We start from the raw sequence: 115,343 nt of genomic DNA, 5'->3' as shown, positions 1-115,343 counted from the left end.
GGCGAATTCGAGTGGGGGAGAGCACGACCGTCTGTTCAAAAATGTTGACGGAATCAAGTTTTTAAATCACGAGATGGGATGCGGTGGAACGCGTATGGATTCGGATGCGCTATGTGGCCTTTTGGCTGGCTATATCACGCATCCAAATGTGGCAGGGGCAACCGTGTTGAGTTTAGGATGTCAGCATGCGCAGGCGTCAATTTTGAAGGCGGAGATCGAAAAACGAAGTCCTGGTTTCGATCGGCCTTTATATATTTTCGAGCAGCAGAAAGAGGGAACCGAAAGGGAACTTATGCAAAAGGCGATCAAAGCAACTTTTGCAGGGATGATGCAAGCCGATCAAAATGAACGCAGACCTGCTCCGCTGGACAAATTGTGTATCGGCTTGGAATGCGGCGGCTCAGATGGCTTTTCGGGCATCTCTGCCAATCCAGCACTAGGTTTTGTGTCGGATATTTTGGTGACTTTAGGCGGTTCTGTGATTTTGGCGGAATTTCCAGAGTTATGTGGTGTAGAACAAGAGTTGAGTGATCGTTGTATCGATGAGCCTACAGCAGATCGTTTTATGTCGTTGATGCGTATATATAATGCAAAAGCCGAAGCGGACGGCTCAGGTTTCTATATGAATCCTTCGCCAGGCAATATCCGTGACGGTTTGATAACTGATGCCATTAAGTCTGCCGGAGCTGCAAAAAAAGGAGGAACATCACCTGTTATGGCGGTGGTCGATTATCCTGAACTCGCTAACCGCCCGGGATTAAACCTATTATGTACTCCTGGTAATGATGTAGAAAGTACCACTGCAGAGGTGGCAGCTGGCGCCAATATTGTCCTGTTTACAACAGGGCTGGGTACACCGACAGGAAACCCAATCGCTCCAGTAGTAAAGCTTTCGACCAATACTAAGACTTTTGAGAAAATGCCGGATATACTGGATCTAAACTGTGGTACGATCATCGAAGGAACAGAAACTATTGAGGAAGCCGCACACCGCATTTTGGATTATGTGATTGAAGTTGCTTCTGGCAGAATACAGCCAAAGGCCGTGTTGTTGGGGCAAGATGATTTCATCCCTTGGCGTCGAGGTGTTTCTTTGTAGCGATAAAATACCACAGGGCTTGCGCGGAAGCACCTGATGTTGGAAAAAATCGGTAAAGGAAGTACTTGCCGATAAATGAAAAAGTCAGGTGAAAAAGTACATGCCTTTATTGGAAAGTAAAACGATTGAATAGTCATAAAAAGAAAAGTCAACGCGAGAAATTTGCTGCATCGACAGATTAAGGAAATTTGGGGTTGACGCTAATAAGTAAATAGAAAATGGGAAAATTAGAACAAAAAGTAGCTGTTATCACAGGGGGTGGTAGTGGGATAGGCCGTGCGATCAGTTTGCAATTTGCTGCAGAAGGAGCAAAAGTTCATATTTTGGATTTAAATGAAGACGGGGGCAAGGCTGTAGTTACCGAGATCTTGGCTTCGGGAGGACAAGCTGTGCTTCATCGGTGCAATGTGACTGATCAGCAAGAAATTACTTCTATAGCACAAAATATCGGAAAAATTGATATTTTAGTAAATAATGCTGGCATTGCTCATGTTGGTAATTTAGAAAATTGTCAATCAGAAGATTTTGACCGTGTTTTTAACGTGAATGTCAAAGGCGCTTATAATGCATTGTCTGCTGTGGTGCCTTTGATGAAAGCGCAAGGTTCAGGAGCAATCCTTAATCTCGCTTCAATTGCTGCATGGGTGGGTATCACCGACCGTTTCGCGTATTCGATGAGCAAGGGCGCTATCCATGCGATGTCGATGTCTGTTGCTCGAGATTACATGGCCTATGGGATTCGTTGCAATAGTATTTCGCCAGCGCGTGTACATACACCGTTTGTGGATGGATTTATTGCAAAAAATTATCCAGGCAAAGAGGACGAGATGTTTGAAAAGTTATCGGCAAGCCAGCCAATAGGCCGTATGGCACAACCGGAAGAAATTGCGAAATTAGCCCTTTTCTTGTGCAGTGATGATGCAGCCTTTATTACCGGAAATGACTACCCGATTGATGGTGGTTTTATTAAATTGAATAATTAATAAGCTAAAAATAAATATCTATTATCTCAATACTATAAACATGAAATTAATACGTTTTGGAGCTCAAGGCAAAGAGAATATCGGTGTTCAGATCGATGGCGTAAATTACGATGTAAGCGCATTTGGTGGTGACTATGATGAACAATTCTTTGCAGAGAATGGTATAGCCCGTTTAGAAGAATTTGTAAAAGCAAATGATGGTAAGTTAATTGAAGTTCCCCAGAGCGAACGTATAGGAGCACCATTTGCCCGCCCATCCAAAATTGTTTGTATTGGATTAAATTATTTAGATCATGCCAAGGAAACAAATGCTCCTATTCCGGCCGAACCAATCATCTTCATGAAATCGACCACATCGTTGATTGGTCCATATGACGACGTAATGATTCCAAAAGACTCATTAAAGACCGATTGGGAAGTCGAATTTTGTATTGTCATAGGTAAGAAAGCATCGTATGTAGAAGAAGGTGAAGCGTTGGACTATGTAGCCGGTTATGTATTGCACAACGATGTTTCTGAGCGTGAATATCAGCTGGAACGCGGTGGTACATGGGATAAAGGAAAAGGATGTGATACTTTTGCACCTATGGGACCTTTTATGGCGACAAAAGAGGAGATCAAAGATATCAACAACGTACGTCTATGGTTAAAGGTAAACGGAAAAACCTATCAAGATGGAAATACGAAGGATCTGATCTTTTCGGTAGCACATGTTGTATCGTATGTGTCTAAATTTATGACCCTGTTGCCTGGCGACGTTATATCAACCGGCACACCTGCGGGAGTAGGTTTAGGGTTTAATCCCCCTATTTATTTGAAGCCTGGCGATGTGATCGAATTAGGAGCCGATGGTCTTGGTGAATCCCGTCAGACTGTTGTCGCCTATTCAAAAAACTAATTGCTCACAAGTTTTCTTTTCATTATGCGTATAGATACCCATCAGCATTTCTGGAAATTCGATCCAATTAGATATAGTTGGATTACAGAAGAAATGCAAGTTATAAAACGTGATTTTACCCCTTTAGATATTCAGTTCTTGCTGGAGCGGAATGGATTTGGAGGAAGTATTGCTGTTCAGGCGCAAGAATCTGACGAGGAAACCGCTTATTTGGTTCAATTGGCACACGAGTACTCTTTTATAAAAGGGGTTGTGGGCTGGATAGATCTTCAGGCTCAAGATATCCGCCAACAATTGGACGCGTATCAGTCGACTGCAATCATCAAAGGATTTCGTCACGTTGTTGAAGGGGAAGCGGATCCCGATTTTCTCATTCGTCCGGCAGTTTTAAATGGGCTGAAAGCTTTGGCGGACTACGGTTACACATATGATCTGCTTATTCGCCCACGTCATTACGCGTCAACGCTGGCTTGTGTAAGACAAAATCCAGAACTTCAGTTTGTGTTGGATCATATTGCAAAGCCTCCCATCAAATCAAAGGAATTTGATGAGTGGGCAGTATTTATTGATGCACTTGCCGCTTTTCCGAATGTGGTATGCAAAGTTTCGGGACTAGCTACAGAGGCCGATTGGGAGGGGTGGAAGCTGGATGATTTCAAACAATATGTGGAACACATATTTTTATGTTTTGGGAAGAAACGTATCATGTACGGGTCAGATTGGCCGGTATGCCTCCTAGCGGCATCTTACGAAGAGAGTATTGCCATCGTCGAAAATAAATTAGGGCAATTTACAACTGCAGAAAAGAATGCCTTTTGGGCAGAGAACGCTATACGGGTGTATAATCTTTAAAAAAGAAAAGCTTCAGCATGTTATGAAAACAAAAAATAGCATGTTGAAGCTTTTGTTGGTCATGAAGCTAGATAATAAGCATAATGACTTTAATATAAATTAATCAATAACCAGTGAAACATGTTCATTGTTGTTAACCACAATCAATGAAACAAACCATTCAATAAAAGTATTATGGATCTTCATTTAAAAGATAAAGTTATTATTGTTACCGGTGGAGCAAAAGGCATCGGACGCGCAGTAGTCCATGCTTTGGCTAAAGAACAGGCTATTCCGGTCATTGTTGGCCGTAAACAGGCCGATAATGAAAAAGTAAAGGCAGAAATCCAACAGTTTGGTATTGAGGCACTCTGTATTGAAGCAGAGTTGTCTAGGCCCGAAGATTGTGAAAGAGCGGTCCAAAAGACATTGGAAGTATACGGTCGCATTGATGGTTTGGTGAACAATGCCGGACAGAATGACGGTGTTGGACTAGCTTCTGGAAATTACGAGAAATTTGTTGCTTCTCTACACAAAAACTTAATTCACTATTACCTAATGGCCCATCATGCTTTGGATGCATTGAAAGCATCGAAAGGCAGTATCGTGAATATTTCTTCCAAAACTGGCGAAACAGGGCAGGGGAATACCTCAGCTTATGCGGCATCTAATGGCGGACGTAATGCGCTTACACGGGAATGGGCCGTAGAATTGTTGCCTTATTCGATTCGTGTAAATGCTATTATCGTAGCAGAATGCGCAACACCCCAATACGATACCTGGATCCAAACTTTAGCAAATCCAGAAGAGACATTGAAAAAAATAACGGATCGCATTCCGTTAGGGCATCGGATGACAACAGCTGCGGAAATTGCCGATACAACAGTCTTTCTGCTTTCCGATAAGTCAAGCCATACAACAGGACAGTTGATTCATGTCGATGGTGGATATGTGCATCTAGACCGTTCGATTATCGCTGAATCGTAGTAAACAGCGATTGGATGTTGGAAATTGGACTTTAGCATAAGTGAGACTTTCGTTCAATTTCCAAAATTTATGCAGTAGTGTATTATTAAAACAAAAAAAGCCTGTTCATTTGAACAGGCTTTTTTTGTGGTGCCACCTGGGTTCGAACCAGGGACACAAGGATTTTCAGTCCTTTGCTCTACCAGCTGAGCTATGGCACCAGTTGACCTTTTATTTAAATCTGTGATCATCAGATTGAAGCGTGGTGCCACCTGGGTTCGAACCAGGGACACAAGGATTTTCAGTCCTTTGCTCTACCAGCTGAGCTATGGCACCGCTTTTTGCTATGGGTTTGTTCCCCTATTGCGATGCAAATATAGTCTGATAATTTGAATTCTAAAACTTTTATGCAGATTATTTTCGTACTTTTTTCGAACATGTTGATTTTGATTGAGATAAAATTACAAGAAACTAACATACAGAAAAAGGAATAAGCTGTATCTTTGCACTTCAATAAATAGAGATGAGTAAAAGAGGAAGAGTTTTAGTTGCAATGAGTGGGGGGGTAGATAGCTCCGTTGCTTCTGTTATGCTCCACGAACAAGGATATGAGGTTATCGGTATCACGATGAAGACGTGGGATTATGCATCCGCAGGTGGTTCGTCTAAAGAGACCGGATGTTGTAGCCTTGATAGTATCAATGACGCTCGTACATTAGCCGTAAACTATGGTTTCCCGCATTATATATTGGATATACGCGATGAGTTTGGGGACTTTGTAATTGATAATTTTGTTGAAGAATATATTGCTGGTCGCACGCCGAACCCATGTGTATTGTGTAATACCCATATCAAGTGGGAGGCTTTAATGAAACGTGCCGACAAATTGGACTGTGAATTTATCGCTACAGGACACTACGCAAATATTCGCATGCACGACAATGGCCGCTATGTGATCTCCAAAGGTAAGGATGAGAATAAAGATCAATCCTACGTTTTATGGGGCGTTTCACAAGAAAACCTTGCGCGGACGCAGTTCCCTTTAGGATCTTTCACGAAAAAAGAGATTCGCCAAATGGCCTTAGATATGGGACAAAAGGAACTGGCCAATAAGTCAGAGAGTTATGAAATCTGTTTCGTTCCCGACAACGATTACCGTGCGTTTCTGAGACACAAAGTACCTACCTTGGATCAACAGATCGGTCCTGGTAATTTTATTCTTTCTGATGGTACTGTAGTCGGCAAACATATTGGTTACCCTTATTTCACCATCGGTCAACGTAAAGGCTTAGGTATTGCTTTGGGTAAACCCATGTTTGTGATTGAGATCCTTCCGGAAAGTAATACGGTGGTCTTGGGTGAAGAACATGAACTTGAAAAGTCACACGCTTACGTTCGTAATGTAAACTTTGTCAAATATGCAGGACTGGATCAACCGATGGAAGCTATCTCAAAAGTGCGTTATAAAGATTCAGGTGCTTTGTCGACCATTTCGCAAGAAGATGATAAAGTCCGTATCGACTTTGTGCATAATGTAAAAGGTATTGCTCCAGGGCAATCTGCCGTTTTCTATGAAGGGAATGATCTACTCGGTGGTGGTTTCTTAATGAAATAACAGGCATCCGTACGAGATTCAGAAGAAGAGTTTTAATCCCTATGCTGTAGATACAGTATAGGGATTTTTTATTCATTCTATATACTATCCATTTAAATTTACTATAGAGTAGACGAGTTTGATCGACCTATTTAATAGCAATTTTTAGCTTTACACCTTAAGGTTAAAAGTTAATATAATTATTACCTGTTTTGTTTTTACTAAAATAATTAGTAATTTTAACCTATGAATTCGTCGGAATATTTCAAGGGTAGAGGGGCACAGATTAATCCCAATAACAAGTTTTTTGTGAACCAATATGTGCAGGAGCATGTCGAGGGGCTGGATGAGGAATTTTTGGGTACTGCAAAAACGCAGTTTATTTCGACACATCCGAAATCGATTATATCCAAATCCAATAGTCCTGACCTGCGTTTCGAAAGGTCTATTAATCCTTATCAGGGCTGTGAGCATGGCTGTATTTATTGCTACGCGCGCAATTCACACGAGTATTGGGGGTTCAGTGCAGGACTGGATTTTGAACGGAAGATCTTGGTAAAGCATAATGCGGCGCAGCTGCTCGAACAGGAATTCAGGAAAGCGAGCTATCAGCCTGATTTGATTATGCTTTCTGGGAATACAGATTGTTATCAACCTATCGAACGAAAATTGGGCATCACTCGATCGATCTTAGAATTGATGGTTAAATACCAGCATCCTGTTTCTATCATCAGTAAAAATGTACTGATGCGACGGGATTTTGATCTCTTGCGCGAACTTGCGGCACTAAATCTGGTTTCCGTTGCCGTGACCATCAATTCGTTGCGGGAGGAGGTACGCCAGAAAATGGAACCACGTACGGCTACGGCATCGGCCCGGTTGAAACTGATCGAGGGATTGACAGGGATAGGTGTACCCGTCATGCTAATGATGGCGCCCATCGTTCCGGGGATCAATAGTGATGAGATTTCAGATTTGATTCGTGCGGGAGCAGATGCGGGGGCAATAACAGCCTCTTATACCATCGTGAGGCTCAATGGACAGATCGGCGGTATCTTTAAGGACTGGCTCTATCAGAACTATCCTGCCCGAGCTGAAAAGGTATTACATTGGATTGAAGCCTGTCATGGTGGAAAAATTAATGATACCGATTTTGGACGGAGGATAAAAGGGGATGGCCATATGGCCGAAAGCTTACAGCATTTATTCAAGCTTTCCGTCAAGAAATATATGAATAATGGGACGCTTCCATCCTTAAGAAGGGATCTTTTTCGCTTACCAGATGCAGGCGCGCAGCTGGGATTGTTTTAGATGGTTGGAGCGGCAATTATGAATTTGCTATTCTCGAGAAGGAATATCTACATTAAATTTTAGCAAAAAAAAGCCTGATTCATGCAATGAATCAGGCTTTTTTTATTGATAAGATCGAAGTTCAGTGAACTAAGATCTCTTTCTTTTGATTAATACATAACTCACATAAAGTAATATAAGCCAAGCAGGAATCAGTTCTACCGGTAGTTTCATCCCCGTTAGCCACATAATGCCGAGCATGGCAATTAAGAAGACCAAACAGATGTAATTACTCAATGGATATAGAAAAGATGGGAATTTGGTTTGTAAATGCGCGTCGAGTTTATTCTTTCTAAAGTACAAATGTGTAATGGAAATCATGACCCAGTTGATAATCAGTGAAGAAACCACCAGTGACATCAAAATCTCCAGGGCATTTTTTGGTGCAACATAGTTGATAAATACACAAACAGCGGCAAACAATGCAGAGACCAAAATCGCATTGATAGGAGCATGGTTTTTGTTGAGTTTTGATAGAAAACGAGGAGCATTACCCTGTTCTGCCAATCCATATAACATTCTACTGTTGCTATATACACTACTGTTATAGACAGACAATGCTGCTGTAAGGACAATAAGATTTAACGCATTTGCGATAATTTTAGTGAAATAAAAAGTCTTTCCAAAGAGGGCAAATTCGAATCCATTGAGTTTGTCAAACACCAGTACAAAGGGACTTGTATCGGCGGTGATGTTTGTCCATGGCGTCAAAGAGAAAAGAATGATCAAAGCGCCGACATAAAAGATCAGAATCCGATAGATCACTTGGTTGGTTGCTTTCGGGATATTTTTTTCCGGATTTTCGGCTTCAGCGGCGGTGATACCAACCAATTCCAGTCCGCCAAAAGAAAACATAATCAAGGCCATGGCAGAAAGGAGTCCTTCAAAATTGCCGTCCGTTGTTTCGCTAAACCAGCCTTTGGGGAAGAAACCGCCATGTGAAGTCAGGTTGCTGAGGCTTGCCTGCTCACCTCCCGTACCGCTTAGAAGCAGGTAAACACCAAAAACAATCATTGCAATAATGGCGACTACTTTAATAATGGAAAACCAAAATTCCGTCTCCCCATATATTTTTACGGAAGCCAGATTCAGGGCGTTGATCGCAAAGAAGAAAAATAGGCTTGATGCCCATAACGGTATTTCGGGCCACCAAAACTGTACATAAACACCTATTGCGGTCAGTTCGGCCATGCTTACCAAAATATAAAGGACCCAATAGTTCCAGCCCGAAGCATAACCGGCAAAAGAGCCCCAGTATTTATTGGCGAAGTAGCTAAAGCTTCCTGAAACAGGTTCCTCGACCACCATCTCGCCCAATTGTCGCATTATAAAAAAAGCAATAATCCCAGCAAATGCATAACCAAGGATAACGGCGGGTCCGGCCAATGTAGCTGCTTTTCCAATGCCTAAAAATAAGCCAGTTCCGATTGCACCGCCGAGGGCAATCAATTGAATGTGTCTATTTTGAAGACCTCTCTTTAACTCTTCCTTATTGTTCTGTTTCTCCATATGAATGGTTAATACGGTAACTAATCTGTTTTGATCTGGTTCTTGGTTCGGAAAGCCTCCAACCATAGCGGTAGCGTTCAGCCAGAATCAGGTTGTCCAAAATGAATACTGTCGAGCGAAATTGCGTTTGAATAACTTGGCTCCTCAGCCCATATTTTGTCCTAAGCGCATAAAGTTAATAAAACACTTAGGTATTTGTGCACATTATTGCTAAGAAACAGCAAGCGCCGTAATTTTCTTAAAAAAAACGGCGCTTTACTTTATAGTAGCTAGTGTGATTTTTGGCCACTCTAACTAATAACGAAATCTTATTTGCAAATGCTACTTAAAAGGACAAATTAATTTGCTTTTGAAGCTTTTTCAGCACTGCAGTCACATCCGCAACCTTTGGAACAGCTCGACTTGCCCTTTAATGATTTTCGGACATTTTTAACGACATACCATATAGCCGCCAAAACGAGAATTCCCACGATGATATATTGTACGGTTACATTATCCATAGCTCTTTTATTTTAAAAGTTGATAAGCGATTAATGCACTGAGGTAGGCTACGCCCGTCATAAAACCAAGTTGTATTAAAGTCCATTTCCAAGATCCTGTTTCCCTTTTTACCGCCGCGATCGTACTCATACATTGCATAGCGAATGCGTAAAACAATAGTAAGGATACACCTGACGCCAAATTGTAAGCGGGTAAACCGGTATTTCGGTTAATTTCACTTTTCATTTTGCCTAATACCGTTGTTTTAGACGCTTCATCTTCGATATCCACTTCATCTCCGAGACTATATACCGTAGCCATTGTGCCAACAAATACTTCACGTGCAGCAAAAGAAGAAATTAGACCGATGCCCATCTTCCAATCGTACCCCAATGGTTCAACTACAGGTTCAATAGCCATGCCAAGATAGCCCAGGAAAGAGTGCTCCAGTCGATAAGATGAAACTTCATGTTCTAAATCTGCTTCGGGTAAATTCGGGTTATTCTTTGTTACATATTCTTCTGCCCGGCTAAATTTGTCATTCGGTCCAAAGCTGCCCAATGCCCATAGTATAATGGAAATCGCCAAAATGATTTTACCAGCACCAAAGACAAAACTGGACGCTTTTTCCCATACATTTAAGGCAACGTTTTTCCAATCCGGAGTCTTATAAGTGGGAAGTTCAAAGATGAGAAATGATTTGTGCTTCGATTTAATCACTTTGGTAAGGATAATAGCAGATAGCAGGGCTGCAAATATCCCGAGGAGATACATGACAAACAATACAATCCCTTGAATTTGAAATCCACCTAATCGCGTATCTGGTATCACTAGTCCGATCAGCACAATATAAATAGGCAGACGTGCAGAACAGGTCATAAAAGGTGTCACTAGAATAGTCACTAATCTCTCTTTGCTATTTTCGATGTTACGTGCAGACATCACTGCAGGAACAGCGCAGGCAACTCCGGAAATCAATGGAATGACTGATTTTCCACTCAACCCGAAGGGACGAAGCCAGCGGTCCATCAGAAAAACGACACGGCTCATATAGCCCGTTTCTTCCATAATCGAAATAAAGACATACAAGATGACGATCTGCGGAATGAAGATGACGATCCCGCCGATTCCCTTAATAATACCGTTACTCAACAAGTCTGTCAATGGTCCCGCAGGAAGTGCCGACTGTGTATAGGCTGCAAGATCGCCAAAAAGACCGTCTATAAAATCCATCGCAGGTCCAGACCACGTGTAAATTGCTTGGAAAATAAGAAATAAGATTCCAAAAAAGATCACATAACCAAAAATCGGGTGAAGCAGAATGCTATCAATCGCATTTGTTTTATTCTTATTTGAAGCCTCATCTTTTACATAGATTTCTCCAAGGCTATTATCTAATGATTTGCTGCGTAATATGGCCTCCTCTTTCTGTAGTTTATCAGCCCTTAATTGATATTTCTCGCGGATTTGCTGAATAGCCTGATTCTTTTCCTTCGACAAAAACGATACTTCGCCCTTAGCTAAATATTGCCAGGTATGGTATTCAGTCTCTAACGGGAAGAGACGTTTCGTTTCTTCCAATGCAGCATCCGCTTCCTTTGGTAGGCTAAACGTACTGATATACATTGGTGGAATAGCATCAAAGTTTTTGATTAACTGATCTACACCTTGCCCTGTACGTGCATTGGTTTGGTAGACCTTGGTATTTAACAAATGCTCAAGTTTTTGAACATCTATGGTAATACCTTTTTCCCTGGCTTCGTCGATCATATTGATGACAAAGATAGCCGGTAGGCCAAGCTCGCGAGCTTGCTGATAAAGGATGATCGACCGTTTTAGATTGGTGGGTTCGGCAACGACAACGACAAGGTTTGGTCTGAAACTACTATCTTTATTGACTAAAGTGTTGAAAACAACCTCTTCGTCCATCGAACTTGGAAACAAAGTATAGGTTCCGGGTAAATCAATGATACGATACGTTTTACTGTTGGCTTTTACTTGCCCCTCACGTTTCTCGACCGTAATTCCAGGATAATTTCCTACTTTCTGATTTAATTTTGTAATCCGGTTAAATAGAGATGTTTTACCCACATTTGGATTCCCCAAAAGTGCAATAATCGGGTTATTCATTATTTCTGATCAATAAGGATGACTTTAGCTTCTGATTTGCGGATAGCAATAAGGGCGTTATTCGCACGGATATTTAGGCATATTGGCCCATCTAGCGGAGCAATATGTTTTACCTCGACCTCAGTACCGGGTATAAAGCCCAATTCGAAAAATTTAGCTGGAATATCGTGTGATTCAAAATCAATAATTACCGCCTTTTCCCCTTTTTTTAGCTTATCTAAGCTAGTTCTATTACGCATCTGCCTGTTTTTTTTGAATTTCTCAAATATACAGAATTTCCGCCATTTAGAATGATTCTAATGTCATAGTTATGTATTTACTAAAAAACAGCTATCTTTATGCTATAAAACGATTAATTATCAACCAGAATGAAGATCGAGGACGAAATCAAAGTAAATAAATTCAGCAATGAATGGCATCGTTGTACGGTGAATATTCTCTACACCTATAACTGTATAAGCAACGCGCTCGAACAGCGAGCTGCTAAAGAAGGAATCACTTTGAAACAATTTAATGTCCTGCGTATATTAAGAGGACGATATCCTAGGCCTGCAACCAATAGTCTCATTAGGTCAAGAATGCTGAGTTTTACACCAGATATCTCGCGTATGATAGACCGTATGGTTTCTAAAGAACTGGTTTCGCGCTGTCAGTCGGGAGCGGATAAAAGGGCTGTGGATCTTTTTATCACAAACAAGGGCCTGGAAATTCTAAAAAGACTTGATGAGGATATGTTGATGATGGATATTTTGCCCAACCGAATCAGCGAGGAAGAAGCTATTGCATTAAATGCCTTGCTAGATAAACTTCGTGGCTAAAAAAATTAATGCGCATGATCATGATGTTCATGATCATGCGTTTGATGATGCTGATCATGCCCATGGTCGTGATCTCCAACAAATAAGAAGCTTCCCAGTGCTATGGCAACTCCTGCTATCACAGCTATCATTTTCTTTTTATTGAATTTGTGATGGTCAATAGAGCCCGATTCAAAAAGTATAGTCGTGGATATGTGTAAGAAAATACCAATAACTACTGCCATGATTTTATCGAAATATTGTTGGATATTGCCCACTTCTCCTGCACTGATAGCTTTACTCAGTAAAAACCCAAAAGGGGTCATTGCCGCAAATAAAGCGAGCGTAATCAGGATGGTATTTTTCTTTACATGCGTACTGAGTAAAATACTTCCCAATGCAAATGCTGCTGGAATATGGTGAATGGATATCCCCAGTGCAAGCTCTGTTTGGTGCGTCGCAGCCAAGGGCATACCTTCGAGGAATGCATGAAGGCATAGACTGAACATAATACCGATTGGAAAACGATGGTTATGATGGTCGTGGTCATTGTCCGCATGGATATGGCCATGTTCGATCCCCTGGGAAAACTGTTCAAGAAAAAGCTGAAAAAGAAATCCAGCTAAGACATAGATACCCAATACTTCGGGTGAGGTATTGGTCGACTGATAAACATGGGGCATGAGGTGAAGTACAGTAATGGAGAATAAATAGGCTCCACTGAAAGAAAGGATCAGTTTAAGAAAATTAGTCCCTTTCTTTTGTACAAAAAATACGGCAATTCCACTTGCAAATGCAGGTACGAATAAAATTAAAATCAATAAAATTGAATTCATTATACTTGTTCAGTTTTAAAAAAGCTTGGTACAAATCGTTTGAATAAATAACCTGTTGCCAAACCAACCAAGATACCTAAAACGGCACCACAGAGAATATCAAAAGGGTAATGAACGCCAACATAAATTTGAGCGACTGAAATTAACGTCGCCCAGGCAATACAAAGCCAAAGCACATGTTTCCACCTTCTCCGAAAAAGAACAATCCAGAAGAACGCTAGGGAAAAATGATTGGCAGCATGCGAAGAAGTAAAGCTAAAGCCAGAGCCACAGCGCACCCGGATGTTAATATTTTCCTTAAACTCCACATCGTTGCAAGGTCGAATACGTTTGACAGTTTTTTTGATCAAATGAGAAGACAGACCATCGGAAATTCCAAAGGTGGCCAGGGTCACGGCAACAATGAGTATACCTGTTTTACCGTAGGTTTTAATGAAAAATATAACCAGAAACAAATACAAAGGTGCCCAGGTATATGGATTGCGCAATATAGGCAATAACCAATCAAACACCGGGTTACTCAAGCCTTGATTGATGGCTAGAAAAATCTCTTGATCGATGTGTATTAACTGTTGAATCATAAATGTTGCTGATGACAATGAAACTCCCAAACTTTAAAAACTCGTTTTTCAAAAGTAAAAATAATTTCATTGCAAAGAACTGTTTCTGTTAAAAACAACTTTGTTGCAACAAATATACGTTAAATATTTATTATTTATAATTTTAATTCGATATTTTATTGCCATTGTGCTAAATTTACGCGTTAATCAATTCAAAAGAAATGACTTTAATTAAATCAATATCAGGGATACGAGGTACGATAGGCGGGCGTGCTGGAGAAGCACTTACCCCCATAGATATCGTTAAGTTTACAGCAGCTTATGGCAAAATCATTGTCAAGCAGAGCGGTATCAAAAAAATTGTCATCGGTAGAGATGCGCGTGTTTCTGGTGAGATGGTCAGTAATCTGGTGATAGGTACCTTGCAGAGCATCGGTGTTGATGTGGTTGATCTGGGTCTATCCACGACTCCAACAGTAGAAATTGCTGTACCGATGGAAAAGGCAGCTGGCGGTATTATTTTGACTGCTTCACATAATCCTGGCCAATGGAATGCGCTAAAGTTATTGAATGCGAAGGGTGAATTCATTTCAGATGCCGAAGGACAGGAAGTATTGGCTCTTGGCGAGTCTTTGGACTTCGATTTTTCCGAAGTGGGGGAATTAGGACAGCTCCATAAAGACTATTCCTACATGCAGAAACATGTAGACGCTGTTTTGGCTTTGGAATATGTCGATAAAGAAGCCATTAAAGCCGCTAATTTTAAAGTCGCTTTAGATGCAGTCAATAGCAATGGCGGTACCTTTATCCCTGCGTTGTTGGATGCGCTGGGGGTACAGACCATTTATAAGATCCATTGTGAACCCAACGGCCAATTTCCGCATAACCCCGAACCGTTGAAAGAACATCTCACAGATTTGTCTGCAGCAGTGGTCGAGAACGAGGCTGATTTGGGGATTGCTGTGGATCCGGACGTCGATCGATTGGTCTTTATGATGGAAGACGGCGAATTATTCGGTGAAGAATATACACTAGTGGCCGTAGCAGACTACCTGTTGCAGCATAAAAAAGGAAATACCGTTTCTAATTTATCTTCTACACGTGCACTGCGTGATGTCACTAAAGCACATGGAGGTGAATATTATGCAGCGGCCGTGGGTGAAGTCAATGTGGTTACAAAGATGAAAGAAGTCGATGCGGTCATCGGCGGAGAGGGAAATGGTGGCGTAATTTATCCGGCATCTCACTATGGACGTGATGCGCTGGTCGGTGTAGCGATCTTCTTGACGCACTTGGCAAAACTTGGTAAAAAGGCATCAGAATACCGAGCTTCTTTACCGCAGTACTTTATGTCCAAAAATAAGATTACCCTGACGCCCGAATTAGATATTGACAATCTATTGGCGAAAATGCAGGAGAAATATAAAAATGAAGATCATTCCACCATTGATGGACTGAAAATAGACTTCGAAAATGAATGGGTGCACTTACGCAAATCGAATACCGAACCGATCATCCGCATCTATTCTGAGGGGCCGACGCCCGAAGCTGCTGAGCAGATCGCGCAGAAGATTATCAGTGAAATTGAAGAAATAATAAAATAAAAACAAAAAGCTGCATCTGCAGCTTTTTGTTTTAGGACTAAGTTGACGAATACAAAATAGGCCTAGATAGAAAGATGTTTTAGAATTTATGATTAGAAAAATCATTTTAAGTGTATGCTGTTTTCTTCATGTAGTGTTATTCGCCTTACCAACAAGCGCCCAGCAAACTGTAGAAGAAATCAATAGGGTGTTAGCGCAATGGCACAAGTCTTCAGGTGAGGTGAAGTATGGCCCATTTCTGAATGTGATTGCTTCCGATGGAATCATTATGGGGACTGATCAGAATGAAAGATGGGATAAAGCACATGCTGAAAAGTTCGCCAATCAATATTTCAATCCCAAGAATGCATGGACATACACGTATGACACTAGGCATATCAGTTTCAATGCAGATAGTACCATTGCTTGGTTTGACGAATCTTTTAAGATTAATACCAAGTCTTTTCGCGGTGTAGGGGTACTGAGCAAGATGGACAATGCGTGGAAGATCCGTCAATATAGTATGTCAGTTTTGGCGCCCTATTCGGATGTGAAAGCTGGAATAGGCGGAAAGGCTGGCCATAAAATTCATAGCAATCTCTTATTGGTGATGCTGCTCTTTTTCTTTATGGCCATGTTGTTTGTGCTGAGTCAACGCTTAAAGGTCTCTTATCCAATCTTATTAGTGATTGGTGGACTCGTGATTTCCTTGATTCCTGGTGTCCCAGTCATTAGTGTGGACCCTGATATTGTGTTTATGGTCTTTTTGCCCCCTTTACTTTTTGAAGCCGCCTGGTACACCAATTGGGGTAATTTTTTAAAGTGGCGCAGGTCTATTTTAATCATGGGCTTCGGTCTGGTTTTCTTCACATCCTTGGCCATTGCCTACTTTTCAGTGAGTATTATTCCCGGATTTACCCTAGCACTTGGCTTTTTGCTAGGCGGGATCATTTCGCCTCCCGATGCTGTTGCGGCGAGTTCAGTATTGAAAGGTATCAGTATTCCGAAACGAGGAATAGCGATATTGGAAGGAGAAAGCCTGGTCAATGATGCTGCCTCACTTACTGTGTTTCGATTTGCATCGATTGCAATTCTTACTGGCCAGTTTGTAATGACCAATGCGGCGACGCAATTTCTTGTATTATCGGTGATGGGCGTTGTGGTTGGCCTGGTGATCGGCCACATCCTCTATGTCTTCTTAAGGTATGTGGCGAAATCATCCAGCATATCAACACCTATTACGCTCATCGCACCCTACTTAATGTATATTGTCGCAGAACATTTTGAATGGTCGGGCGTTTTGGCTGTGGTAAGTGGTGGATTGTTTCTCTCCTTTCGGGCAGGGGATTATCTCAACTATCATACCCGTATTCAAACGAAAGAAGTATGGGCAACGGTAGGTTTTCTCTTAAATGGATTCGTCTTTATTTTGATTGGGCTTGAGTTACCCGTTATCATTAATGGATTGGGCGAATATTCGATGGCGGAGGCCATTAATTATGCGCTGGCGATCGCCGTGATCGTCATTATTTTGCGATTGATTGCAGTCTATCTTTCGGCTTTTGTTCCTAGAATATTATTTAAGCGGATTCGGGTAAAGGAAAAAAGCCCGGGATGGAAACTGCCCTTGGTTATTGGCTGGGCAGGAATGAGAGGGGTGGTTTCGTTGGCATCAGCATTAGCGATTCCGTTGACTTTATATGATGGCACAGCTTTCCCACACCGTAATCTGATTTTGTTTATTACGTTTGTCGTTATTTTGGTGACGCTTGTCTTTCAGGGGCTAACATTACCCTTTTTAATTAAGCTGATAAAGATGGAAGATGTCGACGAGCAAGTTTCCATGGAAGAGCAGATTGATGAGATCCGCTTACGCCTTGGTAAAGAATCTATTGCCTATTTGGATAAGCACTATGCACAGGAAATGTTGGAGTATGAGACCATCGCCCGGGTGAAAGAGCAGATCATCCGAAGTGTAAATGCTTCCGAGCGTGCAAAAGAAGAAGATACACGTGCACAGCTTTCGGCAGTGAGAGGACTGTATAATAAAATAATGTTGGAACTTCTGGCCTTACGTCGAGATGGATTGTATAAGATCAAAGAAAGTAAGGCTTACGATAGCGATGTCATTAGAGAAATGGAGTATTCTCTAGATCTGGAAGAATCGCGTTTGTCGCGTAAATAATCGGTATTAATACCATATCACGGGCTTATGCCCGATAAGGGCAAGATCATGATGTGGCGAGCAATAGCGAAGTTAACTTACAATGTTAACTTCGCTATTTTTCCTTTATCTCCGGCCAGATATATGGCGCTGCCTTTTTTGGCTTTTTGAACCGCATTGAAGCTTTCCTTTCCGATCGCTATCCAGTTTTTACCACCGTCATTCGACAAGTCTGTGCCCGAAGTACCCGTGCTGATGAGTTGTTTTTTGGAGCGGTAAACAACAGCGGATTTAAATCCAGCGGGCGCTGTGTGTGGTGCAAACCAAGTTTTACCACCATCTTTGGTCAGAAAGCTGTTTTTCTCCTTGTTTGTGTCGTCTTTGTAATCTCCGCCAACGACAATTCCAGTCGTTGATGAATAGAAAGCAATAGAAAAGGGGCCGGTGCTATTTTTTCCCTGCAGGATAGGGCAGCTGTAACGTACCCATGTATTTCCCTGGTCTTCGCTGCGATAGATATTGGAAACTGTTCCCCCAGTGGCAATCCAGTATGTTCCTGTGTTGTTGCAGTATATGGATGTCCCGCTAGCAGCAAAACCAGCTTCTCCACCAGTTATTGAAAAGGGCATATTTGCTGTGATATCTTTCCATGACTCTCCGAAATCGACACTTTTTAATAGCGGCATTTTACCTTGAATGGCATCGCCGAAAGCAATACCCACACCTGCTGATGTAAATGCAATACCGTCATAAAATATTTCTGGTCGCTTGTCACTGAAAACCTCCTTCCAGCTTCGCCCGCCGTCGCGGGTACGTAAGATGATGGCTGGTGAACCCGCAGAAATAACGATGGCTTCATTTTCATCAAACGCTTCAATATCCCTAAAATCTGTTTTTTCATAGCCAATTGGGTTGACCCACTGCCAGTTTTTTCCAGCATCGGTGCTGAGTCCAACGGTTCCATTGCTACCGCTCACCCATACGGTCTCATCATCGACCACACTAAGCCCTCTGTAGCTACTGTTGCGCTCCTGATTGACCAAACTAAGGTTTGCCTGTTGAGCAATTAGCGGTTTTAGCCAGAAGGCTTGAATAATAAAGACCAGAAATAAAGGTTTCATGCTTAAATATTTATTTAAACAAATCTACTCGTCTTTTCGATACTTTCCTTTGTTTTTTTAAGATTGTTTTACGGAGCTGCAGAAAGCCAACGGTCATTTTTCGGCGTGATTTGAAATAAGGAATACTTAAAACGACCAATAAAGCAATGCAGGCTGATGTGCCCAGTGCGCCACCATACCCGGCAAAAAACTTGCTCGTGTGGAGCAGGATCGTCGTAAAGATAATGCCGGCAAGGGCCAAACCGAAATAGGTTGATAACTGGCTTTTGGATACCATGCCTATAAATGAGGCCCCAATAAAAACCGGAGGAATATATTGAGCCAGATAAGGCGTGACAGTTTGCGGGAAAAAATGAAGAAAGCCGGCGACAAGCAATGTCAGCAATGCCGAGGAACGTACCGCACCTTGATTAAATTTGGTATTGACGTAGTAGGTGGCCGTGCTCGCGATAACACCAACTAGGTATAAAATGAATGTTTCCATATTACTTAAAAATGTACAACAGTAGGTAGGTCAGCGAAACACCGAGAAAAGCCAATGTACCCAGCTTGCCACCGACCCCATTTAACAGGCTTTTCGATACAATCAGAAAGATCGCAGTAAAAATGCTGGCGGCTAGAACAAAGGAGAAGCCATGAGCGACCTGGGCATTGGACATGCCTACAAACGCACCGCAATAAATTGCCGCCGGAAGATGAGGGAGATACGTTGAATCTTTATTGATATTGGGTATGAAGGAGCCCAGTGTACCTGTGAGTGCAGCACCCAAGACCGGACCTAACCCAAATGTATGATTGAAATAATAGGAAATAATCGCTCCGACAGGAACCCAAACGGCAATTCGGATGGACTCATATTCATGTTTATGATGATGAATCGGCGAACGAAGGTAACTGTATAAAATAAGTAAGGAGAGTAGACCTATAAAGGCCAGTATAAGATAAGAATTTCTATTTTCTACAAAGATGGCCAATAAAAAAAGGGCCTGAATGACAAATAATAAGCAGATGCTTGCTGTCCTAAATCTGTGCCGGGCTTGCATTTAAAAAAATTTAGGCAAAGGTAGGGATTATTTGTCTATTCTATGGGTAGATTTTCTTTTTATCAATACAGGATCAAGAACAATTTGCTCGATCATGTCATAAGGACTTTTTTGTTTGACCATTTTCAAAAATAACTTTGCACATTCTTCGCCCATTTTGTTGGCCTGTTGGTCTATACTGGATAGTGTGGGGGTAATGAAGGAGGAAAAGGTTTGGTTTGCAAAACCGATAACACCCGTTGCTGGGATATCAATATGGGCAGCTTTTAAGGCTTGGATAATCCCTACAGCTGTAAAGTCATCGCCTCCAATGAAGGCATCCGGTTGGATGGCAGATTGTAGAATCTGTTCCGTGCCTTTAATACCGGCTTCAATAGATAAGTCGCCGCGGATAATAAAATCTTCGCGCGGTGAAATGTGCGCATCCTTTAACGCGGCTTCGAAACCGAGGAACCGATCCCGGAAAATTGCGATCTCTTTGTCTGTTGTAATAAATGCTATGTTTTTGTATCCCTCTTCGAGTAGATGCTGTGTTGCAAGATAACCCGCTTTATAATCGTCGAGTTTTACCACGGGTGCAGGAATATTTTTGTGGGTACGGTCAAAGATAACAAGGCATTTGCGCTGATTGATCACTTCTTGAAAGTGCTGTGTTTCTTGAGTTTCCAGAGACAAAGACGCGATGATACCAGCTACTTGCGCTTCCAGTAAAGTTTTTACGCCATTGACCTCGTCGGCAAACGATTCATTCGATTGATAGAGCAATAAACTATAGTTGTGTTTCTTTAATTCTTTTTCAATGCTGTGTACGGCTTCCGCAAAAAAATGAATTTGCATGGTTGGTACAATGACACCGATGGTATTGGACTTGCCCGAAGAAAGGGATGAGGCCAGCTTATTGACACTATAATTTAATTCCTTTGCCTTTTCCAGCACTATTTTTCGTGTGGACTCACTGATCGTAGGCACATTGTTCAATGCACGGGATACAGTAGAGACTGTTACTCCTAGCTCACGGGCGATATCGTAAATGGTTGTTTTTTTATTCACGCTCCAAAGTAAATAATTTTATTTAATATTTTGAATATTCAGAAACATGTCCTACTTTTATGCAACCGGTTGCAAGATAGGGGCCGCCGTTGTTTTTTATAACCAATTAGAATTAATTACCATGTATTTGTTAGGTATAGATGTAGGTACTTCTTCTGTGAAAGTTTCAATTGTTGAAGCTTCTTCGCAACGCAAGGTGTGCTCGGTGCAATATCCCGATGTAGAAGCTCCAATAATTACTGTAGAACCCAATTGGGCTGAACAAAATCCGCTCGACTGGTGGGATTATTTTAAACAGGCTTTATTGAAAGCCAATGCGCTGGGACTTTACGATCCTAAAGCAATTTCGGCCATTGGAATTGCTTACCAGATGCACGGATTGGTTGTCGTTGATAAGGAGCAGCAGGTGCTACGCAATGCAATTATCTGGTGCGACAGCAGGGCTGTTGAATTGGGTAATATCGCTTTTGAAGAAATCGGACGGTCTTTTAATTTAAGCCATCATTTGAATTCTCCAGGTAATTTTACGGCGTCTAAGTTGGCCTGGGTCAAAGCAAATGAGCCTGCGGTTTATGAAAAGATAGACAAGATTATGTTGCCGGGAGATTTTATAGCGATGAAGCTGTCGGGACAAGTGACAACCTCCATATCCGCGCTTTCGGAAGGTATATTCTGGGATTTTAAAGATAATGCGTTGTCGCGCACAATAATGGACTATTATGGTTTTGATGATCATCTTATTCCAGAGATCTTACCTGTCTTTTCAACACATGGTCAGATTAAAGCTACTGTGGCCGAGGAACTCGGACTGTCTGCTGCTGTGACCATCAATTATAAAGCCGGTGATCAACCTAATAATGCACTTTCACTCAATGTCCTACAGCCTGGAGAAGTTGCTGCGACCGCAGGCACTTCCGGTGTGATCTATGGGGTCAGCGACCAGCTAATCGCTGACCGCGAATCACGCGTAAATACATTTGCGCACGTGAATTATGGCGAGGACGATATCCGAACAGGGGTATTGCTCTGTATCAACGGAACAGGTATTATGAACAGTTGGGGCAGAAAGATGCTAGGAAGTGATCTATCGTATGAACAGATCAATGCGATGGCCGGAGCTTCACCTATCGGCAGCAAAGGACTACAGGTTATCCCATTTGGCAATGGTGCCGAACGCATGCTCAATAACCAAACCGTTGGCGCTTCAATTTCAGCGATAGACCTGAACAGACATGAGACCAGCGATATCTTGCGCGCTATACAAGAAGGAATTGCCTACGCCTTTCGCTACGGCCTTGATATCATGCGCGAGAACAATTTGTATCCAAATATGATTCGTGCAGGTTATGCCAATTTGTTTTTGAGCTCTGTTTTCAGAGAGTCATTTGTGGGGGCCACAAACGTTCCTGTAGAGATTTTCAATCACGATGGAAGTATAGGAGCCGCCCTCGGAGCAGGAATAGGAAGTGGGTATTATGCAGATTTTAAAGAAGCCTTTCGCTCTTTGAAGCCTGTATATACCGTGGAACCGCAGTTTGTAGCGCAATATGAAGAGCATTATCAACAATGGAAAGAATTATTAAACAAACAAATAAATAGCAATTAAGATGAATGTTATCAAAGGGAAAAAAGAATTTTTCAAAGGCGTAGGCCAAATTCAATTCGAAGGGAAAGACAGCACAAATCCATTGGCTTTCCGTTATTACAACCCTAAGCAACTTGTTGGGGGAAAGACGATGGAAGAGTATTTTAAATTTGCCTGTTCGTACTGGCATTCGTTCAACGGTAATGGATCTGATCCATTTGGCGGACCGACACATCAATTTCCATGGGATGAAAGCAGCGACGTAATTACCAGAGCAAAAGATAAAATGGATGCGGCATTCGAATTTATCAGTAAAATTAATATACCTTATTACTGCTTCCACGACGTTGATTTAGTGGATTATTCGGATAATGTGGTTGAAAATGAAAAACGCCTGTCCACTATTGTTGATTATGCAAAGGAGAAACAACAGGAAAGCGGTATCAAATTGCTTTGGGGAACAGCCAACCTTTTTAGCCATAAGCGCTATATGAATGGGGCGGCGACTAATCCTGATTTTCATGTTCTAGCACATGGTGGCGCTCAGGTTAAGGCAGCATTGGATGCAACAATTGCCCTCGGCGGTGAAAACTATGTGTTCTGGGGCGGAAGAGAGGGCTATATGAGTCTTTTAAATACCAATATGAAACGCGAGCAGGAGCACCTTGCACAATTTTTGCATATGGCCAAAGATTATGCCCGCAAAAACGGCTTTAAAGGAACTTTCTTTATCGAACCCAAACCGTGTGAACCGACAAAACATCAGTACGATTACGATGCGGCTACCGTACTTGGCTTCTTGCGTCAGTATAATCTTTTGGACGATTTTAAATTAAATTTAGAAGTCAACCACGCGACATTGGCCGGACATACCTTTCAGCATGAGTTGCAGGTCGCAGTAGATGCGGGCAAATTGGGGTCCATTGATGCCAACCGTGGCGATTATCAAAACGGGTGGGATACAGATCAATTTCCAAACGATATCAATGAATTGACCGAAGCGATGTTGATTATTTTAGAGGGTGGCGGACTCCAAGGTGGAGGTGTGAATTTTGATGCCAAGATACGCCGCAACTCGACAGATCCTGAAGATTTGTTTTATGCTCATATCGGTGGGATGGATATTTTTGCCCGCGCATTGCTTACAGCAGATCGTATCCTGCAAGACTCGGAATACAAAAAAATACGGGCAGAGCGTTATGCCTCTTTTGATACCGGCCATGGCGCATCATTTGAAGGACAGGCATTGACATTGGAGAACTTAAGAGATTTAGCCGTAGAATTGGGAGAACCAAAAACGATTAGTGGTAAGCAGGAGTATTTAGAAAATTTGATCAACAGATATATATAGTTCTAAAAATATTTCTATATTAGGCGATCGAATTAAACCAATTACCATTACATGAATAATTATTTAAGCACAAAAGATTACATCGTTTTCCTGATCTACTTTGTCATTGTAGCCGGTTACGGATTATGGGTGTATTATCGCAAGAAATCTGAATCTGTAGGATCTAAAGATTATTTTCTGGCTGAGGGGTCATTGACCTGGTGGGCTATTGGAGCATCACTGATTGCATCCAATATATCTGCCGAGCAATTTATCGGTATGAGCGGTTCCGGATTTAAGATGGGATTGGCTATTGCGACGTATGAGTGGATGGCTGCCATCACGCTGATTGTTGTTGCCGTATTTTTTATACCGGTATATCTAAAGAACAAAATTTTTACGATGCCACAGTTTCTCCATAAACGTTATAATGGAACTGTTGCGATGATTATGGCCGTCTTCTGGTTACTGTTGTATGTGGTCGTCAATTTGACTTCTATCCTTTATTTGGGAGCAATTGCAGTAAGCAGTATCTCGGGTATCAGTCTTGAAGCGTGTATGTATGCCATAGCAATTTTTGCGGTTATCATTACCTTAGGTGGTATGAAGGTGATTGGCTACACGGATATTATTCAAGTTTTCTTTTTGGTATTGGGAGGTTTGGCGACGACTTATCTCGCCTTGAACCTTGTTTCGGAACATTATGGCGGATCAGGCGTATTGGAAGGTTATCACCTGATGACCGAAAAGGCTTCTGACCACTTCCATATGATTCTTGATCGTAAAAATGAAAATTATCTCGATTTGCCAGGCTTAACCGTCTTAATCGGAGGCATGTGGATCGTTAATCTCAATTACTGGGGATGTAATCAATACATTACGCAGCGCGCGTTGGGGGCAGATCTTAAAACTGCCCGAAACGGAATTCTGTTTGCAGCATTTTTAAAGTTATTGATGCCTATTATTGTTGTATTGCCGGGTATTGCAGCCTACGTAATGTGGAAAGATGGCTTGTTTCAAAATGAAATGATGCAACATGGAGAGGTCAATCCGGATCATGCGTATCCTGTTTTGTTGAATTTGTTGCCTGCCGGTCTGAAAGGACTGTCTTTCGCTGCATTGACAGCTGCGGTGGTCGCTTCTTTGGCAGGTAAGGCAAACAGTATTGCAACAATCTTCTCCCTGGATATTTATAAGAAAGTATTCAATACCGAAGCATCTGATAAGAAATTGGTCAATATTGGTAAATTAACTGTCGTTGTTGCCATGATTTTGGGTGTGCTGATTGCCCCGCATCTGGGGATAGATAAAAAAGGTGGATTTCAATACATTCAAGAGTACACGGGGTTTGTCTCTCCAGGGATTTTCGCTATGTTCATCTTGGGATTCTTTTGGAAAAAAGCGACTTCCAATGCCGCTTTATTCGCGACAATTGGTGGATTTATTTTTTCCATTATCTTCAAGAAATTGCCGGATTGGGTCGACCTTTCTTTCTTGTCATCGACAGGTTTCTCCGTTCCGAATCCGACAACAGGAATTTACGAGATTCCATTTTTGGATCGTATGGGATTTGTCTTCATTATCTGTATTATCGGTATGATTCTTATTAGTATCATCGACAATAAGCGTGGTGTAGTACCCGCTGGATTGGAGATTGATACCACCATGTTTAAACCGCACAGAGCGTTCTTGGTCATTGCATTGATTGTAGCCTTATTAGTTACAGCATTGTATTCCATTTATTGGTAAACCAATAGAAATTAAGATAGTTAAAACTCCTGTCAGCCTCGGTTGACAGGAGTTTTTTGTTTGTCCTAAAAATCCCTATCTTGCTTTTACTAAAAACGCTTGCTTAACGAAAGATTGCTGCTATGAAAAGAAGATACCTTGCGCTGATGATGATGTTTATCGGACTGTTGACTGCCGGTACGCCAATGCTGAGTTCTGCCCAGCGTACGCAAAAACCACCGTTACATGGTAAGCATTGGATGGCGATTACCGGAAAACCCTTGGCAGCAACGGCAGGGGCTCAACTTTTTCAACAGGGCGGAAATGCGGTAGATGCTGCTTGCGCGATGCTTGCAGCTACCTGTACGATGTGGGATGTGCTGAGCTGGGGAGGTGAAACACAAGCCTTAATTTATCATCCAAAATTGAAGAAGGTCATTGCCATAAATGCATTGGGAGTAGCGCCTACTGGAGCAACAGTCAATTTTTTTAGATCAAAGGGCTATGAATTTCCTCCCGAATACGGTCCACTTGCCGCTGTTACACCAGGCACACCAGGTGGATTGTGTTATATGTTGGCGCAATATGGGACCAAAAGCTTAGCGGAAGTGCTCGCGCCAGCTCTTGAAATGGCTGCAGGATATCCTATTGATGCACAAACGGCAACAAGTATCGAGCGAGGCAAGGAACGCATAAAGGAATGGCCTTACAGTAAAAAGGTGTTTTTAGTACATGAAGGTAAATCGTGGGAGGCCCCCGAAGCGGGGGAGGTTTTTGTGCAACAGGATCTTCTTCACACCCTGTCTAAATTGGTCGAAGCGGAAAAGAACGCTATAGCGGCTGGCAAAGACCGAAAAGCGGCTATTATGGCTGCCTATGATCGTTTTTACACTGGCGATATCGCGGACGAATTTGTTCGTGGTAGCCAAGAGCAAGGGGGCTTAATTACAAAGGCAGACTTGGCCAGCTGGAAACCTATCGAGGAGGAACCGCTGCACGTTAATTATAAAGGTGTTGACGTCTATAAATTGCAGGAATGGACCCAGGGGCCAGCGATGCTGCAGAGTCTACAAATGTTGAAAAACTTTGACTTGACGGCTATGGGCTATAATTCTGCTTCCTATATTCATACACTCTATCAGGTGATGAACTTGGCTTTTGCAGATCGGGATTTTTATTATGGTGATCCCTATGGCAAACCAAAGACACCTATTCAAGGTCTTTTGCATGAGTCCTATGCGAAGGCGAGGGCCGCAACAATTGATTCTGCCCGAAATAATCCAAATGTGCTACCTGGAGATCCGTATCCGTATGTCGGTAAAAAGAACCCCTATCTTCCGCTGCTGCAGCAACGTCGGCAGCAGTTTGAACCAAACACCGAACTGAAAAATGATTTTGTCCCTAAACATGACGCACGCTCAAGTTCTTATGTGAAGGACTTGTCGGCGGCGGCGCTTGTGGCTTCCCTATCCGTTGATAGTGCCTATATGGACCGGCTATTAAGGGGAACCACCAGCGTTGAGGCAGCAGATGCGGAAGGCTGGGTTGTTTCAATTACGCCAAGTGGCGGCTGGTTACCGGCCTGTATCGCAGGCAACACTGGAGTGGGTATGAGTCAGCGTTTACAGAGTTTTGTTCTGGATTCACTGATTAACCCGTTCAACGTGGTCGAGCCCGGCAAAAGACCGCGTGTAACACTTAGCCCGTCAATGGCTTTAAAAAACGGCAAGCCCTTCCTTTCTTTTGCGGTACAGGGCGGCGATACACAAGATCAAAACTTACTGCAGTTTTTCTTAAATATGGTCGAGTTTGGTATGACGCCCCAGCAGGCTAGCGAGGCGGCTAATATCAATAGTAATCAGCTTTGGCTGTCGCTGGGTGGAACCAAGACCGATGATCGGAAGCCACGCTCAGGTAGCCTGTTATTAGCGAAAGATACTGCGCCTGCTGTGATCGAACAATTAAAGCAAATGGGCTACAGCATTCAGCTAGGCGAGCGTACCAGCGGACCGATCAATGCTATTTATTTTGACGAACAACATCACACGCTTTGGGGCGGTAGTAGCAATAATGGAGAGGATTACGGCATCGGTTGGTAAGCTGTACTGTTGTTTAAAAGGCTAGCCTAAGGTTTTGTTATCTGCGCGGTATTTGTTATCTTACCTACTGATCGAAAATTGATTTTTGTTATGGAGGGTAGTGTCAATACATATTCGTTTGTTTTTCAACCTGATGAAGCTGGTATTGCTTTGGTGGATGGTTTGAAGCGACGGTTACGTGCGTCGTTAGCCGAACTATTTCCCGACACAAACAAAGGCTGGTACCACAGTTGTAATGCCAAGGCGCATGTCACTATATGTGCTTTCGAGGCCGATGAGCGTAAACTGGTAAGGGCCATTGAGGCTTTACAGGAAACCTTGGTGTACGAACGGAGCCAGTATGTTTACTTTGATCATTTTTCGTCGTTTTCCAGTGGTGCCTTCTATATTGCGCCGACGGTACATGCGCGCAGTTACCTCAAGGATCGCGCGAGAAAAGTTGTTCAGACCTTAACGGAGTTTGATTTGATCGACATTAGCGACGAACCTCATATCTCAATCGGGCGGCAGCTCGAGCCAGAATGGCTGGAGATCGCCAAGCAGCAATTCAGGTCAGTTGACCTAAGTTTTATGTGCAAGGGTGTCCATGTGCGACAGTTTAAACCGGATTTAGGCCAGTACGAAACCATTGATTTTATACCATTTGGCAATCAGTCAAAAGAGAATTCCGGGCAGCTCGCATTTAAATTCTAATTATATCACTGTTTAATTGCCAAATCGTTTAAAGCTTTTTATCTTTAAGCCAGACAATAGACGATATTGCACTTACAGTACCTTATGCATTACGACGAATCCCATCATAAATCCCTTTCTGATATCCACGAAAGTGTAGATGTCAATAAAGGAAAATCCAAATTTAAAAAGATACTTAGTTTCTTTGGACCTGCCTATCTCATTAGTGTAGGATATATGGATCCAGGTAACTGGGCAACGGATCTTGCCGGCGGGAGCCAATTTGGCTATACCCTGATTTGGGTTTTACTGATGAGTAATATCATGGCTTTAGTGCTCCAGAATTTATGTGCACGGCTTGGTATTGTGCGCGGCAAAGATCTTGCGCAGTGTAATCGGGAGACCTACCCTAAGCGGATGAATTTTGTATTGTATGTGCTTGCTGAAATTGCCATCGCAGCCTGTGACCTGGCCGAAGTGCTCGGTATGGCCATCGGTCTCAACCTCCTTTTCGGTATTGATCTGATCTGGGGCGTAATGATCAGTTTTGCAGATACTTTCTTATTGCTTTATCTCCAGAAGCTCGGGATGCGAAAAATGGAACTTTTTATCATTGGACTGATTGCGCTTATTGGCATGTGCTTTATGGTGGAAATGTTTTTGGCTAAACCAGACTTTGCAGAGGTGGCCACCGGATTTATACCCAGTATCCCCAATAGTGCCGCACTCTATATCGCCATAGGTATTATCGGTGCAACCGTCATGCCGCATAATTTGTATCTGCATTCGGCACTTGTGCAAACGCGGAAAATTGATCGCGATGACAGCTCCATCCGAAAATCGTTAAAGTATAATTTTTGGGATAGTGCCATTGCCTTGAATCTGGCTTTTCTCGTGAATGCGGCGATTTTGATTCTTGCGGCATCCGTTTTTCATAAAAATGGTAGGCATGACGTGGCCGAACTCGAAGATGCTTATCATCTGTTGGGCAACCTTCTCGGAACGGAATGGGCATCGAAATTATTTGCTGTTGCCTTGATTCTCGCCGGGCAGAGTTCGACAGTGACAGGTACTTTAGCGGGCCAGATTGTCATGGAGGGATATCTACGGTTGCGGATTAGTCCAACCTTACGGAGGATTATTACCCGGCTGTTGGCCATTATTCCAGCGATATTGGTTATCCTGATTTCGGGTGAAGGCCGCGTGGGACAGCTCCTCATCTTTAGCCAGGTTATATTGAGTATGCAACTCGCCTTTGCAGTCATTCCGTTGATCCATTTTGTCAGCGATAAAGTAACTATGGGGGATTTTGCCATCAAGCCGTTAACAAAGGGAGTGGCCTGGCTGATTGCTGCCATTATCGCTGTGCTGAATCTGAAATTGGTGTATGACGAAGTGGTCGGCTGGATTGGCGAAGCCAATAATATTGTGGTAACGGTGGTACTGATAATGGGCGCCGTAGGGTTGTTCGCTTTGTTAGTCATGACGGTATTATATCCAATTTTACTAAAATCTAAAGCGATAGATCTGGAGGTCCATCCTCCATTTGAGGCGCTGCATGTTGAACATAAAGGCTCCTTCAAGAAGGTGGTTATTGCGCTGGACTTCTCCAGTTCGGATCAGAAGATCATTCAATATGCTTTGCAGCTATCTCATAAAGACACGGCGTTTGTCGTGGTACATATTGTTGAGAGCGCCTCGGTAAAATATACCGGAGAGTCGACAGATGATTTTGAATCACGTCAAGACTTAGAGCGTCTGAAATTATATGCTGACTTTCTCGTATCGAAAGGGTATCAGACGGAATACGAATTGGGCTATAATAACCGGATCAAGAGTATCGCAGCAGTTTGTGAAAAATATGCGGCTGATCTGTTGGTGGTTGGCAGTCATGGGCACAGCGGTTTAAAGGATTTTATTTTTGGGGAGACGGTCAACAAGCTGCGACATGCAGTAAAAGTACCTGTTTTTATTGCGAAATAGGTCCTCAGGCGCTATGACGAACACCGTCTGTCTATTCACTGTAATTTTATTGCTTAAAAAGTGAGCCGGTAGATCGCTAAGTGCCAAATAATGCTTACTTTTGCGACATCAAATCAAGATATGAGCGACGCTATTAAACACGAGTGCGGAATCGCACTAATTCGCCTGTTAAAACCCTTATCTTATTATCAGGAAAAATATGGTACGCCATTTTATGGCATCAACAAATTGTACCTATTAATGGAAAAACAGCACAACCGTGGACAAGACGGGGCTGGGATTGCAACCATTAAATTTGATGTAAAACCTGGAAATCGTTACATTTCGCGTTACAGAGCTATGGGCTCAACTGCCGTGGCAGATATATTCGAATATGTGCAGAAAAAATTTGCTTCTGTTCAGAAAGCATTTCCAGAGGAGTCAAAAGACACGCAATGGTTAAAAGATAATGTAAGTTTTACCGGAGAAGTACTTTTAGGACATTTGCGCTATGGAACACATGGCAAGAACAGTATCGAAAGCTGTCACCCGTTTTTAAGACAAAACAACTGGATGTCTCGCAATTTGGTTGTAGCGGGTAACTTCAACATGACCAATGTGGACGAATTGTTGCAACAGCTATATGAGTTGGGACAGCATCCAAAAGAAAAGGCTGATACGGTGACTGTTTTGGAAAAAATCGGTCATTTCCTGGACGATGAAAATCAAGATCTATTCGACCAATTCAAAAAAGAAGGTTATTCTAATGTTGAAATCAGCTCGCTGATCGCTAAAAATATTGATGTATCAAAGATTTTGAAGCGTTCGGCCAAAACGTGGGATGGCGGTTACACCATAGCAGGTATCTTTGGCCATGGCGATGCGTTCGTCATGCGCGATCCGGCAGGTATCCGTCCGGCGTTCTATTACCAGGACGAGGAAATTCTGGTGGTCGCATCAGAAAGACCTGTCATCCAGACAGCGTTCAATATCCCTATTGGTGCTGTTAAGGAAATTAAACCGGGACATGCCCTGATTGCCAAAAAAGATGGTACCGTATCCCAAGAGATGTTTAGACAACCCGTAGAACAACGTTCTTGTTCTTTCGAAAGGATTTACTTCTCCCGTGGATCAGATGCTGACATCTATCAAGAACGTAAAGAACTGGGAAGATTACTGGTACCTCAGGTATTGGAATCTGTCAAAAATAATATCAAAAATACCGTATTCTCATTTATTCCAAATACTGCAGAAGTATCTTACTATGGACTAATGGATGGTATTAATACCTATGTTCGTGATTTTCAAAAAGAGACTTTATTGAATCGTTCAGAAAAAATTTCTGATGAAGAATTGGATGAAATCTTGAGTATTAAACCTCGTTTTGAAAAACTCAACGTGAAGGATGCTAAATTGCGTACATTCATTACGCAAGACGCAGACCGTACGGATATGGTGCAGCACGTCTATGATACCACCTACGGTATTGTAAAAGATCATGAAGATACCATTGTTGCCATTGATGACTCCATCGTTAGAGGAACAACTTTGAAACAGAGTATATTAACGATCTTAGATCGTCTGAACCCGAAAAAAATTGTCATTGTTTCTTCGGCGCCACAGATTCGTTATCCGGATTGTTATGGTATTGATATGTCACGTATGGGTGAATTTGTTGCATTCGAAGCAGCAATCAACCTTTTGAAACAAAGTGGCATGGCACATGTTATCGATGAGGTTTATCAGAAATGTGTGTTATCGATGACGCAAGATGTCAATGAGATTGAGAATTATGTCAAAGCCATCTACGCCCCATTTACCGATGAGGAGATCTCCCAAGAAATCGCTCGTATTGTGAGACCGCACCACCTCAAAGCTGAACTGGAGGTTGTGTACCAAACCTTAGACAATTTACACCAAGCTTGCCCGGATCATAAGGGTGATTGGTATTTTTCAGGCGATTATCCTACACCTGGTGGAAACAAGGTTGTCAACAAAGCGTATATGAACTGGATTGAAGGAAAGAATGTGAGAGCATATTTCAGTAATTAAGTTCAAAAATATCAGTGGAAGGGATGCATTTATGCATCCCTTTTTTTTATCTTCGTACTCAGAAAATTCTGAATCCTAAATAAAAAGACCGATCAATAGCAAAGGGGATTGCTGTCAGTAAATAAACCGATCATGAAACATATTTTTAAGAGCCTCTATTTTCAAGTCGTATTGGGTATACTGCTGGGCATCATCTGTGGAATCTATTACCCTGACTTTGCTGTTAAGTTAAAGCCATTGGGCGATGCTTTTATAAAACTGATTAAGATGGTCATTGCACCATTGATTTTCAGTTCCATTGTAATCGGTATCGCTGGAATGCAGGATACAAAAAAAGTGGGCAAAATCGGCCTGACTTCGATTATCTATTTCGAAATCATGACCACCATCGCCCTGATTATTGGTCTCGTCTTTGTCAATTGGATACAGCCGGGTACCGGGATGAATGCTGATCCGGCAAGCCTCGATGTATCTTCGGTATCCCATTACATTTCAGAATCCAAAGAACCGCATAGTTTTATGGATTTCATCATCGGAATTATTCCAAGTAACGTTATCGCTGCCGTAGCCTCAGACAACATGTTGCAGGTGCTCGTGTTTGCAGTCCTTTTTGGTATTGGTATGACAAAAATAGGGCAGAAAGCGTCCGAGCCTGTACTCAATGTATTGCAGTCGTTTCTAAAGGTACTTTTTTCCATTATCAAAATGATCATGTATCTCGCTCCAATTGGAGCAATGGGAGCCATGGGCTTTACGATCGGTAAGTTTGGAATTCAGGCCTTGTCTAAACTGGGTATGTTGATGGTGAGTTTCTACCTGACCTGTTTCATTTTTGTGATTATCGTCATTGGAGGAGTATTGTATTTCTATCTTAAGGTAAACGTATTTAAGTTCTTAAAATACATTAAAGAGGAAATTCTGATTGTATTGGGAACTTCATCCTCCGAGTCGGCATTGCCTGGTATCATGCAAAAGATGGAAGATGCCGGCTGCGCCAAACCTGTCGTCGGGCTTGTCATTCCTACGGGCTATTCTTTCAATCTGGATGGAACAAGTATCTATCTGACAATGGCCGCGGTCTTTATTTCACAGGCGCTCAATATGCACCTTAGCTTGGAGCAGGAAATTACGCTATTGTTGGTCTTGCTGTTAACTTCCAAGGGCGCAGCCGGTGTTACTGGAAGTGGTTTTGTGACCCTTGCTGCAACATTACCAGTTGTTGGTCATGTGCCTGTGGAGTCGGTTGCGTTGATCTTTGGCGTAGACCGTTTTATGAGTGAAGCTCGGGCAATAACCAATTTAATCGGAAATTCAGCGGCAACACTGGTCATTTCGAAATATGAAAACAGTTTGGACGAGGAGATCCTGCATGAAAAGCTAGGCTCAAAAAGATAAAAAAGCCCGGAAAACAGTCTTTCCGGGCCAATTTTAATCGATGTTCATTTGAGAATATGCTAATTCTCTTTTTTTGTATTTTCTACATCTTGCGCCAAATTGATGGCACCGATTACTTTTTCTTCCAAGAGGGCGAGTTTGATCACCTGAGCCATTTCAGTCACGTAGTGAAACTCCATGTCTTTGATATAATCTTCCTTGATCTCCAGAATATCTTTTTCATTGGATTTACAAAGAATAATATCCTTGATATTAGCACGCTTAGCGGCAAGAATTTTCTCCTTGATACCACCCACGGGCAACACCTTTCCGCGCAGGGTGATTTCACCTGTCATGGCTAATTTTTCTTTCACTTTGCGTTGCGTAAAGAGCGATGTCAGTGCCGTGAGCATGGTGATACCCGCCGAAGGACCATCTTTTGGAATGGAGCCCGCAGGAACGTGGATGTGAATATCCCAATGGTCAAATACGCGATAGTCTATTCCGAAATCAGCAGCGTGCGCTTTCAGGTACGCCAGTGCAATCGATGCAGATTCTTTCATCACATCGCCCAGATTACCCGTCAGGCTCAAACGGCCTTTCCCCGGACTTAGTGATGACTCTATAAACAAGATGTCGCCACCTACGGACGTCCAGGCTAATCCAGTCACCACCCCAGCCACATTGTTATTTTCATACATGTCCTTATCAAATATTGGCGCACCTAGGATATCGAGCAGGTCTTGTTCGCTGATACTTGGATTGTAATCTTTCTCCATAACAATGCGTGTCGCAATACCCCGAACGACAGAGCCAATCTTTTTTTCCAATCCACGTACACCAGATTCACGTGTGTAGTCCTCGATTATTTTCTCGATAATTTTACCTTTTAGGCTGACATTCTTAGAAGCCATCCCATGCATTTCCCGTTGTTTTGGCAAAAGGTGTTTTTTGGCGATTTCGATTTTCTCCTCGATGGTATATCCATTTACTTCAATAATCTCCATCCGATCCAATAAAGCTGGCTGAATGGAACTCAATGAATTGGCTGTTGCAATAAACATCACTTTGGAAAGGTCAAACTCCATTTCCACATAGTGATCATAGAAATGCGTATTTTGCTCGGGATCCAATACCTCCAATAATGCCGAAGAAGGGTCGCCTTTGAAATCAGCACTCATCTTATCGATTTCGTCTAAAATGAATACAGGATTCGCTGTCCCGGCTTTTTTCAACGATTGAATGATACGGCCTGGCATTGCTCCGATGTAGGTTTTGCGGTGGCCTCGGATTTCTGCTTCATCGCGCACACCACCTAAAGCCATGCGGGTATATTTACGGCCCAGCGCTTTGGCGATAGATCTTCCCAACGATGTCTTACCGACTCCCGGCGGGCCTACCAAACAAAGAATAGGCGCCTTCATATCATTTTTTAATTTCAATACAGCGAGGTATTCAATGATACGTTTTTTCACTTTCTCGAGTCCGTAATGATCTTTATCGAGTACTTTTTGTGCTTTGTTTAAGTCAAAATTATCTTTTGTTGTTTCATTCCAGGGCAGATCCAAAAGGAGCTCGAGGTAATTGAGCTGTACCGAATAATCTGCCGCGGCAGGGTTAATGCGGGAGAGCTTCTCCAGTTCCTTTGTAAAATGTTTTTCAACTTCATGACTCCATTTCTTTGACTTACCACGTTTTTTAAGCTCTTCCAGTTCAAGATCAGGCGTATTTCCGCCCAGCTCTTCCTGAATCGTTTTCAGCTGCTGATTTAAGAAATAATCACGCTGCTGTTTGTCAAGATCCACACGTACTTTATTCTGAATCTGGTGCTTTAGTTCCAGCATCTGGATTTCTGTCGTCAATAGTTCCAGTAAAAGTTTGGCGCGGTTTTCTACTTTCGGTATCTGAAGCAGCTCCTGTTTCTTTGTCATTTCGACATTGATATTCGACGAAATGAAGTTGATTAGAAAAGAAGGGCTTTCAATATTTTTGATAGCGATACCAGCTTCACTAGGTAAGTTTGGCGAAAGTTGGATGATCTGCAGCGCCATTTCTTTTAAAGTGGAAATAGTCGCTTTGAAGTGCTTGGTCATCTTCGGCTTTGCCTCATTGAATTTCTCAACACGTGCCTTTAAATAGGGTTCGGTTCCAACAATTTCCAATAGGTTGAATCGCTGTTTACCCTGAATGATGACGGTGGTATTACCATCAGGCATTTGAAGCACTTTAATGATATGAGCAACGGTGCCCACTTTGTTTAGTTCTTCAAATCCTGGGTCCTCTACGGTCATATCTTTTTGAGAAACGACACCGATAGTCTTGCTGCCCTTATAAGCTTCTTTCACCAATTTGATGGATTTATCTCTACCTACGGTAATCGGAATAACAACACCGGGAAATAATACGGTATTACGTAAAGGCAAAATTGACAATGCTTCTGGAATTTCAGCATTCGCCATATTATCTTCATCCTCTTGCGTAAGTAAGGGAAAGAATTCGGTATCCTCTGCAACGATTGGAATTGCTTGACTGAAATCAAAAGTTTCGAATTTGCTCATAGTGTTTATTTTGTGTATTTGGCAGTCGCTGACATGTTGACGGCAGACTTTCAAATTTTAAGCTTCTAATAATGTTTCCCCTGTAATGCAAGGGGAGTGCCAATTGCTAGAAGTCAGCAAAATTACAAATCTATTTTCCAGAATAGGAAAAAAAGGCAGGTTAAATAAAATTTATCTGCCATTTATTGGAGAAATAGGCATAATAATTGTAATATTGGAATGTGAAAAGGCGCTGATGGCAGTTTCTAATTTTATAGAAATCATACGGAAGCTATTTTCAGAGACGTAGAAAAGATCGCTGGCGATCATTATGAAGTGAATATAAAAAAGTAACTATTTAGATATGAATTTAAAATCATTTAAATTGGGTTTGTTTACTGGGGTTTTTGCCTTAGTTGCTTTTAGCGCAAATGCACAACAACCAAAACAGGCTGAACATAGCAACGCTAATGTGAGAATGGGGCAAAAAGCTCTTTTGGATGGTGATTTCAAGAATGCCGAGTCATACTTGACAAAAGCACTGCCTCAAGAAGGAAAAGATCCGGATGTATTATATATGTTGGGTTATTCCCAGTTTCAAAATGGTGACTATAAAAAATCAGCAGAAACTTTTGGTAAAGTCGTTGCGTTAAATGGTAAAAATGCGAATGCTTTATATTTCAAAGCAAAAGCGACTAACAATCTTGCTGTTCAATCGACAAATAAAGCTTCTGTTGCCAATAAAGAACAGTTGTTGAAGGGAGCTATCGAAGATTATACAAAGGCAATTGCCATTACACCGAACGATTCCAAATTCTATCAAAATAGAGCGATTGCTAATCGTGACTTAGGTATTTTGATTGGAACAGCAGGCACGCCAAACTATAACAAGGCGATGGCAACTGATGCTTATAATAATGCGATCAAAGATTATGAAAAAGTGTTAAGCTTTGATTCGTCGAAGAAAGACATCCAAACTGAAATCAAAAAAGCAAAAGTATATAGAGATAATTTAAAATAGTATCACTATTGCCTATAGAGAGGGAATTCCGGCTGGAATTCCCTTTTTTTGTTTAAAATTCTAAAGCTTTTTAGCGTATAAGTAAGTCGGCCCACTACTTTTTCTTTGCCAATATGAAAACGAAAGACTGTGTTATTCTGTTATTATTCTAAATCAAACAAGGAATAAATATGGAAACGAATCGATTGTCAATAGAAATGCAAGAAACTTTAATCAAGCAAATGACTAAGGAAGCTGAGGCGGCACAAATTTATTTGGCATTAGGGGTCTGGGCAGATGATCAGGGCTATGGTGGAGTGGCCAATTTCCTGTATAGACATGCACAGGAAGAGCGTAACCACATGACGAAGATTATGGGGTATATTCTGGAACGGGGTGGCCGGCCACGAATTGAAGCCATAGCACAACCTCCAGCGGACCCGCAAACGTTGACAGAATGTTTTAACCGCGTTTTCAAACACGAAGTAGATAATACCGAAGCAATTTATAACATCGTCAATCTAGCGATGGCCGAGAAAGACTGGGCAACGTGGAATTTTGCACAATGGTTTGTAAAAGAACAGATCGAAGAAGAGAAGCTAGCGCTGGAATTGATTGATAAATTGAAGATTGCCGGTGGAGACCGTGCATCGGACGAATCACTATTTGCCTTGGATTCCTCTTTGGAAGCTATGCCAGACGAAGTGACTTTAGCAAGAGAAGCAACGGCAGACGATCCTAAATAAAACTATACTGAATAAAAAAAATGAGGAATCCTTTTCAGGGATTCCTCATTTTTTTTATTTGATGTTAAGCGGTAGATAGACACCGAATGTGATATTTCTGCCCATATTGTAGACGCCAAAATTAGGATCTTCTTGCGATAGCCGGCCCGGGCGCAATCGGCTTAACGCATCATAATAACGCTTGTTGGTCAGGTTGGACGCCGCCGCAAATATTTTCAGTTGCTGCTGCCCGAAGTGTAATGTTGTACCAATTCCGGCATTCAACAATGTGTAGCCGTCTGCTGGCGTTTCGAAGGTTTCATCAATGCGGCTCTGTTTAAAATAATTGTCCAACCCCACAGATAAGTAGAAGGCATTCAATCCGCTTATTTTAGGCTCGAGGCGCAGCGTATTGTGTACTACGCCAGCTGGAATCAATGCCAAAGGTCTGTCAAAGGTTCTATTCTGTGCCTGAGTATAACTGAACGTGTTGTCCAGGTGAATCCAGTTCAACAAATGAAAATTCAAGCTTCCCTCAACACCGTATAGATTGGCGTTGACCTGTCCATAGCGGTATACGTCATAAGTATGTGAATCGCCATCTTCACCAACCACAGTTTTTGTATCCCCTTTTGTTGTCGATGCATAAATAAAGTTGTGAATATAATTTTCGTAGATTCCGATACTTCCAGTAACGATACTATGGCCAAACTCCAGTGTCGCATCCGCTTGATAGCTTCTTTCGGGTTTCAGGTTCTCATTACCGACCTCATACCGCGAAGTACCCTCATGAACACCATTGGAGCCGAGCTCTGCGGGGTTGGGCGCTCTAAATGCTGAGCCTGCATTTGCTTTAAAGTTGAGATCCTCATTGAAAACATGCGTATAACCAAGGGCGCCACTGACATTACTGAAGCTGTTTTTAAAACCAGGAAATTGCTCCTCATCTTCAACAAACAGCTGTTTGCCTTTGTTGTTGACATAGTCATAGCGTAAACCTACATTAAACGTGTTTTCGCCCCAGCTTTTCTTTGCATAACCAAAAGCTCCCAATTCCAGCTGATCATAGGCTGGAATTAAAAATTCACTGCCTTTATTTACACTGTGTTCCTGACTGGCGCTAATGCCAAATACATGTTGCCAGCCATTTCTTTCACTTAAAGAATACTTGGCATCGAGGGAATAGGTATTTAGGTCAAAGAATAGGGAGGGGGTAGCTTCTTCCAATTCTCGACGTTGATTCTTTTGATAGCCCAAGTCAAGTTTTAAATTGCCCGAGCCGATAACAAAGCTATTGTTGAGGGCCAATTTATAGTGACGGATGTCCTGTTTGGGGAAATCCAATGTACGGCTTTTAGCGTTTGTGTAAAGCGGGTCTCCCGGTTCGGCATCGTAAAAACCGATGTTATTTTTTAGGTACGAAAAATTAAGGTGCGAATAGCCCCATTGTTTGTTTAGCCCGAGCATACCACTGACATTGCTGTTGTTAAAGCCGCTATTCCCGTATCTTCCTGCAGGGGTATTATAAGAATACGCATTTTGATACGATCCACGGCCACGCCATACGAAGCCATTTTCATTACCTGTTAGCATAACCGAACTATTGGTCAGCCCATTATTGGTAGCATAGCTTGTCAGTAATTCACCTTTAATATGTCCTTCAGTAGGAACATTGGGCTCAAGTACATTGATCACTCCACCGATGGCATCAGATCCGTACATCAATGAAGCCGCGCCACGTAAAACCTCGACACGGTCGGGTTGATTTTGGTCGATTTCAATGCCGTGTTCGTCGCCCCATTGCTGTCCCATCTGTTTTACCCCATCACTTACCGTGACAACCCGATTATATCCCAGACCTCGTATGACAGGTTTTGAAATTCCCTGTCCCGTTGTGATCTGACTTAGCCCGGGAACTTGTCGCGCAAGTGCATCAATAAGATTTGTTCCATTTCCCTGCAACTCATCTTTGGAAATAACAGCTACTGAGGTGCTGTTGCGACGGCTCTGAGAAGTGACGAGTGTGCCTGTAACGACTACTTCATTCGTTTCGATAATACTTTCTGTCAAGGAAAAATCAAGGGAAAGATTTTCCGAAGTTAAATCAACGGCCTTGACAACGGACTGATAGCCCAAAAAACGGACCTCAACCAAGTAGCGTCCACTTGAAGGAAGAGATTTAAAGCTATAATGACCTTGTTGGTCTGATGCCGTGCTCGAACGAAGCTGTTGCAGTGATATGGTAGCACCAGCAATTGGAAGGTTGGTTTTGGCATCCGTTACTTTACCGCTAATCGTTGAGGCAAGCGCCGGAAGTATGGAGAAATAGGAGACAAGCATAAAAATGCAGCCTATAATTTTAAGTTTCATCTGTACTATAATTTCTACGTATGTAATATCAGCGGTACAAACGACAAAGCGTATATCAGCTACCAAGGCGTCGTTGTGCCTAGGTTTAAACCGATAGCTGGTCGTATGCATCGTTTGACTGTTGAGTTGTAAAGACCCCTATAGAGTCCTGGCGGCAATAGCGGTCAACTTACGTTAACACGCACTATTGAAATTAGCATAGAAACGAACAGAGGGGTGGGCCCCGATTGCCAGAAATCAGTGATCTGACTATCTGGTCTCCAGTGATGAACAGACCAAATTCAACGCGTTTAACAGGAAGTATGAATTCACCCTGCGTAAAATTAAAAACTAGTTGGGGATGTGAATTTTGGTCGCAGATAGCACATTTAGGGTGATCAGCATGATGTTTTTTCGCTGGGCTATCTACGATATGCAGTGCAGCTTGGGGATGTTCATGACTGTACACAATGAACTGACCAATTAAGAAGGTCATCAAGAGCACGAATGCTGCGAATTTGTTCAATGAGATATCTTTCACGCTGAAATCACTACGTTTAAACCCAAGTTGTCACTCGGATCACTTTATTAATCGGGTCAAAGATAATGAAAATAAAATATAAAGCAATCGTGTTGCATTTATTAATATAATAGAATAATAAAAGGCGCTTCTGAATCAATGTCTCAGAAGCGCCTTTTGCTGATGTATAAGACTTATCGTGTTACTTTTTGGGAGGAATAAACTTGCCGACAATTTCATATTGATTGGCATCTAGTCCCTGAACGTCTTGCAATTTAACAATGCGATAAAGCGAATCGCTGAAGTAGTCTAATTTTTCTTGACTATCGTATAAGCTATTTGTTATCTTTTTATCGATATGGATGTGTTTCACCTTTTCGTTCTTATCAAATTCGATACGCAGTTTCTGTATCTGTAAATCTTTCTTTTTCGCTGTAAATTCGGTCACACAGTCGACAGCGCTGACTTCATACAATGAGGGATCGAAATTTTTGCTGATATCAGCAGCTTGAAAAGCGGACAGTTCATTTTTCCAGCTCCCAATTTTCAGCTCGCGCTGTTCTTTTTCTCCATCTTTGCTGACAGATTTTAGCACAGCGGGATTGAGCTGTTGCAAGCGATTGACTTCCGCATTAAAAAACGAATCGACAGAAAATATGTCGGAAGATTTTTGAGGGCTTTTTGTTGCGGAAGGTGATCCACAACTCCAAAAAAGCAAAGCACTACCCGCAAAAAAGGAGAGTGCTCTGCTACTGGTTTTATGTACGTTATTATTCTGATACCAATACATTTCCTGTCATTTCAGCTGGGATATTGACGCCCAAAATTTGTAAGATGGTTGGGGCAATATCACCTAATTTACCATTGGCTATTTTTTTGTACTGATCGTCAATCAAGATACAGGGAACCAAATTGGTTGTGTGTGCGGTATTCGGCGACCCATCCTCATTGACCATAAACTCCGAATTACCATGATCGGCCAAAATTATAAAGGAGTAACCATTTTTAAGACCTGTCTCTACGACCGTTTTGGTACATTGATCCACAGTTTCTACGGCTTTAATGACAGCATCAAAAACTCCTGTATGACCTACCATATCTGGATTTGCAAAGTTCAGGCAGATAAAATCAGGCTGAAGTGTTTCCATATCGTTAACGATAGCCGTTGTAATTCCTTGAGCAGACATCTCCGGTTGAAGATCGTAGGTCGCCACTTTGGGTGATGGAACCAACAAACGGTTTTCACCTTTAAATTCTTGTTCACGGCCTCCTGAGAAGAAAAATGTGACGTGTGGATATTTTTCTGTTTCGGCGATACGCGTTTGCGTTTTATGATTAGCCTCCAATACTTCCCCCAACGTGTTGGTTAAGTTATCTTTTTGAAAAACCACTCTCACATTTTGGAAAGTTTCATCATAAGAGGTCATGGTCACATAATATAGATCCAACGGTTTTAGATCATATTCTGGGAATGCCTTTTGGGTTAGTGCGATCGTAATCTCGCGGCCACGATCCGTTCTGAAATTATAACAGAATACCACATCGCCTTCTTGTATTGTAGCCACAGGAGCTCCGTTGGCGTCTACCAAGGCAATTGGTTTCACAAACTCATCCGTTATACCTTCATCGTATGATTTTTGGATAGCGGCAACCAGGTCGTTGGATTTTTCACCTTCCGCTTTTACTAAAAGATCGTATGCTAATTTGACCCGTTCCCATCTGTTGTCGCGATCCATCGCATAGTACCGACCGATTGCCGATGCAAAGGTACCTGTTGTCGTCGTCAAATACGCTTGTAAGTCTCTCACATAACCAATACCCGAGTTTGGATCCGTATCACGGCCATCCAAGAAAGCATGTACAAATACTTGTTCACTGCTTAATCCAGCATGTTTTGCGGCATCACATAAACCCTTTAAGTGCTTGGTGTGCGCGTGTACGCCACCATCGGAAAGCAAACCGATAAAATGTACCTTTTTGTTATTTTCCAAAGCATATTTAAATGCGTCCTGAATCACTGGATTCGAATTGAATACGCCGTCATTGACTGCTTTGTGAATACGTCCCAATTCTTGGTAGACAATTCTTCCGGCACCAAGATTCATGTGCCCTACCTCAGAATTACCCATTTGGCCGGCGGGTAAGCCAACAGCTTCGCCCGAAGCTTCTAAAGTTGAGTTTGGATATGCTTCTAACAAATGGTCTAAAAATGGAGTGTTTGCAGCTTCAACTGCATTTGATTTATCGTGTTTTCCATATCCTAGTCCGTCTAGGATCATGAGTGCAACTTTTTTCTTATTCATCGTATAACAAAGATAATCTTAATTTTAGAATCTATCAACGCATCTTAAAAACTTCCCTTGTTAATCACCATTATTTTTATAGGTTTGTGGCATCATTTGTGTTCCATAATAAATGGAACTACCTAAGGATTGATTTTGATAATAGAAGCTGTTCTATACTATGTTAAGCTATATGAAATTTTTAAGCCATTGCGGATTTATACTTATTACGAATCTTTTTTTACACGATGTTGCGTTTGGACATTTTTCGATGCATGTAAATCCACGGATGGAAGAAATCTTGCCTGGGGATGATGATTCATTGGAACGAATTTCGGAGGAGCTAAAATCATATTTGAAAGAGGGTAGTGCAAAGAACATAGCCAAGTATTTTGCCTCAAACATCACCTTGTCGATTTTAGGCGAAAATGGTATTTATACAAAATACCAATCAGAAATCATGTTAGGCACATTTTTCAATCAGCATAAACCCAAGACTGTAAAGCTGACGCAGTCGAGCAACGCCAACAATGGCTATCAATATTTTACCTTTATTTTAGCCACAGAACAGGCCAATTATCGGGTCTTTGTGAAAATAGGAGCAGGGAGTAATAACCACTCCATCGAAGAGTTGAGGATCGACAAAAATTGATCCTGATCCTATTTTTTTTATAAATCTATTTTTCGATTAAAAAATTATTCCACATCTTAGCCCAATAAATAGCATTTATGGAGAAGGAAATCAAGGACTATTTGGCCCAGTTTGTAAAACAAGCTGTCGCGGAGGATTTGGGCGATGGAGATCATACCTCATTGTCGACAATTGAAGCCGGCGCGCAAGGTGAAGCAAAGTTGATTGTGAAGGATAACGGCATACTTGCAGGTGTCGAAGTAGCGCAGGCAATTATCGCCTATGTAGACGATAGTTTGGCCTGTGAGGTCTTTATCCAGGATGGAAGTCGGGTTAAGATGGGTGATATTGCTTTTTATGTCAGGGGAAATATCCAAAGTATTTTATTGGCCGAACGTTTGGTGCTGAATGTGATGCAGCGTATGAGTGGTATAGCCACAACAACGCGGCAGTATGTGGATTTGTTAGCAGGTACAGATGCACAAGTTTTGGATACGCGAAAAACGACTCCCTTATTACGTGTGCTAGAGAAAGAAGCCGTGCGCATTGGTGGTGGCACCAATCATCGTTTTGGTCTTTTTGATATGATTTTAATTAAGGATAATCATGTCGACTATAGTGGCGGAATTGTACCGGCGCTAGAGCGGGCAAATGCCTATAGAAAGAGCCTAAATAAACCGATAGAAATAGAAATTGAAGTCCGAAATTTTGTGGAACTTGATGAAGTTCTTAACTTTGGCGAAGTGGATCGAATCATGTTAGATAATTTTTCACCGCAAGATGTTGCCAAAGCTGTTCAGATTATCGACCGTCGGTTCAAGACAGAGGCCTCTGGGGGAATAACATTTGACACGATTAGGTCATATGCGGAGGCCGGGGTAGATTATATTTCAGTAGGTGCTTTGACACACAGTGTGAAGAGCCTGGATCTTAGTCTGAAGGCCAAATTAATATAAGAACTAATTAATTAATGATATCGATTTATTTAGTAATTGCAGTATTACTAGCGTACTTGTTTGGGTCCATACCAACGGCTGTTTGGTTGGGACAGGCATTTTATGGGGTAGATGTTCGTGAGTATGGTAGTGGTAATGCTGGGGCGACTAATACCTTTCGCGTGTTGGGACCGAAAGCGGGATCGATCGTGATGTTTGTAGATATTTTTAAAGGCTGGACAGCAACCAATCTGGCTTATCTAATAGAACTGGGGCAAAATACGAGCGATGTTCAGTTTGTTAACTTTCAGTTGGCATTGGGCGTTATCGCGGTATTGGGGCATTTATTTCCTGTATTTGCGGGATTCAGAGGAGGGAAGGGCGTAGCAACGCTCTGTGGTATGATTCTCGCTATCCATACACCTGCAGCCTTGGTTTGTGTTTCTGTATTTGTTATTATCCTATTGACCACCCATTACGTTTCATTGGGTTCCATTTCGGCAGGATTTGCATTTCCATTTAGTTTGGCCTTTATTTTCAAAACAACGATACCTTCCGTGCTCCTCTACGGAATAGCGATTTGTATCCTCTTGTTGATTACCCACCAAAAGAATATAGAGCGTCTGTTAAAGGGGCATGAGTCCAAGATCTACCTCTTTAAGAAAAAAGCGAAGGAAAAAGAATAGGCACAATAATTGCATCCGCTAAAATGGATTAATAAATTATTGTAAAATACCCATGTTGGATGCGCTGAAAAGCGATTATCTTTCGCTTCGAGACTCCATATGGCCCTTGAAATAAAATATAAACTATGAACGGAATGTTTAAGTATTCAGCTATGGTATTAGCATGTGTAACACTGGCATCGGGGTTGTCAGGTTGTGCAACTTCTGCTGTTACCGGGAAAAAATATTTGAAATTGGTCAGTGCTGATCAAGTGAACGAGCAAGCTGCATTGGCTTATAAAGATTTTTTATCGAAGAATAGTTCAAAAGTAGTCACTGGAACTGCTGATGCGGCAATGGTTAAACGTGTGGGCAATAAACTGGCCACAGCGGTGAACCAATATTTGCAAAGCACTGGTCGCGCCAATCAATTTAACTTCAATTGGGAATTCAACTTAGTAAGGAGCGATGATGTGAACGCCTGGTGTATGCCTGGTGGTAAAGTGGCGGTTTATACTGGAATTTTGCCTGTTACACGTACCGAAGCCGGACTTGCCACAGTAATGGGGCATGAGATAGCCCACGCGATTGAAGAGCATTCCGTAGCGCAGGCTTCCAATCAGATTGCTTTGCAATTGGGCGGACAGATTTTAGGTTCGGCAGCCGGGGTATCTGGCAACAGTACCCTTGGAGTTTTCAATAATCTTTACGGTTTGGGAGGAAATTTGGCGCAGTTGAAATTCTCAAGAAGCGATGAATCCGATGCAGATGCAGCAGGATTGATTATTATGGCCTTGGCGGGATATAATCCAAACGAAGCGGTCGATTTTTGGAAACGTATGGCGTCGGGAAGTCAGAAAGGGCAGCCAGAGTTTTTGAGTACGCACCCCAGCGATGAACGACGTATTGCGGATATTCAAAAATTAATTCCGAATGCGATGAAATATTATAAGAAATAAACGATTGATAGGATATCAAAAGAGGGATCTGCGCGAGCAGATCCCTCTTTTTTTTGCATCATATTTTGATCCAGTTACACCCCAGCTAGCGCATCGCTAACGCCGAGCACTACACCAATGACCAATCCCATAAAATTAAAAGCGATGGTAATAATGACCATGATACCAATAAATTTGTAGTGTTTTTTTAATGCGTCCAAGCAGAGCTCCAGTTGAATGGTGTCGCGGTTTTCAATTGCTTTTTTCGCTTTGGATCCGAAATTATAAAGAAAGTAGATGGGAAGACAAAAGAAAGCAAGAAAGAGCAGGTAGAGGACACCGAACGTGGATAAGGCCCCCGCTGTGACATATTCGTCTGCACCGAGTGACAATGCGCTTGCGCCAAAGATCAGGCTAACCATGGTAATGGCCGAGATGCCGATGAAAATAAAACAGACGATGGCCAAAAAATTAGCCCATTTTGCTGCTGAAGCTAAAAAAGCGAGTCCTGCTGGAGACATTTTAAGGTCTGCAGGTTCTAGAAAAGAAGAATTTTGAATACCGTCTTCCATGAAGCGTAAAATATTAGGTGTGCGAATTTCAGAAATGTTCTTGGCTTTTGAAACAAGTTTTTATACAAAACGTCCAGCGTATACAATCGTTTAGATTTTTTCAATTCGTTAGGCTCTAGTAGTGCAATTGCTACAGGAAACTGAATTGTATAAGGTAATTTTCAACTGTTAGGAAATTAGCTAAAAATTTTTAAAAAATTAAATTCCGATTGGAAGAATGTTGTTACAAAAAAAAAATCCAGAATTGATGTGGAAAACTATTTTTGCGTAGATAAGGAGACTGTAAATGCTGGTTTAAAACATCTTACAACGTTTTTTTTCGTGATAAATTATCTATTGATGTCTGATTTTTAGTGTGGATTTCGTGAAATAGGTGTGGTTTAGTGTGTTAAGTTTATATTAAGTCCTTTGTAATTTAAAATCTCTTAGTAATTTTGCTTAACATTTTTTAACAAATCACATTATATGAAAAGATCTTTACTCTTTTTCGCTCTTGTTATGGCCAGCTATGGTGCTGTACAAGCTCAGGTTACGACAAGTAGCGTTACAGGTATTGTAAAAGAAGCAAACGGCAGTCTAACTTCGGGTGCTACGATTAAGGCTACGCACGTCCCTTCAGGAACAGTTTACTCTGGTTCTTCAAATGCAGCCGGTCGCTTTAACCTACCAGCGATGCGTGTTGGCGGACCTTATAAGGTTGAAGTTACGTATGTAGGACAACAACCAGTTGTATATGAAGATGTTTATTTGCAATTAGGTGAGCCTTTCGTCCTGAACCCTGTTTTCGGTGACAACAGTACCACACTGGGAGAGGTTGTAGTAACTGGAACAGCTATAAATGCGCAAAAGACCGGGGCTTCTACAAGCATAAATCAAAGAGTAATTCAAAACTTGCCTCAAATAAATCGTAGTATTACGGATTTTACTAAATTGACTCCACAAGCTAATGGAAATTCATTCGCTGGCAGAGATGCTCGATATAACAATTTACAAATTGATGGTGCTAATTTCAATAATGGTTTTGGATTGAGTTCTAATCCAATCCCGGGAGGAAATTCTCAGCCTATATCATTAGATGCGATTGAACAAATAAGTGTTAATATTGCACCATTTGATATTACACAATCAGGATTCACTGGAGCAGGTATAAATGCTGTTACAAGAAGTGGAACGAATAGGATTGAAGGGTCAGCGTATTATTATTTACAAAATCAGAATTTCCAAGGTCGAAAGATTGAGGATGTGACTCTAGATAAGGTGGATGCTGCGAAGAAAAATTTCGGTTTTCGTTTAGGTGGGCCAATTATTAAAAATAAATTATTCTTATTTGTAAACGCGGAGAGAGAGGAAGCTACGGGTGCCAATGCGTCTGGCGCTAACCTTTGGAGAGCTTCTGAAGATGGGGTAGCAGATCCAAATAATAATATTGCCAGAACAAAACGTTCAGATCTAGAAGCTGTAAAAAATCACCTTATCAATACATGGGGATATGATCCAGGTAGATATGAGGGGTATGCCGACGAAGCAAAGGAAAGCAGTACTAAATTCTTAGTTCGCTTGGATTGGAACATTAATGAAAAGCACAAATTTGCACTTCGATACAATCAGGTGGTTGGTAACTCTATGCAGGTTGCTAACGGCAATTCAGGACCTTATCCGAGAAGCCAAACCAACCGGGTAAGTGATCGCTCGATTACGTTTGAAAATGGTAATTATGCATTTAAGAATATTGTAAGATCAATTACAGCGGAATTAAACTCCACTTTTAATTCTCAATTATCAAATCAATTTTTAGCGACATATACTAGGATTCAAGATACTAGAAGTACACCAAGCAGTCAATTATTTCCATTCGTTGATATATGGGATGGTTCTGCAACAGGGAGTAACTACATGAGCTTCGGTACAGAGTTATTTTCCTATAAAAATGATGTGATTAATAATAATTATTCATTCACGAATAATTTAACTTTAAAGGCTGATAAACATACATTTACATTTGGTGGAGCTTTCGAAATTCAAAACTTTGGAAACTCTTACACTCGAATGGGAACTTCATACTATCGTTATGCATCTGTGGATGACTTCCTTAAAACAGGTACACCTCAGGAAGTCGCACCTATTATGTATGGTGTAACTTATCCATACGAGGGACAGGATACCTATTCAAAGATAAATTTCGGGCTAGCTTCTTTATATGCTCAGGACAAATGGTCTGTAACAGATAATTTTACAATGACATATGGTGTACGTGCAGAACTTCCTATTTACTTAAATAAATTAACGGCTAATCCATCTATTGATGCGCTACGCTTATTGGATATTAATGGAAATCCGAAGAACTATAATTCAGGTTTGTGGCCAAAATCACAAATCATGATATCACCTCGGATTGGATTCAACTATGATGTATTTAAAGACCGCTCATTGGTACTTCGTGGTGGTACAGGATTTTTCTCAGGAAGAGTTCCATTTGTTTGGTTAACAAATATGCCGACAAATGCTGGTGTTTTGCAAAATACCGTTGAGCCAGGAAGTTATGACGCAGTTTCTGGATGGATCAACAACATTAAATTTAATACCGATCCTTATTATTATTTAAACAACGTTCCTGCTGGTGCAGAAGCCGTATTTATTAAGACGCCTAAGGAAGGAGCTCCTTCTTCATTTGCTTTAGTAGATAGAGACTTCAAAATGCCTATGGTTTGGAGAACAAGCGTTGGTGCTGATTATAAAATTCCTAATTCTCCATTTGTTTTATCAGGAGACTTCTTGTATACCAAAGATATTAACGCGGTATTTCAATTGGGAGCTAATAGAAGAACGCCAAATACTTTCTTGAATTACGGTTCATCTGGTGAAGAAGGCGATTACGGCGACAACCGAGCATTCTATCCTGCAGGTGTAAACGGAAGTGCTTATAATAGCAAAATTGGAGCAAATAATGCTACAGTATTGACAAATACAAATGTTAAAGGACATGCGGTTAGTGCGACTTTAGGTTTAAGTGTTCCTAATTATAAAGGACTAAGTGGAAGCGTATTTTATAATTATGCCAGTGCAAAAGAGGTTTCGGCAAATGCTGGATCAAGTGCGAGTTCTGCATGGGGAGGATCTGCGACCGTAAATGGGCCAAATGATCAAATTTTGCACCCATCCGCATTTGCAATTCCACATAGAGTTATGGCACATTTAAGTTATAGATTAGGGTATGCTAATCATTTAGCTACTACTGTTGGAATTTATTATAATGGTTCGTCACAAGGTCGCTTCTCTTATACTTATTATTCTGATATTAATAGAGATGGTCAAAATGCTGATTTAATCTATTTACCAAAAAATCTAAATTCATTGACTTTTGTTGATCGCGTTGACGCAAATGGAAAAGTTCTGTTTACTGCAGCTCAACAAGCGGAAGCTTTAGAGAAATTTGTAAAGGATAATGGATTAGAAAAATATCAAGGAAAGTATTTGCCAAGAAATGGTTTTATGATGCCTTGGTTAAATAGATTTGATGTTAAAGTGCTCCAAGATATATTTACTAATATTGGTGGACGCAAAAACTCTTTACAGCTAAGTCTTGATGTCATAAACTTTGGTAATCTTTTAAATAAAAATTGGGGTATTCAAAGTCGTTTAAATAATGGACAATTGTTATATGGAAATAAAATGGTACCCGGAGTTAGTGGTGGAAAGCCTGTTTTAAATACAGCTACTACTCCAACTACAGGAATTCCAGAATTTAATATGAATGTTGTTAATGGCGAATTACCAACTACTCCATTTCAGAATGTTAGTACTTTGGGTACTACGTGGCAGATGCAGTTAGGGGTAAGGTATACTTTTTAATAAATATATATTGATATAATATAAAGCAGAATAAACTCGTTTATTCTGCTTTTTTTTGGTTAAGTTTTTGATGAATTAATCTTGTGAACATATTATAGCCTAACTTGCCTGTTCTACTTTAAATCTCAGTATTTATAGGGGAAAGGTGCCAACTAGATAATTAATATTGATTAATTATATTCTATAATAATCCAAAATATGACATGATTATCACAACAAACCGAAACTTTGAAGACTGGGAAAACCTCTTCGGTGACGGGGTAATTGCTTCTGCTATTATAGATATGATTGTCCATCATACAACAATGGTAAAACTTAAATAAATATTATATATTTATTGATATCCCACTTTGGAGGATAAAAATAAGTAATTTTATTATCTACAGGTTTATATATCTGTTTAATTCTTTTTCTGTCTGAAATGCCTTGAATATCAGGATGTGCGATACGGGCGTATTTATCGGTTTCGCAGAACAGATTTTGACAGTCAATTAATTGTAACGGGCGGCCCCATAGGCACTTAAAATTAATGTTTAATCTTTTAAATTCAGATTCTTGTTGTTCTGTGACCCACCGTATTACATCGGCTTCAGAATAATCACCTAAACTTAAAAAGCATTTTCTAATACCATCTCTAGCACCCGGACCAGGGACGACAAAATCCATCTCATTAAAGTTAATTAGATTGCTATAGTTTATATCTATTGTATATTGATAGGCTAAAAACGGACCGAAAGTAGGAATATGAAGAAGGATATTATATACTTCTTTTAAAGATCTAGAATTTTGTATTCTCTTCAATAGCAAAGGGTTTACATGTTCTTCCAGTAAACTTAAATGATTACTATGTTTAGTTTCATAACCAAAAATACTTCTACCGGAAGTCATTATGTATGCTCCAGAGTAAATGGTTTCATTACTTTGTTTAGCTTCGGTTAATATCTTATTTACTTTTTTGAAGCCAAATTGTTTAATGTTGATTGATCCAATTTCCTGTTCTACAAGTTCCCATGTCGAAATTTTATTGAATATTTTAAAGAACAAAATTCTCAATAAAGTATCAAGTTCAGAGGAAGAGGAGTCATTGTATATAACATTTTTTATCAAATATTGGCTGACTCGATCAGACGCCCTATAAGCATTAGTAAATTTATGTTTTATGAGAATTTGATCATCTGTTAAAGGGGATATCCCGTTTATACGATTAAAAAATATATTCTGCCTTTCTGCCGCAAATCTCCAATAAGTATCCAGCACAATAGATGGAACCGGTTCTTTTCTTTTTATAAGAATATCCATATAAAACAAAAGCTGGTGTATAACCAGCAGGGACTCTAAATTATTTAATTTTTTTTTAATTCAATGTTTTGTAATCTACTCGTTTTGAATTAGTATTGAAGGTTATTACTCCGCCTTTATTTTTTCTGAGTAGTCTAAACATTTCATAACTTTTTAATATAGCATTTTGCCACTCATATTTACTTTTTATAGCTACTTCAAAAGAGGAGGTCATTCGTTTAATAATTTCTAGAATATGATCATCTATTTGAGAGATTCCTTCATAGAAATTATTAGCCTTTGCATCATTGAATATGATTAATGATATTGCCTCTTCCGTGATAGCAGCTCTAGCACCATCTTCTATACGGTCAGTTTCAGCACAACTTTTTCTTTTACGCTTTAGCATAGCTCTAGCGCAGGGAGACCATTCCAATAATGTAGCAAATGTATAGTGAAAAACATCGTGATAGCGATAACCGTCATCCTCGTAAGCATTGTCATCAATTATGTCGCCTGCTTGTTGATTGTTAAGTGTGACCTGCACTTGCGGATATTTTTCACTATCAAGTTCTTCAAATCGGACAACAAAATCCGTCGGCAACTTTTCACTGAAATGTTGATCAAAATGTTCGATATGTTTATCTATTCTTAGCATCAGGGGGCTGTATTCTATCTTTTACAATGCTATCCACCTGTCTCAAAGTTAACGAATTATTTTTTAAATATTGCATTTGTTGCTGAAGATGATTTATTGTAGAATCTTTGGAAGTAAGTTTTTTTACATACAATTCCGTTCCGACCTCAACAAAAAGATACCTGATAAATATTGCTATCAAGATTCCAACAATGGCCTTTAGAATGTATTCGTTGCTCAGAAATTTACGATTTTTATCGTCAATTTTTCTTTCTAGTTCCGCTTTAGTTTCTATTAGTTTATCCCACAAGGCTTTTGGAGATGTGAGTTCTCCACGCTTTAAGGCATCTACATATTCGAGAGGAATTTTATTTTGGCCCTGATGATGGTTCTTTGTGTTATTGTATTCGTCTCCATTTTGAGCTTCACTTTTTAAATCTGCAAACCATATAAGGAAATATGGTTTTTTTGTTTCTAAGGTGATTGTGGAAGGACCAGCATTATATACTGAGAAAAGCAGCTTGCCTTTAAATCCCGGATCGACGTGAAAACCAGAAACGTTAATTAATCCTTTAAGTTTATGTTTTGCTTTAATCGAGATGAAAGCAAGTTTGTTTTTAGGAATACAAATATATTCCTCGGTCATAAGCAATGTAAATTGACCAGGATTTATTTCAATAGTTCTACACTTTTCATCAAGAATCTCGATCTTACGTTCTTTATTATCAGTACGATAGGCTTCATTTCCCAAGGATAGGGCATATGCAGCTTCTTCAATTCTATCTTCGTCAAATATATTGGCGACTTTTTCATCGATAACAATTAAATTGTTTTTTAAATATTCTTTTAAATCATTTGGTCCAAGAAATGCCATGTTTAAATATTGATTAATTTCTACAATAGTTTTAGCTGCTTATAATTTATCCAATTTATCGGATCTCCATGAATCCCATTGGTAAAACCTTTGGATAGCCATTCAAGAAAAGGAGTAACGTATTTTGGATCTACAAGTTTTTCGCCTATACCAAAATGACATACATTGCTTAATTCTTTTGGAATTAAGGGGGCATTTTCTCCAAAATAATAATAGTTTTGACTTATTAAGACGTTTTCACCAGATATATCTCGCTTTAAATGTGTCAAATTAGTTGTCCCGTCTTCATTTGAGTGTGCAGAGTCTAGTTGATGCCATTCATTTTGTCCACTCATCCAATAAATGTTATCTCCGTACATCGTATTTAGTGCGCCGTTGACAATAGGCTTTTTGTATTCAAATCTTTCGTCGTTCCAGTAATCATTAAATTTCATTCTTTCTTCGACTTGCATAGCATATATTAGTTTACCTATATATTTTCTGTTCGTCACATTCTCTATCGCTCGAGATCCGGTGCCAATTATCCAATCCCCAATTTCTAAATTTCCACTTTTTCTGATCTGAGATTTACATACTGCAAGTGTGCAGAATCCACCAAATGGGTTCGGAGCAAGGCCATAGTCATGATCCAAAACGTATGAATATATTTTAGGCATTATTTACACACCCTTTCAATTTTGTAATACGGTTCTGTATTTGAACCATCTTGGTTTTCAAAAATACTTTTCTTTCCTTCAATAACATCTATCAATTTATCTAACGAATTCCATCCAAGTATAGAGCTGCTATATTTTTTCATTGGTTCCGGCAAAACAACACTTTCTTTATTGCCATGAGTATAGATGCCAATAACACGTTTTCCTTCTTGAAACGCCTTTCTGATTTCGTAATTTACCCAAGGTCTGGAATGTGTGTCTGGGCCTATTAGGCATATAAAAGTACTACAGGCCTTTATTCGAATATTTAATAACCTAGCTATTACTCTATCTGATGGTCTTCTTCCGTCTTTATGCTTAGTGCTGTCGACCGAAAAATTTCGAACCTCTTGTCCAGACTTTAATAGCCTGTTTTTTAATGATTGTACATGCTTGCCATCTTTTTCATAATGAGAAATAAAAATATTGCGAGTTTTTTTTGCCATAATTGGTATTATTAATTTAGTTGAAATCAACTGCGATTTGATATTGCTTCTTCAATCCAGTATTCAATATTATTTTTTATATCATTATATGCATCATTAGATTTTGGATTATAGCATTTAACTACGCTTGATAGCTTACGACCATCTCGAAATGTAAAAGATTCAAAAGGGTTTGGCCCTTGCCTGCAAATCCCGTTACGAAGACAACTTATATTATGTATATAAATGCCCAGTACCGCCTTTCCGTCATTCCAAGCCTTTTCAATTTCATATTTTACCCATGGTCTACGGGCTGTTTCACTTCCGATTAATACAACTAAACAACTTTTATATCTTAAGTTTTCATCAATCCATCTTTTGATTGATGATTCACCTCCTCTTTTCACAGTTTCCCATTCGTTCGTAGAAACTGGCTTATTATCTTCTAATGCACCAATGTTTCTAATTTGTTGTACTCTGAATACATCATTGTCGTAATGGAAGCTGTAAAATATTTGTCTTTTTGCCATGGTTATACTTTTTGTAGAATATTAATTGCCTTAATAGTATTTGCAATTATTTGATCTTTAGAAATATGTTCGCGACCTAGTTCTTTGATTGCTTTATATAGCTCGTCTTCAACAGGATAATATTTATTCAAACTGCTTGTTGTTTTCTCCCATAATTTTTTCGAAATAGAACCTGTTGAACCAATTGGAATTGGGATCACATCATATTGCAAGCAAATATTAAACTCTTCTTCCATTCCATCTGAGTTCACAACTTTACCATTGACTAACTTGTTTCCAAAGATAAAAATTGCAATACCCGCATTTGAAAGCATATCATTTCGGTAATCAGTCTGTATTTGAGGAACTGTTTTAACACCTGATTGTATTTCGGGGAAGGGTTTAAGAATGAGTAAATCATCCAAATTCTTGTAGTTCGAATTCAGCTTATAGTCCAAAGCCCCGTATATAACAATACTTCCAATTCCCAAGCCATATCCCGAAACAATTTTATATCCATTCTCAGCTACCGCATAGCTCAAGGAGTGAATAAGGTCCTTGGCTTGCGATTCGGTATAAGGCGAATAATCATGAGCTGCTCCAGAGATAAAAACGTTTTTTCTCCTTATCTTTTTTTCTAATTCTTTAAGAATTTGAGTAATATCTGAATACTCTTTTATCATTATGGCATGTATCCCATATCTAATCAAATCTTCTATTTTAAGTTCTTGCTTTATTTTCGCATATCTATAGTCCTCTTGGTTTTCTTCAGGAGTTTTATGAGAACTATTAAAATCCTTTTCAGAAACCTGCTTAAAGAAGCAATAATGAGTTGGCGTATTGTCTTTTAGTAAGATTTTGATTCTCCCCAAAATGTAATCTAAATTTGGGTCGTCAAAGCTAAACCCAATGAACAAAAACGTTTTTGATAGTAAATCTCCTCTTAAGGCTGTTGAGAATAATTCTTTCTTATCATTGTATGTTTCATAATCATCTTTGGTTAATATGGCTTCATCTGGAGAATCTTTATCGCCATGCATTTTGTAAACAATGGCATCTTTTTTCTTAATGTTACTCGCAAAATCTTCATTCCGGACTTTACGTTCCACTATTTTTCCATCTGCTTCTAAAGTTTTTTCGATAAGCTGGTCGTAATTTGTTGTCCAAAATGTATCTATTCCGATTTTAGAAAGTATTTTATGATTTTCGCTACCTTCTTTTAGAGTAGTAAATTCGTTTTTAATCTTGTTATTTATTTTACCTCTTTTAAATTTATTGGAATGATATTGTGCTATAGAAGTCAGATCATGTTCTTTCTCAATATTTAAATTCAATTCATCCGCGAGATCTTTTAATAACCCTTTCCAATTTACAAAGCCTACAGGTGTTGACAATCCTGCTCCTGCAAAGATTGCAGCATCTCCATTATTGATTTCAGTAACAAAAGCATTTATAAAAGATTTTTGTTGTTGCGTAAATTCCATAATTTATTGCTGATTTAGCCATTTTTTTAATGAAGTAATATATCGAATACCTTCTTTATTTTTTGGTTTACAGACATAATATCCTTTTGGTATCAATTCTCTTGAATTTCTATATCTATTAGTTCCATCTTCATAATCAATACTGGGGTAAATCTGTAAATACTCATTCCCTTTATAATTATGGTCGTATTCTCCTTTTTCTTTAATTGGAAGTATAGCTATGTGCTCAATATATTTATGAGTGTCTCCAAATCCTAGTTCCCAGTTACACCAATAAGATTCAATAGCTTTTTCAGTAGCAATAAGAATAAATTTATCACAATACTTGATGACCTCTTTGATTCTTAAAGCAGTTTCTCCCGACGTTTCCGTAGGCATTCCATTGTCCATACTATCAATATAAACCTTAGCTCCTAGGTCATCAAGTAATTCGATAACTCCTTCTAATTCTTTATGATCAGCTAAATCACTATGTTTATGAGAAATAAATACGGTTGGTTTTGAATCGTATTTTCTTAAACTATACCCTTTCTCGCTAAACTTTCTACTTTCAGAAAGCGATTCATTTATATTACTTTTTTGTATGCGGCTTGATTTAAAATGCCCTCGTTCGAATATCATAGATTTTAAAACTATTTATTATAGTTGATTGGCGTACTAATTCTGAATAAATAGTACAATCCGTTAATAAAAGCGTACTTCTAATAATCACTTGTTAATAACATAATAGAGTTTATCCCAAAAATGTAACCACAGCTTCTCCATTCTCCACAGCATTTTTATAGAAGTTTTTGAGGTCATCGAAGTAATCAAGAAGATACTCTAACGCATTTTCATCATTTTGCCAAATGTCAGGGTAAACACCTTCTTCTTCCATTCTATTAGGATCATAGTTGGCGGAGAGTTCTTCTTTTGTAAGATCTTTTATCGCGTTATAAATAACTCTAGTTTGTTCTGCGGTTGTAAATGTTGCGGGACCGTAGCCCATATCATGATCGGGGTCAATTTCCGTCGGTCCCATAAGTATACCTAAAAGTGGTGCCTCTTTATCAACAGCCTCTGCCAAACTTTGTCCTGTGATTATAAAAAAAACACCTTCCCATGCTTTATCCAAGTCAAGGAAGTTCTCAATATTGGTAATGTCATCACTATAAATCATGTCTTCTAGGTGCCTACTGTCTTCAATAAAAGCATTAAGCGTATCATTATCTACACGTAGATAGCTTTGGATCATCCCCATGGTTATCGTAGGTTAAAGTGTTATTTTTTGATATCAGTATTTTGATATCTCTTGTATATGGCCTTTACTAAAATTTTGTACTTCTATAAAGTTAACAAACTACTCTATCTAAAACAATATGCTAAATTCAATTATTTTAAAATATACTTGCTACATGTATCAATTTAGTCTTTCCTCTACATCAACAACCAATCATAAATTTCAGGATTGGTTTCATAAAGATATTGGATTCCATGGATTTCACCTTCGAGTCGATGGAAGGTAATTTTTTGGGGAGAGGTCATATCCATCAATATTTTAGAGAAGATAATTTTGGCGTTCAGTAATTGATTTCCAAAAAGATAGTCGAAATTGATAAGGGGATTTGGATTTTGACAGCAGGTGCTTTAATTGGTGCTGCCTTTACTCAGAATTTGTTACGAAAAAGAACTTAAACGGACCGGAGTCACCAAACAGTTGCTCTGGCAGGAATACTGTGTTAATAAAAATAAACAAACCTCACATTCCCATCCTTCTTTCTCGCCAACTTAGAAGTTCCTTTTGTGCCATTACAAGCTTTTAAAGCATTGGCAATAAACAATGGCCGCACTGGACCATCGAATTCTTTCTCACAATCTTTGAGAATCTGTAAGGCGTTTTTAGGCCCGGTAAAATATCCTGTGGAGATTTGGTGCAATACCCAATCTTTAACCGATTGTTCTGTGATTATACTTGGGGATTCGAGTAATAAATCTTTTGGTTCAGCAGATAAGGTCGCTATAAGTTCAATTCGACCATCTTTGAAGATTCTTTCAGCTTTATAAACAACTAAGTCAGATTCATTCTTTGCTATAGATATTTGAATTGTATAATCTGAGTTGGTGATATCAGGCACTATTTGATCAATATCGCAATCAAAAATTTCGCGAAATATATTGGTAAATGGTACGGAGTAAATTAAAGTATGGGTGAGATCTTCAGCATCACGAACATAAAAGTCACGTTGTCCCATGAGGAAAGAAAGTTCGAATTGATTATAGCCTCTTTTCTTCCTCAAAAGAAAAATATTGAGCATTTTTTCAACCTCTATTCGTGGCATGGCAGTAATATTAATTATTTCAAATTTGAGATCAACTAGCATAAAAATTTGTCATTTCTTTGAACACAAAGATACTAAACCTTTTTCTGCTTAGTGATAAGGATGTATGTGTTAAGGTCACCTTTAAGCACTACTTTGAGTCTTTTATTCTTGCCCTTTACTGCACGCTCTAGTGGACGAGTAAAGTCTTTTGCTTCCCAGTTTTGATTTTGGACTTTATTAGCTTTAATTATAATTTCATTTAGGGTCTTTGCATTTTTGAAAAAAGTTTGGTCTTCTATTAATGCATTTAGGGTAGGTGCTGGACCTACGCCAGGTGGAATAGGAGGAACTTCTTTGAGGACTTTATCGTTGGATAAAATCTCTTTCGGATAGAAATCATAAATAGTATATTCCGTTTTAATAACTGTGCTATCGCCTGAATCTTTAAGTTCCTGTTGTCTCAATTTGGCAATTTCAGAAAAGTATATAGCAATTTCGCTCAAAACCTCATCATTGTATTTTGAATTGTTCGCAGCGCTTTCCATGTGTCCGATATATTTTTCATTTTTTTCAAGATGTTCAGAAATATCTTCGCCAGAAATTCCTAATTCAAATCGAATATTTCTAACAGCAATAATAATATAAAGTTCAATTGGAAATAGATACCACGTATTTTTGTTCATAGATAAATTAAGGAATAGAAATATTTTATGCTTTGTGCTGTAAATAATTTGAATTTTATAAATCACTTTAGTATCTTTGTTTTAGTAAAATATTAGATCAGTCATCTATAGTTTAGGTGTTTAAATCAAAGAGTCTTGTGCCTGTATTTTCTGACGCCACACCGCAAGACAGCAGATTAAACACCCATGTCTATACTTTTATGCTATATTTGCATAACAGATAGATGTGGGTACTGCTGTAAATCCGTGGTGTGTAAGGCGTCAGAAACTTTATTTCAGGTACGGTGTGCAGTCCCACATTTATCATTAGGCGACTAACCGACAAGACTCGTTACCAATAATGAGTTATGAACAAAAAACAAAGATCAAAGAACATTATCGCGGCCCCCGAGTAGCTCGGCTGGTTTGGCCAAATTAGATTTGGCTTCTCTTGCCATGGAGTGCGTAACGCCAATATTATACACCTTTGTGACCCCTCATTCAAACGCGCTCTGGCTCCCAGAATGAATTAATTATTACTAATGTAAACTGAGTAACATCAGGCTCCCAAAAAAAAGCTGATTTCGATCGGAGAGGGGATGCTATGTACTTTCGGTTAAAGACTACAGACTGAAAAATGAAAAGGATTTTAGTGCTACAATTCGCTTTTGATTGGTTGATCTATGAAGTCCATAAGGTCGATTATAACCCTATAAAGGAGATTGAGGCATTCTGGAATCATTATACCTTAGATGCTATTTCTGCTAATACACTCCAGTTATTGAGCACATATCTTGATAGTGGTGCAGGAGAAAATAGACTCTTAAAGGATGAGGAAATGCAGGAATTTGCAACCGCATTGTATCGGGTGTTGATAGCTTATTGTATCGTCTATCATCGCAATATAGACCTGCGTAAAATGCAGCTGTCTGCAGAAGCAAAAGCGCGCATCGGAAAAGAGATAGAATTGAGCAGAAAAGTCTCTGAATTTTTCAGTAGGTTATCGAGAAATAACCACTAACAAAAAAATGATGAATAGCCAACAATTACTAGCCTTTTTAAGGGGCTATATAACCTATATATTTCAAGTACCTGTGAAGCACTACTTAAGCACAGATATAGTACTAATTACGCAAAATTTGCGTAAGAAAATTAGACAAGGAAAAACGTACTTTAAAGATACATCGATCCTGCTAAAAAAGCGCTTTAAGATTAGCGCTCAGAATCTTCTAAAAAAAGCATATTCGTCGTGCGGCCTTCGGCTTTTGTTCGAGGATCCTTCGACACTGCGTCGTACCAGCGTCGCCTCATCTTCGGGAACGCTTCGACTGTTGTTCGACTGCGCTTCGGGTGGGAGTCGAAGCGTACTCGAAGCCCTGCCGAAGCCGAGCCGAAGAAGTGCCAAGCCTATCTCGAATATGTCCCGAAGAAGTCTCGAAGCCGACCCAAAGGTCAGTCGACGAGCGGGAGAGGCATTATCTTCTTCGGACTTTTGCCTGATCAACTTCGCCCCAGCTTCTGACTTTCATGCTATTGGCATCGAGTTTTCATCGGGATCTCATCGGGCCACACCGATCAAAACCCGATGCCGACCCGATGAAAATCCGATGAAATGTAAAAATTCGGCTGGTATTGCTCAAAAGATGGTCGAAGATTTTCAGCAGATGGGAGATTTTAGATTGACGTATGGAGTAGAATCGGAACGATCTGTTTTAAGGCTCTTTAAGTCGATCTGTAAGGCTTTGGTGTTTCTAGCCAATACTTTGCTTGGATTACTAGGTCCAGTTGTTCAGCGGGCTTTAAAATGCTTTTTATTCGTTGCAGATTATAAGCGTGCCTATCGCATGGTTTTGACATGCTTGTTTTTATGTTTAGTTTCTATGTTTAGTTTATCAGCTCAGACGCCCCGCAAGGACAGCGGGGCCGATGGGCTATCTAGTCTCGTTGCGCTAAAACCGGGCGATAAGATCCCGGATGCGGTATGGAACCAGTCGCTCGAACTGAACTATTTCAATGGAAAAAAGAAAACAATCAAGTTCGCCGATCTGAAAGGGAAGTTGATCTTGTTAGACTTCTGGTCAACAGGCTGCCCAAGCTGCATTGAAGGAATTCCCGACATGGAATTGATCCAGCAGCGCTTTCAGGATAAGGTACAGGTTGTGATGGTTAACAGCAAGCGGAATAAGGATACACCAGAGCGGATAAAAAAGCGATTCAAGAAATATAAAGAGGATTTTAATTACACACCGGTATTGCCGACAATACTGAATGATACCTTGTTTACGTCACTTCTTCCGCATAATACTTTGCCAACGATAGGGATTATCAATCCCGAGGGGCAATTTGTCCTCAATTCATTTGCAAGTTCTATCACGGAGGATATTATTCAGGATTTTTTGAAAACAGGTGTGTCAAGCCGATTTATTGAAAAATCGGAAATCAAAAATACTGCCCGGATAAACACACGGCCTTTGGTCGATACAACAGGACTTCTATTTTGCTCGGTGATGTCGGGTTATCGAGAAAATTATCTCGGTGTATATCCCGCTGTGTCCTACAGCAAAGGGAATTCACTGTTTCAGGTGGGTAATTACTTTCTGAATACCTGTTATCAGCTGGCTTTTCCTGATGCATTCAAAGGGGTACAATCGAGCCTTTTTGTTTTTGATGATCGTATCACTAAGGAATTTATCGATCTGATGTACGATTTTAAAACAACAAAAGGACAGTTTTGGTATCAGCTCTACCTGCGCGATAGTATTACACAGGAGTTAGCATTCGATTATTTTAGAAATGCTTTGATTCAACGATTTCATGTTGCAGTTGAGCGAAAAAAAGGTGTTGTTGCGGCATACGCACTTTCCCTGGATGTATCGCGTCCACTATGGAAAACAAAGGGCGGAATGTATATGAATAGTGTGGATAAAGGCAATGAATCTTTGATCATGCAAAATATGCCCCTAAATGGTGTGATTGGTTTTATCAGGTCTGTTTTGGACAAGCCGGTAATTTTTGAGGGCAAAAGTGTCGAACGGATTGATCTGCGTTTGCCGGGAAACTTTCTTGATCTGTCTATCAAAGAAAAAATAGCTGCGCTGGAACAGCATGGCATAACGCTTACGCCAACACAATACAATGGTGAATATCCTTATTTCTACACCGTATCTACTAAAAATACGAAGTAATGAGGGTGTTGTTGACAGCGCTTTTTACAAGCGTATTGTTTTTCATGGGCAAGGCTCAGGAAAAAATTTGGGTACAGGGTACAATTGTTTCAGCAAAAGATGGCAGGGAGCTCGTGGGGGCATCTATACGGAACAAGACCTTGCATACTCAGGCTGCAAGTTCATTGCAGGGAAAATTTGCTATTCAGGTAGGTAATCATAAAGATTCTTTAATGATCAGTTGTGTCGGTTTCGTGGATAGGACAGTGGCTGCCGAATTTTTTGAGAAGCATAAGGTGCTGGCTTTAAATGCTAAGGAGATTTATTTGGAAGAGGCTATTGTCAGCACCGGTTATCAGACATTGAAAGCCAATGAGGTGACGGGGGCTATTGATGTAGTCGATAATAAAATGCTCAGTCAGCAGGTGGGAACTAACATTCTGGATAGGCTCAATAACATGACAACAGTAATTCGTTTCGACAATCAGCCGATACAAAATGCTGATCTGCAGAAACTGAATATCTCTGTTCGAGGTTTGAGTACAATTAACGGAAACCTGGATCCGCTCATTGTACTAGACGGCTTTATCTATGAGGGGGATATCAGTAATATTGATCCCAATAATATTGAAAGTGTCTCCATCCTGAAAGATGCTGCAGCGAGTGCGATATGGGGAGCCCGAGCTGGGAACGGTGTTATCGTTATGACTTCAAAAAAGGGCGCTTTTTCTAAGGAGCAGAAGACGAAAGTAACATTGTCAAATACGATAATCCTGAAAGAAAATAGCGATCTGAATAAGATCTATCAACCCCAAAATGCGGATTTTATCGCAGTGGAGAAATATCTTTTTGAAAAGGGGTACTACGATTCGGAATTGCTATACCAGCCGTATCTGGCACAGTCGCCAGTGATCGACCTATTGGATCGACGTAAGCGCAACCTGATTTCACCGGCAGATTCGGCCAGAGGTATAGCTAAACTCATGGGGCAAAATGGAAGACAAAACTATATGGATGCTTTTTATAATGTCCCATTTGTCAATCAGCACGCCTTGAATATCTCGGGCGGCGGTACACGTAATTCGTATGGGTTTGGTATAGGGTATACGGGGAATAAATCCGAACTGGATGCTTTCGATAGAAAGATCAATATCCAGCTGTCCAATAGTTTCAGGCCCACCGAAAATATACAGTTAGACCTGCATGTGCTGTATACCAATCAGGATAGCAGAAATGGCAAACCTGCATTCTCATCGCTGAGCTATGGCAGCATGCAGGCTCCATATCTTCAGTTTCTAAATGAAAATGGAACTGAAATCCCATTTGAAAAGGAATATAGGGCCAGTTATCTGAAAGAAAACTATACAAGTGGTTATCTGCCATGGGATTACTATCCACTGTCGGAATACAAATATGCGAAAGACCGACGGCAGAATAATGAATGGTTTTCGAGCCTGAACCTGAAATATAAGGTATTGCCTTACCTACACCTGAATGTCGGTGGACAGATTCAGCAGCAGCGTACAGAAAATAACGAATTGAATACCTTGGAAAGTTACGAAGCACGTAAATGGATCAATGAGTTTACCATCATCGGTACGGGTACCACAGCTACAAAATATAACATTCCACTCGGTGGTATAAAACGGTACTCCGCTGCTGAGGGCAGGTCTTACACGCTACGTGGTCAAATTGATTTTAACAAATCGATTGGTCGGCATCTGCTGGTCGGTATTCTTGGTGGCGAAGTACGGGAGAACAGATCGAACACAAATTCCTATACGGCCTATGGATACAATGAGCTGCCGATGTCAAGCACTTCGGTAGATTTTGTAACGCGCTTTCCAACATTGCCGGATGACGGGATGCGACGGATACCGGGAGCACCGCAATTTTTTAAAAATGTAAATCGATTTGTATCACTTTATACCAATATAAGCGACCGATTTATGGACCGCTATGGCCTATCGATGAGTTTGCGTAAAGACGGCGCTAATATCTTTGGTGCATCGACCAATGATAAATGGTCGCCGCTCTGGTCCATAGGCGGATCTTGGGACATTCATAAGGAGGCTTTCTTTAATCTGTCCCTGTTTGATTATCTAAAATTGAGGACAACCTATGGAACCAGTGGTAACGTCGATCTACGACGGTCGCCAGATCCAATTGCCTATATCGGTTCGGCAACCTATACCAGTTATCCGGTCTATCAGATAAGCACCTTGAACGATCCATTGCTAAAATGGGAAAGAGTGGTAACCACTAACTTTGGTCTGGATTTTTCAGTAAGAAAAGGAAGATTGTCCGGGCGTATTGACTATTATATAAAGAAAGGCAAAGATTTATACGGACTGAGCGAATACGATTATACGGCATGGGGCTTACAGGGTACAGTTGTCAAGAATTTGGCAGGAATGCGGGGACAAGGTTTTGATATTGACTTAAATTCAAAGAATATAAGCGGAAAGGTCAACTGGGATACGCGAATGATATTAAGCCTGAATAGGAACAAGACAACGCAATATTACAATCTGCAAAACAGCGTCACATCCTTTCTCTCGAGCGGAAATACCATCACACCGATCGTCGGTAAACCACTGAACGCATTGGCTGCTTATAAATGGATGGGGTTGAATGAATTTGGGGAAGGGCAGGGCCTGCTGGATGGGCAGCTAAGCACAAACTATACAGCCATACGCAACCAGGCTAATGCGTCGCCGGAGGGAAATGAAAGTATCGTTTATTTTGGATCCTCCAAACCTCAGGTCTTTGGGAATATAATCAATACACTGGCTTGGAAGTCTTTGATTTTTTCTTTCAACGTCAGTTTTAAGGGAGACTATTACGTCAGGCGTCCTGTGACGTCCTATTTTTCATTGTTTGCCAACGGTACGGCCTACCCGGACTTTGATCAGCGATGGCAGCAGCCGGGGGATGAAAAGCATACGCAGGTTCCTGGTATGAAATATCCTATAAAATCAATGTCGGATGCATTCTATCAATATGCCGATATCAATGTCTATAAAGGGGATCATCTGCGGCTGGAATATATTTCGTTGACCTGGCAAGGTAAGTATACCGTCGGAAATCGTGCATTTAATATGGGGCTGTCGGCAAACGCGGCCAATCTAGGAGTACTATGGCGTGCAAATAAGATTGGTATCGACCCGGAATTTCCGTACCGATTAAGTCCACCGAAGACATTTTCTATCGGATTAAAAATTGATTATTGATCTAATAACGTAAATGATGAAAAGATTTCTTAACATATTGTGGCTAGGGGTAGTTGTTTTCTTCTTGTCCGCCTGTCAAAAATATTTAGAGGTACAGTCAAACTATGGTTTGGCTGTACCCAATAGCTTGGACGACTTACAAAAGCTATTGGATGATAGCCAGATCATGAATCTGAAGTTTCCTTCTTTTGGGGAAGCTTCGGCAGATAATTATTACCTGAGCCAATCCGCATATGATGCATTGCTTGACTATGGCCAGCAGACTTATATCTGGCAGAATGATCATATGAATTTCGGAAATGACTGGTCCTCCTCTTACAACACTGTTTACAATAGCAATCTTGTGTTGGACCGTATAAAAAAGATCAATCGAGATGAAATTAATGCTAATCAATATGATGCCATTTATGCTTCTGCTAAATTTTATCGGGCGAGCCAATATCTGGCTTTATTATGGACCTATTCAAAAGCCTATACCCAAGAATCAAAAACAGATATGGGTATTGTGCTGCGGAACAGTTCGGATTTTCATGAGCAATCTTATCGGTCATCCATAGCGGAGTGCTACGAAAAAGTAATCACAGACCTGAAAGAATGTAGCCATATGCTTCCTGAGAAAACCAGTCATGTCATGCGTCCCAATAAGTATGCGGCTTATGCTACATTGGCTCGTGCTTACCTATCGATGCAAGTCTATGATTCGGCCCATTATTATGTTGATTTAGCCCTAAAATACAATGCTGAACTGCTCGATTTTAATAATTTATCGGAAGTAAAGATAACAGCGTCCTACCCATTTACGATTTTTAATAAGGAAACATTGTTTTATGCTGAATTATTAGTAAGTATCAATTTGACAAGTTCGCGCGCATTGACCGATACGCTCCTGTATCGTTCTTATGACAGTAATGATTTACGCAGGTCAGCATACTTCAAAGTAGCAGCCGATGGAACGGCTACTTTCAAAGGCAGTTACGCAGGATCTTCTAAGATGTTTTCGGGAATAGCAACGGACGAGCTGTATCTTATGCGTGCGGAATGCAATGTGAGAATGGGAAATGTAGAGGCAGGAATGGCAGACCTAAACTATCTACTCGCGTACCGGTATAAAGTGGGCACATTTATTCCTTATGTGATAAAAGACAAAACAGAAGCACTGGCTTTAATCCTAAAAGAGCGAAGAAAGGAATTGCTGTATAGGGGGCTGAGATGGATGGACCTAAAGCGGTTGAATGCGGAGGGAAGGGAGATCTCAATAACAAGAAAACTAAATGGGCAATTGATAACTTTACAGCCAAACTCCAACGCTTATGCACTTCCTCTTCCTGAAGATATTGTTAGATTGACTGGAATGCAGCAAAATCCGAAATAAAGGAAATGTAATTACAAATAGGGGAGGGGCAGTCCGATCGGACTACCCCTTCCTTTCATTTATCCCCTATTGATTGGAGTAAATGTAGTTGAGCTGCTGCCACCGGTTCTAGAAGGGATATAGTTTCCTCCAGAAGTTGCGGTAGCGCCAAGCTGAATCTTTGCTGGATTCAGCTGATCTGAAGCATTCAGATCAGATTCATCTACTACCTGAGAGCAAGCCATAACGTTTGCACTGTTACAGTCCTCATCATTTGGCGTGGTATTCCAACGCGAGGCATCTTTAACCTGATCCTCATCTTGAGGATCACCATGGAAGTAAATAGTCACAGGATCTAATTTTTTTCCTGCATAAGCTTCAGCACCTTTAAATGCTGAGAATCCGATAATCATGGCTCCTCCTAATATCATGTAGCCATAATTGTTTAAAAATTTGGTTATCATAACGCTACCCTCCTTTCTGTACTGCAAGCCGGTAATTGATTAGTAAAAGTACCCGCCTGCAAACTTTTGGTAAATAATTGTCGGTACGGACCTCTGTACCGATCGTATGTGGATGCCAGCAAGCCTTTTGCATGGCTGCTGGCAGTATTGGGCTGCCAATAATCGTAAATGCTATCAGGCGTATTCCGCCAGCTATCATTTGTCTGCTTGACGTTTGTGTTTCCATATATAATGGCTCCCATTGCCAGAAAACCTATGAGGAACAATGCTATGTTTATTTTGCCCGCCAGTTCCCGTTCACCAGACCTGACGATAGTACGATGCAATAGCCATCCGGCTATCGAAAGACCAAGAATGACGAGATTGACAAAAAGATGCTTTATCCAGGAAATGTTGCTCAGAAAGCTGGTACACATGCAAGGTTTCTTGTCATATACATTCAATACCCCCAGACCGATATACATACTAAAAACCAGAATCAATATGGCCGAAACTTTCCAACCCCAAGCGCTCAACCTTGTTGATAATATCCCCAGCAATACGCCAATACCGATTTCCACTAGCGGAAGCAGCCAAAAGAGTATCGGTGCCAGATGACTGATCACCGGTTGCTGCTCAAGAGCGATCTTGAATGCACCGAGCTGCCAGAACTTCTCCATCCCCACATAGACCCAAAAAAGTATCATTGCTGCCCGGATGACCTTATATACGATGTTGCCAGTTTTATTCGCTTCCATAACTTTAATTATTTATATCAGGGCATTTTTTATTTCCTATCGCTGTTTTTACTATTTTTCGTCGATTTAAAAACAGGGTGCCATACCTGTACCTTCATTGGATATAGCGGCCTGTTTGAGCGTCAGCTTCTACTTTCTCGTATGCTGTAAAACAAAGGTAGTACGGAAAATAGGCTGGCGTAGGTGTACTGAAATGCCTATTTCTACCGGTTGAGCGGCTTCTATTTATTCTAAATGAATTGTGGGGTGTAACGAATATGTATTTTGCGGTAGAAAGCTGGAGAGAGAATTCTTGGTGAAACAGTCGGTTTTCGCTTCATCAGGACTGTTTTTGATGGGTAGAATGAACACGTTTAGGAGGTGTAGCGGTGGCATACCCCCTGTTTTTTTAACTTTTGTGTTTTATTTATTTAAGTCAGGAAACTGTCTATTCAGTTCGTCAAGCATTGTATTCAACACTTTGCGAATACGGAGCGCTGAATGAAACTCGGCGCTTTTGTCCATACGGATCAGGCTATGCGCAGAAAGTAAGGTGCCTTCACGTGTTTTGACGAGCCTGGAAAATACTTCGGCAACTTCTTTTTTCTCTGACGACCACATAATGTTCGCTTTAACCGATATATGCATCCAAAGTTTGAGCTCTTTGCCATTGAAATTGCTTTGAATAAATTGTTGGGGATAATCCTGCCCTGTTGCTGATGGAGAATTTTTTTCATCCTCCATATACGCACGCATCAACTTCAGCAGGCTTCTACGGTTGCTATCATACGCAAAGTCTGGGATACAGGAGAAATGTTTTGGGAAGCGTAACAGGGCATCCATAAAGGATGGGTCTGAATTGTACAATTCTTTCCAGCGGTTGAAGAAGCCCATGTGGTTAAAATTGAAGTTGACCATCAGAATCAAAAAGCGGTAATGCCAGTTTTTACTCTGGCGCTCGTCTTCAGCCAATTGGTAAAGTGATTCGATCATTTTGCGTAGGTAGTCCTGATGTCGGTATTGAATATAGGGAATCTTGCCATTTTCAAATAGGCTGTCCATACCCGAAAGGATCTCGGTGAGATAGGCATTCGGTATGTTTTTCTCAGCCAATCTATCCAGGATATAGGGCATATGTTCGTATACATAGTCATGCAGCCTCAGATAATAATGCTCCGGCAGCGGCGTACAGGGATCAAGCTCTTTTTTAAAGAGCTGTTCGATACGCTCAAGTAATTCTTCTAGGGCAAATAGCGCTGCAGAACGCACAATTTGACGCGCGTTACAGAAGCTATACAATAAAGCGTGTAGCCGCAACAATTGCGTATGGTAGATTTGGATAGCCGGACGTACATTATTTACCTGAATAATCTCCCGATGGGCTTGTAGTGCCAATGCAAAATTAGTATTGCAGGCCTCGGTGATCTCACCCAAATGGTTTGGAATAGCTTTGTTATCAAGATAATCCAAGGCTTCGATAAGCATGGTCAGCTTGTGTAAACTTACGATCATCTGTACCTCCTTTTGATATTTTTATGGTACCATGGCCAGCCAAATCTCCCGGGATGCAGCTGGAGATTGAGCTTCCCGCCTTCTTTTGCTTTTTCATACAGTTTAGGATGCACATCCATTGGCAGCTGATACTGCCGTTCTGCATAGGCAAAAGAAAGCAGTAGCTCATGAATATCACAGCACACGGGACATTTTTGGATAACAATGGCAGGTATGCGGACAACTTTTGCATTTGGGATGTTTTGGCAATTCGCCATGATCAGCAGCATACGGATATACCAGGTAGATGCAATGATCATAATGGGAAATTGAATTCCATAAAGTTTGAAAAGATTTGTCTTTTTCCAGAAAAACAGATGGGCCATCGCGCAGATGATAAAGGCTGTCGGCACCCCTTTTTTTACAGCGGTCCAAAAAGGCTGCGAACTGATCAATAGCTGATAAGGGAGACGGTCATATAAAACAATGCTACTAACCTGAATACAAACAAAAAGGATAAAGAAGAGCTGCATGACGCGTTGATGGCCTCGGATTTCCAAGAATGGGATAAGCAATACCAGGATACCTATACTATATACACGCTGATCATGTGTTCGTGCCCAGAAAATCCCATATAGTGTAACTAGAACAGCAATGGTAATAAATACATAATTTCGGCTAAGTGGCAGTTCTTTTTTATTTATCGTCCTCATGATCTATCGTTTAATAATCAGTGAAGTTTTACACTTTAAATTTACCCATAACGGCACAAAATGTTAGTGAATATCCGCTTCATTTCAACGAAGGCCAATTTTTTACAATAAGGGCCGGTTTCCTGACAACGAAAGAGCAATTTCAGACATCAAAGGAGTAAATTTCCATCCGGAAGGGTAATTATTTGATCCATAAAACGATGTCAAAGCATGGATTGAAGTTAGTTGGATGCCGTTTTAATAAATAATTGGCTAAATTTATATACAAAAATTTCTTCGATAGGGGAGTTTTTCACGGAAGTTCTCCAGCACTAGGCAGTCATGTAATGCCGGATAAACGTAAGAGGTGAAAGCTATAGAGGAAGAAAGTATAAATCTGATAAGGATGTGAATTTTAATAGCGTTTTTAAAATGACGTTTGTACATGAAAAGTTTTAGCAAGAATGGATATCAGGATAATAGGAAATTGACTGTGCAGTATCCCGATGGGATCTGGCAATTGATTGCATCTTTCATTTTTGGAGGGTTCTGTTGGTATCTGGGCTATCGCGGCGCCTTGGCGGACTGGCTTTTAGACTGGCCTGTCGCCTATAGCTATCTATTTTTTGTATTGATGGTAGCGATTATTTTCTTTTATATACGATTGGCTATCGTGATATTGGACAAAAAGCACAACTGGCTGGTTAACCCGGAAAAACGCGCCGGTATGCAATTATTGTTTTGCTGCATACTTCCGACATTTTTATTGTTCTGGATTATTGGCCCTGATCCACAGGCGAAGGAGGAATGGTTGGTGTTTCCTTTAATGGTCATATTTAGTGGCATATTGGTCCTGAATATGTGCTATACAGTTTATTTCTACGTCGCTGTTTACCACAGGCAAAGAATATTGATTGTAGAACAGAAAGAAACTATCCTGGAGCAGGAATCCAAAACAAGAGAGCTCCAGGAGCAGATCGAGCTGCTTTCTCCGGGCATCGAAGAGCTAAAAGAGATGCTGGAAACAGCCGGGGAGGATAGGGAGGTGGATTTCCTGGATGAAATAGACTTAACCCTGTGCAGGTCCATGGATCTGGAGCAGGAGGTATTCCTGCTCAATAATAAAATCTTGTCCCAAAAGATACGCTATAAGGATATGGGGATCTTTACGTATAAAAATGGTATGATCAGCCTTTATTTAAGAAGTGCGATGGACGAAAATCTGACTTGTGGCGAGCAGCGCAGCTTAAAGGAGGTGGTTAATATCACGAAGGGATTTGTACAGAAGATTGACCGGGATAAAGCCATACCCTTGGATATGATCCAAGCTTGCCACCAACTGAAACGGGGCCGGTTGCGTATCGTGCTTAAAATACCTTTTGAGGGACGGTACCATTTTGAGGTGTCCGACAAGATTGCAAAGCATATCAGGGAATGGGTCATGTTGCAGGTGCCAATAGAAAAAGAGCAATAAAATAGAATAGGTAAACTTTAATAGATAGATTATGGAAAAAGTAAGGGACAATACCTGGAAATGCCGTGCTACTGGTAAAGTTGGATTTCCTTCTTTAATTGAGGCGCGATGGGCAATGCTTCATTTTAAGTTCAGATCTCGGTTGAGGAACAAACTGGATGGTAAACGTATCAAACACAGGATGGGTAAAAACGCCTGCAAAAGGGCTTATTATTGTAAGTTCTGTAAAGGTTACCATATGACCACCTGGGAAAAGGGTCACTTTAATGATTATAAGGCCAAAGCCGAATCTTGGGAGATACCAAAAGTATTAGGAAATTGGAATTTTTCGATAGAATAATCCCGTCTTCTATTTTATGTGATATATTAAAGAAGGCCATAGCCAAACACTTCTGTAGAAGCCATTAGGATGGCTATTAGAAACCGAAGTGTCAAAGATGGCCTTATCTTCCATTCAGACAGAGGTGTACAAGTATGCCTGTGATGAATTTAGGAAGGTAATTGCAGAAAATAAAATACGTCAAAGTATGAGTAGGAAAGCGAATTGCTGGGACAATGTAATGGCTGAAAGCTTTTTTTAAGACTTTAAAAGCAGAAATGGTCTGTCATCCTTATGGTTTTATGTTCCATTCTATTGGTTTCAATCTATCCGCTACCGTTGTCAAAGTTTTCAGTATGTCCTTTTCGGGTGGAAGTTCGCCAAAAACCAATTCGCTGAAACTCCCTGTGTAAGCGTCTTTGATTTTATTCCAAGTATCTTCCGTATCAGAAAAAATAATTGCTGTCTTTGGATGATTGGCTAACCACTCATTGTTGTTTTTGAAATTTGCGATGTCATCATTTGCTACTCGCAAAAGCATTGTTTCAAAGTCGTCCGATTGAAAGAAAGATTTTAGATTTTCATTTTTCAACATCAAATGAATGTCGTAAGTATGTCTGATTTTGTTTCGTAAATCAGTAATGGGTTCTTTTGTTTGAGAAAAACGCACCAAGCTCATAATTTTCTCACAGAACGTTCTTTTTGGGTTCAATACCAACACTTCAAACGCATTCATTCCGTATTCGTCAATGAGTGATTGCTGATTGTTTTTCAACATCATTTCATAAATGAACGAACTTACATTTGCTGTTGTGTACGGCTCAAAATTCCCTAACCAAGTAGATTCAACAATGACAATATCACGCACTTGTCCAAAATGTCCTGTGAAAGTTCGTGGGTAATTATGTGCTGTTTTGCGTATCATTCCAACTTTGTTGGTAATTCCGTCAATGTCCATTTCGGGAAGTACACCTGAAACGCATTTGGAAATCTTTTTGATTTTTGTTTTCAGTTGGTTTCTCGTTTCGGTTTCATTTCTCAACACGACCAAATCAATATCTTCCGAAAACCGTTGTATCAATTCAAAGCATTTTGATAATGCTGTACCTCCTTTAAAAACGGTGTCTTTGCCTATATCATTTTTGAAAATATGGAATAAAGCGAATGTCACCCAATAATCCTTTTCTATATAAATTTCTTTTATGCCTAATTGCTGTGATGTGGCAATAATGGCATCTTGGAACAGCTCCTTATTTTCTTGTAATTTCATTTTATATTCCAATTTTCTGCGGTTGCTAATTGTCTTTCGCTAATTCCGTATTCATATTCAGAAAGCGGGTTTAAACTTGTTTTTAATGTAGTTAAATCGCTTTCAGTGTTGATGTTTTCCAATAAAGCACCGAGAAAACTCCGTACTCGTGGCGGATAAGCCAAACCGCACTTTATCAAAAGTTTTGTTTCTGTGGAATTGAGTTCTTTCAGTTTTGTTAAAAGTATTTTGATTGCAGAACTTTTATCCAAGTCAGGAATTTTTTTGAAATCCTTTAATGAATCCAATAACTCCAACAAGTAAAAATTTTGATCGGTTACGTCCACATAACTTTTTACCGGACTTGCTTTTACGTTACCGTTTGAAACGGTAATCCGTTTATCCCGACTTGCAATTTTTATACTCTTTGGAACTTGTGTTGTTAAACCCAAACGGTTGTATAGCGAAGTTCCTGTGATGTAGGCAATACGTTTGCCTTTTTCAAAAAGGTAATGTTTTAAAATTTCTTCTTCGTTAGGTTTTAATTCGCCAAAAACAGTTTTCTTAGGCTTGTAAAACACACCTGTTGAAACTCTTTTGATAACACCTTTGGCAATCAGTCGTTCAATGGCTTTGGCTGTCGCAGAAAACTCCTGTGGCTCAATATCCAATTGCTCGTATTTGAACGTAGTTCCGTCGGCCAACTTACTGATTTGTTTCTGTATTTTTTGTGTAACACCCATTACTCTGCAAAGGTAGTGAATATTATTCTTTTGTCAAGTAAATGGAATAGAATACTTGACATTTATAAAAATATATTATCTGTTAATCAATTATTTGTAAAATATTTATTTGCTTATTTTTTTATTCTGTTTCAGAAATTATCTTGAAAATTACTTTTTTCTGTCTATCGCTTGGTCTACTCTGCTGTTTAAAATTACACCAAAACAACCATATTATCCTCAATGACTAATGTGTTTATAATACCATTAATTTTACATCTTTATCATAAAATATGGATTTCATCATGAACGAGCAAAAAGATATTAAAATTACTAGGTATGGACAGCTTTTTGGTGGAATTGCAACTTAAAATAGGAGACTTTTTTATGCTGCCACTTTTTCTCTTTTTCATCAATATCTCTTATCTGCTTAGGGATTTTATACCATAGGCAGAATGTGTTCTTTTGGTATTGTAAAATCCCTCAATATATCCTAAGATCTCCAATTTAGATGAATGTTGGTCCACGAATTTTCTATGATAGACCATTTCTGTCTTTAATGTCTTGAAAAAACTTTCAGCCACTACTTTGTCCCAGCAATTCGCTCTCCTGCTCATGCTTTGAAGTATCTTGTTTTCTACAATTACTTTCCTGAACTCATCGCTGGCATATTGGACGCCCCTATCCGAATGGAAGACAAGTCCATGCTTGACACCTCGGTCTTTGTACTTTAAACTATTATTTTTTCAGCTGCACTTTCAGCGGCTTTGATCGCAAATCAATCGAAATGTTTTCTTCATTAATAAATAAATCGGAGTACCCAAGGCTACCGCCGCTTTTCTGAACCTTAACCTTGATTGTTACATCATCATAACCTTTAATTTTTAATATGCTTTCAGCATATTGGTTATTCGCAGCCTTTAGGTTCACAAACAATCGCAGTTTTTTATCCTGTCCATCATTTGTAATTTCCATGTTCTTTGAAAGATCGAGGTTTGGGTTATTTTGCAGGATTTTTTCGCCTGAACTCGTAACGTAATAAAGATCCAGATCAGCAAGTGTTAGTTTTGAATTTAGGACATTCACGCCATTTTCATCTACTAAAGTTAACTGTACTTCACTATAGACGTTTGTATTTAACGCTTCTGTTTTCTTGCAGGCAATAATGGCAAGAAGACTTGCAAATATTAATAATAACTTTTTCATATTGATATTATTTGTAAATAGAATAGACCATATCGCGTTTATATTGATAGTTTCCGTTTCCTGAATCTGCACTTGCATAACCAAACCAACCATTATTCTGACCGCCCCATCCCCAGTTCATGTGAAACCACAAATATCCGCCTCCTCCAATTGTAGAACCATCCGGCAAAGTTTCGGGACAGTTTATATACTCGTGAACTCCATCTGCCACCCAACAATGACCACCGGAGTATGAATTTCCAGCCTTTGAACTATAGCCTGTTAATATTACTGGTCTATTCGCTTTTATTTCACTCTCAACTATTAAATAGTTAAAGCTTGTGGCAGTATAGCTAAGTATAAATAAACTTTTCTAATAATTTTGTTTGATGGTTAATGACATAAATATAAAAATTAAAAATTGTTACTCATTAAATAAAGAAAGTTATCTTCGCTCTTAAGATTAATAAAAATCAAATCAGATCCGTTGTTATCTATTTTTTTTAATCTGCAAACAGGATAAGGTTAAACACTTATATCATCTAATGTTTCCAAGTGAATCCAGGAAGAATTGCTGACCAATAAATTTTAATTTTCCCTTCTCATAGCTTGCCAGCTGATAAGTTAATGGTGTGCCAATGTTTTTAAAATGCAAATTCCGGAGTAAATTGTCTCGTCATATGATTGGAATTATTTAGTTTTGAATATAGCTAGGTAGGGGAGATTACAAAACAATAATACCGAATAGTAGTTTTATTGTTCGACGCGATTATTCGCTATACCTCTTAACAGGTTTCGAAGAGTGATTTTTTCGGTATTCTTTATAATTTCCATGTTTTTCATATTCCAAGGTTCCTTCCTCACAGTAACCGCTGAGATAAACAGAGAATTTATTGCTTTGGTCTTTGTTGGCATTCAGCTGTTGGATGATATCAGAAACACGACGGGGTATCTCAAAGAAGTTGGAATTATAAACAAGGTCATCCAGTTCTTTAGTTAGTTCGATACGGCGTTTTGACTCTGGTGGGATATTGTAGAGCGGCGTTAAATCAATCTCTTTTTTGAATATCTTATGTGGTTGGATTTTCAGCGCACGGCAGATCAGAATAAAGTTGTTCAAGGAAGAGCCTTTTCCTCTTTCAATAGCTGCTACCGTATTGGTAGTCAATCCGGTCATATTCGCCACATCTTTCAGGGTATAGTATATTTTTTCCCGTTGAATGCGCAATTCCTCACCGATTTCCACCAGTATATTCTCGTTAATATCTGCCATAGTACAAATGGAAGACTTATTTGCGCATAATTTGAATAATAATATTTGTATTTTATTTGCGCAAATAAATATTCTTATGTATATTTGTTTCAACGAAAGCCGATAAACTAAATGTGAACTGTGAACCATACCAATAATTGTGGACTCATAGTGCAAAACTATTATTGTACGATTAAAATGCAAATAATGAGAAAATTAAGTATTAAAAATATAGTAAAGTCACCGGAATAAAACTCATTACTATTTTGTAGATTTGTATCTAGTATCCTATGTTGATAACCCCTATTATTGACGTGTGCTGCCATTCAAAGCATAGGATTAAGAAAAATAAAATTATTTGAATCGTTGAAATAGACTCAGTATTGAGTTTATTCAAAAGTTGTGTTTGCGCAAAAATAAGGTAATTATTTTGCGTTGAGGATGTTCTTTGACTTGTTGGTATTGGAAAGGGAAATAAAATATTGACCGATCGGAAATTTTGTCGATCGGTTTGAATAGGATAGGAGGCATCTTGTGATTCCGTAGGGTGAGCGCAATGGCGACTCACTAAATACCTTTTTTAAGAAAATTTTGGGTTACATTCTACACTATGTTCTTGATTATTATTACTATACTAGGAGTAGGGGATGTTAATGATATTGAAATGAAGGGGTATACACAACGGTCGGTTTTTTATTTCTTTCCGAGAGGATGTTAATGATCATAAATTGTGGGGTATACACAACGTTCAGTTTAATTTCCCTCTTGATATGCGATGTTAATGATCTTAATTGTGGGTATACACAACGCTCCCAGAATGAATTAATTATGACAAATGGATGTTGATGATTTAGAGTGTAGGGTCTATGCAACGGGCGCTTTTCGGACTTTTCTTAATCCTTGAAGTTGATGATCTCAAAAAGCAGGGTATACACAACTGAGTCTTGTTTGTGAAACGTGAGAAATTTGATGTTGATTATATGCAATTAGCGTATGGGCTGCTACCGTAATTAATTCCTTTGCGTAGTACTTGAAAAGTAAGAAAATTTTCAAAATTATATATTGAGGCATCTTGTTATGCCGTAGGGTGAGCGCAATAGTGACTCACTAAATGCCCTTTTTAAGAAAATGTTGGGTTACATCCTGTGCTATGTTCTTGATTATTATTACTATAATATGTGGTAGGATGTTAACGATCTCAAAAGGTAGGTTATATACAACGGTACATTAATAATCCGATTGATAACATAGGATGTTAACGATCTCAAAATGCAGGGTTTACACAACATCTTATTTGCCCATTTATCATAGATCGCAGATGTTGACGATTTAAAAAATATAGGGTATGGACAATCACCATAAATTTAGGCAAACTTTTCGTTGAGGATGTTAATGATCTAAAATAAAGGGTATATACAACTGGACCGCGTAACGACATTATCTTCCATTCAATACAAATAAGTTTTATAACCAGATAACAATTTACACTTACCCAGCTTCGGTTTCCATAAAATCCGTCAAATTCCGCCGGAGCTGCGGTAAGTGATTTTCGCTTTAACCAAGAAAGGACGAATTATGAAACTACTTTTACGAAAACAAGAGACCATACGCGCATTGGGAAACCTCCGCCAAGGGGAAGAAAGGGGGCTTAAATTCTTCTACCAAAAATTCTATAAACATTTCCTTTTTCGTGCACACCGCGCAACAGATGACGAATGTACAGGCGAAAGTATTGCCCAAGAAGCCTTTCTACGCCTTTGGCTGTTCAGAGAAAATGTACATTCCGAAACTGAAATCTTCAACTTTCTGAAAGTTCAGGTGAAAGCCGCGGTTCAGGCTTTTTACAAAAAATCAAAAAATAAATTTCAGCGAAGCTTACTGCGGCTCGATAGCATAGAGGATTATCAGGAGTTTATGCTCGGCTATGAACTGGAAGAGGAAAACGAAGACGATGTGCTCTATATCGAGCAACTGGAATCGGAAAAGAAAAAGAGAATGGATCAGCTTAATGCTATTCTTCCAAACCTCAACCGCGATCAACAACTCTTTATTCGTCTCTGTCTCAAATATAGTTTTAACTATGAACGTATCGCGTACTATATGGGAAACATATCAGATTATGAGGTTAGTCTACAAATTGAAAATGCAATCGAATACCTACGTGCCATCGTCCATAGTGAAGAGAAAATGCAGCTTGTAGCCAAGCCGGTCGAATTTAAGTTAAATGGTGAAATGACCGAAGAGGAAGCTGAAGTATTTCGCATGCGCTACGAATTGCAATATTCCTTCGACAAAATTTCGGAAGCATTGCAGCTGGATGGGGGACAGGTAAGGACGTTGTTTATTAATGCGCACGCAAAAATTAAATCAAAAAAAATAGCATAAAAAAAATAAAAGCAATATGGCAGCTGATACAATGGTGTTGACCCGGAAAATACAGGTGTTCGTGGATTGTGACGATAAAGAAAAACGGTCGGAATATTTTAAAAAACTCTTTGAATGGCAGGATCTCGTATTCCGTGCCGCTAATATGGTCATCACCCACCAATATGTGCAGGAAAATCTGAAAGACCTGATTTATTTGCAAGATGATGTTAAAATTAAACTGGCCGATAAGGCAAAGGATCCCGAAGGTGTATTGAATACTTCACGCATGAACACTACTTACCGCGTGCTATCTAATTATTTTAAGGGACGAATTCCTACGGATATTCTATCACAGATAAACACGGCTTTAATCAAATATTTTCAGGCAGATCGTCTCTCCTATTGGAAGGGTGAAAAATCACTTCGCAATTACAAAAAGGATATGCCCATTCCCTTTCCTGGAAGACGAATTAACTTGAGTAAAGATGAGAATGCTAGAGATTTTAAATTCACATTATTCAAAATACCGTTTCGCACCTACCTCGGTAAAGACCGGTCGGATAAACGAGTGCTGCTACAACGTGCATTGGTCGGACAAATCAAAGTCTGTAGTAGCGCAATCAAAATCGTCAAAGGTAAAATCTTTTTGCTGTTGGCCCTCGAGCTCCCAAAGAAAATCCAAGAATTGAAAGATAACATTATCGCCGAAGCGTCGCTTTCAATCGAACATCCCATAGCAGTCACCATCGGAAAGGAGTCCTTTCAGATCGGTAATAAAGAAGAGTTTACTTACCGACGTATGGCCATCCAAGCAGCACGGCATCGCTTGCAAAAAGCTGCCGCATTTGATAAAGGTGGGCGTGGTCGTAAGCGGAAAATGAAAAGCTTGGAGCACTTCAACGAAAAGGAGAAAAATTATGTAGACACCAAGCTCCATCTCTATAGCCGCCGGTTAATTGAACTTTGTGTGAAAGCACAGGCAGGTACCCTCTTGTTGGTCAACCAATCCAATAAGGAGGAAATTGCCAAAGGCGATAAATTTCTGTTGCGCAACTGGGGCTACTACGGTCTTATTGAAAAAATTAAATACAAAGCTAAAATGGTCGGGATCAACATTATTATCGAGTAGATCAATCCAATTTTTTCCCTCTATAAAACTTGCTCCATGCATCCCCGGCATAGCCGTTATCCAAATATTCAAAGGTGGAAGCACTCGCCCCCTTCAACTCCTGGCCGCGATAGAAAACCGTCCAGGAGTCTTTTGCATACCCTCCCCCAAGTGCTTTAAAGGTGGATGCCGAAGCGCCGTTAACTTTTATTCCCTGATAGTAAACTGCCCAGGGGTCTACGGCATAGCCATTTCCGATTGATTTGAACGAGTTGGGGCTGCCGCCCTCGACTTTAATTCCACGGTAAAAAAGATTCCAGGCGTCTTTGGCATAGCCATCATCAAGGTATTCAAACGTTGAAGCAGAAGCCCCTTCCACTTTCTGATTTTTATAAAAAACAGACCAATTGTCCTTGGAATATTGACCGCCAAGAGGCTGTGTGGTAGGACCAGCAAAGCTCTCGTTCTTTTCGCCCCTATAATAGCTGTTCCAATGATCTTTCGCATATCCCCGACCGAGATTCTCAAAGCTCGAAGCGTTTGCTCCATTAATTTCCTTGCCTAAATAGTAGACTTTCCACGCGTCTTTGCTGTAACCATTTCCCAGTGTCTTGAAGGTGGAAGTTGTTGCGTCCAACAATGGCTTGCCATAAAAATAAACTCTCCAGGCATCACTAGCATAACCGTCGCCAAGAAATTGGAAAGTAGATGGGCTGGCATCAGTTAGAATTGACCCTCGAAAATATACCTTCCAGGTATCCTTGGCGTAACCCGAACCTAAAAACTGAAAAGAACCGGCATTGGCATTGACAATTTCTTTACCACGATAGTAAATACGACCGCCAATTTTGGCATAGCCGTCTCCCAACTGGTCTTGATGGATATAGGCACTGCTATTTTCGTATTTGCTATTATCAACATAGACATCGCTGGCAGAGCCAAGCAGAAGAAGGGCGAGCATGGTTTTGAAGGAAATAGCTAGTATCATATCGCGTTTGGACTAAAATAGAAGAATTCTTGTTTGTGTACGTGTTAATGAGACCGCAATATAAGGTAAAAGTTTAGTTGTCGATTGATTTTTTGCAGATAATACGCAGTGTTTTTTCCTGCGTTCTTTGGTATTTCTTTGCCTATTCTTTGGCACTTCTTCGCTCCTGCTAGGAGATTAGCTTGGCATTGGTTTGCTCTTTCTCTGCTTATTCCTTGCTGTTTCTTTGCCGTTTCTCTGCTGTTTGATTGGTGTTTTTTCGCTGTTTGATTGGTGTTTTTTCGCTGTTTCTCTGCTAAAATGGTAACTAAATAGCAATCAGTCGGCAAAGAATAGGCAAACAAGGGGGCTAGTAAGCCCTTAGGATACCTTAAGCGAATACGACCAATCACCCTAGAGAAGGCAAATGCGATCGCAAAAATGCGGTCTATGGGATACAAGGTTGAATAGGTAACACTTATTTTGTTGGCTGCAAATGTATTTCAGGAAAAGAGTAGGTTGAATCCTGTACGGTGGTAAAAAGTGAATAATCGGTGTAATCCGGAACGGCTATCTTTAGAAGATAGCTCCCCTTTTTTAACACCTTGATCTTAAATTCGCCATTGCTATTTCTAACGGTATCCCGACTTAATAAGGCCAAGGGTTCCCTTTCCTTATTGGACACAAAGGTTTCAATAATAAAATATCCAACGGGATTGTACTGATGGTCAACCAAACGGCCGGTAATACGGTAAGATGAAGTAAACAGTCCGTAAAGTGAACAAGAGAGTAGTAGTAGTTTTAGCATATTTTTTCAAGTGTGTAGCGCGATAACATACGCGTATCCAGCTGATGAATCTTAAAATGGAGACCGCCACCTCACGAATTGAACGACGATCTACACAAAGTTAAGCCCCTTGCTTTATTGAATAGCTATCACAAGTTTATGAAAAACTATCATTTTGCATGTTCTGCTTGTAGGTAGAAGGAGAACAGCCGGTCATCTTTTTAAAAAATCGGGAAAGATTATTAGGGTCACTAAAATGAAGTTCAACGGCAATTTGTGCGATAGACTGCTCGTCTAGCAGAAGCCGCTGTTTAATCTCCTGTATTTTTCGGTGTTGGATTAGGTTGATTGGACTGTGGCCTGTGTAAGCTTTAATTTGACGATTCAGTTCATTTCGGTGTATTTTCAGTAAGTCCGCGTATTGATTGCAGTTGAGGTTGGAATTGACGTGCTCCTCCATGAGCATTTTGAATCTGGTGAGTAAATTATTGTTGCAACTGTCATTAGCGATATGGTGAAATGCACGAAATCGCCGGTCCAGGCGGAGCAAGATACTCGCAAGAAACGATCGGGTCATGTTGAGGCTATCGGATCGAAATGTCCCGATTTCAAAAACAATTTCGGAGAGCAGGATTTTAAATACCTCGAAATCATGAGTTGCTGCGACAATATAGGGCGCAAATGAATAGTTGTAAAAATAGGGTAGTTTATATACAAGTGTCTTATCCTGAAAGAACGATTCCAAAAACTCAGGTTTGAAGATTAAATGGAATCCTTTGACGCTATTTTTATCAAATTCATATTGCTTGATCTGATTGGGAAAAGCGAATAAAATGGTTCCTGGGCATAGATCAATACGTTTTTCATTGGTATATGCCACCCCGCTTCCCTGTTCAAAAAACATGATCTCAAAAAAGTTGATGGTGTGTGGTTCGGCTTCAAAAATCAGGTCGGTATTGTCCTCAAACCGATGGGCATCCATCGCTAAGGGAAAGCCGTATTTACTGTTTTCAAAATCAAAATATCGCATACTCATGTATTCAACTAAATTGCAGCCGTTTAAACGCTCAGGCTGCAGTGAATAAAGATAACAGTTTTTATGAATTTCTATCAACCCCGACAAATAGAGGGTTGACCTGTCAGATCTTGGTCAATACGCAAGGTAAAAATCGGGAATATTTGGTCAAGTCGTATTTTTTTTATATATTGCTGGTTATGAGTTTTAAAGAAAAATTAGAGAACTGGCGCACGTCAATCAATCGCGCCGGTAGTGGTGAGGAATTGTATATTTTGCTTTTGAACTACAAAAAGTTTATCAACAAAAATTGGATGGACGATTTTGGCGATCCAGGCAACTGGAAATCGGAATTAAATCAGGTCATCAGCAAAGTAAGAAAGAAAGTGGATGTGGCAGAAATTCAAAATTGCGACGATCTCTCGTCCTACAAAGACGACGCTCGGCAAACAGCCCATTCGCTCAATCATACATTAAGATATCACCACTCATTGACAAAAGAGTAGGCTAGGCCTACTCTTTTTGAGTTTATAGGGCTTTACTGTAAAGGAATCAAAACATTTTGTTCCAGACGGACAGGCACCTGCTTCACCGACGTAAAGCCGTCTTCCTTGGAAATAATATTAGAAAGATCAAGCCCCCTTTTGGAGAATGTACTGATCAAAGCTGTTCTGAAGGTAGCTTTCGATGATCCCCAGCCTTGTCCTAAAATGGTGTCGTTGTTGAGCTGGATCAGTTCATCTGTTGAATAATAACTGAATTTTTCCAGTAAGTGTTGGTAAAGATTTGTTGTTGTAGCCATACAATTTAAAAATTTAAAGGATTAAACCATAAACTGTATCCAGATTACTTTGGGAAAATAACCGTTGTGTAACGTTTATTTTGGTCGAAACCCGTATTAATTTACCACCGCGGTGCCTTCACTCGGTTGGTATTGCATCATGCAATTCTGAATACTCTACAAATATAGTAGATTATTTTTTATAATAAAATTTTTTTTGTCTTTACTGCTATTAAACGCTGATAATCGAAAACAGCAGCAAAACAAGCTGGTCGCTTTGACTTTGATTTGGGTATAAAGCGGTTAGCTGATTGGGAAATTTATCATGTTACTGTAATCTCATCGAAAATACTTTAAAAAGCAGAGAGAACACAATACTTTTGCGGCATGAATAGAATTGCGGAAATTAACGAATACATTGCTACCGAACGCGAAGTATTATTGCAACACCCTTTATACCGTAAAATCAAAACGATCAAAAATTTACGTTCTTTTACCGAAGGGCATGTGTATGCTGTATGGGATTTTATGTCTTTATTAAAAGCTTTACAGATCAAATTAACCTGTACCACACTTCCATGGTTCGCCAGTGAACATCCTTCAACGCGCTATTTGATTAATGAAATTGTATTGGCAGAGGAGTCGGATGAATATATCGATGGACGTCGATTAAGCCATTTTGAGATGTATCTCGACGCAATGTCTGCTATGGGAGCCGACCTCCATTTGATCAATAAATTTATTGCCAATGCCAAAAAATCGGATAATATATTCGATGCTATAGCATTGACAACATTGGACAAGCGAATCAAAGATTTTCTGAATTTTACATTCGAAGTAATAGCTGAGGGTGAAGTGCATAAAATTGCGGCGGCATTTACCTTTGGACGTGAAGACCTCATCCCCGGAATGTTTACGTCTATTTTGGAAGAAATTAAAGGGAATTTCCCTACAGCCAATTTAGACAGTTTTATTTATTATTTTCAACGGCATATTGATTTAGATGGCGACGAACACGGTCCATTGGCCATGCAGATGATAACAGATCTTGCGAAGGACGATGAGGTTAAATGGGCCGAAATGAAAGAGATTAGTAAAATTGCGCTACAAAAAAGAATCCAGCTGTGGAATGCAATAGAAGATTCCTTATACGGATAATCTATTATTATACCATCGAGAAAGGCCTTTCAAATCACGATTTGAAAGGCCTTTTTTATGTGCTGTGCAACAAGTCTTATTTATCCGTTACCTTGCAATATCATGCACCAGCTGTTTATTGAAGTCGCGTTCTTTTGAAAGCCAGTCAACTACTTCAAAAAGTCTGGCGATTGATAGGCTGGATTGGGATAGGTATAGAATCCTTCACCGGTAGCGACGCCTAGTTTGTTCTTGTCTATAAAATGTTCTTTGAGAAAGGCCACAGTTTTGATTTTTACGGGGTCATTGGTAGCCTCAGCGTTTATTTTATTGATGTTATAAGCTGTCGTAATACCGACGATATCCAGTATACCGAAAGGACCTGTTGGGGCTCCAGTGGCGACCATCCAAGTTTTGTCTATCGTTTCGGCATCAGCTATCTCGTTGACCAAAAGATCCGTTGCCGCCGAAAGTAATGGGACAAGTAAGGAGTTTACAATATAGCCAGGCTGCTCCTTATGCAGTGGCAGGGCAACCATGCCAATGGATTTTGCAAAGTTGACCACCTGCTCAAATACGGTTTTGTCTGTGCCTGGATGGCCCATAATTTCTGCTGTATTGTGCTTCCAGATCTCATTGGCAAAGTGTAAGGCCAAGAACTGTTTGGGGCGGCCGGTCTCCTCAGCAAACTGACTTGGTAGCAGCGTTGAGGAGTTTGTCGCAAAAATGGTTTTTACAGGAGCGACCTTTGCCAGCTCGTTATAGAAACTAATTTTAATCGCCGGATTTTCGGGAATTGCTTCGATCAGAAAATCTGCGTTCGCTACTGCCGAAGTGAGGTTTGAATCGTAACTGAGTCTGTCGAAGGTTGAAGCCAATTGTTCTTGACTGGCATGAAGATCATGTGCGAAGGCCTTCGCCATAAGATCAAATTTAGCTTTCGCTTTGTCAAGTACCTCATCGTTGATATCATAAACGGTGACATCGTAGCCATGAAAAGCAGCTTGGAAAGCAATTTGATAACCTAAAACTCCGCTGCCTGCTATCGTAATATTTTTAAAGTCCATGATGTTATTATTTTTTTTCAATTCGTAAAAACATACGCCGCGAAACCATGGCGCATGCTGTGATCCTTATCCTTTAATTCCTTTTAACCAATCTTTGAATTTGCTGATCTGTTCTGTGAGAAAGGATTCCTGCTCTTCCTCGTCCGCGGAACCAAGCGGTAGGATATGTTCAAAGTAAGTGCCTTTCAAAAGTTTACGCAGTAAACCTTCTCCTACAAATGGTTTGTCGTCATTTAACGTTTTGGCCGCTTTTAAGAGATGACGGATGTCGTATTGAAGGGGATTGATATCTGGAACCTGTTTATTTAGATTTAAAAGTTCATATACGGCAATCCGTGCAGTACGTACCGAGCTTTCCATGGTAAAGACCACATCGTTATTAGTTTCGACAAACTGGCCTACTAAACCTAGATTTTTACATCCTTCTGGTACCACTCTCGGACGGTCACCCTTCGCTCTAGGCATAAACATAGACGTAATGTAGGGCATAAACGCCGTACGCACAATGGTATTTGTGATGACATCGTCCAGTCGCTCAATAATGCCTAGATGGTAACATAACTCGGCTAGAATTTCATCTCCCGTACATTGGGGCATTGGCTTTTTAATGTAATTTCCTTCTTTATCCATAAATAAGGCATATACCCACAAGACAAGGACATCGTCTGGCTGAGCTGGAAAGTGAGGCTGCCTATTACAAGTGAAACTCACCAACCAGTTGGAATCAGTAATGGTGATAATACCGCCAGTAACTGTTTTGCCCGAATAGGGGTCATTGACCGAATATTCTTTGAGTTTTTCAACCAAAGCCGAAGGCTTACAAGTCAGCGTTGCAGACTCCCAGGCTGATTTTTCGATGTTACTGCAAAATTTTTCGGGCCTACCAAATATAGCTGATTTGGCGGCAAGGTTTTTCCAGAGCTTCCAGCCTGCGCTTTGACCGCTGCTGCTATTGTCTATACCAATGATCGGTGCGTTTTTGTTATCTCCATAAAAGGTGTCTTCGGTCATTGATCCGGTGGTAACAATGACGAAATCGTCTTTTCCAATTGGAATTTTCACCGCTTTACCATCTTGTTCTGTGATAAGCGCCTCTACGACTTTTCCTTCGGTATTGCTTTGGATATCGAGGTCTTTGACCAGCACATTAAACTGAATGTTTACGCCTTTGCTTTGGAGTACTTTGCGCAATGGGGTTACAAAAGTATCGTATTGATTGTATTTAGGGAATACCAATGACGAAAGGTCGTTCAGTCCATCGATCGCATGTAAAAAACGATGCATGTACAATTTCAGCTCAAGTAAACTATGCCAGTTTTCGAAAGCGAACATGGTACGCCAGAAGGTCCAGAAATTGCTGGATAAAAATGATTCGCTGAAGTAGTCTTCGATGGTTAAGTCATCTAAGTCTTCTTTATTTTTGAGCAGCAGGCGAATGATGGCCAGCTGATCCATTTTGCTCAATTCAAATTTACTGAAATCTTTTATTTCACCCAGTTTATGAATGAGCCTGGCTTTCGAGTAATTGGGATCATTATCATTGATCAAACGGTACTCGTCCAAAACACTGTACGGGGCAGGCATCTCCAATGCAGGGATATCCTGAAACATGTCCCAAAGATTTTCATAGGTCATATCCATTTCCCTGCCACCGCGGATGATATAACCATCGGCTGCATTACCGGCACCATCTAACGAGCCACCTTCCACATGGAGCTGTTCAAGAAAGGTGATGTTCTCCGCAGGAACATGTCCATCGCGGATAAAATAATAAGCCGCGGACATCCCTGCGATACCACTTCCGACGATGTAGATTTTACTGTCTTTATATGATTTTGGGGGAATGCCTTTATTGCGCTGATAATTACCGATCTGATCAGAAAAAGGCATCGATTTCTTTGGTGTATTACGTTGAACCTCTTTGCTCGAATCAGGTTCATGATTAACGTTTCTATATTCGGCAGATGCATTCAATACGTTGTCGAATTTGGAGGTGTTTTCTTTCATGATACGTATGGTTTTTAATCCTTGACTAAAGTTACCGATACCGTCTGAAACATTTGTGCCCTCAAATTCGCTATTGTTCTACCGAATTTCCGATTCCTACATATTTTGTTGCTTTCGGTATTCAGATGGCGATAAAGTGGAGTATTTTTTGAAAAAGCGACCGAATGCCGAAATGGAATGGAAGCCGATTTCATACGAAATTTGTGAAATTGTTTTTTCGGGGTTCCCCAGCAGCACATAGGCTTCTTTAAGTACATACTCGTCAATAATTTCATGCGGCGTTTTACCAGAGGCTCTCTTTACAACATGAATAAGGTATTTGTTTGAAATAAACAACTTATCGGCATAATACTGTACTTCTTTGTATCGACTTCCATAGCGTTGAACTAAGTTCGTAAACTTATAGAACAGATGATTTGTTTCTTGGGTACTGTCTGCAGGAATTTGGTGTTCGGTAGCCAATTCGTCGGCGATTTCCAATAATAAATTAAAGATGATTGTCCGAATGATGTCTGCTGTAAAACGTGTCGTCCGTAAAGTAACATCCTTAAGGTAATCTATTAATTTTATTAATTTGTCGACAAGATTATCTTTAGCATTAACGATTGTAAAGGTCGAATTCTTAAAAAATCCCAGTTGCTCAATAAAAAATGGATTGACAATATGTTTAAGAAGAAATGCTTTATCAAAGAAAATAAGCTTCATTCTAAAGTTAGGACTGACCTTTGAAAATCGGATAATTGTTGTCGGTGCGGATACGAGAATCTTATGCTTTGAGAAATGGTATTCCTGATTATCGATTTCAATATTGATATCCCCTTCGGTACAGATACAGATCGCATAAAAGTCGATACGAAAAGCATTACTGGGGTATTCAAAAATCGGATTGCCAGAAGAAATGTAATAGGGGCGATGACAATTTACGCCAAAGAATGATAAGGTATCCTGAAGGCTTTCGTGTGCGTTACAGTTTGTTTTTACCTTAAGCTTCATGGATTTTTTGTTTGACTCGGGCATGGGCTGAGAAGATTGTTTCTAATAAACGAATGGGCTTTGTTTATTTGGCTGCGGTTCGTTTAAGGATCAGTTTTTCGGTCGCAATAGCCTCTTCGATCCCGACGAAAAAACTCTTGAATCCGAATTTGCTTAACAGGCGTTTCGAAGCGGTGTTATCGGGATCAATAATGCCGATGACATCCTTATTTGGATCCAATGCTGTCGCTAGTGCGAGCATTGACTTACAAATCTGCGTCCCTAAACCTTTGCCCCAGTGTTCCTTGCGGAGCAAATAGCCTATTTCAAATACGGTTGCATCTTTTTTGTAGTTAACGAGCTTACAGTCCCCTAAAAGTTTTTGCGTATCTGCTTCAATTACTTTGAAATAACCTAAATCCGGATCTTGGTTGAGTTCGAGAATCGACTCGAATTTTTTTCGCGCCTGCGCGTTGGACAAGCCTTTGCCAGTAATATATTTCATGACATCATCCTCCTTCACCAAGTCGTGGAAGTCGGTGAAATCACCAGACACATATTTTTGAAAGAGAAGGGTATCAGACATAGCTTAATGTGTTTAGTTACAAGATAAGGTTGTTTTCCCTTAAATCAAATTGTGAGATCATAAATCATCATCTTTCTGTCTTATTTAGCTTTTTTACTGGTTTTAGTTTTGCAATTGAGTTAAATTGCGGTTACGAAAGGCGAAAGTTACGGCCAATATAAGTACACGGCATGCTTCATACCCATCCGATCTTATATTGACATCGCGAGACAACTACACATGAATGCGAATAATTTAAAATGATATAACTTATGATACAAGGTTTATATGAAACCCATATTCAAGTGCGGGATTTAACTAAATCTGTCGCATTTTATACAGAGGTATTGGGATTACGTGTGGCACATCGCGATCCGACGCGTCCCATTGTTTTCCTATGGATTGGCCCCGGAAAAGACAATATGTTAGGCTTATGGCAGGAAGAAACAAATTTTCAGCCGAGACATTTTGCTTTTAGAGCGGATAAAGAAGATATACTGAATTACGCCGTGGACTATCTGAAAACTCGTGACCTGACCCCTTATAATTTTTTAAAAGATGGGATCGAAGCACCGATGGTCTTTGCATGGATGCCGGCATTGGCCATTTACTTTAATGATCCGGATGGCAATCAATTGGAGTTTATTGCAGTTTTGGAAGGAGAGGGTAGACCCGAATTAGGGGTGCTTTCCTATGAAGATTGGCTCAAACATACCGCATTATAATGCGCTTTTTGGCAAATCACAGTGCGGTACTCCATTCTTCGGCGAGGATAGCAAATACCACATCATCTTCCCATTGACCGTTATGGAAATAGCTTTTTACAAAATGAGCTTCCTTTCGGAACCCGAGACTTGTTAAAAGCTGAATGGAAACCTTGTTTTCCGGCGCTACTGAGGCAATGATCCGGTGTTTATTGTACTGACTAAAGAGTGCTTGCATGACCACTTTCAGGCCTTCTTTGGCGTAACCTTGTTGCTGGAATTCCTTTTTTATCGTACAGCCCAGTTCGACCTGCAGATTTTCATTGCCAAAAAAATGCACACCGATATCTCCGATTACAGCGTTTGCTATTTTGTCGGTCATAACGAGCTGAAACCAGGACTCTGGAAGATTGAAGGTGTTTGGGTTTTTTGCTATAAATTCATCGACTTCTGCCAAAGAACTTGGAATCCAGCCTTGGTATTTATTGGTTTCTTTATCCGAACGGTAACCGAATACTGCCCGACTGTCTTCCGGCATGATGGGCCGAATCAATAATCTTTCTGAGTCAATCTTCATGGCTTAACTTTTTGAAAATCTGGTTATAGCTTCTTCACGCGTACCTGCAAAATTGATTTTTTTTGATTTATTGCTTTCGTAGATAAAATCGTTTAAACTTTTGCTGTTGTATCTGGAGAAATCGCCAACGATGGCAATGTCAAAGCCGTATTGAGTATATTTTTGAAGGATTTCACCGGCAAGTTTTGTTTTAAGTTCGAAAAAATCGTCTGTGATGTTCTCCTGATAAATAATTGCTTTGTATGCTTCTTGCGCGCCACAGTCGACCATAATCTGTAGACCATCATCGAGATTATGTATAAAGACGCCTGAACCTTTAACTTCAGCAATGTTTTCGTCACCTAGCTGAATAATAGTGATTTCCATTTTTTTTGTTGTGTCGTTTTAAAAATAAATTTGTGGGACCATACTCCATGATCCATAGCACTTCGTTGGGATATCCTGTTGAAAATGATCCGTAAGATAAGTTGTTGTGAGTGCTGTATAGCCTTGCTAATCTACAAATAAAATCCGTGGTGAGGATAGACTTTCTCGTTACTTAACTGCGGTCTGCTGATATAATCTGACGATTTCATCAATGACCAGATTCGGTTCATCGTAAAAGACATGATGCTCCGCATGTTGAGCCAAAAGGTAACTGCGGTTGCTTTTTTGATCGGCAAATTTTTTAAGGGCAGCAATAAATAAACTCCGGTCGGGTTCTTCAAAAGGTGATTTTCCGGAGCCAATGATGGTCGTCGGTACATTGATTTTATCTGCAACCTCATGTAAAAGAGCTGTGGACGCTTCGTAGTTTAAAACGAGGTGATAGAACCCTAAGCTTTCTTTCTTGATGTTATCAAGCTCACTTGCATATTCCCTCTTCAATGATTTGGATCGCCCCATTGTCATGAAATAAGGGGATACAATATCGATCATTACTGTTCCAACAACCTGACCTGGATTGGTTGTTATAAATTTCATCGTATAATTACCACCAAAAGAATGGGCGACGAAGAAGTACCGATCTCGGTACCCCAATCGCTGCAATGCAGTTTTGAGATCCTTGACTTCATTTGCTAGGCTAATGTTCACCGTGTCAATTTCACTTTTCCCAAAGCCCGCCCGGTCGTAGGTAATCAAAGGAGCGCCCAGTTTGTTGGAAAGTGGTTCCAATAAGCTTCGCCAAACAGAACCGTCATTTCCCGCTCCGGACTCAAAGACTATAGGGATTCCTTTCCCTTTCATTAGAGTAAAATGGAGATTATGCTTTCCCAAATTGATCAGTGTATCCCTAAGCTGGGCTTTTAAGGCGAGTCCGAACGCCGTTAGCCACACGATAATAAATAGACGGAGTTTATACATAAGCCCTCACATCATTCATTTTAAGTGTCATGCATGTCGCTTCTGTTTCTATCCATCTTGTATATTCCTCCATAGCCTGCAAGCGAAGTTCGTCTGTAATATAACCTTCGATGACCATTTGTCTCGATTGGGCCACTTTGTTCCAGATGGCTAAGTTTACTTCAAAATTGTCTTCGCCTCTTTTATAAACTTGATCAGCATTGATCACCTCAATTGCTTTGAACCCTGCTTCTTGTAGAAGTGCGGCTATTGTATCGGCAACCCGATTATTCATGCCTGCATCTTCTCGCCATCTAAGGAAAGTACGATAAAATTCAAGCATGCTCTCTGGTGGAGCAGGATTCCACTCGATCGTGGTATGGTTGTAATCTAAAATAGAAATTTGCCCAGCAGGCTTTAGCCAGGATTTGAAAAAATCCAGTGCTTTAGGAATATCGCTTAACCACTGCATGGTGCGCGCTGTAATAATCAAGTCAAACTCATGCGGCGGCTGGTAATCAAAAATATTACAGCAGACAAGACTTAAATTTCTAGTGCTAGCATACAGCTCCTTTCCACTGTCTATAAAATCAGCAGTGTTATCCAGACCGATTATTGTCCCGTCACCGATATGTGCCGCAACCTCATTGGTCAGTGTACCTGTACCGCAGCCTACATCCAATATTTTCATTCCAGGAGACAGTATTGGAAGTAGAGTTCTGTAATCGGAGCATAAAGTTCGTCTTTCGAATACTTTATGAGCTTGCTGATCTTTTCTGTCAATAAATTTCTGTTTCATTAGCGTTGGTTTAGGTTTCTGTAAATATAGCTTTTGCTTTCGTGTTAAAAAAGGCCCTATCGATCCTTAAAATCCCATGATTTCTAAGTGATACAAAAAGCACCCTATTATTTACTTAATACCAAAGCTATACCAAGGCCTACATTAACCGTGATATAACACTAAGACAACAGGGGTATAGCAGGGGGTTAACAGGGATATACCCCTGTTAACCCCCTGCTAACCCCCTGTTAACCCCCTGTAAATACCTTGTTAGTTTACCAGTTGGTATAGTTTAAGTGTCAATTTGTGCACAAAACAATAGCACCCCTATAAATACAGATCAATGCCCTTTTAAGAGAGAAATAGTCACATTTTTTTTATATTATTTCACTGTATTCTTTAGAATAATCTTTATCTTGTTGAACAACGATTCTATTACCGTTAATAGTTGCACTAAAATATCCTGATGTTATGCGAAAAGTATTTAAAATGCTCATGCCAATTTATTGTGCTGTTTTTCTTTCAGCCTGTTCTTCTAACTACCTCATGACATTCAACGGCGAGAATGTAAAAAAAGATGAAGACAAAGGAACATTTTCTTTTAATAATGATACGCTGCAAATCGATTATTCCTTTGCCGACGGGGATGGTAGAATTTATCTGCGGATAGAAAACAAAATTGATAAGCCGATCTTATGGGATCTTAAAAGTTCGGCCTTGATTATTAACGGTAAAGCGGTAGGCTATTCCGCCGAAAAAGCCGATTTTGACGGAAAGGTGAACGCCTCTGTTTCCAATATAGATACTCGGAATACAACGTTATTCAACGACGCATGGGTTAATGGTTATATTACGGGATCGGTAAGTTTGCCTAAAGATGTGGTACTTATCCCGCCACATGCCTATGTAGATGGGCATTATTTTGATTTTAAAAATGATGTGAAAACCATTGTACGATCATCTCCAAAAGAGAAAGTGTATATGTATGATATGAATGGGGAGAGTTATGCGGTAAAACTTGCTCGATTTGAAGGTGCTGCATCACCTTACAGCTTAAGGAGCTATCTAAGTTATTCTATTTTGGAAGATGGTAAAGCGGTCGCTAAAACGACGGAGCAAAGATTTTATGCTGCCCAGCTTTGGCAGACGGGAGCCGTAGCGCTTAACAATATTATTGAATTATATAATAAGCGTGGGGATGTGATGGCTGTTAAAGAGAAAAAAGGACAAGGAGCGATGATTGTTGGGGGAGCTTTGGCGCTCACCGCAGTGGCTGCCGCAATTGACCCCAAAGAAGGGCAATAGCAATCCAAGCTTAACAAGGATAGCTAGACTGATCAATAAGAAAGGCAATGTATGGGAATTTAAGAAATTTTAAGAACCGAACCCGTCTCAATCGGGTTCGGTTTTTGTTAGTTATGGTAACTTCAATTTCATAAGCATCTTATTTGACCGGGGTACCATCTGTAATCTCTTCATCTGCTTTGCTGACCAGTGTAACGCCCTCCTTCAAGTCACCAAAAATTTCGATCTGACCATCTACGCTGCGCCCTTTCTGGACCGGGAGACGTTGTGTTTTGCTACCGACTACAGCGATCACAAAACTTCCTTCTCCCGAGGTAAATACGGCGGATTTCGGTACAACGAAAGTACTGTCTTTGGAGGTTAAAGGCAATTCGACCTCGGCGACCATGCCCGGCAATAGTTTGTTGTCCGTATTGATAATGTCAATTTCTACTCGTTCAGCCCTTAACCTGCTGTCTAAGGTACCCGATTTACGTGCAATCTTACCGGAGAAGGTTTGTCCGGGCAATGATTTGACCGTAAATTGCAAAGATTGGCTTTCCACTAAAAAACCGGAGTATTGCTCTGGTACCGCTACAGCTAGTCTGAGCTTACGTTGTTGTTGAATGGTCATGATCGGCATCTCCGAGCCACGGCCAGCAGGTCCGACGTAAGCACCCTGATTGACATTTCTTGTAGCGATTACACCGTCAAAGGGCGCCCTGATTTCTAAATAATTCAATAGATTTTGAACTTCTGCGTAGGCGGATTTAGCGGCTTGATATTGTGCAAAGTCGGCATTCTTCTTTGCTTCGGCCACCTCTAGATCCAATCTCGCCACAGTTCCCTCGACTTTACTGGTTTCAAAGAGCCTGTCGTAAGTGCTTTTGGTCGCCATATAGATGGCCTCCTGGGATTTGAAACGCGATTTTGCTGCTGACAGTTGTGAACTTAATTCGGGAGCCTCCAATACAGCTAATAGCTGACCGGCATGCACTTTACTTCCGATGTCTACATTCAAGCTCTTGACATAACTGCTCACCTTGGCATAAATCTCCACCTGCTGAAACCCGCTGATTTCTCCAGGAATCTGCATTTTATTTGTTAATTTCTGTTTTAAGGGTACAAAGGTCTCCATTGCCGGAGCTGCAGCTTCGGGACTTTCTTTTTTTGCATTTTCCTCACCTGCCGAATGACATCCGGCTAAGGATGCGATCAGACCGGCGATAGCTACTATTTTGAACAAATTATTTTTCATATTTTATAGATGATACTGCTTTTACGATAAAGGTTTTAATGCGGCAATATAGTGCTTGCTGTCTTTGTCTTCAGGATCTAATGAGATCGATTTTGTGCTGCTTTTTTCTTGCGCCCAGGCAAATATGAGCGGTAAGATGACGAGTACGGCAAAAGTCGAAAACAATAAGCCTCCAATGACGGCCCTGCCGAGTGGTGAAACCTGCTCGCCACCTTCGCCATGACCAATGGCCATAGGTAGCATACCTACAATCATGGCCAAACTGGTCATGATAATAGGCCGAAGCCGTAAGGAGGCTGCCTCACGGGCTGCAGCCAGCGCATCGCCGTTATGCCGACGTATTTGCTCGGCATTGGTGATGAGCAGAACGGCGTTCGCTATGGATACACCCACCGACATGATGATCCCCATGTAGGATTGTAAGTTGAGGGTCGAGCCTGTCAACAACAGCAGAATCAATGAGCCCAGCACAACGGCAGGTACAGTGGTGAGCACGACCATAGAAACTTTGAACGATTGAAAATTAGCCGATAACATCAAAAATATGACGATAATGGCTACGGCGAGCCCAGATTCGAGGCTACTCATGGTCTCTGACAAGACTTTTCCGAGACCTATCTGTTCCATAGACAGTCCCCGGGGAAGATCACCAAGGGCTTTGATGCTACGTTGTACATCTTTAGATGCTGTTTTTAAATCAGTATGGTCAATATTTGCAGTAACAGATACGTAAGGCATTGCCCCTAAGTTGTCGTTCTCGCCATAAGTAAAAGACGGTGTGATCGTCGCAACGTCGCTCAGAATAGGACGCGCTGAATTTTTCAATAAAGGGATTTCACCGATTTCTTTCTCATCTTTCATTTTATCGATAGGAACCTGAACCTGGACGTTGTAGGAAAGCCCGGCTTTTTCATCGATCCAGGTATTCTTTTCCGTATAGCGTGAAGAAGAAGTGGAAGCGATGAGCGATCGTGTCACTTCACTCAGGTCGACGCCCAATTGTGCGGCCCTGATTCGGTCTATCTTAATGTCGTACGAAGGATATTTGATGGATTGTGCCAGTTGCACATCTCTAAAGTAAGGGATTGTTTTTAATTGTGCAATCAATTTATCTGCGTACTTCTCGTTGTTTTTTTTGTTTTTTCCTGCAATCCGAACTTCAATTGGTGTGGGCGATCCCTGACTTAACACTTTATCGGTAAGTTCGATCGGTTCAAAAGATACTTGTACATCTGGCAATGCAGCCTGAAGCCGCTTGCGGTATTCATCACGGAAACTATCCATATCGTGATGGTAGTCTTTCAGTGCAATCTGGAAAACAGCTTCATGTGGACCAGCCATAAAAAGATAGATTGGCGAAACGGAAAATTGCCCCGGATGTTGCCCGATGTAAACAGATGATATACTGATATGATCTTTCCCAACCAGCTTTTCGAGTTCGGCCAGTGCCAATTTTGCTTTCTCTTCGGTGCGTTCGATCCGTGTGCCTTCCGCTGCGCGAAGACGCATTTGGAACTGTCCCGAGTTGACCCTCGGAAATACATCCTGGCCGATTGTGGAAAGTAAAATGCCAACGAGACTAATGGCGCCAAGAAGATAAACTACAGTAATGGTCTTTTTCCTTTTGAAAAGGCGATCAATCATTTTCATGAATCTGTTTCTGAACCGTTCAAAAATACTCACCTTCCCATCGTTGTTAAAGTCTTCTCGCTCAACCAGGAGTTTCTTCTGATCCAGGGTGTCCTGTTCGGATGCCACGGTTAGTCCAGTTGCGGCAAATTGAGCTTCATCTGCATTTAAGCCCGCTGGTTCGGTCGCGTGTGGCGCTTTATGCGCATGATCTTTCATAAGCCAGTTGGCCATGATGGGAACGAATGTCTGCGAAAGGAGAAAGGATATGATCATTGAAAATCCGATGGACAATGCCAAGGGAAGAAACAATGACCCTGGAATTCCTGTCATTGTAAATGCCGGAGCAAACACGGCCAGTATACAGAGCAAAATCAATAATTTTGGTAAAGCGATTTCCTTACAGGCATCCCAGATCGCCAAGGCTTTGGGTTTGCCCATGTCCAGATGCTGGTGTATATTTTCTATCGTTACGGTACTTTCGTCGACCAGGATACCTATGGCTAAGGCCAGTCCACTCAGGGACATGAGGTTGATGGTCTGCCCGAAAAGTTTGAGGAAGAGTACGCCCGAAATCACGGATATCGGAATGGTGAGGATGACGATAAGGGCTGCTCTTCGATCTCCTAAAAATAACAGGACCATTAACCCGGTGAGAATCGCACCGATCGCCCCTTCGGTAATCAAGCTCTTTACCGAGTTGATGACATAAACGGATTGATCAAATTCATAGGATAGTTTGACGTCGTCGGGTAAATTTTCCTGAATCTTTGGTAAGGCTGCTTTTAAATTCTGCACGACCTCCCAGGTTGAGGCATCGCTGGCTTTGGCAATGCTGACATATACGGATCGTTTGCCGTTGACAAGTGCGTAGCCCGCAGTAACATCGGCTCCGTCCTTTACAGTAGCAATATCACCTAAATAAAGATTTTGTACGCCACCTTTAAACAATGGAATTTTTTCAAAATCTTTGACATCTTTGATGGTATTGTTGGTTGGCGTAATATAGTTTTTATCCTGAATGCGGACGTTTCCTGCGGGCGCTGTTTGATTATTGAGTTTTAAGACTTCTACAACCTGATCGGGTGTTATCTGGTGACTGCGCATTAAATCGGGATCAACGTTGATCTCGATGGTACGTGGACTCCCACCAAAGGGTGGGGGGGATAATAATCCTGGTATGGACGTAAACGATGCTCGGACGTAGACGTTGGCCAGATCTTGGAGTTCATTGTTTGAACGCTTGCTACTGCTCAACACCAGCTGACCTACAGGAAGCGACGAGGCGTCAAACCGGATAATGAAAGGCGGTTGTGAGCCCGGAGGAAAAGAAGCCTGGATCCGATTAGCAAGGGCACTTAGCTCGGCAGCAGCCTGGGCCATGTTGGTGTCTTCGTAATAGGATACTTTCATCAACGTCAGACCTTGAATATTCTTGGTCTCAATCGATTTGACCCCATTGGCGAAAAGAAGAATATTGACGTAGTTTTTGGCAAAATAAGCTTCCATCTGATCTGGTGAATAGCCACCAAAGGGATGGGCGATATAAATAACCGGAAGATTCATTTTGGGCAGGATATCCACCTTGATCGATCGAACGGCACCTATGCCAAAGACAATAAGTCCCAATACGAGTACGAGGACAGCTATCGGCTTGCGTAAGGCAAAACGTATTAAATTCATGTAATGTTATTTATAGTTCGTTGTTAAAAATATCAAAATCTCCCGCGGCTGCGGCTTTGAGTAACAGTGACTGCCAGAGATTAATGTGGACGATCTCACGATCGGTTTCGGCTCGATTTAATGTATAAAAGGTCTGCGTAACGTCTACAAGTGTCGCCAGCCCGTTTTTATACATTGTCATTTTTTGGAGGTAAGCCTGTCTGGCCGCTGAGACTTGTCTGGGAGCTTCTAGATCACTTTTCAGAGCCAGTTGGATCTTTACGTCTGCGGCATCGAGCTGTGCTGTCAATTGGGCCTCTATAGTTTGGTATTCTTCTCTTAGGGCATCGTTCGTAAAGCGCTGTGCACTGATTTTTTTATTAATACGCGCAATCGAAGTCAGGTTCCAGCTGATGCCCAATCCCAAAAGATAGTTTTGCCGACTAGGACGAACCCCTTGCCAATAATTTGTGCTGTAGGCTTGTAAATCGGTGATGTAGTCACTCTTAAAACCAGATCCCCTGGTCTGAAAGACACCGAATGCGCTTACCGTAGGAAGATACTCTTTGGTGGATAGTTTTAATTGTTGTTCGCCAAGTTTAATGTTGCTTTGATAAAATTGCAGCAAAGGATTGTTTTCAATCAAATTGTCGGAAAGAGGAGTCCGCTGCACAGGTGTTTTCTCCACCAGGGCAGTATCTAGTTGCAGGTCCTTGGCTGGAATCCCCATTAATACGGTCAACTTATTGTTTTGCTCCTTCACATTTTCACGGGCCTGATTGAGACTGATTTTGGCACGCGATACTTCCGCCGAAGCGAGGGTAGAATCTACGCCGGGCAATAGTCCGTTTTTTACTTTAGTGGCAGCAATATTTAAAAAGACCAGTGCGCGTTCCAGATTCATCTGTTGATTTTTTTCTAATCGTTGGCTGGCCAATACATTGAGGTAAGCTGCGGCAATCTTGATTTTATGCTGGAACTTTTCCTGACCGAGATCCGCTTGTCGTCTTTTAGCATCAGATTTAGCCAATTCGATACGTTCTTTTTTCCGTCCAAAGGTGTAAATGTCCCAATTGACATTGGCTAGATAAAGAGCACCAAATGCGGCATTCCAATTTTGTTCCGGAAGGGCGACTCCCGACGAAGCCACACCAAGTCCACCAAATCCATACAGCGGGCCATTTTGTCCGTTAATAGTCCCAAAATCCTGTTGAGCGACGATGTTCAGGTTGGGCCAAAAGTCGCGTTTGACTTGTTCATTGGTCTGTAGGGAAGACTGGAGATAATATTCCTTTGCCTTAATCATTCCATAATTTGCAATGCCTTTTTCCACCGCGTCTCGGAGCGTAAGCTTCTGAGCGAAGGAAGAGCATGTCGCAAGTGATACAGCCAGTGATAGTACTAAATTTAATTTCAGCATAGGTTATCTATCATTTATGGACACGAAGATAGTAAGCACAGCAACCCCGATGTCCCTTTAAAATGATCTATGGCATTTAAAAGTGACCAGTTGAATTCATCATTTATTTTTCTCCTCTTTTGAACTTAAAGCTTTTACTTTGTAACAGAATCTTAACAAAATAAGGATGATGAGAAAGGTTTTGGAGAACAAGATAATACAGGAGATCGTTCTATTGATCTTTTCATTTATTCTTTTTACGTTGAACGACTGGATTTTGATCCTGAGCTGGAAGGGATTTCTGATGGGCGTGTTCTATTTCATGATCCTGTATGCGCACGCACAGTTAAATCGCTTTTTTCTATTACCGCTGCTACTTAAGAAAAATAAACCCTTGTTGTATGTTTTCGCGTCGGTAGCAACCCTGCTCATTTTTGCACTCCTATTAAAAGAGCTAACAGATAACGTGATCTACAAGAATTGTTTTCTCTACAAGAATCTTGTTCAGAAAACGTTCCATTATCAGTTTGGTGTATTATTGGGGTCCTTGATCTGCATATTGGGCAGTATTCAATTTATTGAATTTTACCGCTTTCAGCGTGTGAAGACGCGACGTGAACTGCTTTCGAATCAGACGCAGTTATCGCATTTAAAAAAGCAACTCAATCCACATTTTCTATTCAACACCTTAAATACTATTTATGGTATTAATCTAAAGTATCCGGAACGTACGTCCGAATTGATTATCAAAGTGTCGCAGCTGCTTCGTTATCAGATGGAGAGCGGTGAACGGGAGTATGTAGCTATGGATGATGAAATTGATTTTATTTCAAGTTATATTGAACTGGAACGCGAGCGACTAGGCTATCGAACGAAAATTGAATTTGATTATCAAAAAGAAGAAGATATCAATTATCAGATCGCACCTATGCTGTTGATTACGTTCGTAGAGAATGCTTTTAAACACGGAACCTGCAGTATTGAAGATTGTTTTGTTGATATCTCGATTAAGATTGAAAAAGGGAACTTATATTTGCATATACGGAATTCTGTACCTGTCAAGAAGAGGAATGTGTTCTCAGCAAAAATAGGTTTGGAAAATACGATCGCTCGATTAAAGCTCTTGTATCCTAATCGCTACGTATTGACCGCAGATTCCAGGAAAGAAGAGTATGAGGTGTCATTGGTTATCAATCTTTAAACAATGAGTAAAAGCAACTGTATTATAGTTGATGATGAGCCCGCAGCACATTATGTACTGGTAAATTATATTGAAAGAAGTACGGATCTGCAGTTGGTCGCTCAGTGTTATAATGCTTTTGAGGCATTGGAGTTTCTTCGGCAGAACAGTGTGGATTTAATCTTTCTGGATATTGAAATGCCCGAAATTAATGGCATGGAATTTCTTAAAATGCTGGATCATCCACCCAAGACAATTTTGACAACAGCGTATTCCGAATACGCACTGGAAAGCTATGATTATGGCGTTGTTGATTATTTATTAAAACCCATCTCGTTCCCCCGTTTTTTTAAGGCTGTTCAACGCTTTTTATCGTATAAGACGACGTTGTTGCCTCAAGAAGAAGAACCGAAATCGATTACTATACGCATGGATGGACGTGTCATTGATGTCAAATTAGCTCAGATCGATTTCATCCAAAGCTTTGGCAATTATGTGAAAATTGTCACTCCAAGCCAGACTTTTTTAACAGCAAGCACCACCCAACAAATACTTACACAGGTGCCGGCATCAAAATTTATCCGTATCCACAAATCCTACATTGCTTCGATCAATAAGGTGATCAAATATGAGCATGGAATGGTACAGATCAATAATACCTCCCTACCGGTCGGTATTACTTTCCGTCGGGAGTTACAGGAGCGGCTAGCCAATAAATAGGTCTGAGCGAATAGAGGTCTTATTGCTATAAGAGAGTCAGGTGACTACCATTTCTCTTTTAGCAGTTTTTCCAATTGACCAATTTCCGCTTGGTACATGGTTTTCTTTCTCGTTCCGAAGTAAAGTATATTTTCGACGGGAGAAGTCCCTTCCCAGATCAGTTTTATTTTCCCGGAAGCAAGTGCTTCGGCACATAGGAAGTCGGGAACAATGGAAAAGCCCGTGTTGTTACTCAAGCAGCGTATAATTGAACTAATATTTGGAACGATATAATTGGGACTGAAGTCTGGATGCTCTCCAAAGTGTGTGGACCAGTAGTTTTTTAGATGATCCATATCGGCAGCCGTGCTGTACCACAATTGTTTTTTTAGCAAGCGGGCAGCTTCTTTAATTTTGTCTTCTGCCAAGAGTTTCTCTAGTTCGGATGTATCTGTTTGACAACCCGCAATCAAGACAATACGCTCTTTTGAGAAAGCTTCATATTGCAGATTCTGCTGGTTTCCTTTCTGAGGCGTAATAATAAGATCCAATAGGCCATTGTCAAGGTCGTGCTGCATCTGAGGATATTCTCCAAATTTGATAATTAAATTAAAGGGTAGTTGCGCAATATGTTCCTCCAGGGTGTATTGAAAGGTCTCAAAACACATTCCGATACTAATTGTAACGCGTTCATCCAATGCGCGTTTGTGAAAATGCTGTTCGCCAGTTTCTAGTTTTTTAAGCGGGTCAATCACATAGTTGTACAAGATTTTGCCCTTTTCGGTCGGCACCATTCTTCGCGCAGATCGATCAAAAAGCTTGTGCCCAGTAAACGCTTCCAGGGAATTCAGATGTAGGCTGACACCAGGCTGAGAAATAAACAATTCCTGTGCTGCAGCAGATAATGTTCCGGTTTCATAGATTGCCTTAAATGTACGAAGCCATTCTAAGTTCCATTTCATAGTTATTATTTTTATGATACAAATATACAATTTAAGTTATTTGTGTGATTTAAAAATATTATAGAAATTTGTGTTATCAATAAGAAAAATGATAGAAATGAACATATTTATTATCAACGGCGGACAGAAATTCGCACACTCGGGTGGTTCTTTCAATACCACAATAACAAATTGGACTGTCGAAACACTGGCAGGAAATGGATTCGAGACTCGGGTTACCAATATCAACGATGATTTTGATCCAATGGTTGAAGTTGAAAACTTTAAATGGGCAGACATTATTGTTTACCATTTCCCTGTATGGTGGTTTCAGGTTCCGAACCGTCTGAAGCGCTATATCGATGAAGTTTTTACGGCGGGTCACAACAACGGTATCTATAAAAATGATGGTCGTTCACGTAAAAACCCAGCCATTAACTATGGTACAGGAGGTTTAATGCAGGGTAAAAAATACATGGTGACTTCGAGCTGGAATGCTCCTGAGACAGCCTTTACGATGGAAAATGAGTTTTTTGATCAGCATTCCGTTGATGCAGGTGTTTTATTCGGTTTTCACAAGATGAATCAGTTTGCAGGATTAGAACATCTGGGAAGCTTCCATTTTCATGATATGGAGAAGGGTGCGTCTCAAGAACGTATTGACAATTACGAAAAGGAATATAAACAATATTTGGAAGAGGTGTTCCATTTGGAAACGACGTTGAACTAAAAATTTATTGAGCGATAAATCGCTTTATCCGTGGCGTTATTACGATGAAAAGAGTAAATTACCAAAATAAAAATCAATAACATGAAGGTATATTTAACCGCAATTTTAAAGGCAGTTCCTGCACATCGGGAAGAAGTATTGGCATTATTGTTTGAAATGGTCGAAGCAAGTAGAAAGGAAGAAGCTTGTATACAGTACGATCTGCACCAGGTGAACAGTGATGAAAACCAGTTTATATTTTATGAAATATGGGAAGATCAGGCGGGCTTGGATGCGCATAATCAACAACCTTATATTGTAGCATTCGGAAAAGTTGCCGGTGAAAAATTGCAGGAAGCGCCTCAAATTATATTAATGAATAAAATCGCTTAATTTACAATGTGGCCTGTAAAGACCGTATTGAAAAGATAGCAAGGAATATCATGTAGTGGATGATGTATACAGGCGGAAGATATTAACTATAATTGAAGTATTGGTGGGTACCAAAATCATTTGCGTTGCCTTGAATAAGCTTGTTTTATTCTGATTTAGTGACGCGAATGATTTTGTTTGTACCTTGCTGAACAGCAACATCGACTTTACTTCGTTGCGTGTAGCTCTGTTGCAGGAGGTTCAATTTTTTGGACAGCTGGCCATCTTGATTGTCTAGCCAGAAGGTCGCAGCCATAATACCAATTTGAACTCTATAACTGGAATCAGTTTCCGGAACAAGCTGCTCGATAAGCTGATGTTGATACCAAGTGAGGTCTTTGTTTTCTTTTTGGGAAACACAGGCGTGTAGGAGAAATGCCAGAAGGGCTAGATAGCCGATTTTTAAAAGTTGACTGCGTCTTAGGTTCATCAATAGTTTTTTTGTGTTGCACCAAATCTACTATTTTTGCCCAAATAATAACTTAACTTTGTAAGTTTTTACGCTCCCGTTGAGACAGATACGCTTCATTTATTTATTAGACTTCTCGTGTATGCATATTCTAGTAAATCTAAAAATGTATGAAGTATGCTGTTTATCTGGCTGTAATCATAAGCCTGAATTTTCTCAGGTTAAATAGGCCCCGGGTGCTTCAAAAACTTCGTGTTGTGTAAAATGTATCCGCATCGTTTTTTTTGTTAGTTGTGTTCGTTCCAGTAATAACTATCTGGTGTAGGACGTTGTCCAAAAATTGCCGTGCCCACCCTGACTATGGTAGCCCCTTCTGCTATTGCTATTTCTAAATCTCCGCTCATGCCCATCGACAATTCTTGCATCGATACACCTGGAATAGCTAGGGCTATAATTTGTCGTTGAATTTGTTTGAGCAATTTAAAACAGGCACGTACCTGTTCGGCCTCGGCACTCAGTATACCGATAGTCATCAGTCCTTTAATCTTTAGTGTGCTTAATGTTGCTATTTGCTGAACCAGGCCGATCACTTCCCCTGGGGCAGCGCCGTACTTGCTCTCTTCGAAGGAGGTATTTACCTGGATGAGCACTTCCATGATTTTCTCTTCCTTTAAAAGGCGCTGATGCAATTTTTCGGCAAGATCGAAACGGTCTATCGAATGGATGCAGGTTACGTTGCATTTGAGGATATCTTTGATTTTATTGGTTTGCAGATGTCCAATAAAATGATTGACATGCGGAATGGTCTTTAAATACTCAAATTTGTCTTTCAATTCCTGTACTTTATTCTCTGCTATCAACGTTTGTCCTGCACGTAGTGCAATTTCAATACGTTCGGCGGGAACAGTTTTGGTTGCCAGCAATAATTTTACGTCCAGTGGATTTCGGTTAGTTGACTGGCAGGCTTTTTCTATACGCTGTTGAATAATGTGTATGTTTTCTGTAATAAGCTCATCCATGTTGCGGTTGTATTGTTTGTTATTGAAGTCAAAATTACAGCCAATTATTAGGAAAGAGCTAGTCCAATTTAGCTAATAGAAGCTGGTCCAGTCCGAACGTCTTTACACGAGTGCTTTTAGGTAAACTGCTCGATAGGCAGGGCGGCAATTGCTGAGATCAGTTTTCTTGCGTTTTGCCAGGCATATTTGGATTATATTGCTGTACATGTTCTGCCTTCGCATAGATATGAGGTCCATTCATATCAATTCCTTCGGCTAAAAAGTCGTCAAGAATTAACTGAAAAATTTCAGATTTTGCCTGGTCAATTTCCCCAGATTTGCCGATGTAAACATTCAGCTCATAGAGTACATAAAAATCATCTAACTTTTTTTGTAGCACAAATGGCGCGGGATTCACTTTAACTCTTTTTACGCGCGGTGGTATGTTTAAAAGCAACTCATGGATCCGTTGCCAAGGCTCTTCATAACCGACTGTCAATTCCACCTGAAAGCAGATTCCCTCTGCAGAAAAGGTCGAGTAATTAACTGTATTTCCGGAAAGAACCGAGGAATTGGGGATCGTAATCTCTTCATTTTTTATGGTTCGAAGCCGCGTTACCAAAGGCGATTTTTCGATAACAACACCTGTTTTGTCGGCAATTGTGATGCGGTCTCCGATCCGGAAAGGACGCATATAGGTGATCACAAGACCTGCAATGATATTAGAAATCGCAGATGATGATCCTAAAGAAAACAGGATACCAATAAATACGGATATTCCTTTAAAGATATCTGAATTGGCTCCGGGTAAGTAAGGGAATATGAGCACCAGCGTAAATGCTTGAAGCAGGAAGCGAACGATGGTAAAGGTGGGCATGGCAAAATCACGGTGAAAGCCGTTAATTTCTAATTTGCCCTTGTCAATTTCGCTAAAAATATATTTTATGAATCGAACAGCATAGCGCATGACGACAAGAATAACAAATATTGTAATCAGATTTGGAATATAATCCCAAATGGCCAACACTGCCGTTTTAAGCGGTTTTGTGAAAAGTCCGATCAGATTGGAAGCCCAGCTCTGTGTAAATGGAAAAACACTGAAAACAATAGGCAGCATGATAAAGGCGATTAGGATGATCAATCCCCAACGTAAGATACTAATCGCATGAATAAACATCCGTGTTTTTTGTACCGAAGTAACGAGTACGTAATTTTTGATCTTAATGTCTTTAATCCGCTGCGTTCGTTCCGTTAGTATGCGTCGTGTACCGTATGCTTTTAATCGATTAATCAATAAGATCAGAATAGAAAAAACAACGAGAATAAGGAATACAAGTCCAATACGTATAAGAAGTTTTGTGATGCTGTTCGCGGCGCGTTCAGCTGTGATGGTATCTTGAATCTTTTTTAAATAGTTTGCCGCAATTTCTTCTTTGCTTTTTCCTTCAAGAAGTGCATCGAGTTCGGTGATAGAGGTGATCACCAGATCTTTGTAAACGATGTCGGCGCTGATTTCGTTGTTTTCGATTTTAAATGAATCTACGTTCACAAAATCATCTTCATAGAGATTGTGGATTCTGCTCACCACGTTGGAAGCGCGATCTTTGGCTAACGACGATCCAAGCTTATTGTAGATATAGAATAAAGTGTCTTGAAACGGAGCGACGGCGTATCTTTTTGTGTTTTTTTTGATGGAGTCTACTTTGACTTTCAGTTGCTGCTGCCGAATGGTATTTTCTTCGTCAAAATCATTGAGCTGCTGTTTTAAGTTCTCCTTTTTCGGACTATTTTGACTTTTAAGGTCGGCAATTTCATGCTGAAGCTTTACCCGTTCGAGCGAATCATTGATTTGCTGTTGCCTAATTCCATTCAGTAGGGAACTCAGATCCAGCTCTTTTTTATTGACGGAATCTATTTCTTGTGCATAGAGCTGTAAGCTTGTTGACAAAAGATAAGATAGGGTCATTAAGAAATAAACGTAAATACTTCTCATCGTGTTGTTGGTAAAAATGAAAGCCGATGTGTATAGGTCATTTTGCACATAACGATCGGACAGGTTCTCAAAGATAATAATTATCTTGATTAGATGGCAGATTGTCAAATATGATATAAATTGGAGCTAAAATGATACGATGCGACAGCTCAATTTCAATTATTCCGACTTTCTTTGTTAAAACGATTGGGCATACATCCAATGCACAAATGTTTGCAGCTAATTTTATCCAATAAATATGATTAAACCTTTTAAAAAATCTATTCATGCAACCAACAACCTTGGGAAGATAGGCCTCTGCCTTATAGTAGCCTGTATATCCTCGGTTTTAGCGGGACAAGCCCAAGAACGGAAAGCTCCAGCTTATCCATTGATTACGCATAATCCGAATTTTAGTATATGGTCAATGACCGATCAGCTTCACGGGTCGACAACAAAACACTGGACAGATGCGGATCACTCGCTGTTGGGCCTAATTGATGTGGATGGCAAGATCTATCGTTTTCTTGGCCAGGAAGAACCTAATTATGCAGTTATTCTCCCGACTGCGGAAGATAAATCTTATACGGTACAGTATACTGAGTCGAAGCCTCAAGGTGGTTGGGAGTCTTCCTCTTATAATACGAATACTTGGAAATCGGGGCATGCACCTTTTGGTGATGATGAGAAGCAGGTAAAAACGCTTTGGAAGTCGGATGATCTCTGGGTGAGACGTGACTTTGTCGTAGCCGACCCAAAGGGTATCAATGAGTTATTTTTAAAACTCAATCATGATGATAATATAGAAGTATTTTTGAACGGGAAGAAGGTTTACGAAAAGATAGGTTGGACCAATAGTTTTCACTATTTACCGATTGACAAGACGAATTTGAAAGCCGGGAAAAATAATATGGCCATCCATTTGAAGAATAGTGCTGGTGGTCGTTACTTGGATTTTGGTTTGGTTGACAGGCTTAAAGAGCGTGGCCCACGGGTTCAGGAAGCCGTGCAAAAAGAGGTGGAAATAACAGCTACACGTACAGTTTACAATTTTCAGGCTGGTAAAGTGGATCTAAAATTAACCTTTACTTCGCCGCTGCTTATGGATGATCTGAATGTGTTGGCCAGACCGGTAAGCTACATCACTTATCATGTAAAGGCAAACGATGGAAAGCAGCATGCTGTTAAAGTTTTTTTGAGTGCGTCAACAAATATTGCGGTGTTTAAGCCTTCGCAGGAAGTAACCGCCGAAAAATATGAAACGGCAAAATTGTCGGTACTAAAAGCTGGAACGGTTGAACAGCCTATTTTGCAGAAAGGTGCCGATGATATGCGGATAGACTGGGGGTATTTTTATGTTGCTTCACCAAAGCGAGATAAGACGCAACAGTTTATTAGTCCGGTGGGCGGGGCCGTCGACGCTTTCAGAAAGGGAACAACGACCGCTGCAAAAACTGTTAAGGGTACATCACTTGCGCTGAACACGGTCATTCCATTTGGCAATGTGGGTGCGAAAGCAGAGGAGCGTTTTGTTGAGGTAGGCTACGATGAAATTTATGCGATTCAGTATTTCAACAATAACCTAAGACCGTGGTGGAACAATTCAGGGAAAGAAACGATGGAAAATCAGCTGACTTTGGCTGCAGACCAGTATCGTAGCGTGGTCGATAAATGTACGGCATTTGACAAGTCTGTTTATGCAGATGCGCTCAAATCGGGCGGAAAAGAGTATGCACATCTTAGCATACTGGCTTATCGTCAAAGTATCGCAGCTCATACCTTGGTGAAAAGTCCTCAAAATGAACTATTATGGCTTTCGAAAGAAAATAATAGTGGTGGATTTATTAATACGGTGGATGTAACTTATCCTTCAGCCCCTTTGTATTTGATCTACAATGCGGAGTTATTGAAGGGAATGTTGAGCGGAATATTTTATTTTAGTGAAAGCGGGAAATATCCATACCCTTGGGCCGCGCATGATTTGGGTACTTATCCACTGGCCAATGGTCAGACATATGGCGAACCGATGCCGGTGGAAGAGTCAGGAAATATGATTATCCTCACTGCAGCGATCGCGAAAGTGCAGGGGAACAGTGATTATGCTAGAAAGCATTGGAAAACTCTTACTACTTGGGTAGATTATCTTGTTAAAGATGGTTTTGATCCTAAAACGCAGCTTTGTACAGACGATTTTGCCGGTCACCTTGCACGCAATACGAACTTATCTGTCAAAGCAATTGTTGGTATCGCTTGTTATGCGCAGCTCGCTGAAGCAATAGGTGAATCAGCTATTGCAAAAAAATACCGTGCAATTGCGGAGGAAATGGTTCCAAGATGGATGGAAATGGCAGATGCTGGCGACCATTATGCGCTGACATTTGATGATAAAAATACTTGGAGTCAGAAATATAATTTGATCTGGGACAAAGTATTGGGGTTAAATCTATTTCCTCAAAACGTGTATGACACTGAAATCAAGTATTACCTCACGAAACAGAATAGATTCGGTATTCCGTTGGATAGCCGCAAAGCATACACCAAAAACGACTGGATTCTTTGGACAGCATCATTTGCACCATCAAGAGAAACATTTGAAGCATTGGTGAAGCCTGTATACCAGCATGCGATTCAAACGGAATCTCGTGTCCCTTTGAATGATTTTTATGATTCCAATACCGGAATTCGTGAAAATTTTAAGGCACGTAGTGTCGTTGGAGGGTTTTATATGAAAATTTTAGCGGATAAGCTGCAACAACAATAAACCAATGACCCAGGAGTAGCTGTCTCAATGAACGAAGAATACAGATCATCAATAGGTCACCGGTATGTGAAGGATCACTGTGGTGCCAGCATTCGGGCTTTTGTAGATCTGTATACTTGCTTTTTTTCCGAGCAATTGCATGCGTTCTCGGCAGATGGCTCCAGAAAGCGACCGATGTGACAATTCAGGAATGTCGCTATTGATTTTACCACTATCTTGAATCTTCACGCGCAGGATATCTCCTGATACTGCAAATTGGATGTCAATGCTGCCATTGCCTGTATGGAGGTCTATACCATGAAGAATAGCATTTTCAACATAGGGTTGTATCAGCATGGGGGGTAGCATCACCGCACTGAGGTCTTGATCTTGCGGAGGTGTAATATGGTAGTGAAAAGTGTCATCAAAACGCATTTGCTGTAAAATGAGATAGTTTCCTAAGGTCTCAAGTTCCTCACTTAGTGGGACAACATTCTCGCGGCTTAATTCGAGATTGCTACGTAATAAGCGACTGAAAAGAGTTAAATATTTAATGGCATCTTCTTTTTTATCAAGGCGCATAAAGCTTTGAACAGCCGAAAGAGTATTGAAAATAAAGTGTGGTTCCATCTGTGTGCGTAGTAATTGCTGCTGCAATAAGACCTTTTCTTTTTCTTGCCTGGAACGTCGCTGGCGAAAAATGTAATATAGAAAGAAAAGGATGATGATCAATAAAATGACCGCCAAAGAGGTTGTCATGAGCCAGAGACGATTTTGCTGCAGTTGAAGTTTATTGATTTCAATATTTTCATTCAGCATACGAATAGATTGATCTTTCGCCTGAAGCTGGTATAGAGCATTCATTTCTGCAATTGCCTGTGTATTCTCTGACTGGTAAATACTCCTTTGTAACTGAACAAGGTGATTCAATACATCTATTGATGCTTTATTTTTCCCTTGCAAGCTGTATAGCGCGGCGAGGTTGTTCTGAAAGGTAATTTCGTTGGTGGGAAAAATTAATTTTGGAAACTGTGCTTTCAGCCTATTGGCCTTTTGGATGAATTTTTCTCCCAAAGCGGGCTTATTTAATGTAACATAAATTGCAGCTACATTGCTGTAATCAACAAATAAATTATTCATCAATGTTGGAGATGATGTCTGTTGATGCAAATGTTCGTCTATTGCAATTTTTCGCAGTTCATAGTGTAAAATGGAATCAGTTTTTCTCGCAGTTTCGTAGTATTGGATCTTCGAATCGTACAAAAAGCTGATGTTGTATTTGTCTGGGTGCTTAGCGTGTAATTCTTCGAGTTTATGGAGGTAGGGAGCAATTTCAGCTGCAGTTCTCTGCAAGGTATTCAGTGTCTGGATAATTTGTACCAAAACGCGTTGTCGATTGATATGTCCTTCAGGCAATGAATCTACTAGGGGTAATGCCGCTCGATTCATCTTTTCGGCAAGATTATACTGAAAGGAAGTGAGGTTGTTTTGCGCTGCAGACAGTAATATTGCTGATTTTGCTTCGTTTGACAGTCCTGATGCGGTGTCCGACAAAACAATTGTAGCAGCTTTATTATAATAATAGCCTGCTTCTCGTTCCTTTGCTTCGAGACTGCGGATGTTTCCTATGCCGTTATAAATAAGCGCCTTGTATTTTGCATTCCCCGTGGTTGGTTCAATCAGCTCAAGAGCCTTTTCAACAAAGAAAAGCGCTGAATCCTGCCTGCTCCTGGCATATTGTCGAGCCAAGTAATATTTTACGCGGGCAGCCAGTACGGTATCTTTTTTCACATTCAAATTCTGATCTAATTCTAACCAGGCCTGTTTTAAAGAATCCGCGTTTGCGCCATTCATTTTTTGGTCCTCGAGCGATTGAATTTGTGCGGCAAGAGCTTTACCTTCAGGTGAGTATGTGCCTTTCTTTTCCGTACAGGCTATGAACAATAGCGAGATTAGTAACCAAGGTAAAATGCGGTTCAGTGCGCTCATTTTTCTGGAAACAGCTGATTTAAAATCGAGTTTTTTCTGCGCGAGGAGATGGGAATTTCCTCTTTGTTTTTTAAGACAATATATTCTGAGCGATTGACGCCTGAAATATGCGACCTATTAACAAGATAGGACTGATGGGTGCGCAAAAAGTAGGGCTGGGGCAATAATTCTTCATAATATTTGAGCGGTTTGGATATTAACTCTTTTGTGCCATCATTTAAAAAGAAAAATGTATAGGGGCCATCCCCTTTGCAATATACGATGTTATGAACAGGAACGATGCGTACTTGCTGTAGGGATGATAACGCGATACTTTCGGGTAATTCCCGGGCATAAAACGCCTCTTGTGCCATGGATAGACGTTGCATCCATTGTGGATTGTTTTCTCTTTTGCGTCGAAAGCGTTCTAAAGCTTCGTTTAATTCGGTTTGATCTACAGGTTTTAAGAGGTAATCTAGCGCACCATATTTAATGGCTTTGATTGCAAAATGATTGTAAGCAGTAATGAAAATAATATTCTGTGGAATTACAGTCAACTTCTTTAAGATATCAAATGCTGTTCCGTCGCGGAGCTGAATATCCATAAGAACAACATCAGGTTTTTTGTCTTCAATCAGTTTAACAGCATTTGTCACAGTATCACTCCAGCCAACAAGTTCAACGTCAGTCTCCTGTTGCACCAAATAGCTGATTTCTTTGCGTATGGCGGGCTCATCTTCAATAATGGCTATTCTTATCATCTATTCATAATGCTTTATATCGGATAAAAATAATAATAGTAAGTCAGTAATCTCACTCCATTTACAAATCTTTGCTATTATTTATTATCCAGATTCAAATTCAAACGCCGGAAAGCTGAATTTATCATTTAATTTCAAATAGTGTTTAAAATCTTTATATTTAGTAGGGGTAAGGCTAATTGGATATGGAGATTCGAAAGTCATTAAAATCGGTTTTTGCTGGAGGCATTGGTTTAGTCACTCTATTGGCCCTTGTTGGGCAATTTACATTAAGTGCTCTTGTCTCGAAGCTTGGTACAACCGATTATGTAATACAGTTTTTTAGTTATTTCACGATTTTAAGTAATGTCTTGGTGCTATTATGTTGTTTTTTTACTGTTTTCTTGGCAAAAAGCCGATTGGGCATATTCTTCACTAACTCCCAAACAATTACTGCCGTCACACTTTACATACTTATTGTCGCACTGATCTATAATAGCTTACTTCGTTTTTTGTTAAACACAAGAGGGATGCTGAGTTTGGTAGACGAGTTACTGCATGTTGTCACGCCTTTAAGTTTTTTCCTCTTCTGGTGGCTATTTTGTAACAAAAAAGTGCTCCGTTGGCGCCAGATTTTCTATTGGTTGATTTTCCCGTTAGGCTATCTGTTGTACACATTGTGGCATGGTTCGGTTTCTGGATTTTATCCTTATCCTTTTATAAATGTTTCTGAGTTGGGTATAGAAAGCGTTATTTTGAACAGTTTGGCAATGACTTTGGTTTTCGTCCTAATCGCGGTGGTATTGATTGGATTGGGAAAGTGGCAAAATAAACAGCGTACTCAACGTATTGAAAAATAACAAAACTCAAAGCTGTTCGATATTGTTATATGACAGAACAGTTTCTATTTTATACTTTAATTGAATTGAAAATGGTTATACGATTTTTTGTCTGTGTCTCTTTGGTATTATGTACGATATGTTGTTTTGGTCAAGTTGATGTTGATAAAATGAGGGCCGAGTACGCTACCGCCGTTCAAAATAAGAAGCTCTGCGAAACGAATCTGAAACTATTGGAAAAATCCGCCAATTCCGCAACGGAGAAAGGGTACCTCGCTGCTTATGAAATTTTATGGGCCAAACATATGGGCAACCCTTTTTCGAAATTGGGTCAATTCAAAAAAGGAAAGAAGCTTTTAGAAGAAATGATCATGAAATATCCGGACAATATCGATTTACGGTTTATTCGATGGAGTGTACAGACGCATGCACCGTCTTTTTTAAGCTATGGTAAAGATCGATTGCGAGACAAGGAATATTTGGTAAAAAATTTGCATAAATTGCCCAACCCAAAGGGTAGAGAAGTGATCTACAAGTATTTAAAAGAAGCAAATAGTTATCTTAAAGGCGATCATGCCTTTTCACAGGCCGAACTGAATCAGCTCGCCAAATAGAAAGTATACTGTCTATCGTTAAGGAATGTATTGTATGTATAGGTTCTAAATGGTATATTATACCATATACTGTATCACAATGTATACGAGCGCAAAATGTTCAACAAAATGATTGAACACAAAATTAGAAAGACCCCGTCATTTTCCTCATGTCGGGGTTCTGTTTTAAGAGACCGCTATGGATAGCCCCTTTTCCTTTATTATGATTGTTTTAAATCAGCATGCTTAGTCTCAATATAGTCGATTTCAATGGCCGATCGCGCGAATATTAAACGATGCGATGCGAATAATAACTAGCGGTTGTCAAAAGCTGGAGTACACTTATTTTTGTCTACATATCCCTTTGTAGTTTAATACAGGAATGGTTACTAAATCATAAATATTGACAGATGTTTAAAAATACGAGACTCAGCAAAAATCCGCTTCATTATGCATATGCGGTATTATGGATTGTTTTATTTGGTTCAATCGCTTACTATATTTATTCGGGAGCAGCATTTAAACCCGACAATGGCAAAATTCATTTGGTAGCTATTCTTATCGCTTGGGTGGTAGAGTATCTAGGACTTACAATGACAAGTCTACTATTCTTAATTTATGGAATCTATCGAGCTATGACTACCGTGTTTGACAAAACAAATATGAGCACTGACAATTAACACGTTGCTGCAAAACCGCGTTTACATTCAATAATATACTTGATTTTAACTCGCTATACGTGTTTTGACGGCGATGAA

General features: G+C 40.4%; 103 protein-coding genes, 2 tRNA genes and 1 riboswitch (1 of these 106 running past the window's edge). Of the genes, 46 read left to right on the top strand and 59 right to left on the bottom strand.

The window, feature by feature from the left end:
- The 5 genes from J2X77_RS11080 to J2X77_RS11060 form a co-directional block, all read left to right on the top strand.
- On the top strand, positions 1-1,099 hold the 3' portion of the coding sequence (locus J2X77_RS11080) for a UxaA family hydrolase (protein WP_209577857.1). 563 nt of this gene lie to the left of the window's left edge; only the last 1,099 of its 1,662 coding nucleotides appear in the window; its start codon lies beyond the left edge, outside the window; its stop codon occupies positions 1,097-1,099.
- Between the two features lie 218 nt (positions 1,100-1,317).
- Positions 1,318-2,082 carry an SDR family NAD(P)-dependent oxidoreductase gene (locus J2X77_RS11075; RefSeq protein WP_209577858.1) on the top strand — a complete coding sequence of 255 codons (765 nt, stop codon included), beginning with the start codon at positions 1,318-1,320 and terminating at the stop codon, positions 2,080-2,082.
- A 40-nt stretch (positions 2,083-2,122) separates the two neighbouring features.
- Positions 2,123-2,980: a fumarylacetoacetate hydrolase family protein gene (locus J2X77_RS11070; RefSeq protein ID WP_209577859.1), complete on the top strand. Its 858-nt coding sequence runs from the start codon at positions 2,123-2,125 to the stop codon at positions 2,978-2,980.
- 24 nt (positions 2,981-3,004) lie between these two features.
- Positions 3,005-3,832 carry an amidohydrolase gene (locus tag J2X77_RS11065; protein ID WP_209577860.1) on the top strand — a complete coding sequence of 276 codons (828 nt, stop codon included), beginning with the start codon at positions 3,005-3,007 and terminating at the stop codon, positions 3,830-3,832.
- A gap of 174 nt (positions 3,833-4,006) precedes the next feature.
- Positions 4,007-4,798: an SDR family oxidoreductase gene (locus tag J2X77_RS11060; RefSeq protein WP_209577861.1), complete on the top strand. Its 792-nt coding sequence runs from the start codon at positions 4,007-4,009 to the stop codon at positions 4,796-4,798.
- 127 nt (positions 4,799-4,925) lie between these two features.
- Here the strand turns inward: J2X77_RS11060 and J2X77_RS11055 are convergent.
- Together J2X77_RS11055 and J2X77_RS11050 are read right to left on the bottom strand one after the other, a co-directional pair.
- Positions 4,926-4,998: transfer RNA gene (locus J2X77_RS11055), tRNA-Phe, on the bottom strand.
- A gap of 42 nt (positions 4,999-5,040) precedes the next feature.
- Positions 5,041-5,113 (bottom strand) — tRNA-Phe (locus J2X77_RS11050).
- A 187-nt stretch (positions 5,114-5,300) separates the two neighbouring features.
- Between J2X77_RS11050 and mnmA the strand changes: the two genes are divergently transcribed.
- Positions 5,301-6,392 (top strand): tRNA 2-thiouridine(34) synthase MnmA, encoded by a 1,092-nt coding sequence (gene mnmA, locus J2X77_RS11045; RefSeq protein WP_209577862.1) that lies wholly within the window; start codon positions 5,301-5,303, stop codon positions 6,390-6,392.
- Positions 6,393-6,617: 225 nt separating this feature from the next.
- Complete coding sequence (locus J2X77_RS11040) at positions 6,618-7,682, top strand: PA0069 family radical SAM protein (RefSeq protein WP_209577863.1); 1,065 nt, start codon at positions 6,618-6,620, stop codon at positions 7,680-7,682.
- 129 nt (positions 7,683-7,811) lie between these two features.
- Here the strand turns inward: J2X77_RS11040 and J2X77_RS11035 are convergent, their stop codons facing one another.
- The 4 genes from J2X77_RS11035 to J2X77_RS11020 form a co-directional block, all read right to left on the bottom strand.
- Positions 7,812-9,230 carry an amino acid permease gene (locus tag J2X77_RS11035; RefSeq protein WP_209577864.1) on the bottom strand — a complete coding sequence of 473 codons (1,419 nt, stop codon included), beginning with the start codon at positions 9,228-9,230 and terminating at the stop codon, positions 7,812-7,814.
- Positions 9,231-9,568: 338 nt separating this feature from the next.
- Positions 9,569-9,730 carry a FeoB-associated Cys-rich membrane protein gene (locus tag J2X77_RS11030; RefSeq protein ID WP_209577865.1) on the bottom strand — a complete coding sequence of 54 codons (162 nt, stop codon included), beginning with the start codon at positions 9,728-9,730 and terminating at the stop codon, positions 9,569-9,571.
- A 7-nt stretch (positions 9,731-9,737) separates the two neighbouring features.
- On the bottom strand, positions 9,738-11,840 hold the full coding sequence (gene feoB, locus J2X77_RS11025; protein WP_209577866.1) for a ferrous iron transport protein B: 2,103 nt from the start codon (positions 11,838-11,840) through the stop codon (positions 9,738-9,740).
- The gene (locus J2X77_RS11020) at positions 11,840-12,079 is read right to left on the bottom strand and encodes a FeoA family protein (RefSeq protein ID WP_209577867.1); all 240 of its coding nucleotides are present in this window, start codon (positions 12,077-12,079) and stop codon (positions 11,840-11,842) included. The genes feoB and J2X77_RS11020 overlap by 1 nt, the downstream gene beginning before the upstream one ends.
- A 129-nt stretch (positions 12,080-12,208) precedes the next feature.
- On the opposite strand from J2X77_RS11020, the gene J2X77_RS11015 reads away from it, so the two are divergent.
- Positions 12,209-12,658, top strand: a complete 450-nt coding sequence (locus J2X77_RS11015) for a MarR family winged helix-turn-helix transcriptional regulator (protein WP_209577868.1) — start codon at positions 12,209-12,211, stop codon at positions 12,656-12,658.
- 5 nt (positions 12,659-12,663) lie between these two features.
- Here the strand turns inward: J2X77_RS11015 and J2X77_RS11010 are convergent, their stop codons facing one another.
- The gene (locus J2X77_RS11010; RefSeq protein WP_209577869.1) at positions 12,664-13,473 is read right to left on the bottom strand and encodes a ZIP family metal transporter; all 810 of its coding nucleotides are present in this window, start codon (positions 13,471-13,473) and stop codon (positions 12,664-12,666) included.
- Positions 13,473-14,054, bottom strand: a complete 582-nt coding sequence (locus J2X77_RS11005; protein WP_209577870.1) for a phosphatase PAP2 family protein — start codon at positions 14,052-14,054, stop codon at positions 13,473-13,475. The genes J2X77_RS11010 and J2X77_RS11005 overlap by 1 nt, the downstream gene beginning before the upstream one ends.
- A 200-nt stretch (positions 14,055-14,254) precedes the next feature.
- Between J2X77_RS11005 and glmM the strand changes: the two genes are divergently transcribed.
- Both glmM and J2X77_RS10995 read left to right on the top strand, forming a co-directional pair.
- A complete protein-coding gene (gene glmM / locus J2X77_RS11000) occupies positions 14,255-15,637 on the top strand; it encodes a phosphoglucosamine mutase (protein ID WP_209577871.1) in 1,383 nt (460 codons plus the stop codon).
- Positions 15,638-15,725: 88 nt separating this feature from the next.
- Complete coding sequence (locus J2X77_RS10995) at positions 15,726-17,801, top strand: Na+/H+ antiporter (protein ID WP_209577872.1); 2,076 nt, start codon at positions 15,726-15,728, stop codon at positions 17,799-17,801.
- 77 nt (positions 17,802-17,878) lie between these two features.
- On the opposite strand, the gene J2X77_RS10990 is transcribed toward J2X77_RS10995, so the two are convergent.
- Genes J2X77_RS10990 through J2X77_RS10975 form a run of 4 tightly spaced genes read right to left on the bottom strand, consistent with a single transcriptional unit; the run spans position 17,879 to position 20,994 of the window.
- A complete protein-coding gene (locus tag J2X77_RS10990) occupies positions 17,879-18,901 on the bottom strand; it encodes an oxidoreductase (protein ID WP_209577873.1) in 1,023 nt (340 codons plus the stop codon).
- 10 nt (positions 18,902-18,911) lie between these two features.
- Complete coding sequence (locus tag J2X77_RS10985) at positions 18,912-19,385, bottom strand: hypothetical protein (protein WP_209577874.1); 474 nt, start codon at positions 19,383-19,385, stop codon at positions 18,912-18,914.
- A gap of 1 nt (position 19,386) precedes the next feature.
- Positions 19,387-19,944: a hypothetical protein gene (locus J2X77_RS10980; protein ID WP_209577875.1), complete on the bottom strand. Its 558-nt coding sequence runs from the start codon at positions 19,942-19,944 to the stop codon at positions 19,387-19,389.
- A 27-nt stretch (positions 19,945-19,971) separates the two neighbouring features.
- Positions 19,972-20,994 (bottom strand): LacI family DNA-binding transcriptional regulator, encoded by a 1,023-nt coding sequence (locus J2X77_RS10975; RefSeq protein WP_209577876.1) that lies wholly within the window; start codon positions 20,992-20,994, stop codon positions 19,972-19,974.
- Between the two features lie 121 nt (positions 20,995-21,115).
- Between J2X77_RS10975 and J2X77_RS10970 the strand changes: the two genes are divergently transcribed.
- From J2X77_RS10970 to dctA, 8 genes are all read left to right on the top strand, one after another.
- Complete coding sequence (locus J2X77_RS10970) at positions 21,116-22,600, top strand: xylulokinase (RefSeq protein WP_209578073.1); 1,485 nt, start codon at positions 21,116-21,118, stop codon at positions 22,598-22,600.
- Position 22,601: 1 nt separating this feature from the next.
- Complete coding sequence (gene xylA, locus J2X77_RS10965) at positions 22,602-23,930, top strand: xylose isomerase (protein WP_209577877.1); 1,329 nt, start codon at positions 22,602-22,604, stop codon at positions 23,928-23,930.
- A 51-nt stretch (positions 23,931-23,981) separates the two neighbouring features.
- On the top strand, positions 23,982-25,658 hold the full coding sequence (locus tag J2X77_RS10960; protein ID WP_209577878.1) for a sodium/sugar symporter: 1,677 nt from the start codon (positions 23,982-23,984) through the stop codon (positions 25,656-25,658).
- A 122-nt stretch (positions 25,659-25,780) separates the two neighbouring features.
- Positions 25,781-27,736: a gamma-glutamyltransferase gene (locus tag J2X77_RS10955; protein WP_310080732.1), complete on the top strand. Its 1,956-nt coding sequence runs from the start codon at positions 25,781-25,783 to the stop codon at positions 27,734-27,736.
- Positions 27,737-27,826: 90 nt separating this feature from the next.
- On the top strand, positions 27,827-28,429 hold the full coding sequence (locus J2X77_RS10950) for a 2'-5' RNA ligase family protein (RefSeq protein ID WP_209577879.1): 603 nt from the start codon (positions 27,827-27,829) through the stop codon (positions 28,427-28,429).
- An 84-nt stretch (positions 28,430-28,513) separates the two neighbouring features.
- On the top strand, positions 28,514-30,391 hold the full coding sequence (locus J2X77_RS10945) for an Nramp family divalent metal transporter (RefSeq protein WP_293879463.1): 1,878 nt from the start codon (positions 28,514-28,516) through the stop codon (positions 30,389-30,391).
- Between the two features lie 120 nt (positions 30,392-30,511).
- Positions 30,512-32,422, top strand: a complete 1,911-nt coding sequence (locus J2X77_RS10940; RefSeq protein ID WP_209578075.1) for a class II glutamine amidotransferase — start codon at positions 30,512-30,514, stop codon at positions 32,420-32,422.
- Between the two features lie 132 nt (positions 32,423-32,554).
- Complete coding sequence (gene dctA / locus J2X77_RS10935; protein WP_209577881.1) at positions 32,555-33,817, top strand: C4-dicarboxylate transporter DctA; 1,263 nt, start codon at positions 32,555-32,557, stop codon at positions 33,815-33,817.
- Between the two features lie 59 nt (positions 33,818-33,876).
- On the opposite strand, the gene lon is transcribed toward dctA, so the two are convergent.
- The gene (gene lon, locus J2X77_RS10930) at positions 33,877-36,354 is read right to left on the bottom strand and encodes an endopeptidase La (protein ID WP_209577882.1); all 2,478 of its coding nucleotides are present in this window, start codon (positions 36,352-36,354) and stop codon (positions 33,877-33,879) included.
- A gap of 343 nt (positions 36,355-36,697) precedes the next feature.
- On the opposite strand from lon, the gene J2X77_RS10925 reads away from it, so the two are divergent.
- Positions 36,698-37,354 (top strand): tetratricopeptide repeat protein, encoded by a 657-nt coding sequence (locus tag J2X77_RS10925; RefSeq protein WP_209577883.1) that lies wholly within the window; start codon positions 36,698-36,700, stop codon positions 37,352-37,354.
- Between the two features lie 170 nt (positions 37,355-37,524).
- Positions 37,525-38,079 carry a ferritin gene (locus J2X77_RS10920; RefSeq protein ID WP_209577884.1) on the top strand — a complete coding sequence of 185 codons (555 nt, stop codon included), beginning with the start codon at positions 37,525-37,527 and terminating at the stop codon, positions 38,077-38,079.
- 54 nt (positions 38,080-38,133) lie between these two features.
- Here the strand turns inward: J2X77_RS10920 and J2X77_RS10915 are convergent, their stop codons facing one another.
- From J2X77_RS10915 to gpmI, 3 genes are all read right to left on the bottom strand, one after another.
- The gene (locus tag J2X77_RS10915) at positions 38,134-40,428 is read right to left on the bottom strand and encodes a TonB-dependent receptor (protein ID WP_209577885.1); all 2,295 of its coding nucleotides are present in this window, start codon (positions 40,426-40,428) and stop codon (positions 38,134-38,136) included.
- Positions 40,429-41,129: 701 nt separating this feature from the next.
- Positions 41,130-41,717: a hypothetical protein gene (locus J2X77_RS10910; RefSeq protein WP_209577886.1), complete on the bottom strand. Its 588-nt coding sequence runs from the start codon at positions 41,715-41,717 to the stop codon at positions 41,130-41,132.
- Entirely contained in the window at positions 41,698-43,230 is a 1,533-nt protein-coding gene (gene gpmI / locus J2X77_RS10905) for a 2,3-bisphosphoglycerate-independent phosphoglycerate mutase (protein WP_209577887.1), read from the bottom strand. The genes J2X77_RS10910 and gpmI overlap by 20 nt, the downstream gene beginning before the upstream one ends.
- Before the next feature lie 172 nt (positions 43,231-43,402).
- On the opposite strand from gpmI, the gene J2X77_RS10900 reads away from it, so the two are divergent.
- From J2X77_RS10900 to J2X77_RS10885, 4 genes are all read left to right on the top strand, one after another.
- A complete protein-coding gene (locus J2X77_RS10900; RefSeq protein WP_310080726.1) occupies positions 43,403-43,861 on the top strand; it encodes a DUF4783 domain-containing protein in 459 nt (152 codons plus the stop codon).
- Between the two features lie 77 nt (positions 43,862-43,938).
- Positions 43,939-44,796, top strand: a complete 858-nt coding sequence (gene nadC / locus J2X77_RS10895) for a carboxylating nicotinate-nucleotide diphosphorylase (RefSeq protein ID WP_209577889.1) — start codon at positions 43,939-43,941, stop codon at positions 44,794-44,796.
- Between the two features lie 14 nt (positions 44,797-44,810).
- Positions 44,811-45,461, top strand: coding sequence for a glycerol-3-phosphate 1-O-acyltransferase PlsY (gene plsY, locus J2X77_RS10890; RefSeq protein ID WP_209577890.1), 651 nt, complete (start codon positions 44,811-44,813; stop codon positions 45,459-45,461).
- A 134-nt stretch (positions 45,462-45,595) separates the two neighbouring features.
- Positions 45,596-46,399 carry a M48 family metallopeptidase gene (locus J2X77_RS10885; RefSeq protein ID WP_310080723.1) on the top strand — a complete coding sequence of 268 codons (804 nt, stop codon included), beginning with the start codon at positions 45,596-45,598 and terminating at the stop codon, positions 46,397-46,399.
- Between the two features lie 74 nt (positions 46,400-46,473).
- Here J2X77_RS10885 and J2X77_RS10880 read toward each other — a convergent pair whose 3' ends face one another.
- The gene (locus J2X77_RS10880) at positions 46,474-46,950 is read right to left on the bottom strand and encodes a hypothetical protein (RefSeq protein ID WP_209577892.1); all 477 of its coding nucleotides are present in this window, start codon (positions 46,948-46,950) and stop codon (positions 46,474-46,476) included.
- Between the two features lie 465 nt (positions 46,951-47,415).
- Between J2X77_RS10880 and J2X77_RS10875 the strand changes: the two genes are divergently transcribed.
- Both J2X77_RS10875 and J2X77_RS10870 read left to right on the top strand, forming a co-directional pair.
- A complete protein-coding gene (locus J2X77_RS10875) occupies positions 47,416-50,799 on the top strand; it encodes a carboxypeptidase regulatory-like domain-containing protein (protein WP_209577893.1) in 3,384 nt (1,127 codons plus the stop codon).
- A 203-nt stretch (positions 50,800-51,002) separates the two neighbouring features.
- The gene (locus tag J2X77_RS10870) at positions 51,003-51,122 is read left to right on the top strand and encodes an ATP-binding protein (protein ID WP_209577894.1); all 120 of its coding nucleotides are present in this window, start codon (positions 51,003-51,005) and stop codon (positions 51,120-51,122) included.
- On the opposite strand, the gene J2X77_RS10865 is transcribed toward J2X77_RS10870, so the two are convergent.
- From J2X77_RS10865 to J2X77_RS10815, 11 genes are all read right to left on the bottom strand, one after another.
- On the bottom strand, positions 51,115-52,098 hold the full coding sequence (locus J2X77_RS10865) for a nucleotide kinase domain-containing protein (protein ID WP_209577895.1): 984 nt from the start codon (positions 52,096-52,098) through the stop codon (positions 51,115-51,117). The genes J2X77_RS10870 and J2X77_RS10865 overlap by 8 nt on opposite strands.
- A 55-nt stretch (positions 52,099-52,153) precedes the next feature.
- On the bottom strand, positions 52,154-52,735 hold the full coding sequence (locus J2X77_RS10860) for a hypothetical protein (protein ID WP_209577896.1): 582 nt from the start codon (positions 52,733-52,735) through the stop codon (positions 52,154-52,156).
- Positions 52,719-53,588 (bottom strand): dCTP deaminase domain-containing protein, encoded by an 870-nt coding sequence (locus J2X77_RS10855; RefSeq protein WP_209577897.1) that lies wholly within the window; start codon positions 53,586-53,588, stop codon positions 52,719-52,721. The genes J2X77_RS10860 and J2X77_RS10855 overlap by 17 nt, the downstream gene beginning before the upstream one ends.
- A 20-nt stretch (positions 53,589-53,608) precedes the next feature.
- Positions 53,609-54,244 (bottom strand): hypothetical protein, encoded by a 636-nt coding sequence (locus J2X77_RS10850; RefSeq protein ID WP_209577898.1) that lies wholly within the window; start codon positions 54,242-54,244, stop codon positions 53,609-53,611.
- Complete coding sequence (locus J2X77_RS10845; protein WP_209577899.1) at positions 54,244-54,729, bottom strand: TIR domain-containing protein; 486 nt, start codon at positions 54,727-54,729, stop codon at positions 54,244-54,246. Before J2X77_RS10845 ends, J2X77_RS10850 begins: the two co-directional genes overlap by 1 nt.
- Positions 54,730-54,755: 26 nt before the next feature.
- Positions 54,756-55,238: a TIR domain-containing protein gene (locus J2X77_RS10840; protein WP_209577900.1), complete on the bottom strand. Its 483-nt coding sequence runs from the start codon at positions 55,236-55,238 to the stop codon at positions 54,756-54,758.
- 2 nt (positions 55,239-55,240) lie between these two features.
- The gene (locus tag J2X77_RS10835) at positions 55,241-56,701 is read right to left on the bottom strand and encodes an SIR2 family protein (protein ID WP_209577901.1); all 1,461 of its coding nucleotides are present in this window, start codon (positions 56,699-56,701) and stop codon (positions 55,241-55,243) included.
- A 3-nt stretch (positions 56,702-56,704) separates the two neighbouring features.
- Positions 56,705-57,322: a toll/interleukin-1 receptor domain-containing protein gene (locus tag J2X77_RS10830; RefSeq protein WP_209577902.1), complete on the bottom strand. Its 618-nt coding sequence runs from the start codon at positions 57,320-57,322 to the stop codon at positions 56,705-56,707.
- 112 nt (positions 57,323-57,434) lie between these two features.
- On the bottom strand, positions 57,435-57,941 hold the full coding sequence (locus J2X77_RS10825) for a DUF1877 family protein (protein WP_209577903.1): 507 nt from the start codon (positions 57,939-57,941) through the stop codon (positions 57,435-57,437).
- A 478-nt stretch (positions 57,942-58,419) separates the two neighbouring features.
- Positions 58,420-59,061: a hypothetical protein gene (locus tag J2X77_RS10820; RefSeq protein WP_310080716.1), complete on the bottom strand. Its 642-nt coding sequence runs from the start codon at positions 59,059-59,061 to the stop codon at positions 58,420-58,422.
- A gap of 32 nt (positions 59,062-59,093) precedes the next feature.
- Positions 59,094-59,684: a hypothetical protein gene (locus J2X77_RS10815; protein WP_209577905.1), complete on the bottom strand. Its 591-nt coding sequence runs from the start codon at positions 59,682-59,684 to the stop codon at positions 59,094-59,096.
- A 616-nt stretch (positions 59,685-60,300) separates the two neighbouring features.
- On the opposite strand from J2X77_RS10815, the gene J2X77_RS10810 reads away from it, so the two are divergent.
- The 4 genes from J2X77_RS10810 (at position 60,301) to J2X77_RS10795 (ending at position 67,432) form a co-directional block, all read left to right on the top strand.
- Positions 60,301-60,684: a hypothetical protein gene (locus J2X77_RS10810; RefSeq protein WP_209577906.1), complete on the top strand. Its 384-nt coding sequence runs from the start codon at positions 60,301-60,303 to the stop codon at positions 60,682-60,684.
- Positions 60,685-60,802: 118 nt separating this feature from the next.
- Positions 60,803-62,848, top strand: a complete 2,046-nt coding sequence (locus J2X77_RS10805; RefSeq protein WP_209577907.1) for a TlpA family protein disulfide reductase — start codon at positions 60,803-60,805, stop codon at positions 62,846-62,848.
- On the top strand, positions 62,848-66,060 hold the full coding sequence (locus J2X77_RS10800; protein ID WP_209577908.1) for a SusC/RagA family TonB-linked outer membrane protein: 3,213 nt from the start codon (positions 62,848-62,850) through the stop codon (positions 66,058-66,060). The genes J2X77_RS10805 and J2X77_RS10800 overlap by 1 nt, the downstream gene beginning before the upstream one ends.
- Positions 66,061-66,076: 16 nt before the next feature.
- The gene (locus tag J2X77_RS10795; RefSeq protein WP_209577909.1) at positions 66,077-67,432 is read left to right on the top strand and encodes a RagB/SusD family nutrient uptake outer membrane protein; all 1,356 of its coding nucleotides are present in this window, start codon (positions 66,077-66,079) and stop codon (positions 67,430-67,432) included.
- A gap of 59 nt (positions 67,433-67,491) precedes the next feature.
- On the opposite strand, the gene J2X77_RS10790 is transcribed toward J2X77_RS10795, so the two are convergent.
- The 4 genes from J2X77_RS10790 to J2X77_RS10775 form a co-directional block, all read right to left on the bottom strand.
- Positions 67,492-67,842 (bottom strand): hypothetical protein, encoded by a 351-nt coding sequence (locus tag J2X77_RS10790; protein ID WP_157698389.1) that lies wholly within the window; start codon positions 67,840-67,842, stop codon positions 67,492-67,494.
- 29 nt (positions 67,843-67,871) lie between these two features.
- Positions 67,872-68,612 carry a MauE/DoxX family redox-associated membrane protein gene (locus J2X77_RS10785; RefSeq protein ID WP_209577911.1) on the bottom strand — a complete coding sequence of 247 codons (741 nt, stop codon included), beginning with the start codon at positions 68,610-68,612 and terminating at the stop codon, positions 67,872-67,874.
- Between the two features lie 402 nt (positions 68,613-69,014).
- A complete protein-coding gene (locus J2X77_RS10780; RefSeq protein ID WP_310080712.1) occupies positions 69,015-70,103 on the bottom strand; it encodes a hypothetical protein in 1,089 nt (362 codons plus the stop codon).
- Entirely contained in the window at positions 70,100-70,795 is a 696-nt protein-coding gene (locus tag J2X77_RS10775) for a hypothetical protein (RefSeq protein ID WP_310080711.1), read from the bottom strand. The genes J2X77_RS10780 and J2X77_RS10775 overlap by 4 nt, the downstream gene beginning before the upstream one ends.
- A gap of 424 nt (positions 70,796-71,219) precedes the next feature.
- Between J2X77_RS10775 and J2X77_RS10770 the strand changes: the two genes are divergently transcribed.
- A complete protein-coding gene (locus J2X77_RS10770; protein ID WP_310080708.1) occupies positions 71,220-72,248 on the top strand; it encodes a hypothetical protein in 1,029 nt (342 codons plus the stop codon).
- 31 nt (positions 72,249-72,279) lie between these two features.
- The gene (locus J2X77_RS10765; protein ID WP_293884641.1) at positions 72,280-72,588 is read left to right on the top strand and encodes a hypothetical protein; all 309 of its coding nucleotides are present in this window, start codon (positions 72,280-72,282) and stop codon (positions 72,586-72,588) included.
- A 271-nt stretch (positions 72,589-72,859) separates the two neighbouring features.
- On the opposite strand, the gene J2X77_RS10755 is transcribed toward J2X77_RS10765, so the two are convergent.
- The 6 genes from J2X77_RS10755 to J2X77_RS10735 all read right to left on the bottom strand — a co-directional run bounded on the left by J2X77_RS10755 (position 72,860) and on the right by J2X77_RS10735 (position 76,996).
- Positions 72,860-73,837: a nucleotidyl transferase AbiEii/AbiGii toxin family protein gene (locus J2X77_RS10755; RefSeq protein ID WP_209577916.1), complete on the bottom strand. Its 978-nt coding sequence runs from the start codon at positions 73,835-73,837 to the stop codon at positions 72,860-72,862.
- Positions 73,834-74,559 carry a DUF6088 family protein gene (locus tag J2X77_RS10750; RefSeq protein WP_310080704.1) on the bottom strand — a complete coding sequence of 242 codons (726 nt, stop codon included), beginning with the start codon at positions 74,557-74,559 and terminating at the stop codon, positions 73,834-73,836. The genes J2X77_RS10755 and J2X77_RS10750 overlap by 4 nt, the downstream gene beginning before the upstream one ends.
- Before the next feature lie 401 nt (positions 74,560-74,960).
- Positions 74,961-75,167, bottom strand: a complete 207-nt coding sequence (locus J2X77_RS23740) for an IS3 family transposase (RefSeq protein ID WP_409050311.1) — start codon at positions 75,165-75,167, stop codon at positions 74,961-74,963.
- Between the two features lie 109 nt (positions 75,168-75,276).
- Positions 75,277-75,744, bottom strand: a complete 468-nt coding sequence (locus tag J2X77_RS10745; RefSeq protein WP_209577918.1) for a hypothetical protein — start codon at positions 75,742-75,744, stop codon at positions 75,277-75,279.
- Positions 75,745-75,751: 7 nt separating this feature from the next.
- A complete protein-coding gene (locus J2X77_RS10740; protein WP_310080773.1) occupies positions 75,752-76,048 on the bottom strand; it encodes a C10 family peptidase in 297 nt (98 codons plus the stop codon).
- Between the two features lie 444 nt (positions 76,049-76,492).
- Positions 76,493-76,996 carry a helix-turn-helix domain-containing protein gene (locus J2X77_RS10735; protein ID WP_209577919.1) on the bottom strand — a complete coding sequence of 168 codons (504 nt, stop codon included), beginning with the start codon at positions 76,994-76,996 and terminating at the stop codon, positions 76,493-76,495.
- A 1,554-nt stretch (positions 76,997-78,550) separates the two neighbouring features.
- Between J2X77_RS10735 and J2X77_RS10730 the strand changes: the two genes are divergently transcribed.
- Positions 78,551-79,360, top strand: a complete 810-nt coding sequence (locus tag J2X77_RS10730; protein WP_209577920.1) for a hypothetical protein — start codon at positions 78,551-78,553, stop codon at positions 79,358-79,360.
- A 16-nt stretch (positions 79,361-79,376) separates the two neighbouring features.
- Positions 79,377-80,471 (top strand): hypothetical protein, encoded by a 1,095-nt coding sequence (locus J2X77_RS10725; RefSeq protein WP_209577921.1) that lies wholly within the window; start codon positions 79,377-79,379, stop codon positions 80,469-80,471.
- 1 nt (position 80,472) lies between these two features.
- Here J2X77_RS10725 and J2X77_RS10720 read toward each other — a convergent pair whose 3' ends face one another.
- The 3 genes from J2X77_RS10720 to J2X77_RS10710 all read right to left on the bottom strand — a co-directional run bounded on the left by J2X77_RS10720 (position 80,473) and on the right by J2X77_RS10710 (position 83,234).
- Entirely contained in the window at positions 80,473-81,438 is a 966-nt protein-coding gene (locus J2X77_RS10720) for a DKNYY domain-containing protein (protein ID WP_209577922.1), read from the bottom strand.
- A 457-nt stretch (positions 81,439-81,895) separates the two neighbouring features.
- Positions 81,896-82,225: a hypothetical protein gene (locus J2X77_RS10715; protein ID WP_209577923.1), complete on the bottom strand. Its 330-nt coding sequence runs from the start codon at positions 82,223-82,225 to the stop codon at positions 81,896-81,898.
- A 136-nt stretch (positions 82,226-82,361) separates the two neighbouring features.
- On the bottom strand, positions 82,362-83,234 hold the full coding sequence (locus tag J2X77_RS10710) for an AraC family transcriptional regulator (RefSeq protein ID WP_209577924.1): 873 nt from the start codon (positions 83,232-83,234) through the stop codon (positions 82,362-82,364).
- Between the two features lie 47 nt (positions 83,235-83,281).
- On the opposite strand from J2X77_RS10710, the gene J2X77_RS10705 reads away from it, so the two are divergent.
- Entirely contained in the window at positions 83,282-83,725 is a 444-nt protein-coding gene (locus J2X77_RS10705; protein ID WP_310080697.1) for a hypothetical protein, read from the top strand.
- 32 nt (positions 83,726-83,757) lie between these two features.
- On the opposite strand, the gene J2X77_RS10700 is transcribed toward J2X77_RS10705, so the two are convergent.
- On the bottom strand, positions 83,758-84,021 hold the full coding sequence (locus J2X77_RS10700) for a 5-oxoprolinase (RefSeq protein ID WP_121125014.1): 264 nt from the start codon (positions 84,019-84,021) through the stop codon (positions 83,758-83,760).
- Positions 84,022-84,087: 66 nt separating this feature from the next.
- Positions 84,088-84,181: riboswitch (SAM-I-IV-variant riboswitch) on the bottom strand.
- 206 nt (positions 84,182-84,387) lie between these two features.
- On the opposite strand from J2X77_RS10700, the gene J2X77_RS10695 reads away from it, so the two are divergent.
- Positions 84,388-85,158, top strand: coding sequence for a DUF3050 domain-containing protein (locus tag J2X77_RS10695; protein ID WP_209577926.1), 771 nt, complete (start codon positions 84,388-84,390; stop codon positions 85,156-85,158).
- Positions 85,159-85,307: 149 nt separating this feature from the next.
- Here the strand turns inward: J2X77_RS10695 and J2X77_RS10690 are convergent, their stop codons facing one another.
- The 4 genes from J2X77_RS10690 to J2X77_RS10675 form a co-directional block, all read right to left on the bottom strand.
- The gene (locus J2X77_RS10690; protein WP_209577927.1) at positions 85,308-86,204 is read right to left on the bottom strand and encodes a 3-hydroxyacyl-CoA dehydrogenase; all 897 of its coding nucleotides are present in this window, start codon (positions 86,202-86,204) and stop codon (positions 85,308-85,310) included.
- A gap of 66 nt (positions 86,205-86,270) precedes the next feature.
- A complete protein-coding gene (locus J2X77_RS10685) occupies positions 86,271-88,211 on the bottom strand; it encodes an oleate hydratase (protein WP_209577928.1) in 1,941 nt (646 codons plus the stop codon).
- A gap of 96 nt (positions 88,212-88,307) precedes the next feature.
- Entirely contained in the window at positions 88,308-89,204 is an 897-nt protein-coding gene (locus J2X77_RS10680; RefSeq protein ID WP_209577929.1) for an AraC family transcriptional regulator, read from the bottom strand.
- Positions 89,205-89,268: 64 nt separating this feature from the next.
- Positions 89,269-89,769, bottom strand: coding sequence for a GNAT family N-acetyltransferase (locus tag J2X77_RS10675; RefSeq protein WP_209577930.1), 501 nt, complete (start codon positions 89,767-89,769; stop codon positions 89,269-89,271).
- 251 nt (positions 89,770-90,020) lie between these two features.
- Here J2X77_RS10675 and J2X77_RS10670 point away from each other — a divergent pair, with 251 nt between their 5' ends.
- Positions 90,021-90,473, top strand: a complete 453-nt coding sequence (locus J2X77_RS10670; RefSeq protein WP_209577931.1) for a VOC family protein — start codon at positions 90,021-90,023, stop codon at positions 90,471-90,473.
- 16 nt (positions 90,474-90,489) lie between these two features.
- Here the strand turns inward: J2X77_RS10670 and J2X77_RS10665 are convergent, their stop codons facing one another.
- From J2X77_RS10665 to J2X77_RS10650, 4 genes are all read right to left on the bottom strand, one after another.
- On the bottom strand, positions 90,490-91,029 hold the full coding sequence (locus tag J2X77_RS10665; RefSeq protein ID WP_209577932.1) for a GNAT family N-acetyltransferase: 540 nt from the start codon (positions 91,027-91,029) through the stop codon (positions 90,490-90,492).
- Positions 91,030-91,032: 3 nt separating this feature from the next.
- Positions 91,033-91,395, bottom strand: a complete 363-nt coding sequence (locus J2X77_RS10660; protein ID WP_209577933.1) for a DUF4180 domain-containing protein — start codon at positions 91,393-91,395, stop codon at positions 91,033-91,035.
- Between the two features lie 168 nt (positions 91,396-91,563).
- On the bottom strand, positions 91,564-92,373 hold the full coding sequence (locus J2X77_RS10655; protein WP_209577934.1) for an alpha/beta fold hydrolase: 810 nt from the start codon (positions 92,371-92,373) through the stop codon (positions 91,564-91,566).
- Positions 92,366-93,151 (bottom strand): methyltransferase domain-containing protein, encoded by a 786-nt coding sequence (locus J2X77_RS10650; protein WP_209577935.1) that lies wholly within the window; start codon positions 93,149-93,151, stop codon positions 92,366-92,368. The genes J2X77_RS10655 and J2X77_RS10650 overlap by 8 nt, the downstream gene beginning before the upstream one ends.
- A gap of 453 nt (positions 93,152-93,604) precedes the next feature.
- Between J2X77_RS10650 and J2X77_RS10645 the strand changes: the two genes are divergently transcribed.
- Positions 93,605-94,438 carry a hypothetical protein gene (locus J2X77_RS10645; RefSeq protein WP_209577936.1) on the top strand — a complete coding sequence of 278 codons (834 nt, stop codon included), beginning with the start codon at positions 93,605-93,607 and terminating at the stop codon, positions 94,436-94,438.
- A 139-nt stretch (positions 94,439-94,577) separates the two neighbouring features.
- Here J2X77_RS10645 and J2X77_RS10640 read toward each other — a convergent pair whose 3' ends face one another.
- The 3 genes from J2X77_RS10640 to J2X77_RS10630 are packed head-to-tail and all read right to left on the bottom strand — an operon-like array spanning position 94,578 to position 100,386.
- The gene (locus J2X77_RS10640) at positions 94,578-95,675 is read right to left on the bottom strand and encodes an efflux RND transporter periplasmic adaptor subunit (RefSeq protein WP_209577937.1); all 1,098 of its coding nucleotides are present in this window, start codon (positions 95,673-95,675) and stop codon (positions 94,578-94,580) included.
- Positions 95,676-95,696: 21 nt separating this feature from the next.
- On the bottom strand, positions 95,697-98,987 hold the full coding sequence (locus J2X77_RS10635; protein WP_209577938.1) for an efflux RND transporter permease subunit: 3,291 nt from the start codon (positions 98,985-98,987) through the stop codon (positions 95,697-95,699).
- A 10-nt stretch (positions 98,988-98,997) separates the two neighbouring features.
- Positions 98,998-100,386: a TolC family protein gene (locus J2X77_RS10630; protein WP_209577939.1), complete on the bottom strand. Its 1,389-nt coding sequence runs from the start codon at positions 100,384-100,386 to the stop codon at positions 98,998-99,000.
- Positions 100,387-100,552: 166 nt separating this feature from the next.
- Here J2X77_RS10630 and J2X77_RS10625 point away from each other — a divergent pair, with 166 nt between their 5' ends.
- Positions 100,553-101,566, top strand: a complete 1,014-nt coding sequence (locus tag J2X77_RS10625; protein WP_209577940.1) for a sensor histidine kinase — start codon at positions 100,553-100,555, stop codon at positions 101,564-101,566.
- A gap of 3 nt (positions 101,567-101,569) precedes the next feature.
- Entirely contained in the window at positions 101,570-102,265 is a 696-nt protein-coding gene (locus J2X77_RS10620; RefSeq protein WP_209577941.1) for a LytTR family DNA-binding domain-containing protein, read from the top strand.
- A gap of 44 nt (positions 102,266-102,309) precedes the next feature.
- Here the strand turns inward: J2X77_RS10620 and J2X77_RS10615 are convergent, their stop codons facing one another.
- Positions 102,310-103,206 carry a LysR family transcriptional regulator gene (locus J2X77_RS10615; protein WP_209577942.1) on the bottom strand — a complete coding sequence of 299 codons (897 nt, stop codon included), beginning with the start codon at positions 103,204-103,206 and terminating at the stop codon, positions 102,310-102,312.
- A gap of 97 nt (positions 103,207-103,303) precedes the next feature.
- Here J2X77_RS10615 and J2X77_RS10610 point away from each other — a divergent pair, with 97 nt between their 5' ends.
- Positions 103,304-103,915, top strand: coding sequence for an NAD(P)H-dependent oxidoreductase (locus J2X77_RS10610; protein WP_209577943.1), 612 nt, complete (start codon positions 103,304-103,306; stop codon positions 103,913-103,915).
- A gap of 81 nt (positions 103,916-103,996) precedes the next feature.
- On the top strand, positions 103,997-104,287 hold the full coding sequence (locus J2X77_RS10605; protein WP_209577944.1) for a putative quinol monooxygenase: 291 nt from the start codon (positions 103,997-103,999) through the stop codon (positions 104,285-104,287).
- A 145-nt stretch (positions 104,288-104,432) separates the two neighbouring features.
- Here the strand turns inward: J2X77_RS10605 and J2X77_RS10600 are convergent, their stop codons facing one another.
- From J2X77_RS10600 to J2X77_RS10590, 3 genes are all read right to left on the bottom strand, one after another.
- On the bottom strand, positions 104,433-104,756 hold the full coding sequence (locus J2X77_RS10600) for a hypothetical protein (RefSeq protein WP_209577945.1): 324 nt from the start codon (positions 104,754-104,756) through the stop codon (positions 104,433-104,435).
- A 266-nt stretch (positions 104,757-105,022) separates the two neighbouring features.
- Positions 105,023-105,754, bottom strand: coding sequence for a YggS family pyridoxal phosphate-dependent enzyme (locus tag J2X77_RS10595; protein ID WP_209577946.1), 732 nt, complete (start codon positions 105,752-105,754; stop codon positions 105,023-105,025).
- A gap of 157 nt (positions 105,755-105,911) precedes the next feature.
- A complete protein-coding gene (locus J2X77_RS10590; protein WP_209577947.1) occupies positions 105,912-107,726 on the bottom strand; it encodes a mechanosensitive ion channel domain-containing protein in 1,815 nt (604 codons plus the stop codon).
- A 238-nt stretch (positions 107,727-107,964) separates the two neighbouring features.
- Between J2X77_RS10590 and J2X77_RS10585 the strand changes: the two genes are divergently transcribed.
- Positions 107,965-110,466, top strand: coding sequence for a glutaminase family protein (locus tag J2X77_RS10585; protein WP_209577948.1), 2,502 nt, complete (start codon positions 107,965-107,967; stop codon positions 110,464-110,466).
- Between the two features lie 48 nt (positions 110,467-110,514).
- Here the strand turns inward: J2X77_RS10585 and J2X77_RS10580 are convergent, their stop codons facing one another.
- Positions 110,515-112,434 carry a sensor histidine kinase gene (locus J2X77_RS10580; RefSeq protein ID WP_209577949.1) on the bottom strand — a complete coding sequence of 640 codons (1,920 nt, stop codon included), beginning with the start codon at positions 112,432-112,434 and terminating at the stop codon, positions 110,515-110,517.
- Positions 112,431-113,174, bottom strand: a complete 744-nt coding sequence (locus J2X77_RS10575; protein ID WP_209577950.1) for a LytTR family DNA-binding domain-containing protein — start codon at positions 113,172-113,174, stop codon at positions 112,431-112,433. Before J2X77_RS10575 ends, J2X77_RS10580 begins: the two co-directional genes overlap by 4 nt.
- A 185-nt stretch (positions 113,175-113,359) precedes the next feature.
- Between J2X77_RS10575 and J2X77_RS10570 the strand changes: the two genes are divergently transcribed.
- The 3 genes from J2X77_RS10570 (at position 113,360) to J2X77_RS10560 (ending at position 115,265) form a co-directional block, all read left to right on the top strand.
- Positions 113,360-114,013, top strand: coding sequence for a Pr6Pr family membrane protein (locus J2X77_RS10570; RefSeq protein ID WP_209577951.1), 654 nt, complete (start codon positions 113,360-113,362; stop codon positions 114,011-114,013).
- Between the two features lie 71 nt (positions 114,014-114,084).
- Positions 114,085-114,606: a hypothetical protein gene (locus J2X77_RS10565; RefSeq protein WP_209577952.1), complete on the top strand. Its 522-nt coding sequence runs from the start codon at positions 114,085-114,087 to the stop codon at positions 114,604-114,606.
- A gap of 389 nt (positions 114,607-114,995) precedes the next feature.
- Positions 114,996-115,265 carry a hypothetical protein gene (locus J2X77_RS10560; RefSeq protein ID WP_209577953.1) on the top strand — a complete coding sequence of 90 codons (270 nt, stop codon included), beginning with the start codon at positions 114,996-114,998 and terminating at the stop codon, positions 115,263-115,265.
- The last annotated feature ends 78 nt before the right edge of the window (positions 115,266-115,343 follow it).

This window comes from Sphingobacterium sp. 2149, assembly GCF_031455655.1.
Lineage (GTDB): Bacteria > Bacteroidota > Bacteroidia > Sphingobacteriales > Sphingobacteriaceae > Sphingobacterium.
Note: the sequence above shows the minus strand (reverse complement) of the source record. Positions and strands in the feature narration are given on the sequence as shown.

What these genes read in the sequence shown, in the direction of transcription:
- J2X77_RS11075 (WP_209577858.1), top strand. Translation starts at nt 1,318, where the DNA reads ATGGGAAAATTAGAACAAAAAGTAGCTGTTATCACAGGGGGTGGTAGT.
- J2X77_RS11070 (WP_209577859.1), top strand. Translation starts at nt 2,123, where the DNA reads ATGAAATTAATACGTTTTGGAGCTCAAGGCAAAGAGAATATCGGTGTT.
- J2X77_RS11065 (WP_209577860.1), top strand. Translation starts at nt 3,005, where the DNA reads ATGCGTATAGATACCCATCAGCATTTCTGGAAATTCGATCCAATTAGA.
- J2X77_RS11060 (WP_209577861.1), top strand. Translation starts at nt 4,007, where the DNA reads ATGGATCTTCATTTAAAAGATAAAGTTATTATTGTTACCGGTGGAGCA.
- mnmA (WP_209577862.1), top strand. Translation starts at nt 5,301, where the DNA reads ATGAGTAAAAGAGGAAGAGTTTTAGTTGCAATGAGTGGGGGGGTAGAT.
- J2X77_RS11040 (WP_209577863.1), top strand. Translation starts at nt 6,618, where the DNA reads ATGAATTCGTCGGAATATTTCAAGGGTAGAGGGGCACAGATTAATCCC.
- J2X77_RS11035 (WP_209577864.1), bottom strand. Translation starts at nt 9,230, where the DNA reads ATGGAGAAACAGAACAATAAGGAAGAGTTAAAGAGAGGTCTTCAAAAT.
- J2X77_RS11030 (WP_209577865.1), bottom strand. Translation starts at nt 9,730, where the DNA reads ATGGATAATGTAACCGTACAATATATCATCGTGGGAATTCTCGTTTTG.
- feoB (WP_209577866.1), bottom strand. Translation starts at nt 11,840, where the DNA reads ATGAATAACCCGATTATTGCACTTTTGGGGAATCCAAATGTGGGTAAA.
- J2X77_RS11020 (WP_209577867.1), bottom strand. Translation starts at nt 12,079, where the DNA reads ATGCGTAATAGAACTAGCTTAGATAAGCTAAAAAAAGGGGAAAAGGCG.
- J2X77_RS11015 (WP_209577868.1), top strand. Translation starts at nt 12,209, where the DNA reads ATGAAGATCGAGGACGAAATCAAAGTAAATAAATTCAGCAATGAATGG.
- J2X77_RS11010 (WP_209577869.1), bottom strand. Translation starts at nt 13,473, where the DNA reads ATGAATTCAATTTTATTGATTTTAATTTTATTCGTACCTGCATTTGCA.
- J2X77_RS11005 (WP_209577870.1), bottom strand. Translation starts at nt 14,054, where the DNA reads ATGATTCAACAGTTAATACACATCGATCAAGAGATTTTTCTAGCCATC.
- glmM (WP_209577871.1), top strand. Translation starts at nt 14,255, where the DNA reads ATGACTTTAATTAAATCAATATCAGGGATACGAGGTACGATAGGCGGG.
- J2X77_RS10995 (WP_209577872.1), top strand. Translation starts at nt 15,726, where the DNA reads ATGATTAGAAAAATCATTTTAAGTGTATGCTGTTTTCTTCATGTAGTG.
- J2X77_RS10990 (WP_209577873.1), bottom strand. Translation starts at nt 18,901, where the DNA reads ATGAAACCTTTATTTCTGGTCTTTATTATTCAAGCCTTCTGGCTAAAA.
- J2X77_RS10985 (WP_209577874.1), bottom strand. Translation starts at nt 19,385, where the DNA reads ATGGAAACATTCATTTTATACCTAGTTGGTGTTATCGCGAGCACGGCC.
- J2X77_RS10980 (WP_209577875.1), bottom strand. Translation starts at nt 19,944, where the DNA reads ATGCAAGCCCGGCACAGATTTAGGACAGCAAGCATCTGCTTATTATTT.
- J2X77_RS10970 (WP_209578073.1), top strand. Translation starts at nt 21,116, where the DNA reads ATGTATTTGTTAGGTATAGATGTAGGTACTTCTTCTGTGAAAGTTTCA.
- xylA (WP_209577877.1), top strand. Translation starts at nt 22,602, where the DNA reads ATGAATGTTATCAAAGGGAAAAAAGAATTTTTCAAAGGCGTAGGCCAA.
- J2X77_RS10960 (WP_209577878.1), top strand. Translation starts at nt 23,982, where the DNA reads ATGAATAATTATTTAAGCACAAAAGATTACATCGTTTTCCTGATCTAC.
- J2X77_RS10955 (WP_310080732.1), top strand. Translation starts at nt 25,781, where the DNA reads ATGAAAAGAAGATACCTTGCGCTGATGATGATGTTTATCGGACTGTTG.
- J2X77_RS10950 (WP_209577879.1), top strand. Translation starts at nt 27,827, where the DNA reads ATGGAGGGTAGTGTCAATACATATTCGTTTGTTTTTCAACCTGATGAA.
- J2X77_RS10945 (WP_293879463.1), top strand. Translation starts at nt 28,514, where the DNA reads ATGCATTACGACGAATCCCATCATAAATCCCTTTCTGATATCCACGAA.
- J2X77_RS10940 (WP_209578075.1), top strand. Translation starts at nt 30,512, where the DNA reads ATGAGCGACGCTATTAAACACGAGTGCGGAATCGCACTAATTCGCCTG.
- dctA (WP_209577881.1), top strand. Translation starts at nt 32,555, where the DNA reads ATGAAACATATTTTTAAGAGCCTCTATTTTCAAGTCGTATTGGGTATA.
- lon (WP_209577882.1), bottom strand. Translation starts at nt 36,354, where the DNA reads ATGAGCAAATTCGAAACTTTTGATTTCAGTCAAGCAATTCCAATCGTT.
- J2X77_RS10925 (WP_209577883.1), top strand. Translation starts at nt 36,698, where the DNA reads ATGAATTTAAAATCATTTAAATTGGGTTTGTTTACTGGGGTTTTTGCC.
- J2X77_RS10920 (WP_209577884.1), top strand. Translation starts at nt 37,525, where the DNA reads ATGGAAACGAATCGATTGTCAATAGAAATGCAAGAAACTTTAATCAAG.
- J2X77_RS10915 (WP_209577885.1), bottom strand. Translation starts at nt 40,428, where the DNA reads ATGAAACTTAAAATTATAGGCTGCATTTTTATGCTTGTCTCCTATTTC.
- J2X77_RS10910 (WP_209577886.1), bottom strand. Translation starts at nt 41,717, where the DNA reads ATGTATTGGTATCAGAATAATAACGTACATAAAACCAGTAGCAGAGCA.
- gpmI (WP_209577887.1), bottom strand. Translation starts at nt 43,230, where the DNA reads ATGAATAAGAAAAAAGTTGCACTCATGATCCTAGACGGACTAGGATAT.
- J2X77_RS10900 (WP_310080726.1), top strand. Translation starts at nt 43,403, where the DNA reads ATGAAATTTTTAAGCCATTGCGGATTTATACTTATTACGAATCTTTTT.
- nadC (WP_209577889.1), top strand. Translation starts at nt 43,939, where the DNA reads ATGGAGAAGGAAATCAAGGACTATTTGGCCCAGTTTGTAAAACAAGCT.
- plsY (WP_209577890.1), top strand. Translation starts at nt 44,811, where the DNA reads ATGATATCGATTTATTTAGTAATTGCAGTATTACTAGCGTACTTGTTT.
- J2X77_RS10885 (WP_310080723.1), top strand. Translation starts at nt 45,596, where the DNA reads ATGTTTAAGTATTCAGCTATGGTATTAGCATGTGTAACACTGGCATCG.
- J2X77_RS10880 (WP_209577892.1), bottom strand. Translation starts at nt 46,950, where the DNA reads ATGGAAGACGGTATTCAAAATTCTTCTTTTCTAGAACCTGCAGACCTT.
- J2X77_RS10875 (WP_209577893.1), top strand. Translation starts at nt 47,416, where the DNA reads ATGAAAAGATCTTTACTCTTTTTCGCTCTTGTTATGGCCAGCTATGGT.
- J2X77_RS10870 (WP_209577894.1), top strand. Translation starts at nt 51,003, where the DNA reads ATGATTATCACAACAAACCGAAACTTTGAAGACTGGGAAAACCTCTTC.
- J2X77_RS10865 (WP_209577895.1), bottom strand. Translation starts at nt 52,098, where the DNA reads ATGGATATTCTTATAAAAAGAAAAGAACCGGTTCCATCTATTGTGCTG.
- J2X77_RS10860 (WP_209577896.1), bottom strand. Translation starts at nt 52,735, where the DNA reads ATGCTAAGAATAGATAAACATATCGAACATTTTGATCAACATTTCAGT.
- J2X77_RS10855 (WP_209577897.1), bottom strand. Translation starts at nt 53,588, where the DNA reads ATGGCATTTCTTGGACCAAATGATTTAAAAGAATATTTAAAAAACAAT.
- J2X77_RS10850 (WP_209577898.1), bottom strand. Translation starts at nt 54,244, where the DNA reads ATGCCTAAAATATATTCATACGTTTTGGATCATGACTATGGCCTTGCT.
- J2X77_RS10845 (WP_209577899.1), bottom strand. Translation starts at nt 54,729, where the DNA reads ATGGCAAAAAAAACTCGCAATATTTTTATTTCTCATTATGAAAAAGAT.
- J2X77_RS10840 (WP_209577900.1), bottom strand. Translation starts at nt 55,238, where the DNA reads ATGGCAAAAAGACAAATATTTTACAGCTTCCATTACGACAATGATGTA.
- J2X77_RS10835 (WP_209577901.1), bottom strand. Translation starts at nt 56,701, where the DNA reads ATGGAATTTACGCAACAACAAAAATCTTTTATAAATGCTTTTGTTACT.
- J2X77_RS10830 (WP_209577902.1), bottom strand. Translation starts at nt 57,322, where the DNA reads ATGATATTCGAACGAGGGCATTTTAAATCAAGCCGCATACAAAAAAGT.
- J2X77_RS10825 (WP_209577903.1), bottom strand. Translation starts at nt 57,941, where the DNA reads ATGGGGATGATCCAAAGCTATCTACGTGTAGATAATGATACGCTTAAT.
- J2X77_RS10820 (WP_310080716.1), bottom strand. Translation starts at nt 59,061, where the DNA reads ATGCTAGTTGATCTCAAATTTGAAATAATTAATATTACTGCCATGCCA.
- J2X77_RS10815 (WP_209577905.1), bottom strand. Translation starts at nt 59,684, where the DNA reads ATGAACAAAAATACGTGGTATCTATTTCCAATTGAACTTTATATTATT.
- J2X77_RS10810 (WP_209577906.1), top strand. Translation starts at nt 60,301, where the DNA reads ATGAAAAGGATTTTAGTGCTACAATTCGCTTTTGATTGGTTGATCTAT.
- J2X77_RS10800 (WP_209577908.1), top strand. Translation starts at nt 62,848, where the DNA reads ATGAGGGTGTTGTTGACAGCGCTTTTTACAAGCGTATTGTTTTTCATG.
- J2X77_RS10795 (WP_209577909.1), top strand. Translation starts at nt 66,077, where the DNA reads ATGAAAAGATTTCTTAACATATTGTGGCTAGGGGTAGTTGTTTTCTTC.
- J2X77_RS10790 (WP_157698389.1), bottom strand. Translation starts at nt 67,842, where the DNA reads ATGATATTAGGAGGAGCCATGATTATCGGATTCTCAGCATTTAAAGGT.
- J2X77_RS10785 (WP_209577911.1), bottom strand. Translation starts at nt 68,612, where the DNA reads ATGGAAGCGAATAAAACTGGCAACATCGTATATAAGGTCATCCGGGCA.
- J2X77_RS10780 (WP_310080712.1), bottom strand. Translation starts at nt 70,103, where the DNA reads ATGATCGTAAGTTTACACAAGCTGACCATGCTTATCGAAGCCTTGGAT.
- J2X77_RS10775 (WP_310080711.1), bottom strand. Translation starts at nt 70,795, where the DNA reads ATGAGGACGATAAATAAAAAAGAACTGCCACTTAGCCGAAATTATGTA.
- J2X77_RS10770 (WP_310080708.1), top strand. Translation starts at nt 71,220, where the DNA reads ATGAAAAGTTTTAGCAAGAATGGATATCAGGATAATAGGAAATTGACT.
- J2X77_RS10765 (WP_293884641.1), top strand. Translation starts at nt 72,280, where the DNA reads ATGGAAAAAGTAAGGGACAATACCTGGAAATGCCGTGCTACTGGTAAA.
- J2X77_RS10755 (WP_209577916.1), bottom strand. Translation starts at nt 73,837, where the DNA reads ATGAAATTACAAGAAAATAAGGAGCTGTTCCAAGATGCCATTATTGCC.
- J2X77_RS10750 (WP_310080704.1), bottom strand. Translation starts at nt 74,559, where the DNA reads ATGGGTGTTACACAAAAAATACAGAAACAAATCAGTAAGTTGGCCGAC.
- J2X77_RS10745 (WP_209577918.1), bottom strand. Translation starts at nt 75,744, where the DNA reads ATGAAAAAGTTATTATTAATATTTGCAAGTCTTCTTGCCATTATTGCC.
- J2X77_RS10735 (WP_209577919.1), bottom strand. Translation starts at nt 76,996, where the DNA reads ATGGCAGATATTAACGAGAATATACTGGTGGAAATCGGTGAGGAATTG.
- J2X77_RS10730 (WP_209577920.1), top strand. Translation starts at nt 78,551, where the DNA reads ATGAAACTACTTTTACGAAAACAAGAGACCATACGCGCATTGGGAAAC.
- J2X77_RS10725 (WP_209577921.1), top strand. Translation starts at nt 79,377, where the DNA reads ATGGCAGCTGATACAATGGTGTTGACCCGGAAAATACAGGTGTTCGTG.
- J2X77_RS10720 (WP_209577922.1), bottom strand. Translation starts at nt 81,438, where the DNA reads ATGATACTAGCTATTTCCTTCAAAACCATGCTCGCCCTTCTTCTGCTT.
- J2X77_RS10715 (WP_209577923.1), bottom strand. Translation starts at nt 82,225, where the DNA reads ATGCTAAAACTACTACTACTCTCTTGTTCACTTTACGGACTGTTTACT.
- J2X77_RS10710 (WP_209577924.1), bottom strand. Translation starts at nt 83,234, where the DNA reads ATGCGATATTTTGATTTTGAAAACAGTAAATACGGCTTTCCCTTAGCG.
- J2X77_RS10700 (WP_121125014.1), bottom strand. Translation starts at nt 84,021, where the DNA reads ATGGCTACAACAACAAATCTTTACCAACACTTACTGGAAAAATTCAGT.
- J2X77_RS10695 (WP_209577926.1), top strand. Translation starts at nt 84,388, where the DNA reads ATGAATAGAATTGCGGAAATTAACGAATACATTGCTACCGAACGCGAA.
- J2X77_RS10690 (WP_209577927.1), bottom strand. Translation starts at nt 86,204, where the DNA reads ATGGACTTTAAAAATATTACGATAGCAGGCAGCGGAGTTTTAGGTTAT.
- J2X77_RS10685 (WP_209577928.1), bottom strand. Translation starts at nt 88,211, where the DNA reads ATGAAAGAAAACACCTCCAAATTCGACAACGTATTGAATGCATCTGCC.
- J2X77_RS10680 (WP_209577929.1), bottom strand. Translation starts at nt 89,204, where the DNA reads ATGAAGCTTAAGGTAAAAACAAACTGTAACGCACACGAAAGCCTTCAG.
- J2X77_RS10675 (WP_209577930.1), bottom strand. Translation starts at nt 89,769, where the DNA reads ATGTCTGATACCCTTCTCTTTCAAAAATATGTGTCTGGTGATTTCACC.
- J2X77_RS10670 (WP_209577931.1), top strand. Translation starts at nt 90,021, where the DNA reads ATGATACAAGGTTTATATGAAACCCATATTCAAGTGCGGGATTTAACT.
- J2X77_RS10665 (WP_209577932.1), bottom strand. Translation starts at nt 91,029, where the DNA reads ATGAAGATTGACTCAGAAAGATTATTGATTCGGCCCATCATGCCGGAA.
- J2X77_RS10660 (WP_209577933.1), bottom strand. Translation starts at nt 91,395, where the DNA reads ATGGAAATCACTATTATTCAGCTAGGTGACGAAAACATTGCTGAAGTT.
- J2X77_RS10655 (WP_209577934.1), bottom strand. Translation starts at nt 92,373, where the DNA reads ATGTATAAACTCCGTCTATTTATTATCGTGTGGCTAACGGCGTTCGGA.
- J2X77_RS10650 (WP_209577935.1), bottom strand. Translation starts at nt 93,151, where the DNA reads ATGAAACAGAAATTTATTGACAGAAAAGATCAGCAAGCTCATAAAGTA.
- J2X77_RS10645 (WP_209577936.1), top strand. Translation starts at nt 93,605, where the DNA reads ATGCGAAAAGTATTTAAAATGCTCATGCCAATTTATTGTGCTGTTTTT.
- J2X77_RS10640 (WP_209577937.1), bottom strand. Translation starts at nt 95,675, where the DNA reads ATGAAAAATAATTTGTTCAAAATAGTAGCTATCGCCGGTCTGATCGCA.
- J2X77_RS10635 (WP_209577938.1), bottom strand. Translation starts at nt 98,987, where the DNA reads ATGAATTTAATACGTTTTGCCTTACGCAAGCCGATAGCTGTCCTCGTA.
- J2X77_RS10630 (WP_209577939.1), bottom strand. Translation starts at nt 100,386, where the DNA reads ATGCTGAAATTAAATTTAGTACTATCACTGGCTGTATCACTTGCGACA.
- J2X77_RS10625 (WP_209577940.1), top strand. Translation starts at nt 100,553, where the DNA reads ATGATGAGAAAGGTTTTGGAGAACAAGATAATACAGGAGATCGTTCTA.
- J2X77_RS10620 (WP_209577941.1), top strand. Translation starts at nt 101,570, where the DNA reads ATGAGTAAAAGCAACTGTATTATAGTTGATGATGAGCCCGCAGCACAT.
- J2X77_RS10615 (WP_209577942.1), bottom strand. Translation starts at nt 103,206, where the DNA reads ATGAAATGGAACTTAGAATGGCTTCGTACATTTAAGGCAATCTATGAA.
- J2X77_RS10610 (WP_209577943.1), top strand. Translation starts at nt 103,304, where the DNA reads ATGAACATATTTATTATCAACGGCGGACAGAAATTCGCACACTCGGGT.
- J2X77_RS10605 (WP_209577944.1), top strand. Translation starts at nt 103,997, where the DNA reads ATGAAGGTATATTTAACCGCAATTTTAAAGGCAGTTCCTGCACATCGG.
- J2X77_RS10600 (WP_209577945.1), bottom strand. Translation starts at nt 104,756, where the DNA reads ATGAACCTAAGACGCAGTCAACTTTTAAAAATCGGCTATCTAGCCCTT.
- J2X77_RS10595 (WP_209577946.1), bottom strand. Translation starts at nt 105,754, where the DNA reads ATGGATGAGCTTATTACAGAAAACATACACATTATTCAACAGCGTATA.
- J2X77_RS10590 (WP_209577947.1), bottom strand. Translation starts at nt 107,726, where the DNA reads ATGAGAAGTATTTACGTTTATTTCTTAATGACCCTATCTTATCTTTTG.
- J2X77_RS10585 (WP_209577948.1), top strand. Translation starts at nt 107,965, where the DNA reads ATGATTAAACCTTTTAAAAAATCTATTCATGCAACCAACAACCTTGGG.
- J2X77_RS10580 (WP_209577949.1), bottom strand. Translation starts at nt 112,434, where the DNA reads ATGAGCGCACTGAACCGCATTTTACCTTGGTTACTAATCTCGCTATTG.
- J2X77_RS10575 (WP_209577950.1), bottom strand. Translation starts at nt 113,174, where the DNA reads ATGATAAGAATAGCCATTATTGAAGATGAGCCCGCCATACGCAAAGAA.
- J2X77_RS10570 (WP_209577951.1), top strand. Translation starts at nt 113,360, where the DNA reads ATGGAGATTCGAAAGTCATTAAAATCGGTTTTTGCTGGAGGCATTGGT.
- J2X77_RS10565 (WP_209577952.1), top strand. Translation starts at nt 114,085, where the DNA reads ATGGTTATACGATTTTTTGTCTGTGTCTCTTTGGTATTATGTACGATA.
- J2X77_RS10560 (WP_209577953.1), top strand. Translation starts at nt 114,996, where the DNA reads ATGTTTAAAAATACGAGACTCAGCAAAAATCCGCTTCATTATGCATAT.